This is a genomic window from Sphingomonas insulae, assembly GCF_010450875.1.
GTDB classification, from domain to species: domain Bacteria; phylum Pseudomonadota; class Alphaproteobacteria; order Sphingomonadales; family Sphingomonadaceae; genus Sphingomonas; species Sphingomonas insulae.
The window spans coordinates 1,792,598-1,907,022 of the sequence record NZ_CP048422.1 but is presented as its reverse complement, the minus strand read 5'-3'; the positions used below and the strand labels follow the sequence as shown (position 1 = coordinate 1,907,022).

The following is a 114,425-nucleotide window of genomic DNA, read 5'->3' as shown; positions in this document are numbered from 1 at the left end:
CAAGCCCCCGCCCGGTCACATTCCTGAAATAAACGGGATTGACAGCCCACGGGCCGCGGAAATGCGTCGAACAAAGTGACAAGTGCTTGAGAGAGAACGATTTTGCGAGTTCGACGCGAACATTGCACGGCACGAATCGCGGTGAGTCCTGCCTTTCCTCTTTTCGTTCTCATTTTGCCCGAAACGGACATCAAAAAACCCGCCGGGACTAGGTCCCGACGGGCTATGATACGTATCGCTGAACGCGTGTCAGGCGAGCGTCGTGACCGCCTTGGTCAGACGCGAGAACTTGCGGCTGGCGGTGTTCTTGTGGAGCACGCCCTTGGCGACGCCACGCTGCAACTCCGGCTGCGCAGCGGCCAGCGCGGTGGTCGCCGCAGCCTTGTCGCCCGAAGCAAGCGCCGCTTCGACCTTCTTGATGAAGGTACGGATGCGGCCGACGCGTGCACCGTTGATGTCGGCACGGCGCTGGTTGCGACGGATGCGCTTCTTGGCTTGCGGCGTATTCGCCATTCGGTACGTCCTTGCGAGTAATGTTGTCGATGTGAAGAGGCGCCGGGATCACCCTACGCCGTCTCGAAGGCAGCGCCCTTAGCGATTGCACGGGTGCAGGTCAACTCCGCTGGCACGTCGGACAATAGAAGGTGGACCGTCCGCTATCCACCCGCCGCCGTACCGTGCCACCGCAGTGGCAGGGCTCTCCCTCCCGGCCATAGACCAGGAACTGCTTGGAGAAATAGCCCAGTTCGCCGTCGGGCCGCGCATAGTCGCGCAACGTCGATCCGCCCGCCTCGATCGCTGCCAGCAACACCTCGCGTACCGCGACCGCCAGCCGTTCGAGCCGTGCCGGCGCGATCTGTCCCGCCGCGCGCGTCGGTGCGATCCGCGCGACGTGCAGCGCCTCGCACACATAGATATTGCCGAGTCCTGCGACGATGCGCTGGTCGAGCAGCATCGCCTTGATCGGGGCGATCCGCCCCTTCAACGCCTCGTGCAGATAGGCGCCGGTGAAATCCGGGCCGAGCGGTTCCGGCCCCATCGCCGCAAATGGCGCATAGGCCTCCAGCGCCGCCGTTTCGACCAGGTCGAGAAAGCCGAATCGCCGCGGATCGTTGAGCGCCAGGTGCCGCCCCGCCGCCGTCTCGATCAACAGGTGATCGTGGGCGAGCGGTTCGGCCGGATCGACCCGCCAACGCCCCGACATGCCGAGGTGAAAGATCAGCGTATCGCCGCGATCGGTGTCGATCATGCCGTATTTGGCGCGCCGCCGCAGCGTGGTCACCGTCGCCCCCGTCATCCGCTGGCGCAGGTCGACGGGGATGGCCTTGCGCAGGTCGGCGCGCCGCGGCTCGACGTTGGTCAGGCGCTGGCCGGCAAGGACGGGCGTCAGCCCGCGGACGGTGGTTTCGACTTCGGGAAGTTCTGGCACGCCCAAAAGCTAGGTTGCGTTTGCCCCGGCCACAAGCCGCCGCTAGGGCGGATGCATGACCGATACCGCCAGCACCGGAACCGTATCCTTCGGCTATGAGGACGTCGCGCCGGAGGAAAAGACCGCCCGCGTCGGCGGCGTCTTTTCCAGCGTCGCCAAGAACTACGACCTGATGAACGATGCCATGTCGGGCGGCATGCACCGGCTGTGGAAGGACCGCTTCGTCCGCCGCGTCCAGCCGCAGGAGGGGCAGCAGATCCTCGACATGGCGGGCGGCACCGGCGACATCGCCTTCCGCCTCGCGGCCGCAGGCGCATCGGTGACCGTCGCCGACATCAATCCGGCGATGCTGGAGGTCGGCATGGAACGCGCCGCCAAGCGCGGCGTCGACGGCCTGGTGTGGACCGAGGCCAATGCCGAGACGCTGACCTTCCCCGACCGGTTCTTCGATGCCTACACCATCGCCTTCGGCATCCGTAACGTCACCGACATTCCCAAGGCGTTGCGCGAGGCGCATCGCGTCCTGCGCCGTGGCGGGCGCTTTTACTGTCTTGAATTCTCGACCACGACCTGGCCGGGGTTCAAGGAGGTGTACGACAGCTATTCGCACCGGCTGGTGCCGAAGCTGGGGCAGATGCTGGCGCAGGACGCCGACAGCTATCGCTACCTGATCGAGTCGATTCGCCGCTTCCCCGACATGCCGACCTTCAGGGGCATGATCGCCGATGCCGGCTTCGTGCGGACAAGGGCGGAACCGATCCTCGGCGGTCTGGTCGCGATCCACAGCGGCTGGAAGATTTGATGGGTCCTGGTTGGGGTTGCCCGCAAGGTCGCACGTTGCGGGGCCGGGGGTGACCGCTTCCGTCGTCCATGTCTGGCGGCTGCTGAAGTGGGGCCGTATCCTCGCGCGGCACGGTGCGCTGCGCGGGATCGAGCGTGATCCCAATACGCCGGTCCCGGTCCGGCGGCTGGCGCGGATCGCGCGGTTCGGCGCGCGGGTACCCAAGGTGCCGCGCTACGCCGATGCGTTTCAGGCGATCGGCCCCGCGGCGATCAAGCTCGGCCAGACGCTCGCCACCCGACCCGATCTCGTCGGCGATGTCGCGACGCAGGACCTGCTGCGGCTGCAGGACCAGTTGCCGCCCGTCCCTTATGCGACAATCGCCGCCGCGATGGAGGGCAGTTTCGGCCGCCCGCCATCCGACCTGTTCGCCAGTATCGAGGAAGTGCCGGTCGGCGCCGCATCGATCGCGCAGGTCCATCGCGCGGTCACCACCGATGGCCGCACCGTCGCGGTCAAGGTGCTGCGGCCCGGCGTCGAGGCGGATTTCACCCGCGCCATCGCCACCTACGAATGGGCCGCCGCGCAGCTGGAGGGGATGAGCGTCGAGGCGCGTCGCCTGCGGCCGCGCCTGACCGTGGAGAATTTCAAGCGCTGGACCGCGCGCGAACTCAACTTCCGGCGCGAGGCGGCGTCTGCCTCCGAACTCGCCGAATCGATGACGGCCGAGCCGGACTTCATGGTCCCCGCGATCGACTGGCAGCGATCGACCGCGCGCGTGCTCACGGTGGAATGGGTCGACGGCATCAAGCTGTCGGACCGCACCGCCCTGATCGCGGCGGGCTACGACCTGCCCCGGCTCGCCAACACGCTGGTGCAGGCCTTCCTGCGCCAGGCGATCGCGGAAGGGTTCTTCCACGCCGACATGCATCAGGGCAATCTGTTCGCCCTGCCCGGCAACAAGATCGCCGCGATCGACTTCGGGATCATGGGCCGGATCGACCGGCGCGCGCGGGTATGGCTGGCCGAGATTCTCTACGGCCTCATCACCGGCAATTACAAACGCGTCGCCGAAATCCATTTCGAGGCGGGCTACGTCCCCAGCCATCACAACGTCGCCGAATTCGCCACGGCCCTGCGCGCGGTGGGCGAACCGATGCGCGGCCTGCCGGTCAAGGACATGTCGATCGGCATGATGCTCGACGGGCTGTTCAGCATCACCCGCGATTTCGACATGGTGACGCAGCCGCACCTGCTGCTGCTCCAGAAGACGATGGTGATGGTCGAGGGCGTCGCCACCGGGCTCGATCCCGACATCAACCTGTGGGAATCGGCGGCGCCGTTCGTGCGCGAATGGATCCGCACCGAACTGGGGCCGGAAGCCGCCATTGCCGATCGCCTGATCCAGGACGTGCGCACCCTCGCCGGCCTGCCCGACCTGATCCGCCGGATCGAGGCGCGTTATCCCGCGCCCGGCGGCGAGCCCCCCGCCCCGCCGCTGCGCGAGATCGAGGTGGTGCGGATCGGCGGCGGCTGGCGCTATGCCGCGGTCGCCCTGGTCACCGCGCTCGCCAGTGTCGCTGCGACCTGGCTGATCGTCCACTAGCGCCGATGCGCCGGTCGCTCGCCCCGGTGTGGCTGACCGAACCGTCGCGCTGCGCGGGCCTGTCGCCGCGCAACGCCGGGGCGGCACTGGCGGCGCTCGCGGTGCTGCTGCTCGCGACCCTGCTGGTCTTCGCCACGCCGGCACCGCCCGCCGCCAGCGGCGCCGCGAGCAACCGCGCCGACGATCAGGCCGACGTCATGCTCTACGAGACGATCGTCGAGAACGTCCGCCACGGCGGCGATTATTATGCGGTCGCCGCCGACGCGATGCGCAGCGGCAATTATCCGTTGAAGCCGTTCGTCACCTTCCGCCTGCCGACGCTCGCCACGGTGCAGGCGTCGCTGCCGCATGCCGTCGTCGTCGCGCTGCTCTACATCCTCGCCGCCGCGGTCGCGCTCGCCTGGTATGCGCGGCTGGCGCCCGCCTTCGCCCGCCCGCCGCCACGGATCGTCGCCATGACCCTCCTTGCCGGCGGGCTGATGGCGTTCGTCCAGAGCGACCTCATCGCCTTTCACGAGATCTGGGCGGGCCTGTTCCTCGCGCTGTCGCTCGGCGTCCATCGCCCGGCGGCGTGGCTGCCCTCGGTCGCGTTCGGGCTGGCGGCGGCGCTGATCCGCGAGACGGCGGGCCTGTACCTCGCGCTGATGCTGCTGCTCGCGCTCGCCGCCGGTGCGCGGCGCGAGGCGATCGGCTGGCTGGTTGCGGGCGCGATCCTGGCGGTCGTGCTGGCGGCGCATGCCCATGCCGTCGCCGCCGTCGTCCGTCCGCTCGATCCCGCCTCGCCAGGCTGGTCCGGCCATCTCGGCTTCGGCTTCTTCGTGCGGACGATGGCCGTGTCGACCGCGCTGGCGCTCGCGCCCGTGTGGCTCGCCGCGCCCCTCGTCGGGCTGGCGCTGTTCGGCTGGGCGGCGTGGCGCGACCCGATCGGTCTGCGCGTGCTGGTCGTGCTCGCCGCTTATGCCGCGGTGCTGAGCGTGTTCGGCCGGCTCGACACGTTCTACTGGGGCCTGCTGGTGGCGCCGCTGATGCTCGTCGGGCTGGCGTTCGTGCCCGATGGCCTGCGCGACCTGTTCGCCGCCCTGTCCGACCGGCGGCAGATCACGGTGAGGAGGATCGTCCGATGAAGCGTGTCCTGTTGATCGTCGGCGGCGGCATCGCGGCCTATAAGGCGGCGGAGCTGATCCGGCTGCTGCGCAGGCACGGCCATGCCGTCCGCTGCGTCCTCACCGAGGGCGCCAGCCATTTCGTCACGCCGATGACGCTTGCCGCGCTGTCCGAGGACAAGGTCTACACGACGCTGTGGGATCTCAAGGACGAAGCCGAGATGGGTCATATCCAGCTCAGCCGCCAGGCCGACCTGATCGTCGTCGCACCCGCTACCGCCGACCTCATCGCGCGCATGGCGGCGGGCATCGCCGACGATCTCGCGACGACGTTGCTGCTCGCCACCGACACGCCGGTGCTCGCCGCGCCGGCGATGAACGTGCGGATGTGGACCCATGCCGCCACGCAGCGCAACGTCGCACGCCTCCGCGCCGACGGCATCACCGTGCTGGACCCCGACGAGGGGGCGATGGCGTGCGGCGAATACGGCCCCGGTCGCCTGCCCGAACCCACCGCCATCGCCGCCGCGATCGAGGCGGCGCTCTTCCCCGCCGCGGGGCCGCTCGCCGGCCGCCATATCCTCGTCACCGCCGGCCCCACGCATGAACCGATCGACCCGGTCCGCTACATCGCCAACCGCTCGTCGGGGCGGCAGGGCTTCGCCATCGCCGGCGCCCTCGCCGCGCTGGGCGCCCGCGTGACGCTGGTCGCCGGCCCCGTCGCGCTCGCCACCCCCGCCGGGGTCGAGCGCATCGACGTCGTCACCGCACAGGACATGGCCGACGCCGTCGCTGGCGCCCTGCCCGCCGATGCCGCGGTCATGGTCGCCGCGGTCGCCGACTGGCGGGTCGCCGCGGCACCGCACAAGGTCAAGAAGGGCGCGGCACCCCCGGCGCTCGCCCTGACCGAGAACGTCGATATCCTCGCGACGCTCGCACATGACGCCCGCCGGCCCCGCCTCGTCGTCGGCTTCGCTGCCGAGACCGAGGACGTGGTCGCCCACGCCGCCGCCAAGCGCGTCCGCAAGGGTGCCGACTGGATCGTCGCCAACGACGTGTCGGGCGACGTCTTCGGCGGCGATGCCAACACCGTCCACCTCGCTACCGCCAATGGCGTGGAACATTGGGAGCGGATGCCCAAGGACGAGGTCGCACGCCGCCTGGCGCAGCGTATCGCCGACGCCCTGGGTTCTTGATCCGTTCGCACAGGCCGGGTAGCCGCTACGCATGACCGATACGATCGCCATCCGCCTCCGCCGCCTGCCCCATGGCGCGGACCTGCCGGTCCCCGCTTATGCCACCGCGGGCGCCGCCGGACTGGACGTCGTGTCGGCCGAGGGGCTGACCCTCGCACCCGGCGCCCGCGCCGCGGTGGCCACCGGGTTCGCGATCGCGATTCCCGACGGTTACGAGGTACAGGTCCGCCCGCGTTCGGGGCTGGCGCTGAAACACGGGGTCACCTGCCTCAACACGCCGGGCACCATCGATTCCGACTATCGCGGCGAGGTGAAGGTGATCCTCGTCAACCTCTGTGACACCCCCTTCGTCATCGCCCGCGGCGATCGCATCGCTCAGCTTGTCGCCGCCCCGGTTCAGCGCGCGACGCTGGAAATCGTCGACGAACTGGACGATACCATGCGTGGAAGCGGAGGGTTCGGATCGACCGGCCGATGATCGAAATGCTTGTCCTGGCTGCACAATTGGCCGGTGCGTCGCCTTCGCCGATGCCACCGCAGGATTGGAGTGGCCTGCGTCCATTGCCCCTGACGCGGGAATCCGATGATGGCGCCAACCTGTCGGCCTTCGTCCGTGCCGAGGTGAAGGCCGGCCGCTGCACCGCCGCCGTCGCGATGCAACAGGGCTGGATGCTGAAGATCGATCTGGCGGTGCTCGTCGGACCCGGCGCGCAGCCGCGGCGCGTCGTGCCGCGGGCGATCGCCTGCCCGTCGGTCGAACAATATGCCGCCGGGCTCATCTCCAGCATGGCGCGCGGCAACATCGCGGTTTCCGCTGCCGAACCCGACACCTGGTATCGTACCAGCCTCACCTTCTCCTGGCCGGCGTGACCCTCTCCGACGACGAACTCGTTCGCTACACCCGGCATATCGTCCTGAAAGAGGTCGGGGGCGGCGGCCAGCACCGCTTCCGGGCGGCGCATGTGCTGGTCGTCGGCGCGGGCGGCATCGGATCGCCGGCGATCCAGTATCTCGCCGCGGCGGGTATCGGCCAACTGACGGTCGTCGACGACGACCATGTCGACCTGACCAATCTGCAACGCCAGACGATCTATGCGACCGCCGACATCGGGCTGGGCAAGGCCGTGGCGGCGGCCGGCGCGGCGCGGCGGATCAACCCGCATGTCGACGCGCGGGCGCGTACGATCCGGATCGACGGGGACAATGTCGCCGCCTTGCTGGCGGATGTGGACGCGATCCTCGATGGTTGCGACAATTTCTCAACGCGGCTGTGCGTCGCCGACGCCGCATATGCCGCACGCGTGCCGCTCGTCTCCGCCGCGATCGGCCAGTTCGACGGGCAGCTCGGCGTGTTTCGCGGCTGGGAGGCAGGCAAGCCCTGCTATCGCTGCTTCGTCGGCAGCGATCCCGAGCGCGCCGGTGCAAGCTGCGCCGAGGATGGGGTGTTGGGGCCGATGGCGGGGGCGATCGGCAGCCTCGCCGCGCTGGAAGTGCTGCGCGCGCTGCATCCCTTTGGCGAGGACAGCGCCGGCAAGCTGTTGCTCGCCGACACGCTGGCGTTGCGGTTCAGGACGCTACGCCTGCCCAAGGACCCGGGCTGCCCCACCTGCGGTTGACGCGGGTGGGGCGCGGCTCATCGTCCGCGCCCCACCCGCTGCCCGCCCGGACCAGCGCCGTGCGTCAGCGCAGCGCCGTTTCCGCGAACGCGCGCACGGCCGGACCGATGTCTTCGCGCGCCAGTGCCAGCGCGAGGTTCGCCTGGATGTACCCGGCCTTGTCGCCGCAATCGTAGCGCTGCCCGTCGAAGGTGAAGCCATGAAACGGCTGCTGCCCGATCAACTGCGCCATGGCATCGGTCAGCTGGATCTCGCCACCCGCGCCCTTTTCCTGACTCTCGAGGATCCGCATGACCTCGGGCTGGAGGATGTAGCGGCCGGGGATCATCAGGTTCGACGGCGCGGTGCCCTGCTTGGGCTTCTCGACCAGTGCCTTCACCTCGGTCAGCCGGCCATCGACCGCGCCGGGCGAGATGATGCCATATTTGTCGGTCTCGCTGTCCGGCACCTCCAGCGCGCCGACGATGTTGCCGCCGACCCGCTCATAGGCCTCGACCATCTGCTTGATGAAGCCGGGCTTGCCGACCATCAGTTCGTCGGGCAGCAGCACCGCGAACGGCTCGTCGCCGACGATCTCGCGCGCGCACCACACCGCATGGCCCAGGCCCAGCGGCTCCTGCTGGCGGATGTAGCACGGGCTGCCCGGCTTCTGCCGGATGCCGTCGAGCACGCTCAGCGACTTGCCGCGCGCGCGCATCGTGTCCTCCAGCTCGTACGAGATATCGAAGTGATCCTCGAGCGCGCCCTTGCCGCGCCCGGTGACGAAGATGATCTGTTCGATGCCGGCTTCCAGCGCCTCTTCGACCGCATATTGGATCAGCGGCTTGTCGACGACGGTCAGCATCTCCTTCGGCATTGCCTTCGTCGCCGGCAGAAATCGCGTGCCGAGACCCGCCACCGGAAAGACCGCCTTGCGCACTCGCTTGATCGTCATCGTTACCCCATTCGTTGCGGCACGGGGGTTTAGGTGCGCCGGTGCGGGTTGGCAAATCCGCCGGCGGGATGCTTAGCCCCATATTAAGGCACACATGATAGACCCGGCCGCCATGGACTCGCCCACGCGCCCGCCATCGCGCACACCTACGCGCCCCAGGGTGCTGATCGTCTTCGGCACGCGGCCGGAGGCGATCAAGCTGTTCCCGGTGATCCGCGCGCTCGAATACGCCGGCGGCATCGACGTCGTCACCTGCGTCACCGCGCAGCATCGCGGCCTGCTCGACCAGGTGCTGGCCATCGCGGGGCTGACGCCCGATATCGACCTCGACCTGATGGAACCCGGCCAGTCGCTCGATCGGCTGACCGCACGCCTCCTCACCGGGCTGGGCGAGGTGATGGACCGCGTCGCACCCGACCGGATCATCGTACAGGGCGATACGGCGACGGCGATGGTGGGTGCGCTGGCCGGCTATTATCGCAAGATCCCGGTCGCGCATGTCGAGGCGGGGCTAAGGTCCGGCAATATCTATCATCCCTGGCCCGAAGAGGTGAACCGCCGCATCGTCGCGCCGATCGCCGACCTTCACTTCGCCCCCACCGACACCGCCGCTGCGGCGCTGGCACGCGAGAATGTGACGTCCGGCGTGCACGTCACCGGCAATACGGTGATCGACGCGCTGCACTGGACGCGCGACCGGATCGCGGCGACGCCCGCACTGGCAGCCGGCCTCGATTCGCTGGCAGATCGGTTTGTGGGCAAGCGCGTGATCCTGGTGACCACCCACCGGCGTGAAAATTTCGGCGACGGCATGGCAGCGATCGCGCGCAGCATCGCCCGCATCGCGGCGCGGAAGGATGTGGCGATCCTGTTTCCGATGCATCCCAATCCCAATGTCGGCGCGGTCATGGACGCCGTGCTCGGCGATGCCACCAATGTCGCACGCATCGCCCCGCTCGATTATCCCCAGTTCATCCGCGCGCTCGAACTCTGCGACCTCGCCTTGACCGACTCCGGCGGCGTGCAGGAAGAAGCGCCGGCGCTGGGCAAGCCCGTGCTCGTGATGCGTGACACCACCGAACGTCCCGAAGGCGTCGCGGCCGGCACGGCAAAGCTGATCGGGACGGACGAGAGCAGGATCGTTTCCGAAGTCTTCACGCTTCTGGACGACAAAGCCGCCTATTCCGCAATGGCGCGTGCCCACAATCCATTCGGGGACGGCCTGGCAAGCAATCGGATCGCAAGGATCGTCGCCGATGATTTCGGACTCTGAACTGAAGGTCGTCGTTCTCGGTCTCGGCTACATCGGCCTGCCGACCGCCGCCATCATCGCCCGTACCGGTGCGCGCGTGCTCGGGGTCGACGTTACCGAATCGGTCGTCGATACCGTCAATTCGGGCAAGGTGCATATCGAGGAAGTCGACCTCGACGGCCTCGTGTCCGGCGTCGTCGCACGGGGATCGCTGCGCGCATCGACGATGATTGAACCTGCGGACGTCTTCGTCATCGCCGTGCCGACGCCGTTCGCCGACGATCACGCGCCCGACATCGGCTATGTCCTGCAAGCCGCGACGACCATCGCTGCAGTGCTCAAGACCGGCGACACGATCATCCTCGAATCGACCTCACCGGTCGGTACGACCGAAAAGGTCCGCGACCTGCTCGCGCAGTTGCGCCCGGACCTGCGCGTACCCGGGCGCACCGGGGACGCTGCCGACGTCGCGATCGCCTATTGCCCGGAACGCGTGCTGCCGGGCCGCATCCTCGTCGAACTGATCGACAACGACCGGGTGATCGGCGGCATCACGCCGCGGTGCGCACGCAAGGCGCTGACCTTCTACCGCCGCTTCGTCCGCGGTGCCTGTGTCACGACCACCGCTCGCGCGGCGGAAATGACCAAGCTGACCGAAAACGCCTTTCGGGACGTCAACATCGCCTTCGCCAACGAACTCAGCCTCGTCGCGGATACGATGGGCGTCGACGTGTGGGAGGTGATCCGGCTCGCCAATCGTCACCCGCGCGTCAACATCCTGCAGCCGGGGCCCGGCGTCGGTGGCCATTGCATCGCGGTGGATCCGTGGTTCCTCGTCCATGCCGATCCCGCCAACACGCCGCTCATCCGGACGGCGCGCCTGGTCAACGATGGCAAGACCGATCACGTCGTCGCGCAGGCGACCGCCCTGATCGAAGCGCGACCGGGCGCGCCGGTCGCCTGCCTGGGCCTCGCCTTCAAGGCCAATATCGACGATTTTCGGGAAAGCCCGGCGTTGAAGATCGCGCACCTGCTCGCCGCCCGGTTCGGCGATCGGATACGGATCGTCGAGCCCTATGCCGGCACGCTGCCTGCCGCGTTCGACGGCACGGGCGCCCGGCTGATCGATATCGATGCCGCGATCGAAACTTGCCCGATCATGATCGTGCTGGTCGATCACGACGTGTTCCGCTCGGTGCCGCTCGAAGAACGGCGCGACAAGGCCGTGCTCGACACGCGCGGCATCTGGCCGGATCAGCCCGCCGCGGTAGCGGCCACGGAAGCGTTGCGACTGGCGAGCTGACGCTTTCACCTGCGGTTCAGGGTGTTGCAGCCAGGGGTGACGGCGCCTAACTGCACGCTTCGGCTCGAACGACAGGATTTCATGCTCAAAAAGCTGCTCAGGGCGCGCCGTGCGTCGGCATCGCCCGTCGCCGCCATTCCGGCCGGCGAACGTGTCTACGCGGTCGGCGATGTCCACGGCTGCGACGATCTGCTCGGCGAACTCCTGTCCCGGATCGACGCGGATGACGCCGCGCGCGAATCGGCACGGACGACGATCGTCTTCCTTGGCGACCTCGTCGATCGCGGCCCTGCCTCCGCCGCCGTGATCGAACGGCTGCGGTTGCTGTCCGCCAGCCGGCCCGACACCCGCTTCCTGCTCGGCAACCACGAGGAGGTGTTCCTCGAATCGCTCAAGGGCGATCCCAAGGCGCTGCGGATGTTCTGCCGTATCGGTGGCCGGGAGACGATCGTCAGCTACGGCGTCGATGCCGCCGACTACGACCGGATGGACTATGAGGAACTGCACGCCGCAATGGTCGATCGGGTGCCCGCAAATCATCAGGAATTCATGCTCGGCTTCGAAGACATGGTCACAATCGGAGACTACCTCTTCGTCCACGCCGGCATCCGCCCCGGTGTCGAACTATCCAACCAGCGAACCGCGGATTTGAGGTGGATACGCAATCCGTTTTTGGGGCACGATCGACCTTTTGAAAAGATGGTTGTTCATGGCCATACCATCAGCGAAGACTTGGACCTCCAGCCGCACCGCATTGGTGTAGATACGGGTGCATATGAAACGGGTCGATTGACTGCGCTCGGGCTGGAAGGCACTTCGCATTGGACGATACAGGCCGGTCATTTTACACGATCACATGAGCCGATATTGGTGTGAATAAGGCTTCACATGGTCGGCTGCCATGCTATGCGCAGCATGCAGCTCTGCAATGTTGCAGCGCGGCAACGGTCTCGGATCATTCGAGATTGGTGGTTGATAAGCGGTTGTCGTGCTGACCTAGTTCTGGCATGGCACTCACTGACGAGCACAAGAGGGAACTGATTATGCGTCTTGGGAAGTATCTCGCAGCAGCAGCTGCTGCCACGATGACCGTCGCTCCGGCGGTTGCCGCTCCGACAAATCCGGCTGCCAGCCTGTCGGTTTCGAAGTCGGTTCGCACCGGTTCGGTTTCGAAGAAAAAGAGCGATCTGGCCGGCGGCGGCATCATCATCGCGCTGGTCGCGGCTGCTGCAGTCGTTGCTGGTATCGTCGTTGTTGCAGACAGCGACGACAACGCGGACAGCAACTAAGCTGATCGTTAGCTTCGGCTAGGGAATAGCGGCCTTCGGGCCGCTATTTTTTTGCCTGCGGTAAATCGGCACCGGAAGCCGACCTTGGTTGCGAAGCTCATCACCTTTTTGAGACAGAGGTCGTAGCCGTCCGGCCATCGAGTTTTCAGGATGGTGGGCAAAAACGTGGCCGACGCATTCGACCATCAATCTCTCGACAGGGCGACAGGACCGACGAGCCAAGTTTGCCGTGGGCATCGTTGCGAGAGGCGAACCTAGACGATGTTCTAGCCGGCTCGGCGGTGCGACCGGATTTACGAAGCTGCGCAAAGCTTTGGCGCATACGCAAAAGCCGACGCCACGATGAGCGCCGACTTTCCAGTCCATTGATTCCGAATAATCTTCGGTGACCCGCCTCTTGAGCCGATGGCGGCCAGAGGAACCATGCGTGTCACCTCAAGCCGCCGCCTTCAAATGTCATCGGCCGGTCGTAACACCCGGGGGGAGAGCGCCGGGCATGCCACCCATCGCACCCTGCTGCTGGGCCTGCGCCTGCAACCGGCGAACAACCGATTCAGGAAGAAAATCGATCAATTCGACGTCGAAGACGAGCGTGGAATTACCGGGGATCGGCCCCTTGGTCTCAGCGCCATAACCCAGCGACGGCTTGATCCAGACGCGATATTTCGCGCCCTTCGGCATCAGCTTCAACGCTTCGGAAAACCCCGGAACGACGCCCGCGACGGGCATGGGGGTTGGCTGCTGCGACTTGTCGAAAGTGGTGCCGTTCAGCAACTTGCCCTCGTAGTTGACCAGTGCGACGTCCGTGTCGGAGGGCTTGGGCGCACCAGGCTGGCCGGGTTGCAATACCGTGTACTGAAGCCCGGATGCGGTCGTCACAACACCGCTCTCGCGCGCGTTGCGGGTCAGGAAATCGTCGCCTTGTCGAGCCAGCAGGAACGCCGCCACGCAGGCAAGCACGATGCCGACCCAAAGGTAGACGAGATAGCTGCGCTTTACGGGCTGCAGCGGGACGGCAGTGACGGTCGACATCGTTGCACCTGGAGTTGTGGTGCCGGGCCGGCCGTCACCGGTTGGTTTCACTGAAAGTCACAAAGGTCACGCTTCTACAGCGCGCCACTGTAACGATTAGAACAACTTAACGCGCACCATCACGCTCGGCGCGCTTACGCTCGAGCTTGCGGGCGCGGCGGACCGCTGCGGCACGCTCGCGAGCGCGCTTTTCCGACGGCTTCTCGTAATGACGGCGCAGCTTCATCTCGCGATACACACCCTCGCGCTGCAGCTTCTTCTTGAGCGCGCGAAGAGCCTGGTCGACATTGTTGTCGCGGACGACGATCTGCATAAAACCCAATCACTCCGGTCAATAGCTAATGCGGCCGCAGACGGTAGGTCCGCGCCGTGTGAACGGTCCCCCTAGCAGCGCACCTCAATAATGGCAACCCGTTCAGAGCCGATCACGTCCCTGCGCGCTATCGATCCTGCTGCACATCCGTTGACAGACGTCGACCATCCGATAATGGTATCGCTAACAGGGATGTCGTGCGGAACGTTGATGCCCAAAGGTATGAAAGCGCAACAACAGCATAGCGGTCCAAGCTGACTCATTCCAAGACATCAGCGTCCCGTCGCCGTCCCTCGGAACGCATTTATACCCTGGCAACTAGCGTGCCTGCCATGGAGAGATCGATCATGCCGCCCCCTTTCAACGCCGCCGATGCAGTCGGCGAAGACTGGCGCACCGGTCGCTGGATCGGTCGCATCGATCGCGGGAACGGTCCCTGCCCCGTCTTGATTGTCGGCGGAATTGTCCACGACATGAGCAGGGTCGCACCGACGACAGCGCATTTGGTGTCACGCAATGCTTTCGATCCTGCGCAGGGTGACGCGATTGGCGCGTTGGATGCGATCGGATTGTCTGTGGACGGCAACACGCGCTTGCTGAGCCCCATCGATCTGCAGTGCGTCAAGGCAGCGGGCGTTACGTTCGCGGTATCGGCGATGGAGCGAGTCATCGAAGAACGCGCACGGGGCGATGCTGGTGCGGCGGCAGACGTCCGAACGCGGGTGGAAGAACGGATCGGCGGTAGCATGCGCGCTGTCCGGCCGGGCTCCGACGAGGCGATGGTCCTGAAGCAGGCGCTGATCGACGAGGGTCTGTGGTCGCAATATCTGGAAGTCGCGATCGGCCCGGATGCCGAGATCTTCACCAAGGCCCCCGTGCTGGCAACGGTGGGCTGGGGTGCTGATGTCGGCATCCGTTCCGATTCGACCTGGAACAATCCGGAGCCGGAGATCGTGTTGCTGGTCAGTCCCGATGGCCGGGTCGTCGGGGCGACGCTCGGCAATGACGTCAACCTGCGTGACTTCGAAGGTCGATCGGCGCTGCTGCTTGGCAAGGCGAAGGATAACAACGCTTCCTGTTCCCTGGGCGCCTTCGTCCGGCTGTTCGATGAAACCTTTACGATGGACGACGTTCGGCAGGCGGAGATCACACTGCGGATCGACGGTGCCGACGGCTACACGCTCGATGGTGCAAGTGCGATGGATCAGATCAGCCGCGACCCCGAGGACCTGGTGCGACAGGCGTTGAGCGAACATCAGTACCCGGATGGTCTAGTGCTGTTTCTCGGTACCTTGTTCGCCCCGACACAGGATCGGGACCAGGTCGGACAAGGCTTTACGCATAAGGTCGGCGATACCGTTGCGATCACGACGCCCAAGCTGGGGCGGCTGGTCAACACCGTCACCACGTCGAAGGCGGCACCGCCCTGGACGTTCGGACTATCTGCACTGTTCGGCAATCTGGCGGCACGCAGACTGCTGTCGGCATGAGGGATACGAACGTGAACGATACGACTGTCGGCGAGCACGATCGCCGTGCGCAATACCCGTCATTGCGTGGCAAGCGGGTGATCGTCACCGGCGGCGGATCCGGCATAGGCGCAGGGTTGGTCGAGGCATTTGCCAGGCAAGGCGCCAGGGTTGCGTTCGTCGATGTCGCCGAAGCGGATAGCATGGCGCTGGTCGCGCATCTGGCGGATGCGGACCATGTGCCGATATTCCGCCGCCTCGACCTCATCGATCTGACCGCGCTGGCCACCGTCTTCGCCGATCTGCTGGAGGCACTGGGCGGCGTCGACGTTCTCGTGAACAACGCCGCCAACGACGACCGCCACGCGATCGCTGACGTCACGCCAACCTATTGGGATGAGCGGATGAACGTTAATTTGCGGCACCAATTCTTTGCGGCGAAGGCGGTGATTCCGAAAATGCGGGAATCGGGCGGTGGATCGATCGTCAATTTCGGGTCGATCAGCTGGCATCTGGGGCTGGAAGACCTGATCCTGTACCAGACCGCCAAGGCGGCGATCGAGGGATTGACCCGTAGCCTGGCGCGCGACCTGGGCCGCGACAACATCCGCGTCAACGCCGTCATCCCCGGCAACGTGAAGACCCCGCGGCAGGAAAAATGGTACACGCCCGAGGGCGAGGCGGAGATCGTCGCGGCGCAATGCCTGGACGGGCGGATCGAGCCCGCCGACATCGCCGCGCTCGTTCTGTTCCTCGCATCCGATGATGCGCGCATGTGCACCGCGCACAATTACTGGATGGATGCCGGCTGGCGGTAAGACTGGCCTTGCGCCCCCGACCGTGACATTCGCCGCATCTTCGACCAAGGCGCTAGACCGGTGCACAGCGTAGCGGAGAAGTCGGGCGTGAACATGCGGTTGGCGGCGGCGATCACACGGGTCCTGATCCTGTTGCTGGTCGCGCTCTCGCCGCCTGTGATGGCGCAGCCGTCCCCGATCGACGTCGCGACCGCGCAGTTGACCACTGCGGAAACGGCGCTGAACGGCGTCGATCGGGCGCTGGACACGCGCACCGACCGTGACAGTCGCGCCAAGTTGCGCGACGCGGCGCTGACCGCACAGAGCGACGCACGCGAGGCGGCGGACCAGTTGCGTGGGCAATTGGCGCTGATCGATGCCCGCATCGCCGGGCTGGGTCCGTCCGTAGCCGGCGTGGTGGAGGCAGCGGACATCCGCAACGAGCGGCGATCGCTGGCACAGGCACGCAACTCGCTCGATTCGAAGGTCAAGCGGGGCCAGCTGATGACGGTCGAGGCCGGTCAGCTGGTCGCAGAGATCGACCAGACCGACGCGGCCGAGATCGGCGAGCGCATCGCCGTGCGCGCCGCATCGCCGCTCGCCCCCCGATTCTGGAGCGATCTGTTCGCCGCCTTCCCCCGCGATGCGCGGCGGATCAGTACGTTCGTGGGTCGCGAATGGACGCAGGTCGAGATCGGCCTTCGCGGCGGATTGCCGTGGGGCGCATTGCTGGGGACGTTGCTTGCAGTCGCATTGTTGCTGCCGGTGCGCCAGCTGCTGCGCCGGATGGGGCAACGCTATCTGATCGTCGATGCGCCCGGCCATCGCGTCCGACGATCGGCCAACGCACTGTGGCGCGTCCTGGTCGGCACGGCGATGCCGACCGCAGCCGCATTCCTGTTCGTACAGGGGCTGCGCTGGTCGGCGCTGCTGGCGCCGTCATGGAGCGGGCTGGCGGACGCATTCGTCGCCGCGGCAGGCTTTTCCGGCTTTACCGCATCGGTCGGTGCAGCGTTCCTGATGGCGAGCCAGCCGTCGTGGCGTGTCGTTTCGCTGTCCGATGCGGCGGCCACCGCCCTTCGTCCGGTCGGCTGGGCGTTCGGTGCATTAACGTTCGTCGTCATCCTGCTGGGCGCTTTCAACAGCGCGATCGGCGCCAGCCCCACCGCCCTGCTGGCGATGGAAGTGGTGGAGGTCATCGTCCACCTGATCCTGATCGGTGGCACCCTGGTGATCGTCGGCCGGCTGCGCGCCGGCGAAGCCGCGGATGGCGAGAGCGAGAAGGAAGCGGCGACGAGTGCGGGCGTGGGCGCCGTCACGCTGACGCTCTGGCTGATCGTCGCGGGTGCCGGCCTGTCGCTGCTGATCGGTTATGTCGGGCTGGCGATCACCGTCGCGCAGTTCGTCGTCTGGGCGACGTTGCTGGCAGTCTGCACCTATCTGTTAATGGTGGTGATCGACGACGTCGCGACCAGCCTGTTCCAGCGCGACAGCCGGATCGGGCAGACGCTGCGCCATGGCATGGGCGTCGGCGCCAGCGCGATCGACCAGTTCGGCGTGCTGCTGTCGGCCGTGCTCCGGCTGGCGATCATCGTCATCGCGCTCGGCCTGTTACTCTATCCGTTCGGCGCGGGTTTCGGATCGTTCCTGGACCGCGTCGCCGGGCTGGCGCGCGGGGTCGAGGTCGGCGGCGTGTCGATCTCGCCCGGTACGATCCTGCGCTTCGTCGCGGTGCTGGCGCTGGGGCTGTTCCTGGTGCGCCAGTTCACCGGATGGCTGGACCAGCGTTACCTGCCGAGCACCGGCCTGGACGGGTCGGTGCGCAATTCGATCCGGCTGGTGGCGCGCTATCTGGCGATCGCACTGGCCGTCGTGTGGGCGCTGGCGTCGCTCGGCATCGGGATGGAGCGGATCGCGTTGCTGCTGTCCGCGCTGTCGGTCGGCATCGGGTTCGGTTTGCAGGCGATCACGTCCAACTTCGTCTCCGGCCTGATCCTGCTCGCCGAGCGGCCGATCAAGATCGGCGACCTGATCCGCGTCGGGACCGATGAGGGCGACGTCAAGCGGATCAGCGTGCGATCGACCGAGATCGAGCTTGCCGACCATTCCACGTTGATCGTCCCCAATTCGGAACTCATCACCAAGTCGGTGCTCAACAAGACGCTGGCGGGACCGCTGGGACGGATCCAGCTGCAGTTTTCGGTACCGATCGCGACGGATGCGGATCGGGTGCGGGCGCTGGTGCTGGAGACGTTCGCCAACGAGCCGTCGATCCTCGACGCACCGGCGCCGGTGGCGCTGGTCGACGGGATCGCCGACGGTCGCATCCTGTTCAACTGCTTCGGTCACGTGGCCAGCCCGCGCAGTACCGGCGAGGCGCGGAGCAACGTGCTGCTCGACCTGTTGCGCCGCATGCGGGCCGAAGGCGTGGAGCTGGGGACGGTGCCGCAGCGGCTGGAGCTGGTGCCGCTGCCATCGCCAGCCCACGCGCCAAGCTGAATCCGGGGTCAGCCGATCATCCGGCTGCCCGCATTCTTCCAGTCGCGATAGCGTTGCGTCGGACCGGCCGGCTGCAATTGCGGCTGTGCCACCGGCACGGCGGCGACGACGCCGGCGAGCAGTTCCACCACCGCCGCGCGTGCGCGGAACACCCTGCTACGCACCGTGCCGAGCGAGACGCCGAGCCGCTCCGCCGCCTCTTCGTACGACAGCCCCTCCTGCGCGACGAGCACCAGCGCCTCTGCCTGACCCGGCGTGATGCTGCCGAGCGCGACATCGAGGTCGGCGAGCATGACGCCCGATTCCTGGTCGGCGGGGACGACCAACCGGTCGTCGTCGATATCCGGGTTCCACGACACGCTGCGACCGCCGCGCCGGCGATCGCTGAGGAACAGGTTGCGCAGAATGCGGAACAGCCAGGCACGGAAATTAGTACCGGGCTGGAAGCGGGAGCGCGCCGCCCAGGCCCGGGTCATCGTTTCCTGCACCAGATCGTCGCCCTCGCCCTGGTCGCGGCTGAGGTGCCGGGCGTAGCGCCGCAGCGCCGGCAGCACCGCATCCACCGCGGCGACGAAGCCGCGTTCGGAGAGGACGTCATGCGGCAAGGCGGCGGAAGTCATGGGTCACGTCCGATCGGGGAGACGGCATGACGGCGACCACCCTGGCCCGTTCCCCACCGCTCGACGAGCGAGCAGAACGGTTATCGAACCGAACGGTTCCTTTTTTATTTTGCGGTGCAGCAAACCGTCAAGCGCGCACCCCATAGAGGGTCAGGAAGGCGCCGAAGCGATGGTCGAACGCCCCGTCCTCGCACAGTCCGTCGAGCGCGGTGAGCGAATCGGGGGCGATGCGCGCGCGGTTCACGGGGCCGTACATGAGATCGAACAGCATGTGCGCCATGCACGACGGGTCGCCGGCGGCGAGCAGCCCGCGTTTCTGAGCCGTCGCCACCGCGCAGATGATCGGCGCCATCAGCATGCCGTGCCAGTGCCGCTGGCGCATGGCGAAGCCGGCGTCGGTCAGCGAGGCATGGTTGATGAAGATCGACAGGCCGATGTTCTCTGGCTTGAGTAGCAACCGGAACATGTGCCGCGTGAAGGTGCGCAGCGCCGCGATCGGTTCGTTCGTGCTGTCGGCGGCATCGCGGGCGAAGGCGTAGAGTTCGTCCATCCGGTGCTGGATGGCGGCATCGATCAGCGCGTCCTTGCTGGGAAAACGGCGATAGATCGTCTGTTTGGTGACGCCGATGTCCTGCGCCAGCGCATCGATCGACAGCGTGGCGTAGCGGGCGTCGCGCAAGGCATCGATGGTGCGATCGAGGATCAACGTTTCGATCGCACGCGCCTCTTCGCGCCGCGGGCGTCCGGCGCGCCGCTGGATGGTCGTCGTCATCGCCGCACCGGAAGTGTCCATGAACGCCCTTGTCCGAGAGGTGCCGCCCGAAATCAACCGGCGATAGCCATTATGGACGTGCGGCGATGAACGGCGCCTGTCGTCATGCTTCCGATCGCTTGATGAGGGCGGTGCGCAGGCACTGGCAGACCGTTTCGCCGCGCTGGTTGAGCAGCAGGTGGCGGAAGGTCACCAGTCCGGCATCGGGCCGCGATTTGCTGTCGCGCAGCTCCACCACCTCGCTTTCGGCCCGCAGCGTGTCGCCGATGAACACCGGCTTCGGCATTACCAGCTTGTCGTAGCCGAGATTGGCGACCAGCGTGCCGAGCGTCGTGTCGGCGACCGACAGGCCGACCATCAGCGCGAAGGTGAAGGTGCCGTTGACGAGGATCTGTCCGAATTCCGACGCCCGCGCCGCCTCCGCATCGAGATGCAGCGGCTGCGGATTGTGGGTCATCGTCGAGAACAGCAGATTGTCGGTTTCGGTGACGGTGCGGCGGATGTCGTGGCTTAGCCGGTCGCCGACCTGCCAATGATCGTAGAATCGTCCCGCCATCAGACATCATCCTGTATGACGCGGACGAGCAGCGTGCCCTCGGTCACCTGCCCGTCCGCCACCGCGTTCAATTCGGCGACCAACCCGTCGAAGGGCGCGGTGAGGCTGTGTTCCATCTTCATCGCCTCCAGCGTGACGAGGCGCTGGCCCCTCGCCACGCGGTCGCCCGCCGCGACGTCGACGGCGATGACCCGGCCCGGCATCGGCGACAGGATCGCGCCGTCCCCCGCCCCGCCCGCGGCGGCGGCGGTGGCGCGGAAGGGCGTCACCTCCCACGTCTGGCCGCCTTCGGTGACGAGCAGGCGATCGAGCGGCGTCGCACCGGTCGCATCGGCGGTGGCGAAATCGACCTCGACCGGCTCGCCGCCGACCAGCAGCTTCGCCACCGTGCGCGGCGCGGCGTTGAGGCGGAAGCCCGGGATCGGCCGCGCGCCGGCGAGCGCTGCGGCGGCATCGGCCAGCGCCTCTTCGCTGGGCAGCGCGGGCGGCATCAGCGCATCGCCTTCCCGCGCGATCAGGCCGGTGTCGAGCGTCGCCGCGACGAAGGCGGGGTGATCGAGCGCCTCGACCAGAAAGCCCGCATTGCTGCGCAACGGCCAGACGATCGCCGCATCGAGCGTGTCGGCCAGCGTCTCGCGGGCCTCTTCGCGGGTCGCGCCATGGGCGATGACCTTCGCGATCATCGGGTCATAGAAGGGCGAGATCGTCGCGCCGCGTTCCACCCCGGTATCGACCCGCGCCGTCGTGCCGAGATCGAACGCGTCGAGCCGGCCGATGCTGGGCAGGAAGCCCCGCGCCGGGTCCTCGGCATAGAGGCGCGCTTCGATGGCATGGCCGGAGATCGCCAGATCCCCTTGCGAACATGGCAGCTTTTCGCCGCTGGCAACGCGCAGCTGCCATTCGACGAGGTCCTGCCCGGTGATCATCTCTGTCACCGGATGTTCGACCTGGAGCCGGGTGTTCATCTCCATGAACCAGATGCGGTCGGCGCGCAGCCCGTCGCTGGCGTCGGCGATGAATTCGATCGTGCCGGCGCCGACGTAATCGACCGCCTGCGCCGCCTTTACCGCGGCGGCGCAGACCGCGGCGCGGGTGGCCTCGTCCATGCCGGGCGCGGGCGCTTCCTCGATCACCTTCTGGTGGCGGCGCTGGAGAGAACAATCGCGTTCGAACAGGTGGACGACATTGCCATGGGTGTCGCCGAACACCTGCACTTCGATATGGCGGGGCGACAGGATGTACTTTTCGATCAGTACCTTGTCGTCGCCGAACGACGCGGCCGCCTCTCGCTGGCACGAGGCGAGCGCGTCGGCGAAGTCCGCGGCATCATCGACCCGGCGCATGCCCTTGCCGCCACCGCCGGCCACCGCCTTGATCAGCACCGGATAGCCGATCTGCGCCGCTTCGGCAGCGAGGCGGGTTGGGTCCTGGTCGTCGCCGAGATAGCCGGGGGTGACCGGCACGCCAGCGGCGATCATGCGCTGCTTGGCGGCATCCTTCAGCCCCATCGCGCGAATGCTGGCGGGTTTGGGACCGACCCAGATCAGCCCGTTATCAATCACTTGCTGCGCGAAGTCGGCATTTTCGCTGAGGAAACCATAGCCGGGGTGGATCGCGGCCGCGCCCGTGTCGAGCGCGGCCGCGATGATGCGGTCGGCGACGAGGTAGCTGTCGCGCACCGGCGAGGCGCCGATGTGCACCGCCTCGTCAGCCTCGCGGACGTGCAGCGCGGTCGCATCGGCATCGGAATAGACCGCGACCGTCCGCACGCCGAGCGCGCGGGCGGTGCGGATGATGCGGCAGGCGATCTCGCCCCGGTTGGCGATGAGGAGCGATTCGATCACGACGGTTTCCGATCGGCGGGAGCGCGGAAGTTGGCGAAGTTGACACTACGTCCCGCCTGGAAACGGGGTCGGCGGGGGGCCGGGCCGGATATCGGCGAACGGGCGACGAAGAGGGCGCGCGCGGTCATGCCCGGGCGGTCTACACCGGCGGCGGGGGTGTAGGACAGCGCGATCATGCCGGGCATCCGGTGGTGCGCTGCGACCAGGTGACGTTCAGCACCTTCCACGCGCCGGCTTCGCGGATCAGGTCGAAATGGTCGACGCCGCAATGGTGGAGCTTGCCATTGATCGTGAAGGTATAGGGACCCCAGACCATCGCGATATCACCATCGACCTCGATCACCGAATCGATCAGCCGTTCCTCAAGACGTTCGCTGCCGGGTTTCACACCGGCTGTGAAGTCCTGCCAAGTCATGTGGCGGACGCTGCGGGTGCCGTCCGGCTGCTCCGTAGCGACGGTCGCGCCGCCTTCGTGGCGGACCTGCGCGAGGATCGCGGCGGGATCGCGCGCGGCGAGGCCGCGGAACAGCGCGTCGATCGGCGCCATCACCGCCGCGGCGGCGGGGTCGGCATAGGGCAGCGGGTTGGCGGGCGGCAGCCGGTCCGCGGATTGCAGCGCGAGGAGGAGCGGAAGCATGGCGTTTCTTTCTAGATCCTCCCCGAGCCATGCTCGGGGAGGGGAACCAGCCGCAGGCTGGTGGAGGGGCGCGCGCAGCGCGTGTCGAGGTGGCCGCGATGATCGGCGCGACGGGCAGCGCCTATTGGCAATCGCAGGCGTTGCGCCGCACGATGTCGCTGCCCGAAGTGCCGTTGTGGCAACAGCTTCGCCGTCGCGGAATTGGGCATAAGTCGCGCAAGGAGCATCCGGCGGGACGCTTCACACTCGACTTCTCCTGTAGCGCGGCGCGATTGTGCGTGGAGATCGACGGCGAAGCGCATGAACGTGGCGATCGACCGAAGCGCGACGCCTTCCGTGATGTTTGGTTGGCGGAGCGTGGTGTCGACGCGTTGCGGGTGCCGGCGAGGGAGGTGTTGCGCGATCTCGACGCCGTGGTCCGGATGATCGTTGCTGGTGCGTTGGAGCGCGCGCGCCTCCACCCCCGGCCTGCGGCCGGCGGCCCCCCTCCCCAAACGGAGCCTGGGGAGGAATAAGGAAGCGCCGTGCCCGCTCACATCCGGAACACGCCGAAGCGGGGATGGTCCGGGATGGGGGCGTTGAGGCAGGCGGCGAGCGCGAGGCCGAGGACGTCGCGGGTCTGGGCCGGATCGACGATGCCGTCGTCCACAGGCGGGCGGTCGCGTACCAGGGATTGCCCTCGTCCTCGTAGCGGGCGCGGACCGGGGCCTTGAACGCTTCGGCCTGTTCGGGCGTCCAGCCGTCGGCGTCGCGATGGACGGTGGCCAGCACGCTCGCCGCCTGTTCACCGCCCATCACGCTGATCCGGCTGTTGGGCCAGGTGAACAGGAAGCGCGGGGAATAGGCGCGGCCGCACATGCCGTAATTGCCCGCGCCGAAGCTGCCGCCGATCAGGATGGTAATCTTCGGCACGGTCGCGGTGGCGACGGCAGTGACCAGCTTTGCGCCATGTTTCGCAATCCCTTCCGCTTCATACCTGCCACCGACCATGAAGCCGGAAATGTTCTGCAGGAACAGCAGCGGGATGCGACGCTGGCAGGCGAGTTCGATGAAATGCGCGCCCTTTTGCGCGCTTTCGCTGAACAGGACGCCGTTGTTGGCGAGGATCGCGACCGGCAGGCCGTGGATCGTCGCGAAACCGCAGACCAGCGACGCACCGTAGAGCGCCTTGAATTCGTGGAATTCCGATCCGTCGACCAGGCGGGCGATCACCTCGTGCACGTCATAGGGCGCGCGGACGTCGTCCGGGACAATGCCGTAGAGGTCGTCGGCCGGGTAGAGCGGCGCGCGGACGGGGGCGATCTGCGGCCCGGTCTGCGGCGGCAGCGTCGCGACGATGTCGCGGACGATGGTGAGCGCGTGTTCGTCATTCTCGGCGACATGGTCGACGACGCCCGATCGGCGCCCGTGGGTATCGGCACCGCCCAGTTCCTCGGCGCTGATGACCTCTCCCGTCGCCGCCTTCACCAGCGGCGGGCCGGCGAGGAAGATCGTCCCCTGGCCGCGGACGATGATCGTCTCGTCGGACATCGCCGGCACATAGGCGCCGCCGGCGGTGCAGCTGCCCATGACGCAGGCGATCTGGGGCAGGCCGAGCGCCGACATATTCGCCTGGTTGAAAAAGATGCGGCCGAAGTGATCGCGGTCGGGAAACACCTCTGCCTGATGCGGCAGGTTGGCGCCGCCACTGTCGACCAGATAGATGCACGGCAGGCGATTGTCCTGGGCGATTTCCTGCGCTCGCAGGTGCTTCTTCACGGTCAGGGGAAAGTAGGTGCCGCCCTTCACCGTCGCATCGTTGCAGACGATCATCACCTGGCGGCCGGCGACGCGGCCGATGCCGGCGATCATCCCGGCGCCGGGGACCCCCTCCCCCGTGTTCGGGTCGTCGTACAGTCCGTTGGCGGCGAGCTGGCCGATTTCGAGGAAGGCGGTGCCGGGGTCGAGCAGCCGTTCGACGCGGTCGCGGGGAAGGAGCTTGCCGCGGGCGGTGTGACGGTCGCGGGATTTCGCCGACCCGCCAAGGGCGGCGCGGGCGACATCGGCGCGCAGGCGATCGGCGAGCGCGCGGTTATGGGCGGCGTTGCGGGCGAAGGCGTCGCCGTCGCGGGCGATGGCGGTGGCGAGGACGGGACCCATTTACATCCTCCCTATTACGAAGGGGATCGCGAGCGCGCGCATCACTGCACCACCTTCGGCGCGGCGCCGATCAGTTCGCGGCCGATCAGCATGCGGCGGATCTCGTTCGTGCCCGCGCCGATGTCGAGCAGCTTGGCGTCGCGCATGAAGCGTTCGACGGGCCAGTCCTTGGTATAGCCCGCCCCGCCCAGCGCCTGGATCGCCTCCAGCGACACCTTCACCGCATTTTCCGAGGCGAGCAGGATGGCGCCCGCCGCGTCAAAGCGCGTGGTCTTGCCGGCATCGCAGCTCTTCGCGACGGCATAGACGTAGGCGCGCGAGGAATTGAGCGCGACGTACATGTCGGCGATCTTGGCCTGCATCAGCTGGAACTGGCCGATCGGCTGGCCGAACTGCTTGCGTTCCTGCACGTACGGCACGACCACGTCGAGGCAGGCCTGCATGATGCCGAGCTGGATGCCGGCCAGCACCGCGCGTTCATAGTCGAGGCCGCTCATCAGCACGCCGACGCCGCCATTCTCCGGCCCCATGATATTTTCGGCCGGGACGTGGCAGTCGTCGAACACCAGTTCGGCGGTAGGCGAGCCGCGCATGCCCATCTTGTCGATCTTCTGACCGATGCTGAAACCGGGCATATCCCGTTCGATCAGGAAGGCGGTGATGCCGCGGCTCCCATCGCCGGTCTTCGCATAGACGACGAGGGTGTCGGCGTAAGCGGCGTTGGTGATCCAGAATTTCGTGCCGTTCAGCACATAGCCGTCGTCGGTCTTCGTCGCCCGCAGCTTCATCGACACGACGTCGCTGCCCGCGCCCGCTTCGGACATGGCGAGGCTGCCGACATGTTCGCCGCTGATGAGCCCGGGCAGGTATTTCGCCTTCTGTTCGGGATTTCCCCAGCGGCGGATCTGGTTGACGCACAGGTTGCTGTGCGCGCCGTAGCTGAGGCCGATCGACGCGGAGGCGCGGCTGACCTCCTCGACCGCGATGACGTGTTCGAGATAGCCGAGGCCGAGGCCGCCGTCCGCTTCGTCGACGGTGATGCCGTGCAGGCCAAGTTCGCCCATCGCGGTCCACAATTCGTCGCGCGGGAACCAGTCGTCGGCGTCGATCTTCGCGGCCAGCGGCGCGATGCGATCGGCGGCGAAGCGCTGCGTGCTCTCGCGGATCATGTCCGCCGCCTCGCCCAATGCGAAATCGAAGTTGGTGATCACCATCCGCTCCTTGTCGTTGGCCGCCTGTTAGCACAGGCATCGGGCGACGGAAAATCGACAGGACCGCCGGCGATCTATAGATGGCATCTATGATCGACCGCTTTCTGATCCGCTATTTCCTGGGCATCGTCGATCATGGCAGCTTTTCTGCCGCGGCGCTGCATTGCCGGGTGACGCAACCGACGCTGTCGGCGGGCATCGCGAAGCTGGAGGGCGCGCTGGCGCAGCGGCTGTTCGATCGCAGCAGCAAGCGGGTGCGGCTGACCGAGGCGGGCGCGCAGTTCGCGCATTACGCGCGGCGGATCGAGGCGGAGTTCACCGCCGCCGAGCGCGCGGTGCAGGCGGCACGGCCGCGCCGGCTGATCCGCATCGGCGTGGCGCCGACGATCGCGACCGCCTGGATCGGGGCGGCGCTGGCGGCGGTGCGCGCCGGGGGATGCGGCGAGCAGGTCGAAATCGTCGAGGGCCGGTCGAACGAGTTGCAGGCGAAGCTGGATCGCGGACGGCTGGATGCGGTGCTGGGCATCGTCGACGACGATGCGGCGGTGCTGGTCGAGGAACGCTATGGCGTGGCGATGGCGCTCGACCATCCGCTGGCGGGACGCGATGCGGTGGCGGCGGACGAGATCGCCGGCGACACGATGATCGTCCGGCGCCATTGCGAGGCGCTGCCGCAGGTCAGTCGCTTCTTCACCGAACGCGGGGTGCGGCCGTTCATGGCAGCGCGGACGATCAGCGACGATCGCGCCGCCGCCTATGTCGCGGCCGGGCTGGGCATCACCGTGATGCCGCGCAGCCTTGCCACCGCGGCGATGGCGATGCCGGCGCTGGTCGGGTTCGACGCGGTGCGCCGCATCGGGTTCCGTACGCCGGATGCGGGCGTGGCGCGGCTGCACGACAGTGCGGCGTATCGGGCGTTCGGCGCGGCGTTGCGCGCCATCGGTGGCGGCGATGGCGATGACGATGGCGACGACGGCGGACGCAATGGCGATGACGGGGGCGACGACGTGGGCGATGGCGCCGGGCATCGCGATGACGATGCCGGGGGCGCCGGGCCGAGCCGCGAATCCGACGACCGGCCGCCGGCGATGGCACCGGGTCGGGAGGCGAGGCGTTGATGACCTGCGAAAAGGAGACCGACATGGCCGATGACACCGGCAACGAACGCGTTCGCTACGTACCCGACAGCCCCAACGTCGGTGCCGCCGACCCCGACGGCAATCCCGACGATGCCAAGGGTTCGGCCAAGGATCAGTCGCGCGCCGACGACCTGGCGGCGAAGGTCGCGGTCGGCGACGAATTGTCGGCGTATGAGAAGGTCGCCGGGCGCGGCGTCCGCCCCGACTGACGCCCGCGGCATCGCTAATGATCCGGCGGGCATAATCCCGCCGGCTGCACGGCACGCGCGATCCGGGGCATGATGATGCCATGTCCCTGCAACCGCCCGAACCGATCCATACCGCCGCCGGCCTCGTCCGTGGCCGCCGCGATGGCGCGCTGACCGTCTTCCGCGGCATTCCCTATGCTGCCGCGCCAGTCGGGCAGCATCGGTTCGCGCTGCCGCAGCCGGTCGAGCCCTGGGCCGGGATACGCGATGCGACCGATGCCGGTCCCAATGCGCCGCAACGGACGCGTGCGGTGCCGGGGCTGGATGCCCGGCCGCTGATCGGCGAGGGCTGGCGACGGGGCGACAACTATCTGTCGCTCGATATCTGGCAGCCGGCCGGCGGGCGGACCGCCATGCCGGTGATGGTGTTCATCCATGGCGGCGGCTTCGTCGTCGGCGGCAAGGATGCGGCGGTGCAGGACGGCGCGACCTTCGCGCGCGATGGCATCCTGTATGTCGCGATCAACTATCGCATGGGGGTCGACGGGTTCCTGCCGATACCCGATGTGCCGACCAACCTGGGGCTGCGCGACATGATCGCCGCGCTTGCGTGGGTGCGGGACAATATCGTGCAGTTCGGCGGCGATCCCGCCAACGTCACCGTCTTCGGCGAAAGCGCAGGCGCGATGGCAATCGCCGATCTGATCGCCTCGCCATTGGCCAAGGGATTGTTCGCGCGGGCGATCGTGCAGAGTGGGCATGGCGGCATGACGCGCGATATCGGGGTCGCGCAGCGCCTGGTGCGGGCGGTTGCCAGGCGACTGGACATCACGGCCGATCGTGCCGGCTTCGCCAGCGTCGCGCCGGGCGAACCGTTGCTGGATGCGGTCGAGGCCGTATCGCTGCCGGCCGCCCGCATCGACTTGCGCAATCCGGACGGGCGCGAGCCGGTATTCGGGATCAGCCGTTTCGTCCCCGTCCACGGCGACGACGTGCTGCCGCTGGCGCCGCTCGATGCGCTGAAACAGGGTGCGGGTGCCGATGTGCAGCTGCTGATCGGCAGCAACGCCGAAGAGATGAACCTGTACCTCGTCCCCAGCGGCGTGCGCGACAAGCTGAACACCGGATTGGGCAGGCTGCTGGCGTGGTTCGTGCTGCGCAAGTCGCAGCCGCAGGCGTGGCGCGTCCTCAAGGCCTATGGCATGGGCCGCGGCAAGCCCGTGGGCCAGGCGCTGACCGATGCGCTGACCGACCTCGTCTTTCGCTGGCCGGCGCGCCGCTTTGCCGAGGAGCATCGCGGCGCCACGCATATGTACGAGTTCGGATGGCGATCGCCGCGCTACGACGGCGAACTGGGCGCATCGCATGGCATGGAGCTGCCGTTCGTCTTCGACAGCCTTGCCACCTGCACCGGCGCCGACGGGCTGTGCGGCATCGCACCGCCGCAGGACCTGGCCACCCGCGTCCACGCGATCTGGGTGCAGTTCGCGCGCGACGGATCGCTGCCCTGGGCGCCGTTCGATCGCGAGCGCCGCACGGTGTATAAGCTGGCCGCGGACGAGGCGGTATCGGAACCGGTGATGCCCGCCGCCGCCTTCCTCCCCTGATCGGAGCCCGACCATGTATCTCGACCGCCTGCGCCTGGACGGACGCACCGCCTTCGTCACCGGCGGCGCGCAAGGGATCGGCCATGCCTGCGCCGATGCGCTGGCCGAGGCCGGCGCGCGCGTCACCATCGCCGACCGCGATGCCGAGGCGATCGGCAAGGCGATGGAATCGTTGAAGGCGAAGGGCCATACGGTCGATGGCGTCATCCTCGACGTGACCGACAGCGCGCGCGTGACCGCGGTGGCCGATGCCGCCGGGGCGGTCGACGTGCTGGTCAACAATGCCGGCATCGCGCGCAGCGACACCGCGGCCGAGGACGTGGCGGACGAACATTGGCTGAACGTCCTCGACGTGAACCTCAACGGCACCTTCTGGTGCGCCCGCGCCTTTGGCCGGCACATGATCGCCGCGGGCAAGGGCAGCATCGTCAACGTCGGTTCGATGTCGGGGTTCATCGTCAACCGGCCGCAGCCGCAAAGCTATTACAATGCCAGCAAGGCCGCGGTGCACCAGCTGACCAGAAGCCTGGCGGCCGAATGGGCACCGCGCGGCGTGCGGGTGAATGCGGTCGCGCCGACCTATATCGCGACGCCGCTGAACGCCTTTGCCGATCGGAGCGGCGAGATGTATCGACGGTGGATCGACGGCACGCCGCTAGGCCGGCTCGGCGAACCCGAGGAGGTCGCCTCGATCGTCCACTTCCTCAGCAGTGACGCCGCCAGCCTGATGACCGGCAGCATCGTCGTCGCCGATGGCGGCTATACCTGCTGGTGACCGACGGCGGGTCGACGCGCGGCCAAGCCGAAGTGCCGATCGGCACAGCCGTAGAACCTTTCCGATAGGTGGCGAAAGGCGCACAATCTTTCTGACAGGTGGGCGAAGACTCACCGGCCGTAGAGAGGATCACCGATGCGTCTTCACACCCTGTTCGCCGCCTCCACCGCGATGGCGCTGGCCCTGCCCGCCGTCGCGCACGCGCAGGTCGCCGAAGCACCCGATGCGACCGACACCGCCCCTGCGGGCAAGGCGGTCGGCGCAGGCCCGCAGACGGGCGACCAGGACATCGTCGTCACCGCCCGCAAGCGGGCGGAGACGTTGCTGGATGTGCCGATCGCCGCCACTGCGATCAGCGGCAACACGCTGACCGAACGCGGCATCAATTCGGTGCGCGAGGCGGCGACGCTGACCCCCGGCCTGAATATCACCAGCGACGGATCGGGCCGCGCCTTCGTCTCGATCCGCGGCGTCGGCGTGACGCTGGTGCAATCGGTACAGCCCGGCGTCGGGCTGTTCATCAACGGCATCTACCAGCCCAATACATCGTATCTGAACAATCCGCTGCTCGACATCGACCGGATCGAGGTGCTGCGCGGTCCGCAGGGCACGCTGTACGGCAAGAACACGCTGGGCGGCGCGATCAACGTCATCACCCGCCAGCCGTCCAACGAAACGGAGGCCCGCGGCAATTTCAGCTTCGCCGGGCCGGACGACAGCTTCCTCGCCAGCGCCTCGGTCAGCGGGCCGATCATCAAGGACGTGCTGCAGGTGCGACTTGCCGCCGGTCATCGGCAGCAGGACGGTTTCCTGCGCAACCCGCTGCTCGGCATCGACGCCAGCCCGTTCAAAACCGATTCGCTCAACGGCACGATCCGCTTCGTCCCAACAGGCGATGTGGTGCTGACGATCAACGGCTATTACGACTGGGTGAAGGGGGCCAACACGCCCTATGCCCGCGTCACCGGCCCGACCGATTATTCGCGGCTCGTCCAGTTCAACGTGCCGAGCCGGATCGAATATCGCTATCGCGGCGTCAACGCCCGGCTGGAAACGCCGATCGAGGCGCTCCATTCCAAGCTCACCCTCGTCGGATCGTATGACGCCCGCAACGGACTGTCGCCGAACGCCGATGCCGATTTCGGCCCGCTGGACATCGCGCGCGCCAACGGCACCGACCGGCTGCGCACCAAGACGGTCGAGACGCGGCTGGATACCGAGATCGGCAGCACGCTGAGTTCGTTGTTCGGCCTGTTCTACAGCCGCGAGGAGGCCAATGCCTTTGATCGCACGCGGATCATTCCCGCCAATCTGACGCGCCTGACCAACAGCGCCACCAAGGCCGACACCTATGCCGCGTTCGGCACCCTGTTCTGGAAGCCGACGACGGCTTGGGAGGTGGCGCTGGGCCTGCGCTACGACCACGAAAAGCGCCAGGCCGACGGCAACGTGTCGATCAGCGTCGGCGCGGCGACGCTGCCGACCACCGTCACGACCGCACAGTTGAAATCCAACCAGGTCGAGCCGCGCCTGTCGGTGACGCGCCATTGGTCGGGCGAACTGATGACCTACGCCTCGGTCGCGCGCGGTTATCGCGGCGGCGGCTTCAATGCGCCGACCGCGCCGATCCGCCAGTACAAGGGCGATAGCGCGTGGACGTACGAGGTCGGCACCAAATACGTCTCGGCCGATCGCAAGCTCAGCCTGGCGGGCGACGTCTTCTACAACGACTATAGCAATTACATCGGTCTTAATTCGATCGCCCCGGCGGCGGGCGGTGGCCTGGTCACCGTCGACCTCAATTCGGGCGACGTCGAAAGCTACGGCGCGGAACTGGAAGCGACGCTGCGGCCGGTCAGCAACTGGTCGATCAACGGCAGCGTCACCTACATCCACGCCCGCCTGACCGATTCCTCGCCCTATACGCTGGTGACGGGGCGCACGCTGTCGTCGGACCGGCTGACCTTCCAGCCCGACTGGACCGGCAATCTCTACACCGACTACACCATTCCGCTGGGCGGCAGCGACAGCATGACGCTGACCGGCGGCGTCGTCGCCAAGGGCAGCCGCCTGGCCGCGACGCTGAATCAGACGACGCCGACGATCCTGCGCCCCTATGCGCTGGTCAATGCCGCGATCACCTATCGCAGCGGCCCGCTGGAGCTGGCGGTATTTGCCAACAACTTGCTCCAGAAGGACTATTTCGACGCCTATATCGAGAAGACGACATTGCAGCTTGCCGGGCTTCCGGCGTCGGACCTTGGCATCATCGGCGACCGCCGGCGCATCGGCGCCCGCCTCGGCTTCAGGTTCTGATCCGATGCTGATCGACACCAGCTTCGTCCGGGCGGAGCTCGACCCCGCCTTCATCGGTGCCTTGCGCGAACGGTTCGGCGCCAGCCTCAGCATGTCCGCATCGATGCTGGAGCAACATGGGTCGAACGAGGCGCATTTCGACGTCGTGCTGCCCGACGCGGTCGTCTTCGCCCGGTCGACCGAGGATGTCGTCGACCTGGTGAAGCTGTGCGTCGACGCCGGCGTGCCGATCGTGCCGTTCGGCGCGGGCACATCGATCGAGGGGAATGCGGTGCCGGTGCGCGGCGGCGTCAGCGTCAACCTGGGCGAGATGAACCGTATCGTCGCGGTCAACCCCGAGGATTTCGACTGCGTGGTCGAGGCAGGGGTCCGGCGCGAGCAATTGAACGAGCACCTGCGCGATACCGGGCTGTTCTTCCCGATCGATCCCGGGGCCAATGCGACGATCGGCGGCATGGCGTCGACACGCGCCAGCGGCACCAACGCCGTCCGGTACGGCACGATGCGAGAGGCGGTGCTGAGCCTGAAGGTCGTCACCCCCGACGGCAACGTCATCACCACCGCACGACGCGCGCGCAAGTCGGCGGCGGGATACGACCTCACCCGATTGTACGTCGGCAGCGAGGGCACGCTGGGCATCATCACCGAGGTGACGTTGCGGCTGCATCCGATTCCCGAAACGATTTCGGCGGCGGTGTGCGGCTTTGCCACCCTGGAGGGGGCGGTGAATACCGTCGTCCAGTCGATCCAGTCCGGCGTGCCGCTGGCGCGGGTCGAGATCCTCGACGACATGCAGATCCGCGCGGTCAACGCCTGGTCGAAGCTGTCGCTGCCCGAGGTGACGACGCTGTTCTTCGAATTCCACGGATCGCCCGGCGGCGTCGCCGAGCAGGTCGAGATGGTAAGCATGCTCGCCGCGGAAAACGGTGGCGGCAGCTTCGATTGGTCGAACCTGCCCGAGGAACGCGCGAAGCTGTGGAAGGCGCGGCACGAGGCCTATTATGCCGCGGTGGCGCTGCGTCCCGGCGCGGTGGGCTGGGCGACGGACGTGTGCGTCCCGATCAGCCGCCTGCCCGAATGCATCACCGCGACCAAGGCGGACCTGGCCACGGCGAGCGTCCCGGCGACGATCCTGGGCCATGTCGGCGACGGCAATTTCCATGTCATCTTCGCGATGGACCCCACATCGGCACCGGAACTGGCCGAGGTGCAGGCGATCAACGCCCGGCTGGTCGCCCGCGCGCTGGCGATGGACGGCACCTGCACCGGCGAACACGGCATCGGCATCGGCAAGCAGGAATGGCTGGTCGAGGAACTCGGCGACGCGGTGGAGGTGATGCGGGTGCTGAAGCGCGCGATGGACCCCAAAGACCTGTTCAACCCAGGCAAGATCTTCAGCCTGTGAAGCACGCGCGTCACCCGTCCTCATTCTCCCGTCACCCCGGACGTGTTCCGGGGTGACGAACGATGTCGGGCGCCTCGCCGGCAATGGGTGAGGGTGAGGTTGCCGGTTCGACCCCGACGCTTGCCAGCTCGACATCTCAAGGAACCCCCATGTCCACCCCGTCCTTTTCCCGCTCGCTGCTGCCCCTTCTCGCGCTCGCGCTGGCGATGGCGATCGGGTTCACGATGATGGCCTCGTTCGGCACGGTGCAGGAGGGGGCGAAGGCCGAATTGCACCTTAGCGACTATACGCTGAGCCTGATCCAGGGACTGAGCGCCGCGCTGCCGCTGGCCCTGTTCTCGATCCCGATCGGCATCTGGGTCGACCGGCACAACCGGGTGCGGATCATGATCGTGCTGGTCGCGACCTTCGTCCTCGGCACGCTGCTGACCGCATTTGCCCACAGCGTGTGGCTGCTGTTCGTCGCGCGCATGCTGACCGGGATCGGTACCACCGGCGCGCTGACCGCGGCGCTGTCGCTGTGCGCCGATCTGTGCGCGCCGACGCAGCGCGGGCGGGCGCTGCTGATCGTCAATTTGGGCAAGTCGCTGGGACAGGCGCTGGCCTTTGCCTTGACCGGCGTGCTGTTCGGCCTGTTCGCGCATGGCGGCGCGCCGGACTGGTTCTGGCGGGCGACGCCGTGGCGCAGCGCGCATCTGGCGCTGGCGGTCATCGGCGCGATCGCGACCATCCCGCTGTTCCTGTTGCGCGAACCGGCGCGGCACGAGGTCGCGGCCAGCAGCCACGCGCCGTTTCGCATCGTCGCCGGCGAATTATGGGCGCGGCGCGGGTTCCTGCTGCCGCTGTTCATGGGTCAGGTGAGCGTGGTGATGGCCGATGCCGCCGCCGCGATCTGGGCGGCGCCGGTGCTGTCGCGCAGCTTCGGCCTGCAGCCCGACCAGTTCGCCGGATGGATGGGCCCGGTGATCTTCGTCGCCGGGCTGCTCGGCGCGATCGTCGGCGGATTGTCGGCGGACTGGGGGCAGAAGAGCGGACGCCACGGCGGCCTGCTGATCGGCGCGGTCGCCGCCGCCGCGGTCGGCATTCCCGCCGCGCTGTTCCCCGTCGTGCCGTCCGTGCCGCTGTTCGGGGCCGCGCTCGGCACGTTGATCCTGTGCGGATCGGTCACCGGGGTCATCACCTCCGTGGCGCTGACCGTGCTGATCCCCAACGAACTGCGCGGCCTGTGCATCGGCGCGTTCATCGCCGTCGCCGGCCTGATCGGCTTCGGCCTGGCACCGACGCTGGTCGCGGCGGCGAGCGGGCTGTTCGGTGGCGAATCGCATCTGGATCAGGGGCTGGCGGCGGTGGGTGCACTGACCAGCGTGCTGTCGCTGATCGCCTTCATCGTCGCGATGCGCAGCGCACCGGTATCTGCTGTCGAACAACCTATATGAAAGCTGTTGCCAAAGCTATCGGATAGGTGCACCATTCTGCCAACGATGCGAAAGGGGGCAGGATGAAAGCGCGGATCGAGGTGTCTCCGGAAATGGTCGCCTTCGTCGGTGATGGTCCCGTCCCGGCGGCGGACTGGCCGGCGGATGCGGTCGGCTTCGGCTATCGCGTCGCCCCGGCGACCTTCTTCTTCCACCCCTGCCCCACCGCCGCCGACCTTGGCGATGCCGATATCGCGTTCGTCGTGGCGGCAGAGGCGTGCGACCGGGTGTTCGACGGCGCGCCCGCCCTGCCCGGCCTGTGGCACCTGCCCAGCGACATGCGCGTCATCGCGCTCGCCATCCAGCAATGCCGTCTGCCGAGCAATGCGGCGACGACGCTGCGGGTCGCCAAGTGCATCGAGCTGCTGTGCGTGACGTTCGAGAAGCTGGGCGAGGCCACGCTGGTGGCCGCCGACGGCGCCGGCGCCCTGTCCGCGGCGGAGGCGCAGCGGATCGCCGATGCGCGTCGGCTGATCGACGAACGCTGGAACGAGAAGCTGACGCTCGATACGATCTCACGCGCGTGCGGGCTGAACCGGGCCAAGCTGACCCGCGGCTTTCGATCGATGTTCGCGATGAGCGTGGCGGATGCGATCACCGACCGTCGATTGGGCGGTGCGCGCGATCTGTTGCTGGCGACGGACCTGCCGGTATCGTCGATCGGCTATCGCTGCGGCTACCTCAACAACGCAAGCTTCACCCGCGCCTTCTCGCGCCGCTTCGGCCAGGCGCCGACGCAATTCCGCAACCGGCAGCTGGCAGCATGAGCGCGCCGCTGGCGGGATCGCTGGTCGACCAGGCGGTCCGCCGCATTCGCGACCATATCCGCGACTGCGATCTGAAGGTCGGCGACACCCTGCCCGGCGAAGGGCAGTTCGCAGCCGATCTGGGCGTCAGCCGCGCGGTGATGCGCGAGGCGTTCGGCGCGCTCGCGGCACTGCGCGTGATCGATGTGGGCAACGGGCGCAAGGCGCGGGTCGGCGCGATGGACGGATCGGTGATGGCGTCGTCGATCGACCATGCCGTCGCCACCGCGCAGATCACGACGGGCGAGGTGTGGGACGTACGCCGCACGCTGGAGTTGCGCACCGCCGCGCTCGCCGCCGAGAACCGCAGCGATGCCGATGCCCGGACGATCGCCGACCATGCGCGGCAGATGGCGCTGATCGGTGACGACCTGGACCAGCTGATCGGCCATGACATCGCCTTTCACCAGGCGATCGCGCAGGCGGGCGGCAATGCCCTGTTCCACCAGATCGTCCGATCGTTCGAACAGCTGATGCGCATCGCGGTCCCGACCGCCTGGCGCACCCGCGAGACGCTGGACCAGCGCGAGGCGGTGTTCAACGTCCACCGCAATCTTGCCGGTGCCATCGCCGACCGCGATGCCGGCGCGGCGGAAGATTTGATGGCGGCGCATTTCGACACGTCGATCAGCGACATCTTCCGCGCCGAACCCAAGGTGCGCGACGGCGGCCGGCTGATCCGCCGTTAGGCCTGCGCCATTGCAGCGGAGGCGCCGCAGTGGCGCGCGACGAAGTCGCCGTGGCGCGGCAGGGCGCGCAGGGTCTGCGCGATTCCGCCGGTGAGACTGTCGAACGACGCCTTTAGGTCCGCGGGCGGGATGACGCTGGCGATGCGGTGATGACCGCGTGGCTGCACGCCCTGCCCCAGCAGCACCGACACCCAGGAATCGATGCGGAACAGATCGTCCTGACCCTGCCACGCACCCGCGCTGGCCCGGAACAGATCGATCCGTTCCATCAGGCTGTCCGGCACCCGCATCCGCGCACAATCCGTCCAGAAGGGCGAATCCCGTCGCTGGGTGACGTGATAATGCAGGATGATAAAGTCGCGGATATGCTCCCATTCGTAGCGCGACTGCGCGTTGAAGCGGGTGGCGAGCGCCGTATTGTCGTCGCCGCGGAACGGGAACAACTGGATCAGCCGCGTCACCGCATTCATGATGAGGTGGATGCTGGTCGATTCGAGCGGTTCGATGAACCCCGCCGCCAGCCCGAGCGCAACGCAATTGCGGTTCCAGCTTTGCCTTCGCATGCCCGCGGCGAAGCGGAGCGGCCGCGGTTCGAACAGGGGCCGGCTTTCCAGACCCGCGAGCAACGTCGCATGCGCCTGATCATCGCTCATGTAGCGGCTGGCATAGACGAGGCCGTTGCCCACGCGGGTCTGCAATGGTATCTGCCAACGCCAGCCGGCATCATGGGCGATCGCGCGCGTGTACGGTACCGGCGGCGCCACCGACTCCGTCTGCACCGCGAGCGCGCGGTCGGTGGCGAGCCATTCCGACCAGTCGTCGTAGCCGGTGGCCAGCGCCCCTCCGGTAAGCAGCGCGCGAAAACCGGTGCAATCGATGAAGAGGTCGCCCGCGATCCGTTCGCCAGAGGCAAGGACGAGCGCGGCGATGTCGCCGCCTTCGCCGTCACGCTCGACCCGTTCGATCCGCCCTTCGACCCGGCGTACGCCCCATGGCTCGGCCAGCCCGCGCAGGAACCGTACATAGGCGGTGGCGTCGAGGTGATAGGCATAGGCCAGGGCATTCTGTTCGTCCTGGCCGAACAATCCCGCCGCAGCCGCCTGCTGTTCCAACGAATAGTCGCCATAGGCCCCGCCGAAGCCGCGCCTGCGCGCCTCCAGCCAGAAATGCTGGAAATCCGCAATCATGACAGATCGCCCGACGCTGCCGAACGGATGGAAATAGCGGTCGCCGACCTGCCGCCAGTTCTCGAACGCAATGCCGAGCTTGAACGTCGCCTGCGTCGCCCGCATGAACGCCGCCTCGTCGATGCCCAGAAAAGCGTGGAAGCCGCGTGCGGTCGGGATCGTGGATTCACCGACCCCGACGGTGCCGATCTCGTCCGATTCGACCAGCGTCACCGTGACGAGCGGCCCGAGTTGGCGGATGAGGGCGGCGGCGGCGATCCAGCCAGCGGTGCCGCCGCCGGCGACGACGACGCGGGTGGGCTCGGGGCGATCGGGATCGGTCATCGGTTCAGCCGGTGCAGGAGGTAGGCGCGCAACTGGCGGGCGCCGGCCTCGTCGAGCGGTGCCAGCGGACCGCGCGCGGCCTCCGGCAGATGCGCGGCGACCGCCGCTGCATCGCCGAAGAGGTAATGGTCGAACATCGCGCGCCACGCCTGCCTTTCATGTGCCGGCCGGTCGCGCAGGCTGAGCAGGCCATGAAGGATCGTGTCCATCGGCGTATCCATGAACGCCGGCGCGGCGTTCCACCAATAGTTCACCAGCACATTGAAATCGTCCAGCGCCTCGACATGGTGCCACCACAGCGCCGGGTAGACGAGCACGTCCCCCGCCGCCAGGTCCGCCACCGATCCGGCCGCGACCGCATCCGCGAACCGGGGATAGCGATCGAGGTCGGGCGCGGCGAAATCGACCATGCTGACGACCTGCCCGCCGGGGGTCGGGGCGAGAGGGCCGGGATAGAGGTTGGCGACCTGTTCCGGTGGAAACAGCGTGAAGCGGCGCCGGCCAACCGCGCAGACCGCCACATTGTTCGACATGTCGTGATGCGCCGAGGCGATCGTGCGGTTGCCGATCCAGATGCTCGCGAGCGGCGGATGCCGATCGAACAGGTCGCCCACGGGTATGAGCGCGTTGTCGGCGCGGAAACCGGGCAGATAATCATCGAGGTCGGTCGAGCCGAGATAGAGCGAAGGCGCATCGGCCGCGCCGATCTGGCCGAGCAGGCGGTCGAGGAACGCGCCGAGTCCGGACCGTTCGGCCGCGAAGTTCATCGCGGTGGCGGTGGCATCATAGTGGAAGCGGCCGCGGATCGCGGGATCGCCGACATAGCTGGTGACCGGGCGGCCAACGTCGAAGCTGCGCAGATAGGCGGCTGCCTCTTGCGGCGAACCGCGGCCGGCACGGACCAGCGGCCAGTCGGCGGCACGGCCGCGCAGGATCACCGGTTCGTCCGCAGCGATCAGCGCATCGAGATCGAGCGCGGCATCGGTTTCGCGCACCGGCCGCGACACGCGCAGGCGCTCAGCCACCGGCTTCGCTGCGCAGCTTGCGATCGATCAGGTGGCGCAGATTGCCGAGCGACGAGGCGATCCACATCGCCGACCGCAACAGGTCGGCGCGATGCAACCGTTCGAGCGCGTCGCCGTCGAGCGCCGCGAGCCGTCCGGCATCGATCGTCCAATGATCGGGAATATTGTAGCGCCGCCCCTCGCCCAGATCGAGTTGCAGCGTCGCCGGTTCCAGCAGGCCGGCGGCGTCGAAGGCCGCGAACATCGCCTGTTCGGTCTCTAGCCCGACATAGATGCGCTGGAGCATCGCCGACACGTGATCGAGCAGCGGCGCGTTGCCGCCGAGTTCGCGGAAGACGGGTTCACCGTCCGCCACGATGCGCGGATCGTCGATATCCACATAGACCATCGGTTCGCCGTCCGCATCGACGCCGATCGAAAAGGGACCGCGTGCGCGCGTCGCCGGGACGTAGCGCGCGTCCCAGCGTTCGCCATCGAGGAACAGGTTCTCGTCGGGGTCGAGGCCGAGCAGCACCGTCGCATACAAGGCGCCGGCATCGTCGCGGCGCAGCAAGATGGCGTATTCGCGCTGCAATTCCTCGAATTCGGCCGGGAATACGCGGGTCTGGTTGATCGCATCGCCGTAGCGCGCATGGTGACCGACCGCGACGCGCAGGTCGCGATGGTCGACGTTGTTGAGCAGGACGGAAGCCATGGACCCCTCTTAGCCGAAGAAGGCCGCCCGTGTGAGCGACCTTCTTCGGGCCAACGGTCAGAACCGGTAGCGGGCGCCGACCAGGTAGCGGGCGGAGCCTTCCGCCAGATACCAGATGTTGCTTTCGTCGCGGCCGTAGGACCGCACGCCCTCTTCGGTCAGGTTGATCGCCTCGAAACCGAGCGAGAAGCGTGGCGTCAGGTCGAAGCTCACCGACAGGTCGAGCTGGCCGTAGGGTGCGGTGAAGACCGGATTGCGATCGCCGCCACGGTTGATCCCGCTGAGGAACTTGTCGCGCCAATTGTACGACAGGCGGGCGGAGATACCGCTCTTGTCGTAGATCAGCGTGGCGTTGGCGGTGTCGGACAGGCCGACCAGCGCGAACGTGTTCACCGTCGGATCAGCCGCGATGTCGATGCCGATGTTGCCCCGGACGAGCGTGTAGCTCGCCGCCAGGCCGAAACCGGTATTGCCGAGGAAATACTGGCCGGCGAGTTCGACGCCATAGATATGGGCATCGCGGTTGTTGATCGGCGTGTTGACCGCGAAGTTGAACAGCGGGTCCTGCGCATTGGCGGTGATGTCGTACTGGCCCAGGATCTGGTCGACGAAGCCCTGGTTCAGCGCGCGGTTTTGGACGTTGTAATTGGCCCCGAACTGCGCGTTCGTCGCCGCGACGTTGCCGCCGTTCTGCTGGAGCAGCGCGGTATAGGTGAACAGGTTCACATCGGTGATGTCCGCGCCGAACGTGCTGGTCAGCTGCTGGCGTGCGGTGCCCGAGCGCGTGCCGGCCGCACCCGAGGTCGGATCGCGCAGGCCGAACAGCTGGCGGTTGACCACCGTGTTGCCGATGAAGTTGCTCACCTTCTTGTCGAAGAAGCCCGCCGACAGGAACACGTCCTTGCGCGGATACCATTCGACCGAGACGTCGATGTTGCGCGACGACAGCGGATCGAGGTCGGTGTTGTGCGCCGTGCCGGTCGCGATGCCGCCGATCGCGGTCGGACGGCCGGGCGCGCCGACGTTGGTCGAGGCGAACAGGTCACCATAACCGGCGCGCGAGATCGTCTTGCTGAACGAGGCGCGGGCGAAGAAGTTGTCGAACACCTCGATCTTGGCATCGATCGACGGCAGCCAGTTGCTGTATTTGCCGTTCGACGTCAGCGTCTGGCGATCGGCGGTGTTGGCGACGAAGAAGTCGTTGTCGGCGGTCCAGACGATCGCCGTCGGGACCGGCTGCAGCGACACCGCGCGCACCTTGGTATTTTCATAACGGACACCGGCGACCAGCTGCGCTTCGCGATCGAACAGCTTGCCGCTCCACGACCCCTGCAGATAGCCGGACCAGATGTCTTCCTTGACCCGGTTGTCGTCGTTGGCGTCGATGTTGTTGGCGTGGTTCACGCCGTCGTTGGTGACGCCGATGTAGTAATTGTAGAGCGAGTTGTAGAGCTTGGTCGCATCCTCGGTCCGGAACGCGACGAGCGTGTTGGCGTCCGCCTTCGGATCGTTGTGCTCGAACTTGCAGACTGCGCAGAACTGGAAGACCTGGCCCGGCGCGAGACGTGCGACGTCGGGCGGCAGCGAGTTGCCCCAATCGCCCAGCACCTGGCGCGTGTTATACTGGGTCTGGCGGGTCTTGGTCGTGCGATAGTTGCCGCCTGCATCGAAGCGCAGCTGGTCGGTCAGCTCCCACCCGGCATCGGCGCGCAGTTCCTTGATCCGCTGCGTCTGGTTCGACGCGAACTGGCGCTGCACCGCGCTGGACAGATCGCCGAGGTCGATCACGCCGTTGCCGTTACCCTTGGTGAAGAGCTGGCCGCTGGGCGTCGTGCTGGTCGTGCGATCGTTGATCGTCAGCGTCTGCTGCGGGAAGCCGTCCTTGCCGAGGGTCAGCGAGTGGGCGGCGACGACCGGCGCGTTGAACGCGACGGTGGTCGAGGTCTGTCCGTTGGGATTGTCGGGCGCGCTGTCGGCACGGCCGATGTGGCCGTCGACGGCAAAGGTGAAGCGGTCGCTAGGCTTCCATTCGATGTTGCCGCCGAAGTCGTACAGCTTGTTCTTCTGCGCGCGATACGCCTGTTCGAACGCCTCGTCCTTCACGCCGTTGATCGTTTCGGCGAGGAAGCTGGTGGTGGCGATGCCGTTGCTGGCGTCGTCGAACGTCACTTCGCCGAAGGGGCGGTTGAACCAGTTCGACTGGGTCGAGCGCCGCTCGGACTGGCGCAGCTGCGCATACAGGCCATCGGCGGTGAAGGTGAGCGTGTCGGTCGGGCGGAATTGCAGGATGCCCTGCCCGTTGATGCGCTCGCGGCTCGCTTCGGAGAAGTGATAGCGCGAATCGTTGGGGACCGAGACGAGCACGTTGTTGGTCGGCCGGTTGTTGATCTTCGTCGCTGCATTGACGAAGCCGTTGGCGGGATTGAGGAAATCGGTCAGCGACCGGATGTTCCAATTGTCCGGCGCGACGCTGGCGAAGCTGAAGTTGCGCTTCTGGTAGCTGCCGAACAGCGACACGCCGAAGCGCTGGTTGGGATCGCTCCAGCTCGCGGTGCCCGACACTTCGGGGGTGACGCGGGCGCCGCAATCGTAACAGTCGGACGAGCTGTTGTCGTAGCTGCCCTTGACGCCGATCGAGCCGAGCAGGCCGCTTTCGCGCGCATCGAGGGGGCGGCGGCTGACGACGTTGATGGTCGCGCCGATACCGCCCGACGGGATCGCGGCGCGCCCGGTCTTGTAGGTTTCGAGCGTCTTCACCCCTTCGGAGGCGAGGTTGGAGAAGTCGAACGACCGGCCGAAGCCGCCGGCGCCATCGCCGCCCTGGTCGCCGCCGACGGCGACGATGTTCGACGTCGCCAGCTGGCGGCCGTTGAGCGTGACGAGGTTGTATTGCGCGCCGAAGCCGCGGACGGTGACCGTCGAGCCTTCGCCGTTGCGGCGGTCGATCGAGACGCCGGTGATGCGCTGCAGCGATTCGGCGAGGTTGGTGTTGGCGAACTTGCCGATATCCTCGGCGCTGATCGCATCGACGACGCCGAACGATTCCCGCTTGATCGCGATCGAGCGTTCCAGCGAGGCGCGCACGCCGGTGACGACGATTTCCTCAGGCCCGGTGTCAGGCACAGCGTTGGTCGGGCTGGCCTGACCGGGCGTGGCGGACTGGCTGGTCGTGTCGGCCTGCGGCGTGCCCTGCTGCGGATCGGCCGGTGCGGTCGTCGACGCCTGCGCATCGGCCGGCACCGTCTGGGCAGCGACGCCCGTTGCCATCGCGAGCCCGGCGGCCAAGCCGAGCATCGACGTCGATCGCACGAGCGCGGCCGACAGCTTCATCCCCTTCATCATCCGTCCCCTGTTTACCCGGCAGCCGTTCTTCGCGGCGACTGCCCGGGTGTGGCATAGTACTTTACCAATGCCGTCTCGTACCGTGACCGACATCGATGTCAACGGGTTTTCGGCGCCCGCGCCGTTATCGCCGTCAGTGTGGTGCGACGACCACACCGGCGACGTCGACGTCGCTGGCCGCGACCTCTCGCGTCGCGTCGGTGGCGAGCGCGAGGCGATACCGGCCGGGCGTCACCGCCCACCCCTGCCCCGCGGTCCAGCGCGCCAGGATGCGCGGATCGGCGGCGAGTTCGACCCGCATCGTCTGCCCCGGCGCCAGTGCAATGCGGCGGAACCCGGCGAGGCGCAGCGGCGTGCCGTCCGGTCCGGTCGCATAGAGCTGCGGCACGGCGACGCCGGCGCGCGATCCGGTGTTGGTCACCGCGACGCTGGCCCCCGGCCGGGCGCCGCCGGTGAAGCGGATGTCGGCGAAGCGGAACCGGGTGTAGCTGAGGCCATAGCCGAACGGGAACAGCGCACGCTCGCCGCGTTGCGCGTACCAGCGATAGCCGACGTTCGCGCCTTCGCGATAATCGACGGGATAGGCGGGCGGCGCGGCGTCGCCGCTGCCGGTATTGCTGGCGGCATCGGACAGCGACGTCATGCCCGCCGGCAGCACCGGTTGGGGGCGCGGCAGTTGCGCGACGGCGCGCGGGAAGCTGAGCGGCAGCCGGCCCGACGCGTCGACCGCACCGAACAGCACGCGGGCGATCGCCTCGCCCCCGCGCTGCCCCGGATACCACGCCTGGACGATGCCGGCGATGTCATCGACCCAGGGCATCAGCACGGGGCCGCCCGTTTCCAGCACCACCACGCTCTTGCGATTGGCCTTGGCGACCGCGGCGATCAGCGCATCCTGTCCATCGGGCAGCGACAGCGACGGCGCGTCCTGCGCCTCGGTCTGCCACTGCGTCGCGAAGACGATGGCGATATCCGCATCGCGCGCCGCCGCCGCCGCCGCCACGGGATCGCGCCCGTCGACGTAGCGGACGTCCGCGTTCGGGGCGATGGCGCGGATCGCGCGCAGCGGCGAGGAAGCGTGATAGGTGACCCGCGCGAACGATGCCGCCGCGCCCTCGGTCAGCGGGATCTCGATCGGCGCACCGCCAACCGAGCGCACCTGGCTGGAGCCGCCGCCCGACAGGACGCCGACGTCGGCGTGGCCGCCGATCAGCACGATGCGCTTCGCGGTCCGCGCGAAGGGCAGCACGTCGGCATCGTTCTTGAGCAGGACGATCCCCGCCTCTGCCGCGCGCTGGGCGACGTCGGCATGGGCGGTATAGTCGATAGGCTGCGCCGTCGCCGGGGTCGGACGGTCGTACAGGCCGCTGGCGATGACGCCGGTCAGGATGCGGGTGACCATCTCGTCGAGCCGTGCCGCAGGGACGCGGCCGGCGGCGATGGCATCGGCGAGCGGTGCGTCGAAATAGATCGTCTTGTCGAGTTCCTGCCCCGATTCCTGGTCCAGCCCGGCGCGTGCCGCCTTTTCGGTCGAATGGACTCCGCCCCAATCACTCATCACGAAGCCCGGATAGCCCCATTCGCCACGCAGCACGTCGGTCAGCAGGAAGCGGTTCTCGCACGCCCAGTCGCCGCCGACCTTGTTATAGGCGCACATCACCGAGCCCGGCCTGCCCCCGTCGATCGCGATCCGGAAGGCGAGCAGGTCGCTCTCCCGCAACGCCTTTTCATCGATGCGCGCATCGAGGATGGTGCGCCCGGTCTCCTGCGCGTTCAGCGCGAAATGCTTGACCGTCGAGACGATGCCGTTGGTCTGGACGCCGCGGATCGATTCCGCCGCCATCATCCCCGACAGCAGCGGGTCCTCGCCCAGATATTCGAAGTTGCGGCCGTTCCACGCGTCGCGCGTCAGGTTGACGCCGCCGGCGAGCAGCACGTTGAACGTCTTGGCGCGCGCCTCCGCCCCGATCATCGCGCCGCCGGCAAAGGCGATGGCGGGATCGAAGCTCGCCGCCGTGGCGAGGCTGGCGGGCAGCGCGGTGGCGGTGTCACCCTTGCGCTGTTCGACCTGGTTGGCGACGCCCAGGCTCGCGTCGCTTTCGCGCAACGTCGGAATGCCGAGCCGCGGTACGCCCGGCACATAGCCGGCGGACGGGATCATATCGGCATGCCGTTCCCTGGTCATCGGCGGAAAGAGGCCATGGACGTAGCGAAGCTTTTCGGCGCGGGTCATCGCCCTGACCAGCGCCCGCGCCCGATCCGCGGCGGGCAAGGCCGTGTTGCGCCACGGGGCCGCGGCCATCGGCCGCGCGGCGGCACGGGAGGCGGATTGCGCAGAGAGCGCGGCGGGCGCCACGCCGCCGAGCAACGCGGCGGCGAGGACGAGCTTGAACGACATGATCGGAACTCCTGCGGACCTGATGGCGCGACGCGCGCTGGAAACGGGTGGCGCGGCGGCCGAGCCGCAGTCGCGCGACCGGCATATCGCCGGGACGCATCGGTCCTGCATCCTCCCCTCCCCCGTCACCTTGCTTGACGGGATGATCCGAATATCCGACATCGATGTCAACAACAGTCTGGGGAGGAATGTGCATGCCGGGTCGTAGCCGTGGAGTGATGCTGACGCTGGCGACGGCGATGCTGGCCGGTCCGGTCGCCGCGCCGGTCGCCGCGCAGGTCGCGCATCCGGCGCAATGGCCCGCCGCCACCGCGCCCATCCCGCGCGATGCCGCGATGGAGCGGCGGATCGATGCGCTGATCGCGCGGATGTCGCTGGAACAGAAGGTCGGACAGGTGGTGCAGGGCGACATCGCCTCGCTGACGCCCGAAGACGTGCGCCGCTATCACCTCGGCTCGGTGTTCAACGGCGGCAATTCGGACCCGGGCGGCAAGTATAACGCACCGGCGCGCGACTGGCTGGCGCTGGCCGATGCGTTCTGGGACGCATCGACCAGCGATAATCCCAAGCTGCCGCGTATCCCGGCGATCTGGGGCATCGACGCGGTGCACGGCCATTCCAATATCGTCGGGGCGACGCTGTTCCCGCACAATATCGGCCTTGGCGCCATGCGCGATCCCGCGTTGATGCGGCGCATCGGCGCGGCGACCGCGGTCGAAATGCGGGTGACCGGCATCGACTGGACATTCGCACCGACGATCGCGGTGGTCCGCGACGACCGCTGGGGCCGCACCTATGAAGGGTTCGGCGAGACGCCGGAGATCGCGGCGAGCTATGCCGGGCCGCTGGTCGAGGGGCTGCAGGGCCGGATCGGCGACAAGGACTGGCTGCGCGGCCCGCACGTCATCGCCACCGCCAAACACTTCCTGGGCGATGGCGGCACGAAGAACGGCAAGGACCAGGGCGACGCGCAGCTCAGCGAGGCACAACTGCGCGACCTGTTCTCGCCACCCTATTACGCCGCGTTGAAGGCGGGCGTGCAATCGGTGATGGCGAGCTTTTCGAGCTGGAACGGCGCCAAGATGACCGGCAACCAAAGCCTGCTGACCGGCGTGCTGAAGGACCGCATGGGCTTTGACGGCTTCATCGTCGGCGATTGGAATGCCCATGGCCAGGTGGATGGCTGCACCAACACCGATTGTCCCGCGGCGCTGAAGGCGGGCCTCGACGTCTATATGGCGCCGGACAGCTGGAAGGGCATCTGGACCACCACGCTGGCGGGGTGAAGGCGGGTACGATCCCGATGAGCCGCCTGGACGATGCCGTGCGCCGGGTGTTGCGGGTCAAGATCCGGGCCGGCATCTTAGAGGCGGTCAAGCCGTCCGCGCGCCCGTTCGCAGGGCGCTACGACCTGCTCTCCTCGCCCGAGCACAAGGCGATCGCGCGCGCGGCGGTCGCCGAATCGCTTGTACTGCTCAAGAACAGCGGCGTCCTGCCGCTGAAGCCCGGCGCCAGCATCCTCGTCGCCGGCGATGGCGCCAACGACGTCGCGCGGCAGGCGGGCGGCTGGACCTTGTCGTGGCAGGGCACGGATACCAGGCCGACGGACTTTCCCAACGCCACGACGATCTGGCGCGGGCTGGAGCAGGCGGCAAAGGCGGCGGGCGGGCGAGCGAGCCTCAGCCCCGATGGTCGCTTCCAGGCCAGACCGGACGTCGCGATCGTCGTGTTCGGCGAGACGCCCTATGCGGAATTCCAGGGCGACAAGGCCGACGTGGCGTTCGACGATCCCGCCGACACGCTGGCGACGATGAAGCGGTTGAAGGCAGCCGGTATCCCGGTCGTCGCGGTATTCCTGTCGGGACGGCCGTTGTGGGTGAACCCCTATCTGAATGCCGCGGACGCGTTCGTCGCCGCATGGCTGCCGGGATCGGAGGGCGGTGGTGTCGCCGACGTGCTGTTCGGCAAACAGCAGTTCCGCGGTCGCCTGCCCTACAGTTGGCCTAAACGGTCGGACCAGTCGCCGCTCAATGTCGGCGATGCCGGTTATGACCCGCTGTTCCCCTATGGCTTCGGGCTGAAGACCAGCGACGATGGCCGGCTGGCGCCGCTGCCGGAAGCGCGAAGCGGCGATGGCGGCGACCGCAACGTCCTGTTCGCGCGGGGCAAGGCGACCGGCGGGCGCAAGCTGCTGCTGGGCGCGGCCGACCAGCCGCTCGCAGCCAATCCGGGGCCGGACCTGATCGCCAGCCGCGCGGCCGACCGCATCGCCCAGGAAGACAGCGTGCGTATCGCCTGGACCGGCCGCGGCGGCGCCAGCGCCGCGCTGGTCGGCCAGCCGGTCGACCTGTCGCGCGAGGCGAACGGCGATGTCGCGCTGGTCGTCGACCTGCGGGTCGATACCGCCCCCAGCGCGCCGGCGACGTTGAACGGGGTCGTCGTCACCGATCGGCTGCGCCAGCTGACGGGGCGCTGGGGCAGGATCGCGGTGCCGTTGCGCTGCCTTGCGGATACGAAGGGCGTCACCCGGCCGTTGACGCTGACCACCGCGGGCATGCTGGACCTGACGATCTCCGCCGTCCGCTTCGGCAGCGCCGGGGAGGGACTGGTCGACTGCCGTTGAGCGGCGACCGGCTGCATGAAAGGGTGGACGCAGCGCCAATATCCGTCGACAGGAATCGCATGGATGCGTTAGGGTTCGAGCGTTGAAGGCGATCACGATCACGGACGTCGCGCGTCGTGCTGGGGTGTCCCCCAAGACGGTGTCGCGCGTCATCAACGGCGAGGCGCACGTCCGCCCCGAAGTTCGCGACATGGTGGCGCGCGTCGTGGCGGACATGAACTACCGGCCCAACGCCTTCGCCCGTGGCCTGTCCAGTTCGCGGTCGTTCCTGATCGGCCTGTTCTTCGACGATCCCGCATCGGGCTATGCCGCGAGCATCCAGCGCGGGGCGCTGGAACGCGCCCGCGCGCTCGGCCGCCATCTCGTCATCGAACCGATCAGCTTCGATCGGTCCGACTGGCGGCGGCTGCTGGAGGATACGTTGCAGGGCCTGCGGCTGGACGGCGCGATCCTCACCTCGCCGATCTGCGATCGCGCCGACCTGATCGCGGTGTTCGAGGAACACGACGTGCCGGTGGTCAGGATCGCGCCGGGTTCGGATTTCGATCGGACGCCGCAGGTGCGGATGGACGATCGCGCCGCGGCGCGGACGATGACGGAGCATCTGCTGTCGCTCGGCCATCGCGACATCGCCTTCGTATTGGGCAATCCCAAGCACAGCGCGTCCGAGCGGCGCTGGCTGGGGTTTCAGGACGCCATGACCGCCGCCGGCATCACGCCCGATCCGCGGCGCGTGTTCCAGGGCGACTTCCGCTTCCGCTCGGGGCTGGAGGCGGCCGACGCGCTGTTCGGCACCAGCCCGCATCCGACCGCCGTCTTCGCCAGCAACGACGAGATGGCGCTGGGCGTGCTGGTCGCCGCGATGCGCAACCAGATCGCGGTGCCGCGTTCCGTCTCGATCGTCGGCTTCGACGATGTCGCGATCGCCCGCATGGCGTGGCCCCAGCTCACCACCATCCGCCAGCCCAATTTCGAGATGGGCGCGGCGGCGATCGACCTGCTCATCGAACGGCGCAATGCCGGTGCGGACGGCAAGAGCGAGACGTGTCGCGAATTGCCCTACGAACTCGTCATCCGATCGACCTGCATGCCGCGCTCGCTCGCCTGACCCGGATCACCCCCGGCCGGTATCGCCGCCAGCGACCAGCGGCAGGATACCCGCCAGCAGCGTCATCGCCGCCATGATCGACAACGCCGTCCCGAACCCGTGCGCCGGGCCGGACCCCCAGGCCAGCAATGGCGCGACCACCTGCGGCAAGGTATTGGCGAGGTTCAGCAGCCCGAGATCGCGACCGCGCCGGGTGCCGTCGGACAGCAGCAGCATGGCATGGCCGGTGTTCAACGCGATGAACGCGGCCACTCCGCTGGCGAAGGCGACATAGGCGACGGCGGCGATGGTCCACGACGCGGCGACGGCCATCCCCGCCAGCCCCAATGTCGCCAGCACCGCCGTGGCGGCCAGGAACGGCCGGCGGCGGGCGATGCGGTCGGACCAGCGCCCCAGCGCGAGGGCGAGCGGCACGGGAACGATCGTCGCGACGAACAGCAGGCGGGCGACGGGTATCGCCATGTCGTCGCCGACGCGGCCGAAGCGTTCGAAATAGAAGAACAGGTACAGCCCGACCCCGCAGTTCGCGATCTGCATGAGCAAGCGCGCCGCCCAAGCGACGATGAGATCGCGGCGCATCGCGGTGCGTGCGGGCGCGGCTGGATCGCTCGATACGATGCGCTGCGTTCCGGCGAGCATCAGTGGCAGGAGGCAGCCGGTCATCAGCACGGCGACGATCGCCAACCGCCACCCTTGCGTCGCCGCGGCGGCGACGACGATGGCGGATGCACCGGCCGCGAACGGATTGCCCAGCGTCGACAGCGCCGCGGCGGTCCCCTTTTGCGCGGCGGGTACCTCCTCGGCGATCAGCGACGCGACCTGTGCCAGCACCGCGTTGATCGCGATCTGGAACAGCACGATGGCCGCGACGATGGCGGCGGGCGCGCGCGCGACAACGATCGCCGCGAACGCCAGCACCGTCGCGATCGTCCCCGACACCATCCAATGGCGCCGTCCCCCGCCGCGCGCGACCGACCGGTCGCCGAGCCAGCCAAAGGCGATGTTCGCCCCGCCCGCCACGATCGCGCCCACCACGCCGCACACGGCGAGCACGCCGTAGCGCATGTCTTCGGGAAAGCTGGCGAGCTTCATCGGCAACAGCAGCGTGAGCAACGGCAGATAGCCGATGACGCCGCCCGCCGACGCCAGCCCGTACAGCAGCACACGGACGACGGGCAGACGGTCCTGGCCAGGTGGGATAGCGTGCACCCCCGCCCTGTGCGGGGCGGACCGCGTGATGTCCAGATCGCTCGCCGGCCCGACGTGCGGCATCGGGTGCGGGGCTTGCGAAATGTCCGCTACGACCGCGTGCCGCACCAGCGTTGCAGGCGCGGGCGGACGGCCAGGAACCTCAGATAGCCTCGCTCGAGCAGCGCGAGCACGCGCGGGTGGCGGGCCAGCAGTCCGACCGGCCGCAACAGCGGGATTGCCCGCCACATCGCGGCGAACGCGGCAGCGCCCGACAGCAAGCGCCCGTCCTCCATCGCGTGGAAGCGCGCGAGCAGATCGGCGCGGTCGACCGGGCAGGTGTTAGCGGTCGTCGCATCGACGAAGGTGATCCGCCCACGCCGGTCGAGCCGCCGCATCAGCGCGACTTCCCGCCGGCACAGCGGACAGTCGCCGTCATGCCAGACGGTGACGCGGCTCACGCGCCGGCGTCCGGATTGTCCCGCCAGATCCGTTCGGCGAGCAATGTCGCAAAGCCCAGCCACGCGACGAACGGCACCGCGACGGCGGCGGCCAGCTTATCAACCTTCGCGGCGGTCGCGACATAAGCGGACCCGGACGCAATCATCGCCCCCGATGCCGCCGCGCTCGCCCCCAATCGCCTTTCGCGGAAGAACAATTGCGTCCAGCCGCCGACCATCGCGGTGTTTAGCAGCCACAGTCCGACCGCGGCGTTGCGCCGGGCACCGGCGGGCTGGCGCAACAATCGATAGCCGCCGACCGCCAGCCCGGTTTCCAACACCGGCCAAACCGCACCGAAGGCGGCATCGGGCGGGGTGAAGCCCGGCTTGTCGAGCCGGCGATACCACCGCCGGATGCCCGGATGCGACGGGTCGGGGGCGTTGCGCCGTCCGATCAGCGCGCTCGCCTCCAATACGACGCCCACCGCGCCAAGCGCGAGCAGCGGCGACAGTCCGGCCGACGGCGGCGCGACCGCGGGCGGCGTCTCCGCAGGCGCCAGGGCCGATGTCGACCGATAGCGATTGAGGTCGGGCTGTTTCGATCCGCCACCGAACACTTTGCCCATCACGCCGCGCACCGCCGGCACGCTCGCCGCGGCGAGGGCGCGATGCAGCAGGGCGATGCCGATCCGGCTGTGCGGGTTCATCAGCCGCGGCGCGATCTTGGGCACGCCCTGCGCATCCTCCACCATCGGCCGCATGACCTGTTCATAGGCTGCGTATGCGGCGGCGACATCCTCGTGCCGCTCTATCTCCGCGGCCAGCACATAGGCGCCGGTTATCGCCAGCGTCGTGCCGATCCCGGCGATCGGCGTCGCGCACCATGCCGCATCGCCGGTCAACGCCACCCGGCCGTCCGACCAGCGCGGCATCCGCACCTGCCGCAAGACGTCGAAATAGAAATCGTCGGTATCCTCCATGCCGGCGATCACCCGTTCGGATTGCCAGCCGGCACCGGCGAAACGGTCGCGCAGCCATGCCTTCTGGCGAGCGACGCTCCAGTCCTGTTCGCCCCCCGGCGGCTGCTGGATCGACAGCATCGCCCGCGTCGTGCCATGGCGATCGGGCCGCAGCGATATGCTGCGACCGTGGCTGGCATTGTACCAGCGCCACAGCCGGTCGTCCCCCGGTGTACGGGCAATGGTGAAATAGGCGATGGTCAGGTTCATCCAGCGCGGCGTGTTTTCCTTCGGAAACACCAGGTCGCGTGTCGCCGATCCGACACCCTCTGCCACGATGACGGCGTCGTATCGTTCCTTCACGCCGCTGGCGAAGGTCACCCAGGCCGCCGCGTCGTCCTGTTCGATCGCCGTCACGCTGTCGCCGAAGCGATAGGTCGCGTGTTCGGCGGCGGGCTCGTAGAGCAACCGGGCGAGGTCGCCGCGCAGCATCTCCATTTCGGCGGTGGGGCCATCCTGCCCCGAATCGTCTGCGAGGAATTGCGCCGCGATCGAGCCGTCTTCGTTCACCCAGGCGGTTCCCTCTTCGCCCGTGCCGCGATCCAGCGCCTCCCGCTCCAGGCCCATGCGGCGCAGCACCTCGCGGCCCGATCCCCGCACGTCGATATTCTGGCCGCCGTCGCGAAATGCGGGCGCGCGTTCGACGACGGTGACGGCAAAGCCGGCGCGGCCGAGCCACCAGGCCGCAGTATTGCCGGCGATGCTGGCGCCGGTGATCAGGACGGTGCGGGACATGGCGGCATTCTCCTATCGCCCATACAACGTTCGGCGCGCTATTCGGCACCCGGTCCGCAGCGCCGATTTCGGCCACGGCCGGGCGATCGGGATCGAGGAGACGATGATGAGCGATGGATCGACGGCATGGGATGGCGGCCGCGTGCGCCACTGGCTGGCCAGCCGCCTGAACGCCGCGCGGCTGGAACAGGCGGCGGCGGACCGGCGCGGATATGCGGCGCAGGACGATTACGACAATGCCGCTGCCGAGGAATGGGTTTGCCGGTCGCTGCAGACCGGCGACCATAACGACACGCAGGCCGCGTTCGCCGGCCGGATCAAGGCGCTGCTCGCGGCAGAGGACTATCCGGTCGCCGGCGTCCACGACGATCGCCGGTTCGACCGGAACGTGCGTGCGCATTTGAGAAAGCTTGCAAAGATGACCAAGGCCAATGATGGGTTCGCGAACACACTGCGCTATCAGGGCTGACCCGCAACGGTCCCCCCAACGCCACGCAAGTCAGGCAGATCAGGTAGAACGCATGGCCCGCAAGCATTCGAAACATGGCCCCCATGCAGAGCCGCTGCACGAGGACGATGCCCCCGCCGCGATCCCCGCCTGCTGGCTGTGCGGTCGACCGACCGGCAAGACGATCGTCTGGCACCATCCGGTTCCCAAGAGCCGTGGTGGCCGCGATGTCGTGCCCATGCACGGGGTCTGCCAGCAGACGCTGACCGCCAACTTCACCAATTCCGAATTGCAGCGGCACGGGATGGATGTCGAGGCGCTGCTTGCCCATCCCAATGTTCGCAAGTTCGTCGATTGGGTCGCGAATAAGGACCCCGACTTCACCGTGGCGATCGCCAAAAAGCAACGCTGACGCAACGCCGCTCCCAGCCGGAAGCAGCGATGCGTTCGCTCCGCGATCTTGCGGTACATCAATACGATCGCCTTGGCGGTGCCGGAGCCAAACGCGCCATGCCTCGTTCGCAGCGCGGGATTGCTCCCTAGTGAGAGGATGTACGCAGATGGCCGTCAAATTTGCCGGAACGATGAATGCGATCAATCGCGGGCTCGACGAGACCAAGGCGACCAAGGGCGCCGACATGGTGGAGGATTGGGAGGCCGCATTGGCCGATGTCGACGTCGCCGGTGCCAAGGGTATCCTGCGCGACCTCGCGTCGCTGAGGAAGCAGCTGGAAAAGGAGACACCGGATTCCGACCGCGTCCACGCCCTGCTCCACCGTCTGGGCACGGCGACGACCAGGATCGCCGACAAGGCTGACAAGTCGCAGGACAAGCTGAAGGCATTGGGCGAGGCGCTCACCGAAGCCGGCGAAGATCAGCCCGACGAGGAAGAAGACGCCGAAGCGGCCGCCACGCCAAAGCGCGCACGCAAGAAGTGAACGACTGCCGGATGGCTACATACGGTCATCCGGCCACCTTGCCGCATCGCCCCGCCCCGGATCGATCGGCATCGCGCGATCCCTGCGGTGTCCCCTATTCTACTGCTGCGTGCCCGGCATCTCCGACACCTGCCGCCGTTTGTTCCGCAGCGCGTTTGTCGGACTTCGCCTGGGCTTTTTTCACGGCGTCCGCCGCCTTGGACTTCTCGCGCTCACGGCGCTCGAATTCGTAATTGGGTTTGCGTGGTATGGCGATTGCTCCGCATGCGTGGGGATCGGCTGGAACGCGCCGGCGCGGACGAAACCTCTTCCCGTCAACACCGTCATACGGATGGTCCGCAAAATGGCCAACGGGAATAACGGGCGGCGCGGACCGCCCGTCCCATACCCGATCTGACGTCGAGCATCGCCGGACCGGTCCCTCACGACGCACATCGACATCGCGGAGCTGCGCAGCCGATTGGAGCGGCTGGAGCCGATCGCGGCGCCGGTCGCCGACATGCGCGCGACCGGCGACGGGTCAGAAGGCGAAGCGCGCGCCGAGGATGAACTGTCGCCCGCTGTGGGTCAGCACGTTCAGCCGGTTGGTCGCATCGACATATTGGTCGTTGAACTGATCCGTGAGGTTGATCATCTCGAGGCTGAGCTTCAGCGCGTCGGTGATGTTGTAGCTGATCTGCGCATCGACATTGGTGGTCGAATTGGTGCCGTTGTAGCTATTGCCCTCTGTCCCCGGCACCGCCGTCAGATATTTGTCGCGATAGGCGATCGAGCCGCGGATCGAGAAGCGCTTGGTTTCGTAATAGAGCGTCGCATTGGCAGCATGCCGCGACAGGCCGACCAGCGGCTGCGTCACCGTCGCCGTGCTGGTCGCCGACAGCAGGTATTTGATGTCGGATTTCACGTAGGTGTAGTTCGCCAGCACGCCGAAGTCGCGCAGGAAACCGGGCAGGAATGTCAGAGGTTGCTGCACGTTGACCTCGAACCCGCGCAGCTTGCCGCCGCTCGAATTGACCGGCTGCGTCACCGTGAAGATATCGTTCGGCGACGCCGCGCTGCCGGCCAGCAACGAGACGGGCAGGCCCAGGTCGGCGAACGGCACGTTGACGCTCAACGTCTGGACGAAGGTGCCGATATCCTTCTGGAAGCCCGAGATCGCATAGACCGCGCCCTTGGTCGGATACCATTCGAGGCTGGCGTCGATATTGGTCGATTCGGTCGGCTTGAGATCCGGATTGCCCGAACTGAAGCCGCGGTTACCGCCCGAGATGTTGAGGTTGCCGCCCGGCGTCAGCGCCGCGATGCCGGCGCGCGACAGCGTCTTGGCGGCGCCCACGCGCACCAGGAGCGTGTCGGTGACGTCATAGACCAGGTTGGCGGACGGCAGCCACCGGTTGTAGCTCCGCTCCGCCGTCAGCAGGCTCACCGACGTCCCGACCCCGGTGTAGCCGGTCGACACCTGATTGGTGTGGACGTAGCGCAGGCCGGCATCGCCGCGCAGCCGGATGCCGGCATCGGCCAGATTGAATTCGGTCATGCCCCAGGCGCCGGTGTCGCGCTCGCGCACGGTGATGTACGAGCCGCGCGCGGTCGCATTGTCGAGCCGGCCGACCGCATAGAGCGGATCGGTATAGATGTTGTAGAGCGCGGCGAATTTGTCGATGTCCGGCACCAGCCAGGATGTCGGCGTGCCGTTGGGCAGATCGATGCCGCGCCCGAAATCCGTATGGAGCGTGGTCGCCGCCGCCAGCTGGGCCGGCGTCAGCGTCTGCACCACGGTTTCACCGGCGTTCCGGCGTCCCTCGGTGGAGGAATATCGGAATTCGCGCCAGTCGAGCCCGGCCTTCAGCTTGATGAGGCCGCTGGCCGTCCATTCCAGATAGCCCTTGGCGGTCTTGAAGCTGTTGTCGACGGTCTGCGGGCGGACCCGGACCTCGCTGTTGCCGTTGGTGAAGGTGTAGCTTGCCGGATTGGTGACATCAAAGCCGGGCCGGATCGTCGGGAACCGCGTCGAGAAGTCGTAATAGAAATTGTTCGAGTTGACCGCGTCGATGGTGACAGTCGTCTGCGTCGGGTTGGTAAATTCCGACTTGGCGTAGCCCATCGTTCCGACGAATTTCACCGCATCGCCGAACTTCTGTTCGAGGTTGGCGGTACCCTGGTAGAAATCGGTGCGCAGGATGTCGTAGCGGCTTTGCGAACGGACATCGACATTGTCGAACGTGCCGCTGATGATGTTGCGGTTTGCGTCCACCACGCCCGAACGGATGATCGTCTGCGGTTTGCCGGTGCCCGACCGGCTGAAGCTGATCGCCTGGATCTGCGATTCCGCACGGCTGCCGTCGAGACGCGAATAGAGGCCGTCGAGCGAGATCAGCGTCGCATCGGTCGGCTGGAACTGCACCGATCCCGCCGCGCCGAGCCGCTTCTGGTCGATTTCATAGGTGACGAGACCCGGAATGCGCGGGTGGAACAGCGCCTGCCCGGCATAATCGGTCTGGGTGGCCGACGATCCGTAATTGATCTGGCCCAGCGTATAGCCCGCCAGCGTCGAGGCGGCGTTGAAGCCGCCGTTGAAGCCGCCATAGGTCCAGCGCGTGATGTTGGCGCCCTCTTCGCGCAGCTTGCGCTCTTCATAGGCGACCGACAGCAGCACGCCGAACCGGCCATCGTCGGTCGAGGTGGTGACGAGGCCCGAGAAGCGCGGCGTCGCCTTGCGCCGCAGGTCGTTGTAGCTCGCCTGCGCCGAGATCACCGCGGTCGGCTTCTTGTAATCGAACGGCCGCGAGGTCTGGAGGTCGACGGTCGCGCCCAGCGATCCTTCCTCGACGTCCGCGGTCGCGGTCTTGCGGACGGCGAGGCTGTTGAACAGGTCCGACGAGAAGATGTTGAAATCGAAGCCGCGACCGCGGTTGACGCCGCCCGAATTGTCGGTGCCGCCGGTGGTGCCGATCGCCTCCATGCCGTTGATGCGGACGCGGGTATATTCCGGCCCGAGACCGCGGACCGAGATGTTGCGACCTTCGCCGTTCACCCGGCTGATCGCGACGCCGGGGATGCGCTGCAGCGATTCCGCCAAATTGAGGTCGGGGAATTCGGCGATATCCTCCGCCTTGATGACGTCGACCGTCGCGGTCTGGTTGCGCTTGATGTTGATCGCGCTCGACAGGCTCTCGCGGAAGCCGGTGACGACGATGTCCTGCGCGCTGCCGTCCTGATTGGTGTCGAGCGGCGGCGCGTCGGCGACCTGCGGTTCGGGGGCGACGGCGGGCGATGCCGGCGGTGCGTCGGTGTCCTGCTGGTTGCCCGGAGCGCGGGCGGCCTTTTCGGCGTTGGTTTCGGGTGACGCCTGCGCAAAGGCGGGCGCCGCGGCAAGGCCGATCGCCGCCGTGGTGAGCCCCAGCGCGATCTTCAGTCCACGGATGCCGGACATGCCCATCATCGATCCCCTCGTCATAGTGTCCGACCTTGCCGTGACCGGGGTCGGTTCTGTCATGCCGGGGTAGCGCCGCGGGGACGGGCAAAGCCAACCTGAAAACGGCATGGATCGTTGCGCGTCGTGCATGGGCTGGCCTGGCCTGCATGCCGGTGCGGTCGGACGCTGCGCAAAGACGTTCCGTCACCCCGGACCCGTTCCGGGGTCCATTCCGCGGCGAGGCGCGTACCTGGAAGCTCCCGTCCTGCCCTTGCGGCATGGTGGACCCCGGAACGGGTCCGGGGTGACGGAGGAAGCAAGGCACGGCCCGATCCAGCCACGAAGGGACTGGATCGTCCCGCTTTTCGACTTGGACCGCCCCGCCCCCGCCCGCTAGCGTCGCAAGCCAGCCGAGCCCGCGTCCGACGGGCATGGCCAGCCAAGGAGAGCGCCCGATGACGACCGCCGCACAGCGCCCGACGCGCGTCCGTCATCGCATCATCGCGCTGATCTTCCTCATTACCTCGATCAACTATGCCGACCGCGCGACGTTCTCGATCGCGGGGACGCAGGCGTCGGGCGAACTCGGACTGTCGCCGGTGCAGACCGGCTTCATCCTGTCCGCCTTCGCCTGGGCCTATGTGCTGGCGCAGATTCCGGGCGGTGCATTGCTTGACCGGTTCGGCACCAAGCGCATCTATGCGGGCGCGATCGCGCTCTGGTCGGTGATGACCGCGATGCAGGGGTTCGTCGGCTGGTTTCCGGTCGTGTCCGCCGTCGCCACCCTGTTCGTGCTCCGCTTCCTCGTCGGCCTTGCCGAGGCGCCGTCCTTCCCCGGCAACGCGCGACTGGTCGCGGCCTGGTTTCCCGGGCCGGAACGCGGCACCGCATCGGCGATCTTCAACAGCGCGCAATATTTCTCGCTCGTCGCCTTCGCACCGCTGATGGGCTGGCTGGCGCACAGCTTCGGCTGGCGATCGGTGTTCTGGGCGATGGGGCTGCTCGGGATCCTCGCCGCGCTCGCCTTCCTCCGCTACATCCACTCACCCGTCCGCCACCCGTCGATCAACCAGGCGGAACTCGACCATATCGAGGCCGGCGGCGGCCTGATCCGGATGGAAGAGGCGAAGGCGACTACCCGCACCTTCACCTGGCCCAACCTTCGGCGCCTGCTCGCCAACCGGATGATGCTGGGCATCTACCTCGGCCAATATTGCATCAACGTGCTGACCTATTTCTTCGTCACCTGGTTTCCAATCTACCTCGTCAAGGAGCGCGGGCTGAATATCATGGAGGCGGGCTTCGCCGCCGCCGCGCCCGCGATGTGCGGCTTCGTCGGCGGGCTGGTCGGCGGCTTCGCGTCCGATGCGATCCTGAAGCGGACCGGCAACCTCGACCTCGCCCGCAAGGGCCCGCTGGTCGCCGGCATGCTGCTGGCCACCGCGATCATCGCCTGCGTGTGGGTCGACGCGGAATGGCTGGTGATCGTGCTGATGGCGGTCGCCTTCTTCGGCAAGGGCGTAGCCTCGCTCGGCTGGGCGGTGATGGCCGACGTCGCGCCGAAACAGCTCGCCGGCCTGTCGGGCGGCGTGTTCAACATGTTCGGCAACATCGCCGGTATCGTCACGCCGATCGTCGTCGGCTTCATCGTCGCGGCCACCGGATCGTTCGACTGGGCGTTGGTGTTCGTGGGGGCGCATTGCCTGCTGACGATCTTCGCCTTCCTCGTCATCGTCGGCCCGATCCGCCGGCTGGAGTTGCCGGCATGACGATCGATCGCCGCTCGCTCCTCACCGCCGGTGCGGCGCTGACGCTGCTGCCCGCCGCCGCGCGTGCGCGACCACAGCCGCTGCGGATCGCCATGCCGATGGCGGTGCCACGCTGGGCGCTCCTGCAACGCCGGTTGCTCGCCGCCAATGCCGCGGCGTGCGAGGCGTTCTTCGCCAAATACGTCGGGCCGGGCGATGCCCTGCAGGTGTTCGAACGCTGGGGCGCGAACGACGGCCCGGACGATGCGGCAGAGGCGACCAACGACTGGGTGACGTTGCATGCCTTGGGCGCGCCCGACCGGCTGCTGACGCTGGCGCAGCGGTTTTGGGAAGGCCATCTGCGCCAATATACCGCGGCGCGGACCGTCGAGGTCCCGATCGCGCGCGCGGGGATGTATCACCGCGAATTCCCGGTGCAGATGGACTGGCAGCACAACAGCGAAGGGCTGACGAGCTTCAACGTGATGGGCCTCAGTGCGCCGCGCGACGCCAGGCTGATCGAACGCACGCGCCGCTACGCCGATTTCTACACCGGTCGCGATCCCGCGGTGGCCAATTACGATCCGCGCGCGCGGGTGATCCGCAGCGTGCTGAACGGTAGCCGCGGCCCGATGCTGCGGCGGGCGACACCGCTGGACTGGGCGGGCGACCCGTTCGACACCAGCGCCTTTCACATGGAGCATGGCGAGGGCAATTACGCCCAGACGCTGAGCCATTACGATGAATATGGCGACGTCGTCGGCGACAATCCGCTCAACCTGCAGGCGACGACGCTGGGCCTCAACGCCTATGCGCTGGGCGCCGGCGAGCGGTTTCGCGGCTGGGCGCTCGACTATCTTGATGCATGGATGGATCGTGCGCGGGCCAACGGTGACATCGTGCCGAGCAAGGTCGGGCTGGATGGCAGGATCGCGCCGGATTGGTGGGGCGGCGTGTATGGCTGGGGCTTCTCGCCCAAAGTCCCGCAGACCGGCGTGCGCGAGAATCGCAACCGCGTGCCGCGATCGATCACCGCCTTCTTCAATGGGCTGCTGCTGACCGGCGACCGCGAATATCTCCACCTGTGGCGGCGGCAGTCGGCGCGGATCAACGCCGCATCGACACGGGTGAAGGGCGAGATGTCCGCCCCCACGATGTATGGCGCGGACGGCTGGTACGGGTGGAAGCCGGGGCCCTATCGCACCGGCGGGTTCGAGATCTGGTATGCGACGCAGGACCCGGCCGATCTGGCGGCAGCGGGATCGCATCCGTGGATCGAATTCCTGCATGGCCGCAACGCCGGCTATCCCGAACAGGCGCTCGCCGCCGATCTGGCGCGGGTCGCCGAGCGGGTCGCGACACGGCAGGCGGATCGCACGACGCGGATGGAGCGGCTGGCCGACTGGCCGATCGACATCAACCCGGCGAGCGCCAATGCGCTGATCCAGACGATGACCGGCGGCCTGCATATCGCACGGCCTTCGTGGTCACCGACCAGCCCGCCGCAGGGGGGCGTGCCGCTGCATTGCCGGCTGCGCTATTTCGACGCGGAGCGGCGACGCGCGGGGGTGCCGGAGGACGTCGCCGCGCTGGTCCACGCGCTCGGCGACCGGTCGACCGAGGTGACGCTGGTCAACACCGGCCGCGTCGCGCGGACGGTCGTGGTGCAGGGCGGGAGCTATGCCGAACATCGCATCGATGCGGTGACGGTCGACGGCATGGCGCGGGACGTGGGCGGCCGGAATTTTACGGTGCGGCTGGAGCCGGGCTGCGGCGCGCGGCTGACGCTGGCGATGACGCGCTACGCCAACCGGCCGACGCTGGCCTTTCCGTGGGATCGGTAGGCGGCCTTCCCGCGTCATTGTGTCGCTACGCTCGCAATGACGGACGTGTCACCCGCCCGGCTTGATATAGGGCGCGACCGCGAACAGCAGCCGTTCCTCGCGGCGCGGATCGTCCTCCACCCGTACCTGCCGGTCGAAGATCATCGTCGCCCGCCGCGCAAGGTCGTATTGCGGCCATGACGGCAGGCCCGCGCCGTTGGGATCGCCGGTGCGCGCCAGCCGGATGAACGCATCCGCCATCCGTCCGGCGAGCCGCTGCGCATCCGGCCCGTTGCCGGTCCGCGCGTTCGCCACCGCGGTGTTGTCGAACACCAGCCCGATATCGAGCGAATGGAAGGCGCCCAGCACCCCGCCCGCCTCCGGCGCGGGGAAGTCGAGCTGGTACATCCATGTCGGCGCATGGATTTTCGCGCGCTCCTCCGCCTGGATCAGGTGGCCCGGCCACGATCGCCCCGCGGTCGATGCCGCGAGCAGGATCTGCCCCGGCGTGCACTGCGGGTAGAGCTGGCGGTAGCGGGCGATGACGTGGTCGACGCCGACGTCGCGCGTCATCTGCGACAGCAGCCGTTCGGGGAGGTTCGCCCAGGTGGTATCGCCGCGCTTCAGCATCGCCTCGATCCACAGCGCGGTCTCGTCATGGGTATTGCCGACGATCAGCGGGATATGCGCCGCCTCGCGCGGGGCATCGGGGTAGAAGGGGTGGCGCAGCAACGTAATATGGTCCAGCGTCGAGGTGAAGCTGATCTCGCCCTTCCCTTCCAGCGGATCGGTCATCGCCATCGCCGCGACCAGCCGTTCGACGGGCAGCGTCGCCAGTTCGGCGGCGTCGCGCGCGCCGGCCTGCGCCATCCACGCCTTCGCTCGCGCTGTGGCGTGGTTCGGGCCGGCGGCGGTGACATGCTGGCCGCTCATCGTCGCGGCGGCGTGGAACAGCGGGCGCGCCTCGGCCATCGCCATCAGCGTCACCACCTTCGCGCCTCCGCCGGACTGGCCGAAGATCATCACGCGGCCGGGATCCCCGCCGAAGCGGGCGATATTGTCGCGCACCCATTGCAGCGCGAGGACGATGTCGAGATTGCCGACATTGCCGCTCTCCGCCGGCCCGCCGGCCTGGGCGAGATAGGCATAGCCCAGTGCGGCCAGCCGGTGGTTGAGCGTCACGACCACCACATCGCCGCGCCGTACCAGGCGCTTGCCATCGTACAGCGGATCGGAACCGGACCCGTGCGCATGCGCGCCGCCGTGCAGATAGACCATCACCGGCCGACGCCCGGCATCGAGCGCGGGCGTCCAGACGTTGAGGAACAGGCAATCCTCGGCGGTCGGCTCGTCCGCCCTGGTCTGCGGCGATGCGGCACCGTAGCGGGTGGCGTCCGCGATTCCCGCCCAGGGTTGCGGCGGCAGCGCGCGGCGGAAGCGGCGGCGCGCGGTATCGGCGCCGTAGCGGATGCCGCGGAACACCAGCACGCCGTCCTCGCGCAAGCCGCGCACCCGCCCGTAGCGCGTGGTGGCGACGGGATCGGCGCCGCCCGCACCGACGGTCGCGGGCAAGGCCGCCATGCCGGCAAGGACGCCGCGCCGGTCGATCATGCGTCGCTCATCCCGCGGTGTCCGCGCATAGTCGGCGCATCGGGGCGAGCGCCGGGTTATGGTTGTCGCGCCGCCACGCCATGAACAGTTCGACGGGCCGCTCCGGCTCGGTCGCGAAGCGGCGGTATTGCACGTCCATCAGGTGCAGTCCCGATGCCGATTCGGGGACGATCGCCGCGGCGAGGCCGGCGTGGACGAGGCCCAGCATCGAATGGATCTGCGTCACGTGCTGGACGTATTGCGGGCTCACCCCCGCCTCGTCGAATAGGCGGATCAGCATGTCGTGGAAATATCCCGCGCCCTGCCGCGCATACATGATGAGCGGCTGGCCGTCGAAGTCCGCGGGTTCCAGCACCGATTTCGCCTGACGCGGATCGCCGGCGGGCAGTGCCACCACCAGCGGTTCGTGCAGCACCAGCGCGGTGTCGAATTCCTGCCGGGCGAGCGGGGGGCGCACGAACCCGATGTCGATCAGCCCGGTCAGCAGCGCATCGACCTGATCGGTCGTCACCATTTCCCGCAGTTCGAGGTCGATGTTGGGCAGCGCGGCGCGCGCCTGCGCGACGATCTGGGGCACCAGATTATAGCCCGATACCGCGGTGAAGCCGATCGCGACCTTGCCCGCATCGCCCTTCGCCACCCGCCGCGCGGACAGCTGCGCGCTTTCCGCCAGCCGTACGATCCGCCGCGCCTCGATCAGGAACACACGCCCCGCCGGGGTCAGCGCGACGTTGCGGCTGGTGCGTTCCAGCAGCGTCACGTCCAGAATGCGCTCGAGCAACTGGATCTGCCGGCTGAGCGGCGATTGCGTCATGTTGAGCCGTTGCGCCGCACGCCCGAAGTGGAGTTCCTCGGCGGCGGCGACGAAGCAGCGGAGCTGGCTGAGTTCGAACATGGCTCAGCCTAACCGGGTCAGGCCGCGGCGGCGAGCGCCTTGGGGCTGACCCGCTCGATCAGCACCCGCAGCCGTTCATGTTCGGCGTCGGTCAGGTCGGTGAGCGGCGAGCGCACCGGGCCGGCGTCGCGACCGACGATCCGCATGCCCGCCTTGACGATCGACACCGCATAGCCGCGCCCCTGGTTGCGCAGCGTAATGTAGGGCAGCACGAAGTCGCGCAGCTGCTGCATCGTTTCGGCATGATCGCCCGCACGCACCGCCTTGTAAAAGGCGAGCGCCCATTCCGGCATGAAGTTGAAGATCGCCGAGGAATAGGTGGTGACCCCCATCGTCAGATACGGCGTCGCGAACGTCTCCGCGGTTGGCAGGCCGCCGATATAGGTCAACCGGTCGCCCATCCGGGCATAGATGCGGGTCATCAGTTCGATGTCGCCGACACCGTCCTTGAAGCCCACGAGGTTCGGATTGCGATCGCACAGGCGGGCGAGCGTCTCGTCATCCACCACCGCATTGTCGCGATTGTAGACGATCACGCCCAGCCCGGTGGCACGACACACCGCCTCGATATGCCGTTCCAGGCCCTCCTGCTTGGCGCCGACCAGATACGGCGGCAGCAGCAGCAGGCCGTCGGCGCCCGCCTTTTCGGCATCGCGCGCGATCCCGGTGGCGATCGCCGTGCCATAGCCGCAGCCCGAGATTACCGGCAACTTGCCGCCCGCCTCCGCCACTGCCGCGGCGACCACCGTTGCGACCTCTGCCGGGGTCAGCGAAAAGAACTCGCCGGTGCCGCCCGCGGCGAACAGGCCGGTCAATTCGTGACCCAGCATCCATGCGCAATGTTCCCGGTACGGCCCCTCGAGAAACGCGCCGTCATCGTCGAAATGCGTGACGGGGAAGGACAGCAAGCCACCGCCTAGGTGGCGCGCCATGGTGGTCGGGCTCATCTCGGTCACTACGCTCTCCTGTCGTCCCGCACGGTCCTGTCATGACGGGTACGAGGGCGTGGTACGCAGTCGGCGCCGGGGGGTCCAAACCAAAGCTGCGCTGGATCGATGCACGGGCTGGCATGATCGCCCGGTCGTCCCGATCAGCCGCACCCCTGCCGTTGCAACGTCGCCATCGCCTTCGCCAGGCGCAGACCCAATATGCGCTGAGCATCCGTCGTCAGGTGCAGATCGTCGGGATTGCGGCGGAGGGTTCTGGTCGAGACCATGGCGACGCATGGCAGCGACACGCGCGCCTGCTCCGCCTGCACGACGGTCCAGTCCGGATAGCGGTCGGCGCCGATCCGGGGGCGGTCGGCGATCTGGACGAACACGATCGGCAGCCGCGGCGCGTTCCAGTCGTTGCGGAACGCCGCGACGATCGCGGCAAAGCCGGATCGCCACGTATGCGATGTCGCACCGCGCGTGTCGCTTTCCCCCTGATACCAGAGCAGTCCGGCGAGGCGTCCTTTCGCGTCACGCACGCGCGCAGCGCACGATCCGTACAACGTGCTGCGATCCGCGCCAGGCACCCATGCCGCAATGGCGCTTCCACCCTTCGCACAGGGTACCAGCCCCACGCGGTGCCCGCGCATCCGCAAGAGCGACCGCGCGAACGGCAGACCGGGGCCGACGGCGGCCTGCGGGTCCGCCGAGACGGGATCGACCTGGTTCGCGGCGTCGTCCAGCGGATCGAGCGCGTCGCGCCAGCGCCCGTCATTCCCGTACAGGCGGATGCGGGGATCGGCGATCCGTTCCGCCGGGGCAAGGTCCGCCAGCCTGCCGCGGCCGGACATGTTGGATTGTCCCGCCAGCACATAGACGTCCATCGGCCGCGTATCATGCTGCGAGGCCGGGGCCGATGTCCCTGCCCCGCAGGCGGCGCCCCATGCGGCTCCACATGCGACCCCACAGGCGATCAAACCGATGGCCGCGGTCTTCACCGCTTGCCGACCGGCACCGGGCCGTGGAAATCCGCTTCGACGATCGCCAGACGCCAGCCGGCCGGCACCGCGTCGGCCCCCGTATCGCCCGCCTGCCTGGCGTTGCTCACCTCCACGATCTTGCCGAACGCGTCGCGATCCCGGGTGGGCGCGATCTGCGTGATCCGCAGGATGCTGCCGCTCGCGGCGGGGAAGCGGACCGCGGCATAACCGAGCTGGCGCTCCGTTTCGCCTTTCCACACCTCGCGGCCGTCCAGCGTCATGCGCAATGGATATCCGCGCGAACGCCAGCCGACCAGCTTCAGCTCGACCTCGTTCAGCGTCACCGGCTTTGCGAAGCGATATTCGATCCACGCCGTGTCCGGCCGACCATCACTGGACCAGCGCGACAGTTCGTTGTCGTCGATCGTTTTCGCGGCATCGTTCTGGCCGGTGCCCGCGACGATGGTTGCCGGCAGGTATGTCGCCCGGGTGACGCGATAGGACGGCCGCTGCGGCGTCGGCCCGCGGGTGAGCAGGCCCGGCTGCGCAGTATCGGCGAAGACGCGCGACAGGCCCCCTTTCACCTCCGGTGCGGCAACGGCCGGGATCGCCAGCGTCACCGGTGCCAGACCGGGCGTCGACGCGGTGAGGCGCACCGCCCCCGGCGCCTTGCCCGCGCGCAGCAGCACGCGGTTGATCCCGCCTTCGACCGGCAGCGCCTTCGACAGGACGTAATTGTCCTCGTCCCGCGCCGTTCCGGCGGTCGGCGTCGTACCGGGGATCGCTTCGGCTTGCACGGCGATCGCCGGACGCGGCTTGCCGGAACTGTCGCCCTGGGCGATGCCGCCGCGCCAATCCGCCGGTCCGTCCAGCGTAAAGGTGACCATGGCGTTGACGGTCGGCACGCGGCGCCCCCTGGCGTCGACGACCTCAACATCAACCAGCGCCAGATCGGCCCCGTCCATGACGAATCCCCGCGGCCCGGTATGCGGCACCAGTCGCAGCGCGGCCGGCGCGCCGACCGTCTCCACGCAGTGCTCCGACCGGCGGCCGTCCGCGCCGATGGCGACGGCGCGCAGCGATCCGGCCTGCCAGCGAACCCCTGGCCAGGTAAACAGAAAGCCGCTGGAGCGCTGCCCCGTCCCCAACGAACGACCGTTGAGGAACAGCTCGACCCGTTCGCCGTTCGAGACGACGCTGACATCCTTGGCCGTGCCGGGGGCGTAGTTCCAGTGGCCGATGATATGCGTCGCCGGTCTCTCGGCATCGACCCACCCCGTCCACATCACCTGATGCGCGAAGAAGCTTTCCTTGGGCAGCCGCATCGCATCGACCTCACCGGATCGGCGGTAATTGTTGTCGCCGCGATAGTGCGTGTTGCTGTCCGACCAGATGATGTTGACGCCGCCCGAACTCACCCGCCGCCCCGTGCCGGGACGAATGCGATAATAGTCCCACCAGCGACGCACATCCTCGCGCGCCTGGCTGTCCTGATTGCGGTTATAGTCAGGCGCGTCCTGGTGGAACGGCGGGGTCAATTCATCCTGATAGAGCCGTGCCGCTTCGTCGCGGCTATATTCCATTGCCCACATCGGGATATGCGCGCTCTTGTTGATGTATAGCATCTCGCCGCCATATTCGGCCGTCTTGCTGTCCAGCATCTCGCGCGATCCGATCGCCCGCCCGCCATGGGGATCGTAGCGGTCGCGGATCGCCTTCATCTCGGCCATGTGCGCTTCGCTGATGCTCTCGTTGCCGCTTTCGTAGAACAGGATCGAGGGATTGTTGCGGTTGTAGATGATCGCGTCGCGCATCTGTTCCTTGCGCTGGTCCCAGCGGCGCCCCTCTACGTCATGCTCGGCGTCGCCCGCTGGCATCGCCTGCGGCAGGCCGACGCGGTCGGCGGATTCGATGTCCTGCTTCGACGGGGTGATGTGCATCCAGCGCACCATGTTGCCGCCGCTCTCGACCATCAGCGCGTTGGAGAAATCGCTGACCCACGGCGGGATCGACACGCCCACCGCCGGCCATTCGTTCGATGTGCGCTGCGCATAGCCATGCACCTGCATCACGCGTCCGTTGAGCCGGATCATGCCGTCGCCGAACTGCGTCGCGCGAAATCCGGTCAGCGAATCCACCGCATCGATCGCCCTGCCCCGTTCGATGAGGCTGGTGGTCACCCGATAGAGATAGCCGTAGCCCCAGCTCCAGAAATGGAGGTCGCCGATCCTGCCCGCCGCGGCCAGCGTGCGTGTCTCGCCGGGTGCCAGCGTGACGGTGCCACCGTCCAGCCGGCCGACGACCAGCCCGCCGCGATCGCGAACCTCCACCCGGTAGGACAGGCTGCGCGCCCGCGCCTCTTCGTTGCGCACCTGCGTTTCCACATGCACCGTCGCGGACCGGGCGGTGAGGTCGAAACCGTCCGCCCAGACATATTGGCCGGTGGTGCCGAGGTTTGAGAACAACGGCAGCGTCTGATACGTCCGGGGTGCGAGGTGCAGCTTCACGTTGCGCGTGATGCCGCCGTAATTGACGTTGAAGTTCCGGTCATTCCACTGAAAGCCGCTGCCCGTCGCGCGCTCCTTGTATCGCCAGTCGTTGTCGACGCGCACCGCGATCAGGTTCTCGCCGGGCTTGACCGCAGCCGAGATATCGGCGCCGAACGCCATCGCCCCGCGCTCCGACAATACGACGGACCGGCCGTTGACCCACACTTCGGCCGCCTGCCGCACACCCTCGAATTCCAGGAACGCCTTGCCCGCCGCTGCCCCCTCCGGCAGCGTGATGCGCTTGCGATACCATGTGATCCCGGTCGACAGGTCCTTGATGTCGCGGGCGAAGGCCTGTTTCTCGTTGAAGGCGTTGGGCAAGGTGACCTCGCTCCAGCGATGGTCGTCGAACCCGACCTGCTCAGCGCCCGCTATGTCCCCCGTCGTCATCCGCCATGCCGGGTTGAGATTGAAGGTCGCGCGGCCGGATGCCACGACGCTGGACGCATCGTGGGCCGAGGCCGGACCGGCGAGCGCAAGGGCGGTGGCCGCGGTGGCGATCAGCAAGGGAAAGCGCATGGTCATCCTTTGATGTTGCGCCGGGTCGGCGCGGCCCGTGGTGTCGGGGCCGGTATAGGTCGGGCATTCCGAAGAGATTGCTGCTTCCGGCAGATCGACGCGACGGGCGCCGGGAAGGAGCGCGAACCTTGCGGTCGACTGGCCTGACCAGACCGGATAGCGGGATACGATTTCGGTCAGCATGTTTGCGACGACCATGTCTGTCCGAGCGATAGCGCATCAAGCACTGCTACGGCTTGTGCGTTGCCCTGAATGCGGTGGCCGTAATGGCGATCGTCAGTCGCCCTCCACCCCCACGCTAGCCTCACCGCCATCCCCGATCCCACATATCATTTTATTGGATCACAATGTGCCTCTTGTCAGGCCAGTGCAAGACAAAAGCATCACGTGGTAAGGCCTGGTCCAAACTGAGGCTTGCCTCCCGTTGCCACCTGCATGACAAGCGCCGCATGGCCGGGACGCACCGCAAACTCTATCAGCAGGTCGCCGAGGCGCTGGCGGCACGGATCGCGAACGGATCGCACGCCATCGGTGACCGGCTACCGGGCGAGCGCGACCTCGCCGAGCAGTTCAAGGTCAGCCGGCCGACCATCCGGGAAGCGATGATCGCGCTCGAGATGCGCGGAATCGTGGAGGCCCGGCATAAGTCGGGGATCTACGTGATGCAGGCTCCGGCGGCGAACCGGCAGTTCGGCGATCTCGATGTCGGTGCCTTCGAACTGGTCGAGGCGCGCCTGGCCATCGAGGGGGAAGCGGCCGCGCTGGCCGCGACCGCGATCGACACGGACACGCTCGCGCAACTGACCGGGTTGCTGGCCACGATGGCGCATGAGACGGAGCAGCGCGAGAAGGTCGACGTCGATCGCACGTTCCATCTGCTGATCGCCGGCGCGACCGGGAACAGCGTGATCCGGTCGATGGTCGAAACCTTGTGGGACCTGCGCGAAAGCTCGCCCTTATGTGTCCATATGTTCGCGGCCGCCCGCCGCAACGGCGTCGCGCCGCGAGTAGACGAACATCGCGCCATCGTTGCGGCTCTGGCGGCCCACGACAGCAAGGCAGCGCGCGCGGCGATGCGCGCGCACCTCAGCCGGGTGGTCGACGACCTCCTCGAGGCGACCCGGCTGGAACTGATCCAGCGCGCCGAAGCCGACGCCGATGCGCAACGGGTCCAGGTCAACATGCGCGCCTGGGCCTAGCCCGCCCGTCCGCAACGACGCGGATCGTGCCCGAGCGCCGGCGCCAGGCCAAGATGCTGGAGCGTTCGGGACCGCATCGCCGGGGCGGCCCCGACGATCGCGGTCATATCGTCGCTCAGTAGCGAACGAGCGCACCGACATAGAAGGATCGACCATTGTCGATCTCTTCGCGAAGCAACCCGAAGCCCGGACCAAACACGCGTTGCGGGCGGAAGTTGGTCAGGTTCTTGGCTTGCGCGACGATGGTCCAGTGGCGATCGAGCTTCAGCCGCAACTGCGCGTCGAACAGGTCGCTGGCGACGTAGCGCCGGTCCTGCAGCGGATCGCTCGTCGACACCGAATACAGGATCGGCGACAGGTGGTTCCATGCCCCCTGCGCGGTCACCGGTCCGATGGTGTAGAACAGCTTGACGTTGGCCACGGTGTTCGCGCTCTCGAACAGGCCGGACATGCGACGGCGGGTGATGCCGTCCGACAGCGTCACCTGCGGCGGCGTCGGATCGAGCAACGTCAGATTGGCCGATAGCCCGAAGCCTGCGAGCGGGCCGGGCAGGAAGCGCATCCGGGCGACGACCGCATTCAGCTCGATCCCAAGCACGCGCGACCCGCTGGCGTTGACCGGCCGGATTCGCGTGACGAGCTGCGATGCACCTTCGAACACCTCGGTCGCCTGATTACGCGTGGTGATGATCTCGTCGGTGATGTCCTTGCGGAACGCACCGGCCGAGAACAGGATGTCGCGATCGACGTAATATTCAAGGCTGAGGTCGTAATTGTCCGAGCGACGCGGGCGCAGATCGGGATTGCCGCTGACGATCGAGACGCCGCCATCGGGATTGTTGGCGGTGACGCCGATGTTGACGGTCTCGCGCGCGGCGAGGTCGTCGTAATTGGGGCGGCCGAGCGTGCGGCTGAAGGCGGCGCGCAGCCTTAGCCGTTCGCCGATATCCCAGTCGGCCTGTGCCGAGGGCAGCAAGTCGCGATAATGCTGCCGCTGTTGGCCGAAGATATACGTCCCGCTGCGCAGCCGGTTGGAGCCGGTGGCAAGCGCCGTGTCCTCGAACCGGACGCCCGCCGAAAGTCGCACGCGATCGCTGGCGTAGCGCGCCATGGCATAGGCGGCGACGACATCCTCGCTCAGGCTGTAATCGGATTGTAGACTGCTCGCGGCATTGCCGGTGTTCGCCGCGAAACTCGTGGGATTGGCGGCGAACGCATCACGGGCGGCGGCCGGGTCGACGAGCAGCAGTGCCTGGCCGCGGCCGTTGTACGGCGCGTACCGTTCGCGCGCGATGACCGGGGCCAGCAGCAGCGTCGATGCATTGGTATTGCGATAATTGTCGACCTGAAAGTCGTACCGCCGGTCGAGGAAACGCGCATAGGCGCCGGTCGCCACGCCGAAGCCGCGATTGTCCGGCTCCATGTTCACCGCCAGATTGGCACGTGCGGTCAACGCCTCTTCGCGATTGTCGTCGCTGTTGGTGCCATATTCGAACTGGCGATAATTGGCGGGGTTGGCGACATATGCGGCATTGGTGAAGTCGAAATAGGCGAACCCGCCCGGCGCATAGCCGTACCGATAGGCGAGGTTGGGCGTGTTGGCGATGCGATAGGTCGCCAGTCGTGCATCCTGGCGATAGGTCGCCACGGCGTAATTGAGGCCGATGTCGGCCCGAACGGTATCGCCGGGTGTCAGCTCACCGTGGAAATCGGCGTACCGCATCCGGCGGGTCTGCTGGTAATTGACCAGATCGACCTGCGCATTCGCATTGGCGACGTTGCCGCCGGTTGCCGTGACGCCATTGAAATTGGTGTATCGGTTGGTCGCCGTCGTGACTGCGGTGTTGGCGATGACGATGTTCGACTGACGCTCCTCATCGTTGAGATGGCGGAAATCGGCAAGGGTGATCGCCGCCTTGAACATCGCGTGATCGTCGAATTCCAGCTTCCCGAAGACACCATCGCGCTGGCGGACGTTGTCATAGTGCAGCCAGCGCCGCCGATCGGGCGCTGCGAAGGCGTTGGACACGTCGCTGGCGGGAGACAGCAATCGCGTGGCCGCAGTGGGTTCAAAATACAGGTAATTGTCGATTGCCGAGTTCAGCGATGCGGAATCGCGGCGAAAATAGCTGCCCGACACGACGGCGCCGAACTTGCGGTCGGGCCCGAAGGTGGTCGAGGCGACCAGTTCCGCCTGCCCCGAGGGGGCGCGATTGCCGCGGGTCCGCCCGAACTGCCACTGGCCGATGTCGAAGCGCCCCCCGACGAACGGTTTGCCTCCACCGTCGAAGGCGCTGCGCGTCCGCAGGTTGGCGATACCGCCGATCGCATTGCCGTTCATCGCGGCGGTGACCGACTTGTACACCTCGACACGGGACGCGAGCGACGAGGGGATGACGTCGAGCGAGACGTTGCGGCGTCCGATCTCGTTGGCGGGCAGCGTCACACCGTCGATCTAGACGAGGTTATAGTCGGCGTTGAGGCCACGGATCGACAGGAATTGCGCCTCGCCGCGACCGTTGTTCTGGACGGTCGAAACGCCGGGCACCCGCTGCAATGCCTCACCCAGGCCGAAGTCGGGCAGCGTGCCGATCTCGTCCGCGCTGATGCTGTCGGAGATGACCGCAATCTGCCGTTTCGCCTCGATCTCGCGCACCGCCTGCAACCGCGCACCGGTGACGACGATATCCTCCGTCCCGTCCGCTGGCCCGGTCGAACCCGCCGGAGCGGCCTGCTGCGCCTGCACGGCGCCGGGCCATGCCGTGGACAGCAGCAACACGCCGCGCAGGATCGTAACGGTCTTCATGGCAAGCCCCCTTTTGGTCGACCATCGTCGAACCGCACCCTCTTTAATAACTATAGGTGACAAACTAGTGACGGTCGAGTAGGAAAAGTCCGGAACGGGCAGAACGATGGGAAACGACGATGCTGGGACTGGCGATGGCGCTGCTCTTCACGACGACGGCGACGTCCGACGATGCTGCGGAGCGACTGTACGCGTGCGGTGACGACCAGGTGCGCGAATACCGGATCGAGGCGCCGGTGACGGACGGTGCACGGGCCGTGGAGACCTGGCGGTGGAATGCCGCCGCCGCACCCGACCTTCCGGAGGACTATCGGCGGCGGCTGCTCGCCCACATCGACGATTGCAAGCCGGTCGACGGCGGCAGGGCGATCCTCGTCACCGCATCGACGGGCGGTGTCGTGCTCATCGAACGGGCGACCGGCAAGGTCAGGTTCCGCGCGACCGCACCGATGGCGCATTCGGCGAGCGTCCTTCCGAACGGTCGTATCGCCGTGGCACTGTCGCTCCACGCCGACGGCAACCGCCTCGAACTCTACGACCGGATCAGCAGCGAGACGCCGCTGGCCACCCGCCCGTTGCCGTCCGGCCATGGTGCGGTGTGGGACGATGCCCGCCGGCAGTTGTTCGTGCTGTCCCACGACCTCATCCAGGCGTATCGCATTCGTGGCACGCGTGGAGCGCCCTCGCCGATCGAGGCCGCACGCTGGACGCTTCCCGGTCGCCGCGACGGCCACGACCTGTCGATACGCCCCGATGGCCGTTATTTGGTGACGACCGACGACGGGGTCTGGACCTTCGATCCCCGCAACGGCAGCTTCATACCCTTCACCGCGCTCAATCCGAAGCTGCGGGTCAAGTCGGTGGATATGGGCAGGCATCTCGCCTGGGTGCAGGCGGAGGAAAGCTGGTGGGCGAAGGGCTTTACTATCGCCCGGGCCGACGGCAGCGATCCGGTCCGCGTGCCGGTGGATGCGATGCACCTCTACAAGGTTCGCTGGGTCCGCTGAACCGGCGGCGGGCATGGCGGGCATACGGGCTGCCGGCTATGGGATGTTCGCCATGGCCCCGACGTTCCCACCGGGCATATCCGGCCTTGCACGTAAAGGCGGCGTTCCCGGTGTCTCGTCGGTCCCGTCCGCGGCCTTCGGCAGGTTCGCGCCGGTGATCGCGGGGGCATCCATCCTCGCCGCGCCGATCGCGCGAGCGAGGTTGACTTTGCGCGGTGCTCCCGGCTTGTCACCGCCATGACCGGTATCACCGCAGGCACCTACCCGCCGCGTTTCCTGCGCGAGGACGGACGGCGTACGGCGACCGCGAACGAACGCGTGCTGCTCGACCTCCTTTCACGCAACGGCGCCGCCAGCCGGGCGGACCTAGCCCGGCTGACCGGCCTCGCTCCGCATTCGATCACCCGCCTGATCGAACCGCTGCTCGCGCGCGGTTTGCTGCGCGAAAGCGCGCCGGTCGTGTCCGGCCCCGGCAAGCCCAGTACCAGGCTGTCCCTGGTCGGCAGTGCCGCCTTCTCGGTCGGCATGTCGGTGATGACCGATGCGGTGTCGATGGTGCTGCTGGATTTCGCAGGCACGATCGCCGCGGCCCATAGCGAGCCGCTGGCCGATCCCGCCATCCTGCCAGCCTCTGCGCAGATGCGGCGGATGATCGATGCGGCGATCACCGCGACGGGATGGGATCGCGCCGCGCTGGTGGGGATCGGGGTCGGCGTCACCGGCTATTTCATCGGCGATGGCGCGCGGCTCAATCCGCCCCGCCTGCTCGATGCCTGGGCCCTGTTGCCGCTCGATACCCTGTTGGCGGATGCCTTCGGTCACAAGGTCTGGATCGACAATGACGGCAACGTCGCCGCGGTGGGCGAGGCGATGCTGGGGCATGGCCGGCAGGCGCGCGATTTCGCCTATCTCTACTTTTCGGCCGGATTCGGCGGCGGCGTCATATCGAACGGACATCCGTTGCGCGGGCGCCACGGCAACGCCGGAGAATTCGCCGCCATCCTCCCCACCGGCTGGCCCCAGCCCAATCTGGAGGGCTTGCGGGCCGGCTTTGCCGCCAGCGGCGTCGACTATCCGAACATCCACGTCATGCTGACCGACTTCGATCCGGCGCATCCTGCGGTCGATGCCTGGCTGGATGCGATCATGCCGTCGCTCGACCTCGTCGCGTCCGCGATCTCCGCGACGATCGACCCGGCCCTGATCGTGTTGGGAGGCCGGCTGCCAGTCGCGCTGTCCGAACGCATAGTCCGGCGCATCGCGCTCACCAATCCCGAACGGCGCGGCTTTCGGCGCCCCGCCGCCAGGATCGTCGCGAGCACCCTCGCATCCGACGCCGCCGCAGTCGGTGCCGCGGCCCTCCCCCTTCAGGCAGCCTTCTTTGGCGCGGCGGATATGCCGGTCGGCGACACCGCGTAGCCGAGCGGTAGCGAGATACGTCCGCCGCGCCGCTCGGTATGTCGAGAAGCGATACCGGCGGACGTGGCTCGATGACCACATCATCGCGCCGTGGCGCTGGCGCCGGTGCCGTCCACCTCATCCCGTCACGGTCGTGGCCGACTGGTGCCGTCGCCGCCCTAGCTCGACTATCAGAGGTCCTAGCCGCATGCGTCGAAAGGTGGTGCCTGCCTGCCCGCTCTCGGGCAATCGGGAAGGCCTACGATCCGGCGCCCGAGCGGCGCGGTCGACATGGCCTGATCCATGATGGTGTCGACGTCGCCATCCTCGACGCGATTGCCGCGCCCGGCGGTGAGCGCGGCCTGGGTCAAGCGCCGCACCATTTCCTTGACGAAGGCTGCGCTTCCACCCTCCGAACGGTTTACGAACGCTTCGATCGCTCCGTCGCCGAGGATCAACTTCCGACCATAAAGAGACACGAGCCGGGCCCGGCAGTCACGGTCGGGATTGGCCACTTCGATCGCCTCGTCGACCCGGCCCGGGCGAGAAGCGAGAGAGGTCATGGCGACGCGATACATCTCCACCCCGATGACATGCGACGTGGAACATATGACTTGATCCGGCACATTTACCCATCCGAGAGCTGAAGCGGGGTGGATCATCTACGCCTGCTCCGCCGCGAGACAAAAGATCCCCACCTCACCCCTGCCTGCCTTCAGATGGGTCCTGAGCTTAATCCGATCTGCTTGAAACGGATTGACCCCAAACCCTGCTCAGAACGTTTTCTGCAGACGCAAATAGAACGATCGCAGGCGCGGGTCGCCGTAGGCGCTGTAGAACAAGGGGTCCGCGGTAACGTCGAGAGGCGGGCGCTTGTTGAAGATGTTGTTGACCCCGATTCGCGCTGTAAGCCCGTCGAGAAGCTGGTAGCTTGCACTGACATCGTGGTAGATCTGGCTCCTCACATACGCGGACCCGAGTGCCGGCACGACAGTTTTCGTTTCATCGATAGCGTAACGGTCGATGTAACGGATTTGCCATCCAAGGTTCAGTGCGTCCTTGCTCCAGTTGATGGCGGCACTCCCCCGCCAACGCAGGGATCCGTTCGATCCCGTGGCGATCGCGAAATTGGTGGGTACCACGCCGGCGTAGTCCGTTGCGGGAACGCCCGGGAAGGTCATGACCTCAAGCGATTTCACGAACGTCGCGCGCGACGTGACGGTGAGATTGCCGCCCGAAAGGGGGGCATCGTAATCGACCACGAAATCGATCGCGTCTGTCGAGATGCCCAAAAGATTGACAAGCGACAGGTCGAGTTCGGTTATCGGTCCGACCGAAAAACCACCCGATGCCGGCCCGCGTTTCACACGGTTCGGGTTCGATGCAAGCAGGTCCTCGATCGCTTGCTGGCTATTCGCCGAGAAAGCCAGAAGTTGCAGCGGATTGAAATATACATCACGCTTTTTGATACGTGTCCAGTCGGCGGACACTCGCAATCCCGGCACCAGACCAGGGGTAAAGATCGCTCCCGCAGAAAACGTGCGGGAGGATTCGGGGCGGACATCGGGATTGCCGCCGATGAAACCGGGGATCTGGTTGCCGAAAGTTCCCGGGGAACCGATCTTTTCGCCTCCGCGTGCGCGGTCGGCAAAATTGATCCTGATGAACTCCGGCCGGACTTTCACCAACTGCGTCAACGTCGGGGGCAGGTAGCCGGTCGTATAGGACCCGCGTATCACCAGCGGCTTGAACGGCGTCCAGCGAAAGCTGATGCTGGGATCGATATGCGAGTTGCGCGTGATGCTGCGGCTGACAACGGCGCCGGCGGGCGGACAGTTGCCGAGCGGATTGTCGGCCGGCAAGGGGCCGAACGTGATGGCGCAATTGTAAGGATCCGCTCCGTTGCCGCGATACCATTCCGCCCTGGCGGAAAGGCGCAACTCCAACTGGCGGAATAGCGCGATCTTATGGGCATCGCTGATGATCGGCAACGCGATCTCACCGTAAGCCGACCAGGTCCGCTGACTGGCGGGAGCCGCATAGCTCAGGATGGATCGCGTCATCCGGTTGGACGCTGTGATTACGCCGCCGTTGCGCTGGTCGCTATATTCGACGTTGAGCGTCATTTGCGTCTTCCCGCCCGGCAGCCTTAGCGGAAGCGGACCCGCAATTCTTAGCGAAGGGGCGAATGTCGAGGAGGTGCCCGGCGTCGCGGCCGTGAAGAATGGGAGGTCGTCGTAACTCAGGCTGAGCGGTTGCAGGGTCAGATCACGCAAGACGTTCTGCGTCCCCGAAACAAGCTGGTCTTCCGTCGCCTGACTGATCTGCGAGGGTTGCACGTCACCCACGAAGCGGCTTCTCGCATAGGAGACATCGAGTGCAGCCTGCCAGTCCCACGGGAGTTTCGCGATGACGCCACCAACCAAGGTCGAACTGGTCTGCCGATTGTGAACCTCGCTTCCCAACGCGACGCCCGGCAGAATTAACTGGATACTTTGCTGGAATGGATTTTGGGGCGCTTCCGATGACAGCTCGATGAATTCAGGCCCGCGCGATACCCTGTTGGACGATAGCGTTCGCGCCCAGGTCACCCCCAGATATCCGGTCAGGCGGTCGTTGAATTCTCGCCGGACACTGACTGACGCATTGTATCGTTCGGACCCATATAGAAGTGGGCTTCGCCGCCCCAGGTTGCTGTATCCCCCGTTGAGGTCGTAATTGTACCGTCCGTTCGCCGCAGCGAGGGGGGCGACACCATCGGCTAAGAGCCCGCGATATCCTGCCGGCACCGTACCGTAGGTCGAGGGCATCGTACCCCCGCCATATTCGGGCTTCAGCGTCAGGGTATCCAAAAACGTCTTGTAATTGACTTGCCCACCGGAGGGTATGCTGACGTACGCGCCTTCGAAGTAGCTGGCGTCATTTTCGCGGATCTTGGCGATCGTCCGTGTGGCCAGATTTGCGCGATCCCCATAGTATAAGGGGCGAGCTTTCTGCCAGCTGCCGGTCAGCGACACCTTTGTCCTGCCTCCTTCCAATGGAAAGCCGTAGGTTATGTCGGTCTGAGTCTCGCCCTGGGCGAAATCGGTCGTATCGCTGTACGACGTCGAAATCTCGCCGCCGGTGAAATCGCGCTTCAGGACGATATTGATCGCTCCCCCCGACGCGCCGCTGCCGTAAATGCCCGACGCCGACGAGGCGAGTACCTCGATGCGCTCGATCGAAGCGAGGGGTATACCGGTGATCGATGGCTGGGTGAGGTTGCCGTCGCCGATGTTGACCCCTGGTTGACGGCGGCCATCGACGAGGATCAGCGTATCGCGCGTGCCGAGACCGCGCAGGTTGATCGCGCTGAGCCCTCGTGTCGCGGCGGTACCGCTGGTGCCGCCGCGCGCTTGCTGGCTGACGACGGGAGAGGTGTTGACGTTCAGACGATCGCGCAGGAACGTTTCGAGATTGGGGGCTCCGCTGCGCTGGATTTCCTCGCGGGTGAGCACGATGAATGGTTGGCTGTCGTCTTGCGTGCGGGCGATGCCGGTGTTCAGCGACCAAGCCGCTTTGCCGGTAACGAGAATGTCGGGCGTGGCGTTGCCACCATCAGCCTCCACCTGCTGCGCGACGATCGCAACAGCGCCGGCCGCCTCGTTGATCCTGCCAAAGCCGGTCCGTGCGAGTATCGCATCGAGCGCCTCGTCGGGAGTCATCGCGCCCTTCGCACCTGAGGTGCGCTTGTCGGCGATCTCTGCCGATTGGAAAAGGACCGACCGCTTCGTCAGTCGGGACCATGTCTTCAACGCGGCATCCAACGGACCGGCAGGTATCTCGAAATACCGCTTGGTGGCATCGCCCGACTGGGAAGGGCTTTTTGCATATGCCGGCACGGACAGTGCGAGCAGCGAGATACCTGCCAGGACGATACCGCTTTTCAGTTGACCTAAGGACATGCCTGTTTCTCCCCCCGCGGCTTTCCCCAAAGCCGCCTCTCCATTCAGGGACAATCGAGCATCACGAATCCGTAACATCTATTATCGTTTTGTGGCGATTTAATCAGAGGTCGCCAGGTTCCGGAATCGATCCCCGGCCATCCGATGTCCGTAGCAGCCGGACTGACGGATGGCCGCGCCCCGGCGGCAAGTATCAGAGCGGCGGCAGAACGTCGGCAGCCTTCACGACGGTGACGGGCAGCCCCAGGGCGTCGAGCTGCGGGCGAATGATGGCCGCATTGCCGACAATCGCCCAAACCCATCGATCCGGCGACAATTGCGCACGGATGGCTGCATTGCTCTCATCGAGCGTAACGGCGCGATAGCGCGAGCTGGTCTGAGCCGGATAGTCATCGGGACGGCCGTACTTGCGGACATCGTCGAGTGCCCCGACGATCGCGTCACGGCTGGAAAAGCGCGAAGCGGCTTCCCCGAGAGCGGCTGCTTTTGCGCCGGCGAATTCCTCCGGCGTTATCGGTCGATCGCCCGTGATCCCTCTTATCTCTTTCATCACCTCTGCGATGGCGGCGCCAGCCTTGTCCTGTTGTACGCTGGCATCGACGGAATATTGCGATCCGTAGCGCCGCCGCAGGAAACCGGCATAGGAACCATAGGTCCAATGCTTGTCTTCGCGCAGGTTCATGTTGATCCGCGACGTGAAGCTGCTGCCGAAGACCGAGCTGGCAAGATCCAGCGCCGGTGCAGGCTTCGCATCGCCGATCGGGACGAGCTGGCGCCCCTGGATGTTCGCCTGGACCGCGCCCGGCAGATCTATGAGTACGATTCCCGGCGCGCCGGGGGCCGGGTGATGAATGATCGGCGATCCGGTGTCCGGCTTGGCTGAAACCCTCCAGCTGCCGATCGTCCGCTCCAGGAGCGGCATCAGCTCCGCCAGGCTCTTGTCGGATACGACGATGACGCTGGCGTGTTCCGGCCTGATCCAGCGCTTGAACGATGCGGTCACGCCGGCTTTATCGATGCTGCGGATCCGCGCCGCGCTGCCGTACATCACGAGGGGGTTGTAGGGTGAAGCCGCATCGGCCAGCGGGTTCATAACCTCGGTTATCAGCGTTACCGGATCGAGCCTTATGCGCGCCATCCTGTCGATCGTCTCGCGCTTCATGCGTTCGAGCGTCTCGGCAGAGAAGCTTGGTGCCGTCACCATGTCGCGCACCATGACGAGACCATCATCCAGGCTGACGTCCGGTGCGGTCACCCCGACGAAGCCGGATTCCAATCCTAACGCAGAATAAAGCGATAAGCCTGTCAACTCCTTGCGCTTGTTGATCCAGTCTTCGTCGTGACCGCCAAAGCCCTTGCCCAACAACGAATACATGAAATCCATCGCGCCGATCCGCTCGATCGGCTCGTCGATGCCACCGCCTCTCAGATTCAACGACACCGATGTGAAAGGATTTGAAGGACCACGGGCATAAAGGACTGGTATGCCGTTGCTCAGGCGGGCGTGTTCAATCTTCGGAAAGCGCGCGTCACCAGGGGGCGCGACCGCAGGAAGTGGCACCATGCGCCGCCCCGCGGCGGAGGATGGACTTATGACCGGCTCGCTCTCCGTCTTGACGGCAGGCGCAGGTGCCGATCCGTCGATCCCGTCATCCCCTCTGGCGATCACGCGCGCTCCAGGCATCACGGTCAATTCGTAGCGTGGTCGATCGAGCCACTTGCGAGCGGCCGCCATCACCGTGTCCGGCGTTTGGGCGGCGTAGACGCGCATACTTTTCTTGTACGCATCCGGGTCCCCCTGCACCATCGCACTTTCGGCCAGCGTCGACCCGCGCTTGGCCACGTTCTCGAGCGACCGCGCGAAACCATAGGCATATCGCGCCACGAAGCGCGCAATCGTCTCTGCGGTCGGCTTGGCTTGCAGGAACGCCGCGATTTCACGATCCAGGGCCGCTGCGGCAAGAGAGGGATCCACTCCGGCTCGCACCGCGCCCGTGATCGCGAATTCGCCGGCCTGAGCGCTGGACGAGTTGTTGACCCGAACATACTCGAACAGCTTCTGTTCGCGGACGAGATGACGGGTCAGCACGTCGTCCTCGCCGCCGCCCAGTGCCTCCATCACCGCGTCCAGAACCAAGCCATCATGGTCCTGCGCTCCCGGTACAGGCCAGTCTCGCACGATGATCGGGCTGGTAACGGGCGCTGTGACGATTTCCTTGATGCTGTGCGTCAGCGACACCGGCCCGGCGTCCGGTCGGACGTTGCGCGGGCCAGCCGGAATGCCGCTGAAATATTTGGTCATCAACCGACGGGCCGTCGCCAGATCGACATCCCCGGCAAGGACCACCAGCGCGTTGTTCGGGGCATAATGTGCCTTGAACCAGCTTCGCACGTCGGCCAGGTCGGCGGCATCGAGGTCCTTCATCGATCCGATGGTCGAATGCCCATAAGGATGCGTGGCGGGATAAAGTGCGGCCCGCGTCTTGTCGTCGATGACGCTCGTGGGCACTGCATCACCGTTGCGCTTCTCGTTCTGGACGACGCCACGCTGCTCGTTCAGCGTCTTCTGGTCCAGGGCCGCCAGCAGGTGCCCCATCCTGTCGCTTTCCATGAACAAGGCTCGGTCCAAGGCTGCCGTAGGAACAAGCTCATAATAATTCGTGCGATCCGCGCTCGTCGAACCATTCACCGTGGCACCGACATCCATGAGCGGCTTGAGATAGTCTCCCGGCACATTCTCAGAGCCGTTGAACATCAGGTGTTCGAACAGATGGGCGAAGCCGCTGCGACCTGCCGGCTCATGCTTTGACCCGACATCATAGGATACACTGACGAGGACCGTCGGAGCGCTGCTGTCATGGTGAACCAGCACCCGCAGTCCGTTGGGCAGGGTGAAGCTTTGATATGGTATGTCGACCTGATCGATCAGGCGGCGAACGTCGGCTCTGGCCGTGACGATCTCGGCATTTGTCGCTTTCGCATCCGGCTTATCGACCGGCTGCGCCGCCAACGGACACGCTATGACAAGAGGCAGTGCAGCGCAGGTCAGCAGAACGTGGCGTAAACGCATGGCGAGACGTCTCCGGAGCGGTGTGTACCAATCGGTCGGGAGCGCTGGAGCCTTGCCGGCTGTAACACCCATGTCCGTCCGGAGCATCGATCCCAGGTGGATCAACCACCATTCGAAACCGAGCGCTCACGAGGAATGACAATCGACACCGGCAAACCCGTAACGTACGCGCTGAAATTCGCGGTTCGGATCTGTCCGGTCGTCGTCGTCTGATGGTTACCTCGCGGCTCAGCGCCCCAGTATCACGGCGTCGCCGGTACGGCTGACCCGAACGCCATATGCGCGATGCAGCAATGCGACGAAGGCAGGACCCTCGTCCGTGCGGAAGGAACCACCGATCTTCAGGCGAGCGATTGCGGGATCCTCGATCCTCATCGGCAGACTGCTGTAGCGGTTGAATTCGGCGACGGCATCGCCGAGCGTTGTGTCGTCGAATACGACCCTGCCGTCCCGCCACGCGGTGAGGGCTTCTGTCTGCGCACCCCTGTCCACCGACACGATAGCCCGGCCAGGTTGCGTGACCGCGACATCCCCGGCGGTCATGACGATCCCGCCAGCGTTTGGCTTAAGAGGCTTCGTATCGCGGACACTTACTCGTCCTGACAGTACGACCACGGTTACCCTTGCCCCGTCGTGCCGGACGGAAAAGCGGGTACCCAGGACTGTGATCGTCCGCGGGCCGGCATGGACGACGAACGGGCGTCTGGGATCATGCACGATATCGAAGAAGGCCTCGCCTTCATCCAGCCATACCTCGCGAAGCGGCCCGCCCGCCGGATGGCGCAACCTGGTCGCTGTGTTGAGGTCCACATGGCTGCCATCCGCCAGTGTCAGGGACCGGCGTCCACCCTGTGGGGTTCGATAGTCGCCCGTATCCGCCTTTCCCGATGATGTCCCCGGCTCGCGCCACCAAACCGTCCCGACCGCCAGTGAAAGCGAGGCGACGATACCGGCGGAGATCGCGGCACGAGGCACGCGGAAGAGCGTTTTACGCCAATGCGGCGACGGCCGGCGACGCTGGCGAACCCCTGTACCGGCTTTGCCAAGTGCTCCGATCCTGTCGGCCGCCCGCCAGCCATGCTCAAGTCGCCAGAAGGCCGCTTGATGGGAAACGGATTGATCGAGCCACGCTTCCAGCCTGGCGTCGTCTTCCTTGTTCCATTCGGCCTCTTCCCGCCGGATCAGCCATAGTGCCGCGTCGTCTTCGAGGTCGACCGCGGAGCGACGTTCGGCGGTCATCTTGCCTTCTCTTTTCTTGCTTTCGTCGATGGGCCACGTCTGATCCGGCCATTGCCTCCCAGCATAGCGTCCGTCATCGCCCGAAGGCCGAGAACGAGCTGACGCTCGACGGTATCGAGGCCAATTCCCATACGGTCCGCTGTTTCACGCGTCGACAAGCCTTCGACCTTGCGAAGTCGTACGACCTCCCGGCAGCGCGGTGGCAGGGCAGAGAGCCCGTCATGCGCGCGCCGTAACGCGTCCCGGGCGTCGATGTGGCGATCGGACGCCAGCAGATCGACATTCCTGTCCACCACATCGATGTCGTGCAACTGCTCAAATCGTACGACTCGCCCTCTCTTCGCTCTGTTTATCAAGATATTTCGAGCGATTGTAAAAACATAGCCCGCACAATTTACCGGCAATCCGTTCCTGGCGCCCGCAAGTACCGCCTCATAGACATCCTGCCTGATATCAACGACATCATCCTGCGACCGCCAATTGCGTGAGATATAATGCGTCAACGACGACTCGAGCGGTAGTATCTCATTGCAAAACCAAGATTTCAACTTGGCAATGTCAGACATGAAGGTCAGTATGCATGACTATGTTTACCTCGATAACACCAGGCGAAAAGATTCTTTGAGTCCAAGCGACGTCAGATAAAAAATAGATCGTCTCATGGCAAGCAATGCGCCCCCTATCGTGCAACCCACTGTCTTATGCTGAGAAATAGCTATAGATCGGGACCCATTGATCTGAAAGGCGCGATCTGATCAGGCTCCGTATCGATCGCTGACAACCTAACCGGCGCGCGTGCCGCCCAACATCAAGCTCAGGAAAAATCTTGTCGCCGGCCGATCGCTCGCGACCCGCATGGACATTGCGAACAGAAAGGCAAAGCACGGCTATTCGCCGTCAGTGACGCGGTCGGGTGACTTCGTGGAATGCATGAAGGCCTATGGCGAGCCGACGGACGCGGCCGCTACGCAATGCAGCCTAACAATTGTGTTCGACGACGCCGCGGACCTACCCAGCCCGGCCTATCACATTGCCGTAAAGGTGCAGGGTGCGCCCGCAAAGCCGACTGATCTGAAGGCGCTGCGCCGCGATCTTACCCGATGGATCGGTCGACTTCCGAAAGACAAGGCTGCGGCAAAGCGTGCCGACCGCTGGTTCGGGAAAGCTGGGGGATCAGCTACTTCGCCAGAAAGCTGACGATCCGCTAATGTCGAGCACGGGAGTGCGAGCTTGCGGGCGAGACTGAACAAAGGCGGACGAGGAACCCCGAGCGAAGCGCGAGACGGTCAACTAAAGCTACCGCACAAAACTGCCCCGCAAACCGAAAAAATTGACCGCAAGTACCAGTTGGAGCTGGTTTTTTAGAAAACTGCGGTCTGTACCAGCAGACGCACCAAAAGACGCCACTGCGTGTCATTACCTACGGGCGAAAGCTGGAGCGGAAACGTCTTTCCGCATTGGCAAGCGGTCCGCTCACCTGCTTCCAGCGCTTGGCGATCAACGCAGTTGACACCAGAAAGATGGCAACCGGCAGAACAGCGTAGAAACCGATAATGAATATAAGCCCGTCTCTGTGGGCGTCCGCAGTTTGATAAATCGTACAAAATATGAAATAAGCCATGGCTATGATGAAAAGAGTCGTGGTCATAACTAAAAGCGAGCGACTGAACGCTTGAACACCGATCTCCACGATGGATATTGAGCCATCAATACGGGCGATCTCGGTATATTCGTTTGTCATTTTCGCCTTGTTTACGGCCCTCCTCAGAGCGCCGTGTCGTCGTCGAAGCCCCGCGATTCCGCCCCCTGAAATCGCTTGAACTGCTGTCAAAGCGAGATACATTCCCAACCCTACCGTTTGCACGTTGGCAAGCTGGGAGAATTGAAGGCCGACGCAACCGTTTAACCAAGCGATTAGGTTACCTATCATTGAAGTTGCCCTCCGACACTCTGTCTCATGTTCTCAACGCACGCGGGCTTTCCGTGGCAGCGATTGCGGAACGCTCTGGTGTGTCTGTTGCAGCCATTGAAGGGGCGCTTGCTGGTAAAAGCTTGGCAGATGACGACATCACTGCGTTGGCCGACGAGTTGGCGGTTCCTGTTCAAGCCCTCTTCGCGCACCAAACATTGCCCCTGTTCCCTCCGGTGGATTTTCGCACAGCTACTCCCTCAATCGGAGAGTTCTCAAAAGGTACTCTAAAAGCGATCTCCTTTGTTGAGAAGCTCTCCAGCACGTTCTCCGCGCTTGGATATGACTTCAATCTCGACAACACCCTTCGGGTAGTTGAAACCGACTACAGCATGAGGGATGCAATCAAGCTGGCCAAAGATTGGCGATCGCGCTGGGGCATAACGGACGAGCAGCAAATAGAGTGGCAAGATGCCAACAAGCTATACGGTAGCTTGCGCAGTTTTATTGAAAACATGGGAATACTCGTACTTCATCGGCAATTTCGGAGTGATGAAGCGGCAGGTTTGTACATGAACGTCGCGGATGGTCCGCACGCTATTGTCATTAACACGACATATAGCAGCAAAGCCCGTAAGTTATTTACGCTTGCCCACGAATTTTGCCATGTTCTTATTGGCGCTAAGGGTGCGTCTAATCCATCTGTCCTAAAAAATAAGATCGAGCGATTTTGCAATAGATTCGCTGCGTGCCTTCTCGCACCGAGGCATCTTATAGTATCGGCGCTGGAGGCGTTTAATTATACGCCTGTCGCTGATGATAATTTTATCCGATTGTTTGCGAAGAAGATTGGACTGAGCCAAGAAGCAACATATCTACGCTTGGTGGAAACCGATTATCTCGCCGCTGCCGATTATGCTGCTTGGAAGAAGAAAATTGTGGGAGTAATTCCCCTCGGGGATCAATCGGATGGACAAGGTGGCAAGGGTGATCCGATACAAACAAAGAAAACGACTTATGGCTCCGCACTACTTGGCCTTCTAAAGAGGGCCAAGGCGCTGGGGGATTTGGATGAAATCGACATTTTTCGGGTTACCGGCTTAAAGCCTGTCTATCAGACCGAGTTGATAGGCTAGCGCGCGTCGATGGCCACCTCGCCTCCTGCCACCGTGCAGCCGCTTTGGCTCATTGATCTCCATGGTATGGTGGAGGCATTGACCAGTCGGGTGAACAGCGTGAGAGCGTCTGTTATTAGCGCCATTCAGAGCGGTGAAATGCTCATTATAAAATCGGTCAGCGCGCAACTCAAAGCATTGTACCCTCACTTATGGGGGACTTTCAGCGCTATTAAGCCTCGCAAGTACGCTAAAAGCACTATGTCAGTGATCGCCGCTGCTACTCAGTATGCTGAAAGCTATGGCAGTTCTTTGCTTGGATCGATACCGATGTTTGAGCACTTCGAGGCGGTGGCGTTGGCTGAGGCTAATGGGTGCCGGCTGGTCTCAGCTAGCACTGCGCATAAGCACTGCCGAAAAATTGTAAAAAAATGTGCCTTGTCGAGTAACACGGTAGCGACAGTGCAGGACGTCTGATCCTCGCGATATGATTGAGGTCGCGACTACGTTCTTGCACATGTCTCCAGTTTCTGCATAATCCGCAACTCTGTGAAGGCTTAGTCACCTGAGCAGAAGCGCTCGCGCGCAGAACACGGGTCCGCCATGTCGGGCGGCCCGCAGAATACCATAGCCGCAAGGCAAATATGCGGGGCGTGCTACCCCGTGTTCGCGCGTGACTAACCGTCCCGGCACCAGCCGGGTGAACGCGGGGTCATGTCGAATGAAGAAGATTGAGAGCGTCGTGGCGCTCATCGCAGTCCTGCCGGTAGGCGCTTTGGCGGCGAAACCCGTCTCACCGCTTATCGCTCAAGCCAAGCGCACGATTTCCGCCGAGATGATCGATCCGGCGAGCGTTCAATATCGAAATATCAGGTTGGTCCGCCAGACGGTCGCCGGCCAGCCCGTAACGATTGTCTGTGGCGAGGTGAACTCGAAGAACCGCATGGGCGGCTATGTCGGCTTCGCCAAGTTCGCTTACGAGCCCACAATCCTCCACGGCGCGGTCAGCATGAGTGGCGAGGGAAAGGTGGAGTTCTACGGCGGCAGCAACGGCAAAGGCGATGAAGCGGAAGTGAGGCACAAGGGCGAGATCATGGTGCCGTGCATGAATGGTTAATCGGCATCCACCACGCACTCGATCCGAGACGTAGCGATAAGCATACCCCTCAGAACGCCATCACTGTCAGGTTCCACCAGCCTCCCCTCCACGAACCGGCGGCACGACAACATTTCGTCTAGGTCGCCGATCGTGGAGGCGGCGACTTCAAGGTCGATCGGCTGACGAGCGCCCATGAGGTGAAAGCGGAAGGTACCCACTACGCTGCTTTCCGTCGTGTACGCTGGTAATAGCCCCGCCACCGGGTGGATGGCGGGTGGTTGAGCGCCCCGGTTAGCATGAGGATAAACTGCTCCCCGTTGGAGAGGCCGCGATGCTCCTCCCGGAAAGCGCACTCCCCGTTGTATGCCTGCGCGTATTGTGGGGAGAAGTGGCGGTAGATGCCATTGTACATGCGCTTGAAGCGCGAAAAGTAGGACTCGGCGAGGTTTGTCGAAGTGCCTCGCAAATCGGAATACTGCACCTTGTGCTTGATCTGGCGGACAGGGAACTGAGCGAAGAGCGCGTTCCACGCCGGATGCTCGTCGACGAAAAACTCCGCTTTTGCATCCACCAACGTGTGGATCGCCCGGACTAACTTCGCCTCGTCGCCGAGAAACGGCACGACCCGTCCCCGCCGTCCACGTTCCCGCAGTACAGACAGATTGGTCACCTTCTCCATGTGTCTGCGGGGCTGGCCTTTGCGATCGGCGGCCCGATTCGCCTTCCGGACCTTCCCACCGATCGAGGTCGAGTCCGTTTCGATAGGGCCACTCAACTGCCGCCCAGCCATGTAGCTCGTCATCGCGTCTCGGACGCGATGCTCCAGCAGCCAAGCCGTCTTGTGATTACAGCGTAGATCGCGACGTAGCTGGAGCGCTGCCTGCCCTGCCGAGCCGTTCGCCCAGAGCAGCGTCGCCAGCATAATCTTCTTGAAGCTCAGCTTGCGGCTGTGAAACTCGGTGCCCGAGGTGACGGAGAACTGCTTGGCGCATTTGGCGCATTTGAAGAGCCGACGCTGCGTGATCGTACCGGTCTTTCGGTTCTTCACCTTGCGAGTGATGCGATAAACCACCGGGCACTGGCACCACACACAAAAAGGCTCGCCGCCAGACGAGGCGAACCGAAGCGCCTCAAAGCGTGACTCGCACTCAGCTTCCGACATCTCAGCAATGTCGAGAACGCCAAGCGTAGCAGCCGCTGACGAGGCGAGTTTGTGTGGCGCTTCTTCCTCCGAGTCGTTACGAACGTCTCGGATGTGACACGTATGTCCCACATGTGCAACAGGCTGCGTGTCGAATCTACGGACAAAAGTCTCATAAAGGCGATCTATGTCTCACATTCGAGATGGCGAAGCGCGGCGTATTTTAAAAGCTGAGATGGCGCGACGCGAGCTAACCTACGATGGGCTTGTCACAGCCCTTGCCGACATTGGCGTAGAAGAGACCAACAACAGCATCAGAAATAAGATGAGTCGTGGCAGCTTTACCGCAGACTTCTTCCTACAATGCTTGTTAGCTATGAAGGTAACGGTGCTGAGGGTAGCCGAGCCCAATTAGGACTCGACTCCCTCTGCGACTCGCGCTAAAGCGGCGTTATCGCGCAGTTGATCTGCACGGTTCACCTCCTCTCTCCCGGCTAGGGAGTTGGTCGATAGAAGCCCGGCGGGTCACTACCCCGCTGGGCTTCTTTGCGTGCAGGATGCTCGCAGAGAGGTTGTTACCAGATTTGCAATTCTGGTCAACTGTGATCAACCCACAGAAAGCGAGTCAAGTCTAGCTAACATCAATGATCATCTATGATTAGTCTAGCTAACATCTGCGTAACAAGTTCAGCATGACTCATTCGGAAGCAGGCACTGCCCACCACGAGCCGGGCCATGCCCCATCGGTCGCGACGTAGCCGTCTTTCAGCTTCTTCTTGAGTGCATTCCCCACGGTGTTGGACACCTTGATGATGTTCCCCTTGTCCGGATCGGTGATTCCCTCACGCGCCAAGACAGCGATAGCGATGTCTCGAACTCTCATGGGTTCGCCTGCGAGGCGAAGCACGTCGAGCGCTGTCCTGCTGCAATTTCCGATGCGCACAGGGATTTTGTGAACGAAGGGCCGAGACGGTTTGATGTGGTCCCGTGTCCAAGCCGGCTGGTCGCTACGGATCACGTCCTCACAGGCTGTGACCAGCTTATCGATCTCTCCGAGGCGGCCTCGCAACTCCGGTAGTTGCGCGATCAGGCGTTCAGCCGCCTCAATCTCTTCCATCTTCTGCTCGCGCTCGCCAAGCAGCAGTTCGATCTTGCGCTCAAGCGCGGCTGTCCGGTTCGACTTTCCCATACCTGCAAGATACCGATCCGGCCGATGAGCCGTCGAGGCGGGTAAGGGTGCGTCTGCTGGTACAGACCGGAAAACTGGCTGGGGCGGCAGGATTCGAACCTGCGGATGGCGGCACCAAAAGCCGCTGCCTTACCACTTGGCGACGCCCCAACGAGAGGCGGCCTTATAGCCGGGTCGGCGGGCGTGAAAAGCCCCGGCGACAGGACTTTTCGCACCGCGCCTGCAAACCTCAGTCCAGCCGCTGCAGCCAGCCGTGCGGATCGGGCGCACGGCCGCGCTGGATCGCCGACAGGGCGTCGAGCATGCGCTGGGTCAGCTGGCCGGTGCCGCCGCTGCCGATCGTGAAGCGTCCCTCGGGGCTCGCGACCTCGCCGATCGGGGTGACGACCGCCGCGGTGCCGCAGGCGAACGCCTCCGTCAGGCGGCCGCTCGCCGCGTCCTCGCGCCACTGGTCGATGCCGTACAGCTGCTCGCGCACCTCGATCCCCTGGTCGCGGGCGATGCGGATGATTGAATCGCGGGTGATGCCGGGCAGGATCGTGCCGGTCAGCGGCGGCGTCACCATTGATCCGTCGTCGAACACGAAGAAGACGTTCATGCCGCCCAGTTCCTCGACCCAGCGCCGCTCCACTGCATCGAGAAACACGACCTGGTCGCACCCCTGGCGGATCGCCTCGGACTGGGCGAGCAGGCTGGCGGCATAATTGCCGCCGCATTTGGCCTCGCCGGTGCCACCGGGTGCGGCGCGCGTGTAATCCTGGCTGACCCAGATCGACACCGCACGCGCCCCGCCCTTCCAATAGGCGCCGACCGACGAGGCGATCACCATATAGAGATATTCGGACGACGGCTTCACGCCCAGGAACGCTTCGGATGCGAACATGAAGGGGCGCAGGTACAGCGCACCGCCGTCGACCTCGGGAAACCAGTCGCGCTCGGTGGTGACGAGCTGGCGGCAGGATTCGAGGAACAATTCCTCGGGCAGTTCCGGCATCGCCAGCCGCCGCGCGCTGTTGTTGAAGCGGCGGGCGTTGGCATCGGGCCGGAACAGCGCCATCGCCCCGTCGTCCAGGCGATAGGCCTTCAGCCCCTCGAAGATCTCCTGCGCGTAATGCAGCACCGCGGTCGACGGATCGACGGTGATCGGCGCGCGCGCGGTAATCGCCGCGTCATGCCAGCCACGCTCCTCGGTATAGCGCACGACCGCCATATGGTCGGTGAAGACCCGCCCGAAGCCGGGATCGACCAGCCGCGCGGTACGCTCATTGGCGTCGACGGGCGCGGCGTTGGGATCGAAGCGAAAAGCGGCGGAACCGGACGTGAAAGGAGCGGTCATCGATTTCTCTCAGGCATCAGGGGTTGCAGACGCGTACGGGCGGTGTCTAAAACGGTCAACATGGCTGCCACAGCTCCTTCCGCTTCCGCCCAGTTCCTCCGCGAACCCGAACTTCGTCGCGGCATGGAGCTTTTGTATTTTGGCCACAGCCATCTCACCCGCTCCGTCGACGAGGGCCTCGCGGCACAGGGATTAGGCCGCGCGCACCATCGTGCCCTGTACTTCATCGCGCGCAAGCCGGACCTGACGGTCAGCGAATTGCTCGGCCTGCTGGCGATCACCAAACAGTCGCTAGGGCGCGTACTCAACGAACTGACCGACCGCAAGCTGGTGACTACCCGCCCGGGCGAACGCGATCGCCGCCAACGCCTGTTGCGCCTGACCGAGGAGGGCGCGCGGATGGAAAGCGATCTGTTCGAATCGGTCCGGATCAAGATGTCGCACGCCTATCAGGCCGCGGGGCAGGATGCGGTGTCGGGCTATTGGGCGGTCCTGGAAGGGATGATCCCCGACCCGGATCGGGCTCAGGTCGAAGGGCTGCGGTCCTGAACCCGACGCGCTGACGCGCGCTGGCGGGTCAGCGCGCCGCGGCCGCCATTTCGCGGTTGCGCCGCGCCGATGCGGCCAGCGTCGCGGTGAGCAGCGCGACCAGCGCATCGTCGTGATCCAGCACGTTCAGCCCCTGGCGGGTTGATCCGCCGGGACTGGCCACGCGATCGGCGAGGATCGCCGGGGTGACGTCCGCCTCGGCGGCCATCGTCGCCGAACCGTGCAGCGTCGCAAGGGCCAGCCGCGCCGCCTGGTCGGCGGGCAGGCCCAGCGCCGCGCCCGCCTGCGCCAATGCATCGGCGAACCGGAACACGAAACCGGGGCCACAGCCGGCCAGGGCGGTGACATCGTCGAACCGCGCCTCTTCGGCGATCCATTCGACAAGGCCCAGCGGCTGCATCAGCGTCGTCAGCGCGGCGCGATCGTCGGCATTGGCATCCGGGGAATGGAGCGCCACCACGCCCTGGCCGATTCCCACCGGCAGGTTGGGCATGGCACGCACCACCATGCGGGCGTCGCTGACCGATCGCAGCGTCGCCGCCTCGACACCGGCGAGGATCGAGATCAGCCAGCGCGGCGCATGGCCGCGCAGCGGGCCGTCGCGCAACGTCCCCAGCTGTTGCGGTTTCAGGCCGAGCATGATCGCGTCATAGGTCGCATCGGCGGGATCGGGGATCGCGCGCACCGCATGGACGCCGTCCGGCATGGCGCGCCCGCTGGGGCTCACCACGGTCACGTCGGCGGGCGCCATGCCGGCCTCCAGCCAGCGGCGCAGCATCGCGCCGCCCATGTTGCCGGCACCGATCATCAGCAGCCGCATCAGGCCTCGCCCTGCGTCTCGATCAGGGCGGCGGCAAGCGCCTCCTTGGGGGATTTGCCGCCCCACAGGACGAACTGGAACACCGGGTAGAAGCGTTCGCATTCCTCGATCGCGGATTCGACCAGCAATTCGGTCGCGCCGAGGGACATGGTGCCCTCGTCCTCGCCGTCGATCATCGCGGCATGGCGATACAGCAGCACGCCCGACGACGACCACAATTCGAAATGGCCGATCCACAGCTGTTCGTTGACCAGGCCGATCGCCTCGTACACCGCGCCGCGGCGATCGTCGGTCACCTTGATATCGGGGAAGGCCAGGAACTGGAGAACGCTGTCGTCCTCGCGCCACAGGGCGCGCAATTCGTAGGTCGTCCAGCTGCCCTTGACCGTCGCGACGATCTCGTCCTCGTGGCGCTCGTGCTCCCAGCCATGCGCGGCATAATATGCCTCCAGCATGTCGATCGGCGCGGCGGGATCCTGGTCGTGTTCAGCGTGGTCGAGCATCGTTACGCCTCTTATCGCACGGCAAGGCTGCCGAGGCAAAAACGCCCCGGCAACCCCGTCGTGGACAAAAGTGTCGATAAAGCTGTGGAAAAGTCGGTCAGGCGGTCGGCACCGGATCGCCGGTTACCGGGGCGGCGGCCTCGCTGGCGATCAGGGCGGCATCGCCCTTGGCCTCCAGCGCGTCGAGCCGCGCCTTCAGGGCGTCATTCTCATCGCGCGCGGCGACGGCCATCGCCTTCACCGCCTCGAACTCGTCGCGGCTGACGAAATCGAGCCCGCCGATCCATTCCCGCGCACGCGCACGCGCACCGGATTCCGCCTCGCGCCCCACGCCTGCCAGCGTGCCGGCGGCGCCGTTCATCAGCTTCACGAAATCATCGAACAGGCGGTTGTCGGACTGCATATTTCTCTTCCCGGCGTCTGGTTGCGTCACAGCATCTGGGAGGTATGGGCCGCTGGCACAAGGGTTGCCGCATCGGGGTTCAGCTGCCCGATCCGCCATGTCAGCACGCCGGCAAAGCTGATCCAGACCAGATACGGCACCATCAGCCAGGCAGCGAGCGGGCGGATGCGGCCGAACAGGACGGTCGTCAGGATCGCCAGCACCAGCATGGCGACGATCACCAGCAGCGCAGCGCCGACCTGGTGCATGCCGAAGAACAGCGGGGTCCACGCCAGGTTCAGCAGGAATTGCACCGCGAACAGGCCCAGTGCCGGCCCCCGCCCCCGCGCGCCGCGCGCATGCAGGATCACCGCGACCGCAAGGCCGAGCAGGATGTACAGCGACGTCCAGGCGATCGGGAAGACGATGCCCGGCGGGGTCGCCGCCGGCTTTTGCAACGCCATATACCATGCGTTGTCGCTGCCCGACGGCACCGCGCGACCAGAAGCGAAGCCGAGCAGCAGGATCAGGGGGACGGTGAACACCGCCCAGCGCAGGAACGACATCCGCAACTGACCCCTGGATGCGATGCCGCCCACTCGCCGTTCCTCGAACATGATGCGTCGCCCTTGCCGCGCCGCGCAGCCTTCGTAAAGCGTCCGATAGGGTTATCGTTCCGTTGGCGGTTCGTTTCGGGACGCCGCGACCAGATATTCCACATTGCCCTCCGGCCCGGTGATCGGGCTTTCGACCACGCCGGCGACGCTCCAGCCGGCGTCGGTCAGCCAGGCGACGACCGCCTCGCACACGCGCGTGCGGATCGCGGGATCGCGGACGACGCCGCCCTTCCCCACCTCGTCCCGCCCCGCCTCGAATTGCGGTTTGATGAGCGCCATCAGCCGTGCGCCCCCGCGCGCGAAGGTCATCGGCCGCTCCAGCACCTTGGCAAGGCCGATGAAGCTCGCATCGCAGACGATGAGGTCGATGGCCTCGGGAACGTGCGCCGCGGTCAAAATGCGAGCACTCGTCTGTTCGTGGACGACCACGCGCGCATCCTGCCGCAGCTTCCACGCCAGCTGGTTGGTGCCGCTGTCGACCGCATAGACCCGTGCCGCGCCGCGGGTCAGCAACACGTCGGTGAAACCGCCGGTCGACGACCCGACGTCGATCGCCACCGCCCCGGCGACGTCCCAGCCGAAATGGTCAAGGCCATGCGCCAGCTTGATGCCGCCGCGCGATACCCAGGGATGGTCGCGGCCGCGCACGTCGAGCGCGACGTCGTCCGCCAGCGCCTGCCCCGGCTTGTCGACTTTCCTCGTGCCCGCGAACACCAGTCCGGCCATGATGAGCGCCTGCGCCCGCGTCTTCGATTCGGCGAGCCCGCGGTCGACGAGCATCTGGTCTGCACGGATCTTGGCCATCGCCGCTCCCTATCCCGAACCATGGGCCGCCGTCACCCCGTTCGGTCCGCCGCTGCCGGTCGTCGGACTGGCGCATCGCCATTGCCCACTGAAACGATGGGATTATCTTCGAGGCTCAGGGGGGCGTGCCGACGGTGGGTCCTGACGCGACGCACCGGACACGCCCTTCGCTGGAGGGAGATGCAGCCATGACCGGATTTTCCAGTTTCGACGCCGCGCAACCGACCATCCTGACCGTGCCGGGCCTCGGCGGCTCCGGCCCATCGCACTGGCAGACCTTGTGGGAGGATGCCCGCCCCGACACGGTGCGTGTCGAACTCGGCATGTGGAACACGCCCCATCGCAACGCCTGGGTGACGAAGCTCGACCAGGCGATCGCACGGGCCGAAGCGCCGGTGATCCTCGCCGCGCACAGCCTCGGCTGCCTGGCGGTGGCATGGTGGGCGGACCTCAGCCCGCAGCCATACGGCTGGCCGGTGGCCGGCGCCCTGCTCGTCGCCCCCGCCGATGTCGACCGGCCCGAGGCACCGGCCGAACTACGGACCTTCGCCCCTACGCCGAAGACGCCCCTGCCCTTCCCGTCGATCGTGGTCGCGTCCAGCGACGATCCCTGGATCGGCATCGAGCGCGCGCACAGCCTCGCCGCGCAATGGGGCAGCCATTTCGTCGATGCGGGGCCGCAGGGTCATCTGAACGCCGCCAGCGGCGTCGGCTGGTGGCACGAGGGGCAGGAATTGCTCGGCCGGGTCATCGCCGCCGGCACCGACGGCCACGGCCACGCCCGCTCCCCCGGCGACGCGCGATCGATCCTGGCGATCAACGCCACCGATGCCGCGCAGGACCATTATCTGGGGCGGTGAGGCCTCAGGCGACGGGTGCGAACGGATTGACGATCGTGAGGCGTCCGTCGATGACGAGGCCGGCGTGCATATCCTCGGAATAGAGGATGTCGCAATCCGCGGTCAGCGCGGCGGCGACGATCATGCCGTCGTAGACGGACAGCGTGTGGCGTTCCGCCATGGCGACACCCAGCCGATGAGTATCCAGATCGAGCACGACGATCGATGGGCATCGGGTCAGCACCAGATCGATCGCCCTCCTGACCTCGATCCAGGTCATCTTCTGTTTGCGCAAAAGGACGTTGGTAAGTTCGTTGAGCGACTGCACGCTCACCACCCCGCCCCGGTCGAGCAAAGCGTAGGCGACGGGGCTCCGGGCATCGGCCGAGAAGGCGTAAACAAGAACGTTGGAATCGAAGAATACCCGACTCACCGGGAATTGGCTTCCTCACGATTGAACTTGTAATCGGCGGGCAGTGGCCGAGCAAGCCGCTTCATCTCTTCGATCGCACTGTCGCGATCTTCCGGTGAAACCGTCAGCTCGACAACGCTCGGCCGCGACACCCGCACCGAGTCTCCATCCCGCAGTCCCAGTGCCGCGACGACATCGTCGGGGACCTGCACCACATAGCCATCGGGTGTCTTGGTCAACTTCATGCCATCGTCATACCACGTCGGAGCGATCGAGGCGAGAGCGGTGAACCTTCAGCCCTCGCCCTCTTCCCGCCCCTTCGCCGTCGCCGCCTTCATCGCGCGATACATCCGGATGTTCACCGCCACCAGCACCACGACGGCGAGCGCGATGATGATCGCCGCCTTCGCGCCGCCGCTCACGCGCGGGCGCCTTCGGTCACCTCGGTACTGTTGTGGCGCAGCGTCCGGAGCACGGTCTGCACGATGTGGTCGGCGTCCAGCCCGGCTTCGGCATATTGCTTCTCGGGCTTGTCCTGGTCCTGGAACGTATCGGGCAGGCGCATCGTGCGCAGCTTCAGCCCGCCATCGATCAGCCCCTCGTCGCTCGCCAGCGTCAGCACGTGCGCGCCGAAGCCGCCGACCGCGCCCTCCTCGATCGTCACCGCGACCTCGTGCGTGGTCAACAGGCGACGGATCAGCGCCTCGTCCAACGGCTTGGCGAAGCGCAGGTCGGCGACGGTGGTCGACAGCCCCTTCGCCTCCAGCACCTCGGCCGCCTTCAGCGCCTCTTCCAGCCGCGTGCCGAGCGACAGGATCGCGACCGTCTTGCCCTCGCGCACGATGCGGCCCTTGCCGATCTCCAGCCGCTGCGGCACCTCGGGCAGCGCCACGCCCGTCCCCGCGCCGCGGGGATAGCGCACCGCGATCGGGCCGCTGTCGTGGCAGGCGGCGGTGTGTGTCATATGCACCAGCTCCGCCTCGTCCGCCGCCGCCATCACGACGAAATTGGGCAGCGTCGCCAGATAGGTGACGTCGAACGAGCCGGCATGCGTCGCGCCGTCCGCGCCGACGAGTCCCGCCCGGTCGATCGCGAAGCGGACCGGCAGGTTCTGGATGGCCACGTCGTGCACCACCTGGTCGTAGGCCCGCTGCAAGAAGGTCGAATAGATCGCGCAGAACGGTCGCATCCCCTGCGCGGCAAGCCCCGCGGCAAAGGTGACGGCATGCTGTTCGGCGATGCCGACGTCGAACGCGCGGTCGGGAAATGCCTTGGCGAACCGGTCGACGCCGGTGCCCGACGGCATCGCCGCGGTGATCGCGACGATCGTGGGATCGCGCTTGCCTTCCTCGATCAGCGCATCGCCGAAGACGTTCTGATATTGCGGCGGCCCCGGCGGCGCCTTGGCCTGCGCCCCGGTGATGACGTCGAACTTCTGGACGCCGTGATACTTGTCCGCCGCCGCCTCGGCGGGGCCATAGCCCTTGCCCTTCTTGGTGACGACATGGACCAGGATCGGCCCTTCCTCGGCATCGCGGACGTTTTCCAGCACCGGGATCAGGTGGTCGAGGTTGTGGCCGTCGATCGGACCGACGTAATAGAAGCCCAGTTCCTCGAACAGCGTGCCGCCCATCGTCATGCCGCGGGCGAATTCGTCGGTCTTGCGCGCCGCCTGGTGGAACGGGCGCGGCAGGCGGCGGGCGAATTTCTTCAGGATGTCGCGCACCCCCAGGAACTCGCGGCTCGACACCATGCGCGACAGATAGGCCGACAGGCCGCCGACCGGCGGCGCGATCGACATGTCGTTGTCGTTGAGGATCACGACCAGCCGGTTGCCCGCCTGTTCGGCGTTGTTCATCGCTTCATAGGCCATGCCCGCGGACATCGATCCGTCGCCGATCACGGCAATGCCGCGCCCCGGCGTCCCCGCCAGCTTGTTCGCCACCGCAAAGCCCAATGCCGCGGAGATCGAGGTCGAGCTGTGCGCCGCGCCGAACGGATCGTATTCGCTCTCGCTCCGCTTGGTGAAACCGCTGAGGCCGCCGCCCTGGCGCAGCGTGCGGATGCGATCCCGCCGCCCGGTCAGGATCTTGTGCGGATAGCATTGATGGCCGACATCCCACACCAGCCGGTCGCGCGGCGTGTCGAAGACGTAGTGGATGGCGGTCGTCAATTCGACGACGCCCAGCCCCGAACCAAGATGGCCGCCGGTCGATCCGACCGCGGAAATCGTTTCCTGCCGCAGCTCGTCGGCGAGCTGGCGAAGCTGTTCGGGCTTCAGTTTTCGAAGCTCTTCCGGCGTCTTGACGGTATCGAGCAACGGCGTGTCGGGCAATTCGGACATCGCGCCCGTCTACGCGCTAAGTCGGAACGTGTCGATTGTCGGCGAACGATGCCTCAAGCGCAATCCGCACAGACGCCGCGCACTTCGATCACGGGCCGAACCGGTGAGAAACCAGCAGCTTGCGCCGCATCCCTGACACCGCGGGTCACCACGTCATTGTCCAGGTGCACCGTCTGTCCACAGGAATCGCACACCAGAAAGATGCAGTCGTGCAGGCAGTCGGGATGGGCGTTGGCGACATAGGCGTTCGAACTCTCGACCTTCCGGGCAAGGTTCGTGGCGACGAAGACGTCGAGGATGCGATAGATGCTGTTCGCAGCCACCCGCCGCCCCTCGCTCTTCGACAGCGCCTCGGCGATGTCATAGGCACTGGCGGGCTTGGCGAACCCGGCCAGCGCCTCGAACACGTTGGCGCGCATCTGCGTCCATTGCTCGCCGGACTTTTCCAGCGTCGCCTGGGCGGCCTTGGTCAGGTCGTCGCCCTGCGGCTCGTGATGATCGTGATGCGCATGGGCCATGGTCTAAATTTAGGTCGCCACAGGCTCGACGGCAAGCCGCGTCAGATGACGGCGCGACGGTTCAGGTCGTGTCCGAACGCCAGCAGGCCGACGCCGATCACCGTCCACAGCGTCTCGGCCCCGCCGCCACCCTCGTGCGGCAGCGTCATCGCACCCGCCATGATGCCGAGCCCGAATGCGCCCATCGATGCGGGCATGACATAGCCATGTTCCATCACGCCCCGGCCCAGCGCGATCGCCCCCAGTACGATCGCGATCGTCAGGCCCACCTCGTGAAAGATCGGGTTGAGCAACAGGCCACCCGCCGCGGACAGCATCGCCAGCAGCACCGCGCTCGCCAGGCAATGGACGACGCACAGTCCCGACAGCGCGATCGCGGCACGATCGAGCCAGGCCCAGCCGAAGCGGCGTACAGAGTGGGTCGCATGCGTCATCCGTCGCCGCTATCTAGGCCGATCGGCGCAAGGTTACAATATCACATCAATCTTTTACAGGCCCGATAGCGCGCAGCCAGATCATCGGCGACCCGCCGGTGACCGCCGAAACGCAAATCACCCCTGTCCTATTTGGAAAAGGGGGTGAAGAAGGCGCGGCATGACCGATTCGCCTCGCCATAGCACCCTCGCGCCCCGTGCCGGCGGACCCGTCGCGAGCCGTCCCCATGCACCGTCGGCAAGGCGACCCAGGCTCACGTGCCGGGGGCATTTCGAACGGCACGTAGTGTCAACTTCGGCAACTTCCGCGACGGATCGGTGTAGGCGGCATGTGTCGTCCGCCCGACTCCCCGCTGGCCCCCGATGGGCAACAGGCGTATGACGCCGGCCATGCTTCAGCCCAGTGCCGCCTTCCTCTCGCGCGCCCGGCCGCGCAGCGTCGCGCGATGGCTGTTCGTCGTCGCCGGCCTGATCGTCGCGATGGTGGTCATCGGCGGGATCACCCGCCTGACCGAATCCGGCCTGTCGATCACCCAGTGGAAACCGATCAGCGGCATCATCCCGCCGCTGAACGATGCCCAATGGCAGGCGGAATTCGCCAATTATCGCAAGATCCCCGAATATGCCGCCTTCAACCAGGGCATGACGCTCGCCGGGTTCAAGGGCATCTTCTTCTGGGAATATCTCCACCGCGTGTGGGGCCGCGTGATCGGCCTCGCCTTCGCGCTGCCGCTGCTGTGGTTTGCGGTCCGGCGGCAGATCCCGGCCGGCTATGGCTGGCGTCTCGTCGCGCTGCTCGCGCTCGGCGGCTTCCAGGGCGCGATCGGCTGGTGGATGGTCGCCTCCGGCCTGTCGGTCCGCACCGACGTCAGCCACGTGCGGCTGGCCGTGCACCTGCTCACCGCGCTGACCATCCTGGCCGGCATCGTGTGGACTGCGCTCGACCTGTTGGCGCTGCACCGCAATCCCCGCTCGGCCCCTGCCCGCCTCGCCGGTCCGGCCATCGTCGCGCTCGCCCTGCTGTTCGTCCAGCTCGTCTATGGTGCGTTCACTGCCGGGCTCGATGCCGGCTATGCCTTTGCCAGCTGGCCGTTGATGGGCGATGCGCTGTTCCCCGCCGGCGTGCCGATGGTCGATCCGTCGTGGCGCAATGCCGTCGACAACCCCGTCGTCGTCCAGTTCATCCATCGCTGGTGGGCGTTCGCCGCCGCCGCGGGCCTGACATGGCTCGCCGTCCGGGCGACGCAGAGCGGGTCGAAGGCGGGCGTCTGGGTCATCGCACTGGTGACGCTGCAGATCATGCTCGGCATCGCCACGCTGATGAGCGGCGTGCAGATCGACCTCGCCGTCGCGCATCAGGCGAATGCTGCCCTGCTGCTGATCGCCACCGTCTTCGCCGCGCACGCCTGCGGGCGCCGCGCCGCCTGACCGGAACGCGCTGGCTGGCCACCCCCGGCGGGAATGCATGGTATTATTTTACCCGTCAGCAAACCCGCCGTTTGCTTGACTTATCGCGGCGCCTCGATCATTGGCCCCCTCAACCACGCCGCCTGGAAACGGGCGGCGTGCATCGTTTCAAACCGAAAGGTCCACGCCATGAAGGCGCTCATGAAGACCACCAAGTCGGCCAAGCCGCACGAGGTGGAAAAGAAGTGGCACATCATCGACGCCACCGACCTGGTGGTCGGCCGCACCGCATCGATCATCGCCAACGTCCTGCGCGGCAAGCACAAGACGTCGTTCACCCCGCACGTCGATTGCGGTGACAACGTCATCGTCATCAACGCCGACAAGATCCGCTTCACGTCCAACAAGGCCGAGAAGAAGGTCTATTACAAGCACACCGGTTATGCCGGCGGCATCAAGGGCATCACCGCCGCCAAGGTCCTCGAAGGCCGCTTCCCGGAGCGCGTTCTCGAAAAGGCCGTCGAGCGTATGATCCCGCGCGGCCCGCTGGGTCGCGAACAGATGCGCAACCTGCGCATCTTCAAGGGTACCGAGCATCCGCATGAAGCTCAGAACCCGGAAGTTCTCGATATCGCGGGCATGAACCGCAAGAACAAGGTGGGCGCGTAATGACCGACAATCGCCAGTCCCTTTCCGACCTCGCGTCGCTGACGCAGCAGCCCGCGCCGGCTGCGAACGCCGCTCCGGCGATCACCACCGACGGCGAGGCACCCGCCGCCCCGACGCAGGTCCTGCCGACGATGCCGCTGCGTGAGCAGATCCTCGACAAGTTCGGCCGCGCCTATGCGACCGGCCGTCGCAAGGACGCCGTCGCCCGCGTGTGGATCAAGCCGGGTTCGGGCAAGATCATCATCAACGGTCGCGACCAGGAAGTGTATTTCGCCCGTCCGACGCTGCGCCTCGTCATCAACCAGGTGTTCGGCATCACCGAGCGCGAAGGTCAGTATGACGTGATGTGCACCGTCAAGGGCGGCGGCCTCTCGGGCCAGGCCGGCGCGGTCAAGCATGGCATCAGCCAGGCGCTGACCAAGTTCGAGCCGGTCCTGCGTGCGCCGGTGAAGGCCGCCGGGTTCCTCACCCGCGACAGCCGCACCGTCGAGCGCAAGAAGTACGGCCGTGCGAAGGCGCGCAAGAGCTTCCAGTTCTCGAAGCGCTAATGCCGCATCGCTCCGGATTGCCGCGGCATTCCGGAGGCTGGCCACGGCGGATGGCAGGACCGGCGTAGCCGTGCCCGGCCGGCGCCATGGCCTCGCGATACGCGTGCAAGGGGGGCGGTCCGGCAACGGACTGCCCCTTTTTCGTGGCACCCCTCCACCCGATGCCGATCCGTTCGGTCCGCCGCCACAAACACCGTTGACCCGGCCGTCGATCCGGAGCCTTGTGTCCGGCACAACGACGTAAGGAACCTGCTTTGGCGACGCAGACAGCCGGCCGCGAACCCTCGATCCTCAATCCCGGGCTTCTCGCCTGCATCGCCACCGCCGCGCTCGCCGGCCTGCTGTTCGGCTTCGACACCGCCGTCATCTCGGGCGTCACCGACGCCCTCACCCGGGAATATGCCCTCACGCCCGGCTGGCTGGGCATCACCGTATCGGCGGCTTTGTGGGGCACGCTCGCCGGCGCCCTGTTTGCGGGAATACCCGGCGATCGCTACGGCAGCCGCGACACGCTGCGCATCCTCGCCCTGTTCTATGTCGTATCGGCGATCGGCTGCGCCATCGCCTGGGACTGGGGATCGCTGGTGCTGTTCCGGGTTCTCGCCGGTCTGGCGGTCGGCGGATCGTCCGTACTGGCGCCGGTCTACATCGCCGAAATCGCACCGCCATCCAGACGCGGCCAGCTCGTCGCCGCATTCCAATTCATGGTGATCGCCGGCATCCTCCTCGCCTATGTCTCCAACGCGATCATCGCCGCGGTCGAGCCGGACGACATCGCGTGGCGGTGGAAACTCGGCGTCTCGGCGGCGCCCGCGCTCGTGTTCATGGCCCTGCTGTTCCGCATTCCCAACAGTCCGCGCTGGCTGGTCATGCATGGCCGCGACGACGAGGCACGGCGCTCGCTCGCCCGCATCGGCATGACCGACGCGTTGGCCGACCGGGAGATCGCCGGCGTCCACGCCGACCTCGCCGACCAGCCTGCCAACGAACGGCTCTCGTGGCGCCTGCATCGCAAGCCGATCCTGCTCGCGGTCCTCGTCGCCGGGTTCAACCAGCTGTCCGGCATCAACGCCTTCCTCTATTACCTCAACGACATCTTCGCGCGCTCCTCGACGGCGCTCTCGGCTGACGTGCAGGCGATCATCATCGGCGTCGTCAACGGCATCTTCACCTTCGTCGGCATGCTCCTGATCGACCGGCTCGGCCGCAAGACGCTGCTGATGGCCGGCAGCCTCGGCATGGCGGCGTCGCTGTTCGTCGGCGGCCTGTCGCTGCTCGGCACGATCCCGTCGTGGCTGCTGCTGCCCGCGCTCATCGGCTTCATCGCCTTCTTCGCGCCGAGCACCGGCGCGGTGATCTGGGTGTATATCTCCGAAGTATTCCCGACGTCGGTGCGCAGTCGCGGCAGCGCGGTGGGGGCGAGCACGCACTGGGGCCTCAACGCGGTCATCGCTGCCGCCTTCCCCGCCGTCGCCGCTTACTCCGCCGGAGCGCCCTTCCTGTTCTTCGCCGCGATGATGGCGCTGCAATTCGTCGTGGTGTTGCTCTATTTCCCGGAAACCAAGGGCGTCCCGCTGGAACGAATGCGGCAACAGCTCGGCCTCGCCGGGGGGCATGAGCGGATGGCGGCGGACCCCAACGCGGCTGGCCCGCGCCGATAGGTGCGCCATCGCGCAGCTGAAACGGTAGAACTTGGCGCGTTCACCATCCTGTCGCCGCCGATCCGATCAATGGCGAACGCAGGCAATGTGAAGGCCTGACCAGCTACAGAACGGGGGAAGGCGAACCCAGCCTCACGCCACCCGCACGATGCGTGTCGCCAGCCGCTCCGCCTCGTCCGGATCGTGCGTCACCATCAGGATCGGTAACCCGGCCTCGTCGCGCACGCGCACGATCGCGTCCATGATCTCGGCACGCCGCGCACGATCCAGCGACGACAGGGGCTCGTCCAGCAGCAGGAACGCGGGGTCGCTCAACAGCGCCCGTCCGATCGCGACCCGCCGCGCCTCGCCGCCCGACAGCGTGCGCGGCCAGCGGTCGAGCAGATGACCGATCCCCAACATCGCCGCCGCCGCCGCCAGCCCGCCGTCATCGCGCGCGCCATAGAGCAAATTGGCGCGAACCCGGCGATGCGGGAACAGTCGCGGTTCCTGGAAGACGTAGCCGGCCCGCCGCCGCTCCGGCACGATATCGATGCCGGCGTCGTCATCGAACAGGACCCGCCCCGCGACGACGATTCGGCCAGAATCCGGCCGGATCAGACCGGCGACCATGTTAAGCACGCTGGTCTTGCCGATCCCGGACGGCCCGAACAGCACCGTCAGCCCGGCGCCGACATCCACATCGATCCCCACCGCCACGTCGCCCAATCGCTTCTCGACGCGGATCTCAAAGGACATGCAGGCCCCGCCGTACGCGTCGCGTAAGTAATTCCGACGCGAGCAGCGCGACCAGGCTGAGCGCGACCGATATCGCCGAAAGCCGCCACACGGTCGCCTCGGCTCCCGGTTGTTGCAAGGCGGAATAGATCGCCAGCGGCAGTGTCTGCGTCTGCCCCGGCACGTTGGAGACGAAGGTGATCGTCGCGCCGAATTCGCCAATCGATCGCGCAAAGCCCAGCACCGCCCCCGCGAGGACGCCCGGCAGGCTGAGCGGCAGCGTCAGCGTCCAGAACACGCGGCCCGGCCCCGCCCCGAGCGTCCGCGCGGCGCTCTCCAGCCGCCGGTCGACCGCCTCGATCGACAGCCGCATCGCGCGCACCATCAACGGCAGCGCCATGATCCCCGCCGCGATCGCCGCCCCCGTCCAGCGGAACAGCACCGTCACGCCGAACCAGCGGTCCAGCACGCTACCGAGTGGCCCGGCCGGACCGAACGCCAGCAGCAGGACCCAGCCCGTCACCACCGGCGGCACCACCAGCGGCAGGTGGACGACCGCATCGAGCAGCAGCTTGCCCGGGAAGCGGGTTCGCGCCAGCACCCAGGCGAGCGCGAAGGCGAGCGGCAGCACCGCCCCCATCGCCAGCGCGCCGACCTTCAACGAGAGCGCCAAGATCGTCCATTCGTCCGCAGACAGCATCAAAGTGGCGTAAATCCGTAGCGCACGAAGATCGCCTTGCCCTCACGGCTGACGAGGAACCGTCGAAAGGCCTCGCCCTCGGCATTCGTCGATCCGGCGATGCGTGCGATGGGATAGGTGATGGCGGGGTGGCTGAAGGCTGGAAACACGCCTGCGATCCGGACCGTCTTCGAGGCTTTCGCGTCTGTTGCATAGACGATGCCGAGGGGTGCCGCCCCGCGTTCGACCAGCGTCAGCGCCGCGCGGACACTGTCGCCGCGCACCAGCTTGGGCGCGACCGTGGTCCAAACGCCCAGCCTGCGCAACGCCGCCTCGGCATAGCGCCCTGCGGGCACCGGCGCGTCCGCGATCGCCAGCGGTCCGGCCGCGAGCACCCGCGCCAGCGCGGCGGGCGGCCGGACCGGGATGCGGACGGGATTGTTCCTTGCGGCGACCACGACCAGTCGGTTGCCCAGGAACGTCACCCGCGTGCTCGCGACGATCAGCCGCTTGGCAGCCAGCGCATCCATCCAATCCTGATCGGCCGATGCGAACAGGTCGGCGGCGCCGCCGGCTTCGACCTGGCGTGCCAGCACCGACGACGCCGCAAACGAGATCACCGGTTTCGGATGCCCCTTCCTCGCCCATGCATCGGCGGCTGCCGTCATCGATTCCTGCAGGCTTGCCGCTGCAAGTACCAGAGGCGCTCGCTGCTGCGCCACGGCCGGTCCAGCGACGAGCAACGACAGCGACAGCAACGGGGCGGACAGCAACGGACGGATCATGGCGGCACCTCGGCAAACGGCTATATCCCGTCGTATACAACGCCGCTCCGGCAACGCGACCGCGGATTTGCCGCACGCTTAGCTACGGCCGTCAGCCCTCACGGCAGGTGAGATAGCGGCCCTTCATACCGACACGGGCCTTTTCCCCCGCCGCGACATCGGCGGAAGCCTCGCCACTTTTGGTACCGATCGTGATCTTCGCCGGACCGACGAGGTCGCAACCAACCTCGGCGCCCTTTTGCTCGCACGCCTTTTCGAAATGCTGATCCGCCGTCGATCCCTCGATCGGCCCGACCACGAACGAAGCGCCGGCGGTGCCGCCGAACAGCGCAGCGCCGATGCCGCCCAGCATGTTGGCGCGCCACGATCCGTCGCTCTGCTGCTTCAGGCCCGTCTGCGGTGCAAGTCGGGCACAGACGCCATTGGCGACCTGAGCCTGCTGCGCGTGCCCCATCGACGCCGCGCACACACCCACCAGCAGCAACATGACCTTCCGCGACATGGACGAACCTTCCCCGATATATCCCCGCGGCGGGTGTAGGCGGCGCCGGGCCGCCCGGCCAGCGCTTTCAGCTCATCCCGACGTCACCCGCCCGGTCCGCTGCAGCTTGCCCCAGCCGACCATCGGGCCGCGCAGCGCCTGGGTGATCGCCTTGAGCACGACATAATACATGACCTGGCGATAGCCGATGCGCTGCGGAATCAGCAGCCATAGCAGGCGCCATTTCTCGCGCCGCTCCAATGCAAAGGCGATGGTGGCGGCCAGCAGATCGATCGTGGTGAAGACCACCCAGAACGCCAGCATGGTATAGACGTCGTGGCTGGTCTGCGCCCATCCGTGCGCCTGCACATCCAGGTAGGTGACAAAAAAGCTGACCAGCAGCGCCAGATCGATGATCGGGCTGATCGCCGCGAGCAGGATCTGGAACACGATCGCCTGCGGCAGTCCGACCCAGCCAAGGCCCCGCGGGCTGCTCCGGCCGATCGCCGAGCGATGCTTCCACAGGCATTGCAGCGTGCCGAACGCCCAGCGGAACCGCTGTTTCGCGAGCGCGCGCATCGTTTCCGGCGCTTCGGTCCAGGCGACGGCATATTGGTCGTACTGCACATGCCAGCCCGCCCGCTGGATCGCGATCGTCAGGTCCTGATCCTCGGCGAGCGTGTCGTGCGGGTAGCCGCCGACCTGCCGGATCGCCGCCAGACGCCAGGCACCGACGGCCCCCGGCACCACCGTGATCGCGTTCAGCCGGGCGAAGGCCCGCCGCTCAAGATTCTGCGCGGTGATATATTCCAGGGCTTGCCACTTGGTGATCAGGTTCACCCGGTTGCCGACCTTCGCATTACCGGCGACCGCGCCCAGCGTCGGATCGTCGAACCAGCGCGCCAGCCGGGTGATCGTCGTCGGCTCGAACTGCGTGTCGGCGTCCAGTGCGATGACGATCTCGCCATGCGCTTGCTCCAGTCCGGTGTTCAGTGCGCGCGCCTTGCCGCCATTCTCCAGGGTCAGCAGCCGGACGCGCGGATCGTCGGCAAAGGCGGCGGCAACCACCGCTGAGGTCGCATCCTTCGATCCGTCGTCGATCACGATCACCTCGATCGCCACGTCGGTACTGGCGAGCACGCCGCGCACGGCGCGTTCGATCACGCGCTCCTCGTTATACGCGGGGATCATCACCGTCACGAACCGCTGCGGGTCGATCGCCGGAAACACCGTTCGCGATTCGCGCCGTGCCTGGATCAGCGCCAGACCCGACAGCGCGAGCGCGCGCAGGATACCGACGGTGATCGCGATGGCGAACAGCCAGTGCAACGCCACCACCAGGCCGCCCAGCGTGGTGAACAAAGCCAGGTCGGCGCCCGCCGCCAGCTGGTCGCTCGACGAGATCACCGGCATCGCCGCCTCGCGCGATATGCCGGCAAGCGTCGATACGGGGACGAAACCGTATCCCATCGCGCGCAGTCGATCGATGATGACCGGCAGCGCGGCGACCGTCTGCGCGCGGTTGCCGCCGGCATCGTGCAGCAGGATGATGTTGCGGCTGCAATCGGCATCCGAATCGCCGTCGCAATGCGACGGTGCGCTCGTCACCCGCGCGATCGTCGCATCGATGATGGCCTGCACGCCGGGTCGCTTCCAGTCGCCGGGATCGACGTGCAGCCCCACCGAGACATAACCACGCTCCTGCGCCTGCAGCGCCGGCACGATTTCGTCCGCCGTAGTGGGTTCGGCGTCACCGAAATAGGGCGCCCGGAACAGGCGCAGCGATCGACCGGTAAACGCCTGGAACAACCGCTGGTTGGCGTTCAGTTCGAACCGTACCTGTTCGGGCGACACGTTCGCCAGATTGGGATGCGTATAGGTGTGGCTGCCGATTTCGTGGCCTTCCGCCACCATGCGTTGCAGCAGTGATCGCTGGGTCAGCGCGTTTTCGCCGACGATGAAGAACGTCGCCTTCACCCCCTCGCGTTTCAGCACGTCGAGCACCTGCGGCGTCCAGGTTGAATTGGGCCCGTCGTCGAAGGTCAGCGCCAGCTGCCGCGGGCTATAGCCGGTGCGATCGACCTCATATTGCGAAGGCAATTGGCGGAAGCGGACATCGGCGATCGTCCCGTCGGCGCCGGCGACAGCATGGCGCTGGCCAGCGACCGGCGTGCCACCGATCTTCAGGATTTCCCCCGCACCCTCGATATCGACGTTGGTGCCGGCGGGGATCGCATCGATCGCAGATGGCGGCGGCAGCGTGCGATGATCGCGCCCGAACAGCGCCCACATGCCGGGATCCTCCGATCCCAGCCGCCACAAGGCGACGCTGTTGACGCCGGCACGGTGCAGGAAGGCGATCTGGTTATAGACCGACGCCGCGTCGAGCAGCCAGATGACGTGTTTCGAATCGCCATCCGAATACGCAAAGCTGCTGTTGCCGCTGCCGCGGTCGAACGTCGGCATCGTGCCCGAATCGCGTGCCGCCTGCCATGCTTCGTCCACGCTCAGCGCATCGCCGCTGCCATTGTGCCAATCATAGGCATAGGAGCCGACCGCCACGACCAGCTTGGCCGCCGGGATACCGCGGGCCGCCGTCGCCACCTGTTCGGCGAACCAGCGCTGCGACGCGATCGGTCCCGCTGGCCCCGCCGTCTCGTGCTCGTCATAGGCCATCAGGAAAATCTTGTCGGTGACCTTGGCATAGGCGGGCAGGTCCCAATCGGGATTGCCGACCGGTGCCGCGATCGCCACCACCCAGCCGCGCGACGCGAAACGGCGCTGCGCCTCGGCCAGGAACGTCCGATAATTGCCCTGCGCACTTGCCGGCAGATCCTCGAAGTCGAAGAACGCGCCGCCCGCGCGGTTCGCCGCCAGCCAGGGCACCAGCCGGTCGAGCAGCGCCGCGCGTGCCCGCGGGTCGGCGATCAGCGCGGCGGTGCCGGCGCCGTCCCATTTGCCCCCGATCGCATTCTGGATCATCGGCACGATCACCGGCCGGTGGACGGCGCGGTTCAGGATCGTGCGGCCCGCGGTATCGCGAAACACCGTGATGCGATGATCCGCACCGGTCACCGACGCCCAGCCGGGGATCACCCAGTCGAGTTGCTCGACATGCCGCTCGAGACTTGCCGCGCTCGATGGATCCCAGGGCGTGTGAAACGCGATGGCGAGCGCCGGATTGCCGGAGGCCGCCGTCTTGCCGCGCCCGGTCCCGAACAGGCGCCCGGCATAATAATCCAGCCCCCGCTTCGCCCGGCGGATCACGCCATGCGGCGGTGCCAATCGATGCAGCAGATGGTGCTCCACCTCGACCGGCAGCAACGGCGCCGCCGGCACCGCGCCGATCGACACGGCAAAGGCGGCGATCGACAGCACCAGCAGCAGTACGAAGGCGACGACGCCCAGCGTGAACCGCCGCTTGCGCCGACCGCTGGCATCGAAGAACACGGGCATTTGAGACATTAGGCGACACTCCGTCCTTCGCCATGCACCGCCATCGATGGCGCGATCACGTCATCGGTATGACAAAGCCGTCATTTGGCACGGGTGTGCGAACACTTATTGCTCGCCGCCATTGTTGGACCCGGCAGACCCGGCAGACCCGGCAAACCCGGCACGGCGTGCATCCGCGTTGTCGTCTGCTGCGGTCCTGATGATGCTGCGAGCGATCATCGCTACTTTGGTCGCGCCGCGCTGCGTGCCCGATCCGGCATACAGTGCCTTTAGATAGCCGCGGTCGAAGGCGGTCATCTCCGTCGGCGGCGCGGCGGCGGCGGGATCGAACAAAGTCAATATCGTATCGCCGCCGGCCGCGCCCTTGGGACGGATCATCGCGAGCGTCCGCATGGCTGCATAATCCGCGACCTGCCGCAGGCTTCGGCCGAGCACCGCCTTGCGATCGACCAGCATGACCGTCGACAGCATATCGCGGCGGATCGCCAGCCCGATCCGCGTTGCGATCGGCACCCGCAGCGTCGGCGGACCGTCGACGCCCTGCGATATTCGATCGCCATCGCGGCTGCGCACCTCGCTGACGCTCCAGACGTGGACCGGCCCGGGCTCCTTCAGGATATCAAGCATCTCGCTCGGCTGGTAATTGCGAAACATCCAGGGCTTGCGCCTCATCAGCCGCTCCGCCTCCGCCCGGCTGTCCTCGACGAACACGACGATGATGTTGGGCGTGCAGCCGTCGCCAGCCAGCGCTATCCCCGCCGCATCGGCATTCTCGGCCAGCCGCGCGCCGATGGTTCGCAACATCGGCGACGGCAGCCCCGCAGTGGCGAAGCACACCGGATCGGTGAAGCGGGCCAATGGCTGGTCGAAGCCGACGCGTGGCGAAATCGCGCGGGCCAGCGCCCGGATCTTCACCTCGTCGGGCAGCGCACGCCCCTCGACGACGATCGGATCAGCAGCGGTGACGGGATTGGTCGTTGGCACGGTTTGCCCATGGACCGCCGCCGTCGCCAGCATCGCGCCAACGATTCCCGCCGCCCGCATCGGTCCCAAATCCCCCATCTCCCGCCACTCCCATCGCAGGGCGCCGGCTTCTGGTACGCCGGACGCTAGGCCCAGCTTATCCCAGCCGTCGCGCGATCCCGCAATGACCTTCCACACGGATCAATCGACGGTGAATACGCTGCTGCCGTGCGTCTCGCCTGCCTCCAGCGCCCGATGCGCCGCCGCTGCGTCCTCCAGCGCAAACCGCTGGCCGATCGCGGGCCGGATCGCCCCGTCTCGCAGCATCGCGAACACGCGTTGTACGCCGGCGCGCCGCTCCTCGGGGGTAACGTAATAGTCGAACAGCGTCGGCCGGGTGACGAACAGCGATCCCTTCGCCGCCAGCACACCCAGGTTCACGCCGTTCACCGGGCCACCCGCATTGCCATAGCTGACGATCAGTCCGCGCCGCGCCGTCACCGCCAGTGTCGTCTGCCATGTCGCATTGCCGACGCCATCGAACACCGTCGTTACCCCGTGGCCGCCGGTGATCTCCCGCACCCGCGCCGTCACGTCCTCGTCGCGGTGCAGGATGACATGGTCGGCGCCCGCATCGCGCGCATGGTCCGCCTTGTCCGCCGTTCCCGCGGTGCCGATCACGCTCGCGCCGATCGCCTTCAGCCAACCGACCAGCAACTGCCCGACGCCGCCCGCCGCCGCCCAGACCAGCACCGTCTGCCCCGCCTCGACCCGCGCGCAGCGTTCGACCAGCGCCTCGGTCGTACAGCCTTTCAGCAGCAGCGCCGCCGCCGTCTCGTCGTCCACGTCGTCCGGCAGATGCAGCAATTGCGCCGCCGCGACGTTACGCGCCGTCGCATAGGCCCCGCGCGCCGGGCCGAAGGTACCGACCCGGTCACCGACGGCAAAGTCCGACACGCCATCACCGACCGCCTCGACCACGCCCGCCGCCTCGCTGCCCAGCCCGGACGGCAGGTCGATCGGATACACGCCTGCGCGGTGATAGGTGTCGATATAGTTCAGCCCCACCGCACGGTGCCGCATCCGCACCTCGCCCGGGCCCGGCGCGGGCAGATCGACGTCGATCCATTCGATCACCTCCGGCCCGCCCGTCTGCGTGATCCGTGCCACCCGCTCGCTCATCCGCTGTCCTTCCCTCGTCACTGCATCCGGCATACGCGTTTCGGGTTGCAACCGTTCCGTCAACGTCGCACACCCGCTGTGAAGAGATCAGGAGAGGCATGCGATGAACAGCCAGCATTTCTACATCGATGGCGCCTGGGTTCCCAGCACGGGCGGCCGCAGCCACCCGGTCATCGATCCTTCCACCGAACAGCCGGTCACCACGATCACGCTCGGCACGCAGGCTGACGTGGACGCCGCGGTCGCCGCCGCACGGCGGGCGTTCGACAGCTTCGCGCAGACCAGCCCCGAAGAACGCGCCGACCTGCTCGACCGGATCGTCGAGGCGTATAAGGCGCGCATCCCCGACCTTGCCAAGGCGGTCAGCCAGGAAATGGGCGCGCCCATCGGCTTCGCACAGGCGGCACAGGCCCCCGCCGGCCTCGGCTACATCATGGGTACGGTGAAGGCGCTGCGCGAATTCACCTTTTCGGAACAGGTCGGCAAGGCGCGCGTCGTCCACGAACCCGTCGGCGTCGTCGCGATGATCACGCCATGGAACTGGCCGCTCAACCAGATCTGCGCCAAGGTCGCCCCCGCACTCGCCGGTGGCAACACCATCGTGCTCAAGCCGTCCGAGGAGGCGCCGAGTTGCGCGATGATCCTCGCCGAAATCCTGCACGACGCGGGCGTGCCGGCCGGCGTCTTCAATCTCGTCAACGGCGATGGTCCCACCGTCGGCGCGGCGCTGTCCACGCACCGCGACGTCGACATGGTCAGCTTCACCGGATCGACCCGCGCCGGCATCGCGGTGGCGCAGGCCGCCGCCGCCACGGTCAAGCGCGTTCACCAGGAACTGGGCGGCAAGGCCCCCAACCTCGTCCTCGAGGGCGCCGATCTGGCATCGGTGCTGCCGCCGACGTTGCAGGGCGTGCTCGCCAATTCGGGGCAGAGCTGCATCGCGCCGACCCGCCTGCTCGTTCACGAAAGCCAGCTAGACGAGGCGGCACAGGTCGCCAGGGCGATCTTCGAAGCCACCCCGGTCGGCGACCCCGCCGACATGGGCGCCCATATCGGCCCGGTGGTCAACAAGGCGCAGTTCGACAAGATCCAGGACCTGATCCAGTCGGCAATCGACGAAGGCGCGACGCTCGTCACCGGTGGCACCGGCCGTCCGGACGGCCGCAATGCGGGCTATTACGTCCGCCCCACCGTCTTCGCCGACGTAACGCCCGATATGCGTATCGCGCGCGAGGAAACCTTCGGCCCGGTCGCCACGATCACCCGCTATGCGACGCAGGATGAGGCGATCCGGCTCGCCAACGACACCGAATACGGCCTGTCCGCCGCCATCTCCGGCGATCCTGCCGCCGCGGCCAGGGTCGCGCCCCGGTTGCGCGCCGGCCTCGTCACGATCAACGCCTGGAGCGGTACCATCGGCACCCCGTTCGGGGGCTACAAGCAATCCGGCAATGGCCGCGAAGGCGGCAAATACGGCATCGCCGACTTCATGGAACTGAAAACCATCGTGGGCGAACCGGCCTGAACCCGAACCAGCCCCCCTCCTTCGGCGGAAGGGGGCTGGACGGAGGCCTCACGCACGCCGATCGGCGGGCATACTCGTCGACGAGAGGCGCGCCGCCTCCCTCACCGCCCCCTGGCGAACCAGATCGTGTGCATCGCGCCCTTGCCGTTGCTCCGCGCCCGTACCGCCACTTCGTCCACCTCGAACCCGCCCTCGCGCAGCCGCCGCGCGAATGCCGCATCCTTGGCCGCCGACCATATCGCCAGCACGCCGCCCGGCCGCAACGCCGCGCGCGCCATCGCCAGCCCACGGGCCGAATACAGCCGGTCGTTCGCCGCCCGCACCAGCCCGTCCGGTCCGTTGTCGACATCGAGCAGGATCGCATCGTAGCTGCCGCGCCCGCCCGCGATCACTTCGGCAACGTCGGCGAACGTCACCGCGACCCGGGGATCGTCCAGGCAACCGGCGGTCAGCGCCGCCATCGGCCCGCGCGCCCACTCGATGATGTCCGGCACCAGTTCCGCCACCGTCACCCGCGCCTGCCCGCCCAGCGCAGCGAGCGCCGCCCGCAACGTGAACCCCATGCCGTATCCGCCCACCAGCACGTGCGGCGCGGGCGTCCGCAGCCGATCGATCGTCATGACGGCCAACGCCTCTTCCGAACCGCTCATCCGACTGTTCATCAGCTCGTTGCGTTCGAGCACGATCATGAAATCGTCGCCACGCCGAAACAGCCTTAGCGGCTCGCCACCCGGCACCTCGGCCGTTCCCAACAATTCGCGCGGCGTCATGCCCGTGTCACTCCATCATGCTATCCGCGATCGCGTACAGCGCCTCATCCGCCAACGCGATGGCACGTTTTTGGAGAATGGCGCGTTTTGCTTTAACGGACGGCCCGGAACGGTCACGCACGCCGCATGACCGCCGCACGAACCGACAGGATCTTCACTACCCACATGC

The 114,425-nt window shown here is 66.6% G+C and carries 104 protein-coding genes, 1 tRNA gene and 1 pseudogene (1 of these 106 cut by a window edge); 49 read left to right on the top strand and 57 right to left on the bottom strand.

What is annotated here, in order from left to right; all coding sequences use genetic code 11:
- Nucleotides 1-249 precede the first annotated feature (249 nt).
- Together rpsT and mutM are read right to left on the bottom strand one after the other, a co-directional pair.
- Nucleotides 250-513, bottom strand: a complete 264-nt coding sequence (gene rpsT / locus GTH33_RS10565) for a 30S ribosomal protein S20 (RefSeq protein ID WP_163958367.1) — start codon at nt 511-513, stop codon at nt 250-252.
- Nucleotides 514-613: 100 nt separating this feature from the next.
- The gene (gene mutM, locus GTH33_RS10560; RefSeq protein ID WP_163958366.1) at nt 614-1,429 is read right to left on the bottom strand and encodes a bifunctional DNA-formamidopyrimidine glycosylase/DNA-(apurinic or apyrimidinic site) lyase; all 816 of its coding nucleotides are present in this window, start codon (nt 1,427-1,429) and stop codon (nt 614-616) included.
- Nucleotides 1,430-1,484: 55 nt separating this feature from the next.
- Here mutM and GTH33_RS10555 point away from each other — a divergent pair, with 55 nt between their 5' ends.
- Genes GTH33_RS10555 through GTH33_RS10525 form a run of 7 tightly spaced genes read left to right on the top strand, consistent with a single transcriptional unit; the run spans nt 1,485 to nt 7,731 of the window.
- A complete protein-coding gene (locus GTH33_RS10555) occupies nt 1,485-2,231 on the top strand; it encodes a class I SAM-dependent methyltransferase (RefSeq protein ID WP_163958365.1) in 747 nt (248 codons plus the stop codon).
- Between the two features lie 49 nt (nt 2,232-2,280).
- Nucleotides 2,281-3,816 (top strand): 2-polyprenylphenol 6-hydroxylase, encoded by a 1,536-nt coding sequence (ubiB, locus tag GTH33_RS10550; RefSeq protein WP_163958364.1) that lies wholly within the window; start codon nt 2,281-2,283, stop codon nt 3,814-3,816.
- Nucleotides 3,817-3,821: 5 nt separating this feature from the next.
- Entirely contained in the window at nt 3,822-4,940 is a 1,119-nt protein-coding gene (locus GTH33_RS10545) for a hypothetical protein (protein ID WP_163958363.1), read from the top strand.
- The gene (gene coaBC, locus GTH33_RS10540; RefSeq protein WP_163958362.1) at nt 4,937-6,115 is read left to right on the top strand and encodes a bifunctional phosphopantothenoylcysteine decarboxylase/phosphopantothenate--cysteine ligase CoaBC; all 1,179 of its coding nucleotides are present in this window, start codon (nt 4,937-4,939) and stop codon (nt 6,113-6,115) included. The genes GTH33_RS10545 and coaBC overlap by 4 nt, the downstream gene beginning before the upstream one ends.
- 31 nt (nt 6,116-6,146) lie before the next feature.
- Nucleotides 6,147-6,593, top strand: coding sequence for a dUTP diphosphatase (gene dut, locus GTH33_RS10535; protein ID WP_163958361.1), 447 nt, complete (start codon nt 6,147-6,149; stop codon nt 6,591-6,593).
- Nucleotides 6,590-6,985 (top strand): hypothetical protein, encoded by a 396-nt coding sequence (locus GTH33_RS10530; RefSeq protein ID WP_163958360.1) that lies wholly within the window; start codon nt 6,590-6,592, stop codon nt 6,983-6,985. The genes dut and GTH33_RS10530 overlap by 4 nt, the downstream gene beginning before the upstream one ends.
- Nucleotides 6,982-7,731 carry a HesA/MoeB/ThiF family protein gene (locus GTH33_RS10525; RefSeq protein ID WP_163958359.1) on the top strand — a complete coding sequence of 250 codons (750 nt, stop codon included), beginning with the start codon at nt 6,982-6,984 and terminating at the stop codon, nt 7,729-7,731. The genes GTH33_RS10530 and GTH33_RS10525 overlap by 4 nt, the downstream gene beginning before the upstream one ends.
- Nucleotides 7,732-7,795: 64 nt before the next feature.
- On the opposite strand, the gene galU is transcribed toward GTH33_RS10525, so the two are convergent.
- Complete coding sequence (gene galU, locus GTH33_RS10520) at nt 7,796-8,665, bottom strand: UTP--glucose-1-phosphate uridylyltransferase GalU (protein ID WP_163958358.1); 870 nt, start codon at nt 8,663-8,665, stop codon at nt 7,796-7,798.
- A gap of 112 nt (nt 8,666-8,777) precedes the next feature.
- On the opposite strand from galU, the gene wecB reads away from it, so the two are divergent.
- The 4 genes from wecB to GTH33_RS10500 all read left to right on the top strand — a co-directional run bounded on the left by wecB (nt 8,778) and on the right by GTH33_RS10500 (nt 12,509).
- A complete protein-coding gene (wecB, locus tag GTH33_RS10515; RefSeq protein ID WP_166753132.1) occupies nt 8,778-9,938 on the top strand; it encodes a non-hydrolyzing UDP-N-acetylglucosamine 2-epimerase in 1,161 nt (386 codons plus the stop codon).
- Nucleotides 9,922-11,220 (top strand): UDP-N-acetyl-D-mannosamine dehydrogenase, encoded by a 1,299-nt coding sequence (gene wecC / locus GTH33_RS10510; RefSeq protein ID WP_163958357.1) that lies wholly within the window; start codon nt 9,922-9,924, stop codon nt 11,218-11,220. Before wecB ends, wecC begins: the two co-directional genes overlap by 17 nt.
- 81 nt (nt 11,221-11,301) lie before the next feature.
- Nucleotides 11,302-12,096, top strand: coding sequence for a metallophosphoesterase family protein (locus GTH33_RS10505; protein ID WP_163958356.1), 795 nt, complete (start codon nt 11,302-11,304; stop codon nt 12,094-12,096).
- Between the two features lie 167 nt (nt 12,097-12,263).
- Nucleotides 12,264-12,509, top strand: coding sequence for a hypothetical protein (locus GTH33_RS10500; protein WP_163959909.1), 246 nt, complete (start codon nt 12,264-12,266; stop codon nt 12,507-12,509).
- Between the two features lie 456 nt (nt 12,510-12,965).
- Here the strand turns inward: GTH33_RS10500 and GTH33_RS10495 are convergent, their stop codons facing one another.
- Together GTH33_RS10495 and rpsU are read right to left on the bottom strand one after the other, a co-directional pair.
- Nucleotides 12,966-13,541, bottom strand: a complete 576-nt coding sequence (locus GTH33_RS10495) for an FKBP-type peptidyl-prolyl cis-trans isomerase (protein WP_163958355.1) — start codon at nt 13,539-13,541, stop codon at nt 12,966-12,968.
- Nucleotides 13,542-13,647: 106 nt separating this feature from the next.
- Nucleotides 13,648-13,854: a 30S ribosomal protein S21 gene (gene rpsU / locus GTH33_RS10490; protein ID WP_017978269.1), complete on the bottom strand. Its 207-nt coding sequence runs from the start codon at nt 13,852-13,854 to the stop codon at nt 13,648-13,650.
- 347 nt (nt 13,855-14,201) lie between these two features.
- On the opposite strand from rpsU, the gene GTH33_RS10485 reads away from it, so the two are divergent.
- Genes GTH33_RS10485 through GTH33_RS10475 form a run of 3 tightly spaced genes read left to right on the top strand, consistent with a single transcriptional unit; the run spans nt 14,202 to nt 18,619 of the window.
- Nucleotides 14,202-15,344 carry a fumarylacetoacetate hydrolase family protein gene (locus tag GTH33_RS10485; RefSeq protein WP_163958354.1) on the top strand — a complete coding sequence of 381 codons (1,143 nt, stop codon included), beginning with the start codon at nt 14,202-14,204 and terminating at the stop codon, nt 15,342-15,344.
- An 11-nt stretch (nt 15,345-15,355) separates the two neighbouring features.
- Nucleotides 15,356-16,141, top strand: a complete 786-nt coding sequence (gene xylB, locus GTH33_RS10480; protein ID WP_249054852.1) for a D-xylose 1-dehydrogenase — start codon at nt 15,356-15,358, stop codon at nt 16,139-16,141.
- Nucleotides 16,142-16,201: 60 nt separating this feature from the next.
- Nucleotides 16,202-18,619: a DUF3772 domain-containing protein gene (locus GTH33_RS10475; RefSeq protein ID WP_338054376.1), complete on the top strand. Its 2,418-nt coding sequence runs from the start codon at nt 16,202-16,204 to the stop codon at nt 18,617-18,619.
- An 8-nt stretch (nt 18,620-18,627) separates the two neighbouring features.
- Here GTH33_RS10475 and GTH33_RS10470 read toward each other — a convergent pair whose 3' ends face one another.
- The 5 genes from GTH33_RS10470 to GTH33_RS10450 all read right to left on the bottom strand — a co-directional run bounded on the left by GTH33_RS10470 (nt 18,628) and on the right by GTH33_RS10450 (nt 23,048).
- Nucleotides 18,628-19,239 carry a sigma-70 family RNA polymerase sigma factor gene (locus GTH33_RS10470; protein ID WP_163958352.1) on the bottom strand — a complete coding sequence of 204 codons (612 nt, stop codon included), beginning with the start codon at nt 19,237-19,239 and terminating at the stop codon, nt 18,628-18,630.
- Between the two features lie 127 nt (nt 19,240-19,366).
- A complete protein-coding gene (locus GTH33_RS10465) occupies nt 19,367-20,011 on the bottom strand; it encodes a TetR/AcrR family transcriptional regulator (protein ID WP_212592667.1) in 645 nt (214 codons plus the stop codon).
- Nucleotides 20,012-20,114: 103 nt separating this feature from the next.
- A complete protein-coding gene (locus GTH33_RS10460) occupies nt 20,115-20,567 on the bottom strand; it encodes a MaoC family dehydratase (protein ID WP_163958350.1) in 453 nt (150 codons plus the stop codon).
- A complete protein-coding gene (locus GTH33_RS10455) occupies nt 20,567-22,411 on the bottom strand; it encodes an acetyl/propionyl/methylcrotonyl-CoA carboxylase subunit alpha (protein WP_163958349.1) in 1,845 nt (614 codons plus the stop codon). Before GTH33_RS10455 ends, GTH33_RS10460 begins: the two co-directional genes overlap by 1 nt.
- Nucleotides 22,412-22,583: 172 nt before the next feature.
- A complete protein-coding gene (locus tag GTH33_RS10450) occupies nt 22,584-23,048 on the bottom strand; it encodes a nuclear transport factor 2 family protein (RefSeq protein WP_163958348.1) in 465 nt (154 codons plus the stop codon).
- Nucleotides 23,049-23,077: 29 nt separating this feature from the next.
- Between GTH33_RS10450 and GTH33_RS10445 the strand changes: the two genes are divergently transcribed.
- Nucleotides 23,078-23,563: an endonuclease domain-containing protein gene (locus GTH33_RS10445; protein ID WP_338054375.1), complete on the top strand. Its 486-nt coding sequence runs from the start codon at nt 23,078-23,080 to the stop codon at nt 23,561-23,563.
- A 17-nt stretch (nt 23,564-23,580) separates the two neighbouring features.
- Here the strand turns inward: GTH33_RS10445 and GTH33_RS10440 are convergent.
- Nucleotides 23,581-25,187: pseudogene (locus GTH33_RS10440) on the bottom strand (carboxyl transferase domain-containing protein).
- Between the two features lie 41 nt (nt 25,188-25,228).
- Entirely contained in the window at nt 25,229-26,401 is a 1,173-nt protein-coding gene (locus GTH33_RS10435; protein WP_163958346.1) for an isovaleryl-CoA dehydrogenase, read from the bottom strand.
- An 86-nt stretch (nt 26,402-26,487) separates the two neighbouring features.
- On the opposite strand from GTH33_RS10435, the gene GTH33_RS10430 reads away from it, so the two are divergent.
- From GTH33_RS10430 to GTH33_RS10390, 9 genes are all read left to right on the top strand, one after another.
- Complete coding sequence (locus GTH33_RS10430; protein ID WP_163958345.1) at nt 26,488-27,516, top strand: LysR family transcriptional regulator; 1,029 nt, start codon at nt 26,488-26,490, stop codon at nt 27,514-27,516.
- 23 nt (nt 27,517-27,539) lie between these two features.
- A complete protein-coding gene (locus GTH33_RS10425; protein WP_163958344.1) occupies nt 27,540-27,746 on the top strand; it encodes a hypothetical protein in 207 nt (68 codons plus the stop codon).
- A gap of 80 nt (nt 27,747-27,826) precedes the next feature.
- Nucleotides 27,827-29,332, top strand: a complete 1,506-nt coding sequence (locus GTH33_RS10420; RefSeq protein ID WP_163958343.1) for a carboxylesterase/lipase family protein — start codon at nt 27,827-27,829, stop codon at nt 29,330-29,332.
- A gap of 13 nt (nt 29,333-29,345) precedes the next feature.
- Complete coding sequence (locus GTH33_RS10415; RefSeq protein ID WP_163958342.1) at nt 29,346-30,107, top strand: SDR family NAD(P)-dependent oxidoreductase; 762 nt, start codon at nt 29,346-29,348, stop codon at nt 30,105-30,107.
- Between the two features lie 135 nt (nt 30,108-30,242).
- Nucleotides 30,243-32,423, top strand: coding sequence for a TonB-dependent receptor (locus GTH33_RS10410; RefSeq protein WP_243848297.1), 2,181 nt, complete (start codon nt 30,243-30,245; stop codon nt 32,421-32,423).
- Between the two features lie 4 nt (nt 32,424-32,427).
- Complete coding sequence (locus GTH33_RS10405) at nt 32,428-33,828, top strand: FAD-binding oxidoreductase (protein ID WP_163958341.1); 1,401 nt, start codon at nt 32,428-32,430, stop codon at nt 33,826-33,828.
- Between the two features lie 149 nt (nt 33,829-33,977).
- Nucleotides 33,978-35,264 carry an MFS transporter gene (locus GTH33_RS10400; protein ID WP_163958340.1) on the top strand — a complete coding sequence of 429 codons (1,287 nt, stop codon included), beginning with the start codon at nt 33,978-33,980 and terminating at the stop codon, nt 35,262-35,264.
- Between the two features lie 62 nt (nt 35,265-35,326).
- Entirely contained in the window at nt 35,327-36,070 is a 744-nt protein-coding gene (locus GTH33_RS10395) for a helix-turn-helix domain-containing protein (RefSeq protein WP_163958339.1), read from the top strand.
- Nucleotides 36,067-36,798: a FadR/GntR family transcriptional regulator gene (locus tag GTH33_RS10390; RefSeq protein ID WP_163958338.1), complete on the top strand. Its 732-nt coding sequence runs from the start codon at nt 36,067-36,069 to the stop codon at nt 36,796-36,798. Before GTH33_RS10395 ends, GTH33_RS10390 begins: the two co-directional genes overlap by 4 nt.
- Here the strand turns inward: GTH33_RS10390 and GTH33_RS10385 are convergent.
- The 5 genes from GTH33_RS10385 to GTH33_RS10365 all read right to left on the bottom strand — a co-directional run bounded on the left by GTH33_RS10385 (nt 36,795) and on the right by GTH33_RS10365 (nt 45,768).
- Nucleotides 36,795-38,309, bottom strand: a complete 1,515-nt coding sequence (locus tag GTH33_RS10385) for a tryptophan halogenase family protein (protein ID WP_163958337.1) — start codon at nt 38,307-38,309, stop codon at nt 36,795-36,797. The two genes, GTH33_RS10390 and GTH33_RS10385, sit on opposite strands and share 4 nt — an antisense overlap.
- Complete coding sequence (locus GTH33_RS10380; protein WP_163958336.1) at nt 38,306-39,334, bottom strand: cupin-like domain-containing protein; 1,029 nt, start codon at nt 39,332-39,334, stop codon at nt 38,306-38,308. The genes GTH33_RS10385 and GTH33_RS10380 overlap by 4 nt, the downstream gene beginning before the upstream one ends.
- Nucleotides 39,327-40,028, bottom strand: coding sequence for a SapC family protein (locus tag GTH33_RS10375; RefSeq protein ID WP_163958335.1), 702 nt, complete (start codon nt 40,026-40,028; stop codon nt 39,327-39,329). Before GTH33_RS10375 ends, GTH33_RS10380 begins: the two co-directional genes overlap by 8 nt.
- 57 nt (nt 40,029-40,085) lie before the next feature.
- Nucleotides 40,086-43,367: a TonB-dependent receptor gene (locus tag GTH33_RS10370; RefSeq protein WP_163959903.1), complete on the bottom strand. Its 3,282-nt coding sequence runs from the start codon at nt 43,365-43,367 to the stop codon at nt 40,086-40,088.
- Between the two features lie 136 nt (nt 43,368-43,503).
- Nucleotides 43,504-45,768, bottom strand: coding sequence for a beta-glucosidase family protein (locus tag GTH33_RS10365; protein WP_163958334.1), 2,265 nt, complete (start codon nt 45,766-45,768; stop codon nt 43,504-43,506).
- Here GTH33_RS10365 and GTH33_RS10360 point away from each other — a divergent pair.
- The 4 genes from GTH33_RS10360 to GTH33_RS10350 all read left to right on the top strand — a co-directional run bounded on the left by GTH33_RS10360 (nt 45,758) and on the right by GTH33_RS10350 (nt 49,499).
- Nucleotides 45,758-45,976: a hypothetical protein gene (locus tag GTH33_RS10360; RefSeq protein WP_163958333.1), complete on the top strand. Its 219-nt coding sequence runs from the start codon at nt 45,758-45,760 to the stop codon at nt 45,974-45,976. The two genes, GTH33_RS10365 and GTH33_RS10360, sit on opposite strands and share 11 nt — an antisense overlap.
- The gene (locus tag GTH33_RS18380) at nt 45,963-47,054 is read left to right on the top strand and encodes a glycoside hydrolase family 3 protein (protein ID WP_338054374.1); all 1,092 of its coding nucleotides are present in this window, start codon (nt 45,963-45,965) and stop codon (nt 47,052-47,054) included. The genes GTH33_RS10360 and GTH33_RS18380 overlap by 14 nt, the downstream gene beginning before the upstream one ends.
- Before the next feature lie 17 nt (nt 47,055-47,071).
- A complete protein-coding gene (locus GTH33_RS18375) occupies nt 47,072-48,391 on the top strand; it encodes a glycoside hydrolase family 3 C-terminal domain-containing protein (protein WP_338054373.1) in 1,320 nt (439 codons plus the stop codon).
- Between the two features lie 82 nt (nt 48,392-48,473).
- Nucleotides 48,474-49,499 carry a LacI family DNA-binding transcriptional regulator gene (locus GTH33_RS10350; protein WP_163958332.1) on the top strand — a complete coding sequence of 342 codons (1,026 nt, stop codon included), beginning with the start codon at nt 48,474-48,476 and terminating at the stop codon, nt 49,497-49,499.
- Between the two features lie 6 nt (nt 49,500-49,505).
- Here the strand turns inward: GTH33_RS10350 and GTH33_RS10345 are convergent, their stop codons facing one another.
- The 3 genes from GTH33_RS10345 to GTH33_RS17885 all read right to left on the bottom strand — a co-directional run bounded on the left by GTH33_RS10345 (nt 49,506) and on the right by GTH33_RS17885 (nt 52,881).
- Complete coding sequence (locus tag GTH33_RS10345; protein WP_163958331.1) at nt 49,506-50,708, bottom strand: MFS transporter; 1,203 nt, start codon at nt 50,706-50,708, stop codon at nt 49,506-49,508.
- Nucleotides 50,709-50,797: 89 nt separating this feature from the next.
- Complete coding sequence (locus tag GTH33_RS10340) at nt 50,798-51,148, bottom strand: thiol-disulfide oxidoreductase DCC family protein (protein WP_163958330.1); 351 nt, start codon at nt 51,146-51,148, stop codon at nt 50,798-50,800.
- Complete coding sequence (locus GTH33_RS17885) at nt 51,145-52,881, bottom strand: tryptophan-rich sensory protein (RefSeq protein ID WP_163958329.1); 1,737 nt, start codon at nt 52,879-52,881, stop codon at nt 51,145-51,147. The genes GTH33_RS10340 and GTH33_RS17885 overlap by 4 nt, the downstream gene beginning before the upstream one ends.
- On the opposite strand from GTH33_RS17885, the gene GTH33_RS10330 reads away from it, so the two are divergent.
- From GTH33_RS10330 to GTH33_RS10320, 3 genes are all read left to right on the top strand, one after another.
- Nucleotides 52,880-53,350, top strand: coding sequence for a hypothetical protein (locus tag GTH33_RS10330; RefSeq protein WP_338054372.1), 471 nt, complete (start codon nt 52,880-52,882; stop codon nt 53,348-53,350). The genes GTH33_RS17885 and GTH33_RS10330 overlap by 2 nt on opposite strands.
- Before the next feature lie 52 nt (nt 53,351-53,402).
- Nucleotides 53,403-53,741: a hypothetical protein gene (locus GTH33_RS10325; protein ID WP_163958328.1), complete on the top strand. Its 339-nt coding sequence runs from the start codon at nt 53,403-53,405 to the stop codon at nt 53,739-53,741.
- A gap of 148 nt (nt 53,742-53,889) precedes the next feature.
- Nucleotides 53,890-54,267, top strand: coding sequence for a hypothetical protein (locus tag GTH33_RS10320; RefSeq protein WP_208404055.1), 378 nt, complete (start codon nt 53,890-53,892; stop codon nt 54,265-54,267).
- 520 nt (nt 54,268-54,787) lie between these two features.
- On the opposite strand, the gene GTH33_RS10315 is transcribed toward GTH33_RS10320, so the two are convergent.
- Complete coding sequence (locus tag GTH33_RS10315) at nt 54,788-57,700, bottom strand: TonB-dependent receptor (protein WP_163958327.1); 2,913 nt, start codon at nt 57,698-57,700, stop codon at nt 54,788-54,790.
- Between the two features lie 437 nt (nt 57,701-58,137).
- Between GTH33_RS10315 and GTH33_RS10310 the strand changes: the two genes are divergently transcribed.
- Nucleotides 58,138-59,451: an MFS transporter gene (locus GTH33_RS10310; RefSeq protein ID WP_163958326.1), complete on the top strand. Its 1,314-nt coding sequence runs from the start codon at nt 58,138-58,140 to the stop codon at nt 59,449-59,451.
- Nucleotides 59,448-61,274 (top strand): DUF8034 domain-containing protein, encoded by a 1,827-nt coding sequence (locus tag GTH33_RS10305; protein WP_163958325.1) that lies wholly within the window; start codon nt 59,448-59,450, stop codon nt 61,272-61,274. Before GTH33_RS10310 ends, GTH33_RS10305 begins: the two co-directional genes overlap by 4 nt.
- Nucleotides 61,275-61,322: 48 nt before the next feature.
- On the opposite strand, the gene GTH33_RS10300 is transcribed toward GTH33_RS10305, so the two are convergent.
- The 5 genes from GTH33_RS10300 to GTH33_RS10280 form a co-directional block, all read right to left on the bottom strand.
- The gene (locus GTH33_RS10300) at nt 61,323-62,864 is read right to left on the bottom strand and encodes a carboxylesterase/lipase family protein (protein WP_163958324.1); all 1,542 of its coding nucleotides are present in this window, start codon (nt 62,862-62,864) and stop codon (nt 61,323-61,325) included.
- A 7-nt stretch (nt 62,865-62,871) separates the two neighbouring features.
- The gene (locus GTH33_RS10295; protein ID WP_163958323.1) at nt 62,872-63,759 is read right to left on the bottom strand and encodes a LysR family transcriptional regulator; all 888 of its coding nucleotides are present in this window, start codon (nt 63,757-63,759) and stop codon (nt 62,872-62,874) included.
- Nucleotides 63,760-63,776: 17 nt separating this feature from the next.
- A complete protein-coding gene (gene kdgD / locus GTH33_RS10290) occupies nt 63,777-64,706 on the bottom strand; it encodes a 5-dehydro-4-deoxyglucarate dehydratase (RefSeq protein ID WP_163959897.1) in 930 nt (309 codons plus the stop codon).
- 143 nt (nt 64,707-64,849) lie between these two features.
- Nucleotides 64,850-65,575 carry a sialate O-acetylesterase gene (locus GTH33_RS10285; protein ID WP_163958322.1) on the bottom strand — a complete coding sequence of 242 codons (726 nt, stop codon included), beginning with the start codon at nt 65,573-65,575 and terminating at the stop codon, nt 64,850-64,852.
- A gap of 110 nt (nt 65,576-65,685) precedes the next feature.
- Nucleotides 65,686-68,937, bottom strand: coding sequence for a DUF4982 domain-containing protein (locus GTH33_RS10280; RefSeq protein WP_249054850.1), 3,252 nt, complete (start codon nt 68,935-68,937; stop codon nt 65,686-65,688).
- A gap of 158 nt (nt 68,938-69,095) precedes the next feature.
- Here GTH33_RS10280 and GTH33_RS10275 point away from each other — a divergent pair, with 158 nt between their 5' ends.
- Nucleotides 69,096-69,938 carry a FadR/GntR family transcriptional regulator gene (locus GTH33_RS10275; protein WP_243848294.1) on the top strand — a complete coding sequence of 281 codons (843 nt, stop codon included), beginning with the start codon at nt 69,096-69,098 and terminating at the stop codon, nt 69,936-69,938.
- Nucleotides 69,939-70,053: 115 nt separating this feature from the next.
- Here GTH33_RS10275 and GTH33_RS10270 read toward each other — a convergent pair whose 3' ends face one another.
- Nucleotides 70,054-72,384 carry a TonB-dependent receptor gene (locus GTH33_RS10270; protein WP_163958321.1) on the bottom strand — a complete coding sequence of 777 codons (2,331 nt, stop codon included), beginning with the start codon at nt 72,382-72,384 and terminating at the stop codon, nt 70,054-70,056.
- A gap of 9 nt (nt 72,385-72,393) precedes the next feature.
- On the bottom strand, nt 72,394-72,744 hold the full coding sequence (locus GTH33_RS10265; protein ID WP_163958320.1) for a TonB-dependent receptor plug domain-containing protein: 351 nt from the start codon (nt 72,742-72,744) through the stop codon (nt 72,394-72,396).
- Between the two features lie 119 nt (nt 72,745-72,863).
- On the opposite strand from GTH33_RS10265, the gene GTH33_RS10260 reads away from it, so the two are divergent.
- Entirely contained in the window at nt 72,864-73,751 is an 888-nt protein-coding gene (locus GTH33_RS10260; protein WP_243848293.1) for a DUF6528 family protein, read from the top strand.
- A gap of 237 nt (nt 73,752-73,988) precedes the next feature.
- Complete coding sequence (locus tag GTH33_RS10255; RefSeq protein ID WP_163958319.1) at nt 73,989-75,170, top strand: ROK family transcriptional regulator; 1,182 nt, start codon at nt 73,989-73,991, stop codon at nt 75,168-75,170.
- Between the two features lie 179 nt (nt 75,171-75,349).
- Here GTH33_RS10255 and GTH33_RS10250 read toward each other — a convergent pair whose 3' ends face one another.
- The 5 genes from GTH33_RS10250 to GTH33_RS10230 all read right to left on the bottom strand — a co-directional run bounded on the left by GTH33_RS10250 (nt 75,350) and on the right by GTH33_RS10230 (nt 83,968).
- A complete protein-coding gene (locus GTH33_RS10250; RefSeq protein WP_163958318.1) occupies nt 75,350-75,811 on the bottom strand; it encodes an ATP-binding protein in 462 nt (153 codons plus the stop codon).
- Between the two features lie 111 nt (nt 75,812-75,922).
- A complete protein-coding gene (locus tag GTH33_RS10245) occupies nt 75,923-79,093 on the bottom strand; it encodes a TonB-dependent receptor (RefSeq protein ID WP_163958317.1) in 3,171 nt (1,056 codons plus the stop codon).
- Between the two features lie 193 nt (nt 79,094-79,286).
- Entirely contained in the window at nt 79,287-82,103 is a 2,817-nt protein-coding gene (locus GTH33_RS10240; protein ID WP_163958316.1) for a M16 family metallopeptidase, read from the bottom strand.
- A 288-nt stretch (nt 82,104-82,391) separates the two neighbouring features.
- The gene (locus GTH33_RS10235) at nt 82,392-83,402 is read right to left on the bottom strand and encodes a FecR family protein (RefSeq protein WP_163958315.1); all 1,011 of its coding nucleotides are present in this window, start codon (nt 83,400-83,402) and stop codon (nt 82,392-82,394) included.
- On the bottom strand, nt 83,399-83,968 hold the full coding sequence (locus tag GTH33_RS10230) for an RNA polymerase sigma factor (RefSeq protein WP_208404054.1): 570 nt from the start codon (nt 83,966-83,968) through the stop codon (nt 83,399-83,401). The genes GTH33_RS10235 and GTH33_RS10230 overlap by 4 nt, the downstream gene beginning before the upstream one ends.
- Nucleotides 83,969-84,197: 229 nt before the next feature.
- Here GTH33_RS10230 and GTH33_RS10225 point away from each other — a divergent pair, with 229 nt between their 5' ends.
- A complete protein-coding gene (locus GTH33_RS10225) occupies nt 84,198-84,599 on the top strand; it encodes a hypothetical protein (RefSeq protein WP_163958314.1) in 402 nt (133 codons plus the stop codon).
- 223 nt (nt 84,600-84,822) lie between these two features.
- Here the strand turns inward: GTH33_RS10225 and GTH33_RS10220 are convergent, their stop codons facing one another.
- Nucleotides 84,823-85,245 carry a hypothetical protein gene (locus GTH33_RS10220; protein ID WP_163958313.1) on the bottom strand — a complete coding sequence of 141 codons (423 nt, stop codon included), beginning with the start codon at nt 85,243-85,245 and terminating at the stop codon, nt 84,823-84,825.
- A 140-nt stretch (nt 85,246-85,385) separates the two neighbouring features.
- Here GTH33_RS10220 and GTH33_RS10215 point away from each other — a divergent pair, with 140 nt between their 5' ends.
- The 3 genes from GTH33_RS10215 (at nt 85,386) to GTH33_RS10205 (ending at nt 87,543) form a co-directional block, all read left to right on the top strand.
- Nucleotides 85,386-86,447: an ImmA/IrrE family metallo-endopeptidase gene (locus GTH33_RS10215; protein WP_163958312.1), complete on the top strand. Its 1,062-nt coding sequence runs from the start codon at nt 85,386-85,388 to the stop codon at nt 86,445-86,447.
- Nucleotides 86,448-86,456: 9 nt separating this feature from the next.
- On the top strand, nt 86,457-86,903 hold the full coding sequence (locus GTH33_RS10210; protein ID WP_163958311.1) for a hypothetical protein: 447 nt from the start codon (nt 86,457-86,459) through the stop codon (nt 86,901-86,903).
- A gap of 244 nt (nt 86,904-87,147) precedes the next feature.
- Nucleotides 87,148-87,543 carry a hypothetical protein gene (locus GTH33_RS10205; protein ID WP_163958310.1) on the top strand — a complete coding sequence of 132 codons (396 nt, stop codon included), beginning with the start codon at nt 87,148-87,150 and terminating at the stop codon, nt 87,541-87,543.
- Nucleotides 87,544-87,742: 199 nt separating this feature from the next.
- On the opposite strand, the gene GTH33_RS10200 is transcribed toward GTH33_RS10205, so the two are convergent.
- Nucleotides 87,743-88,687, bottom strand: coding sequence for an IS1595 family transposase (locus tag GTH33_RS10200; protein ID WP_163958309.1), 945 nt, complete (start codon nt 88,685-88,687; stop codon nt 87,743-87,745).
- A 166-nt stretch (nt 88,688-88,853) separates the two neighbouring features.
- Between GTH33_RS10200 and GTH33_RS18425 the strand changes: the two genes are divergently transcribed.
- Nucleotides 88,854-89,081 (top strand): DUF6471 domain-containing protein, encoded by a 228-nt coding sequence (locus tag GTH33_RS18425; protein WP_420853540.1) that lies wholly within the window; start codon nt 88,854-88,856, stop codon nt 89,079-89,081.
- A gap of 282 nt (nt 89,082-89,363) precedes the next feature.
- On the opposite strand, the gene GTH33_RS10195 is transcribed toward GTH33_RS18425, so the two are convergent.
- From GTH33_RS10195 to GTH33_RS10185, 3 genes are all read right to left on the bottom strand, one after another.
- Entirely contained in the window at nt 89,364-89,855 is a 492-nt protein-coding gene (locus GTH33_RS10195) for a hypothetical protein (protein WP_163958308.1), read from the bottom strand.
- Between the two features lie 75 nt (nt 89,856-89,930).
- A tRNA-Gln gene (locus tag GTH33_RS10190) sits at nt 89,931-90,005 on the bottom strand.
- A gap of 79 nt (nt 90,006-90,084) precedes the next feature.
- Nucleotides 90,085-91,191, bottom strand: coding sequence for a branched-chain amino acid aminotransferase (locus GTH33_RS10185; protein WP_163958307.1), 1,107 nt, complete (start codon nt 91,189-91,191; stop codon nt 90,085-90,087).
- A 60-nt stretch (nt 91,192-91,251) separates the two neighbouring features.
- On the opposite strand from GTH33_RS10185, the gene GTH33_RS10180 reads away from it, so the two are divergent.
- The gene (locus tag GTH33_RS10180) at nt 91,252-91,740 is read left to right on the top strand and encodes a MarR family transcriptional regulator (RefSeq protein ID WP_163958306.1); all 489 of its coding nucleotides are present in this window, start codon (nt 91,252-91,254) and stop codon (nt 91,738-91,740) included.
- Nucleotides 91,741-91,768: 28 nt separating this feature from the next.
- Here the strand turns inward: GTH33_RS10180 and GTH33_RS10175 are convergent, their stop codons facing one another.
- The 5 genes from GTH33_RS10175 to GTH33_RS10155 form a co-directional block, all read right to left on the bottom strand.
- The gene (locus GTH33_RS10175; RefSeq protein WP_163958305.1) at nt 91,769-92,560 is read right to left on the bottom strand and encodes a pyrroline-5-carboxylate reductase family protein; all 792 of its coding nucleotides are present in this window, start codon (nt 92,558-92,560) and stop codon (nt 91,769-91,771) included.
- Nucleotides 92,560-93,063 carry a type III secretion system chaperone family protein gene (locus GTH33_RS10170; RefSeq protein WP_163958304.1) on the bottom strand — a complete coding sequence of 168 codons (504 nt, stop codon included), beginning with the start codon at nt 93,061-93,063 and terminating at the stop codon, nt 92,560-92,562. The genes GTH33_RS10175 and GTH33_RS10170 overlap by 1 nt, the downstream gene beginning before the upstream one ends.
- Before the next feature lie 97 nt (nt 93,064-93,160).
- Nucleotides 93,161-93,466, bottom strand: a complete 306-nt coding sequence (locus GTH33_RS10165) for an accessory factor UbiK family protein (protein ID WP_163958303.1) — start codon at nt 93,464-93,466, stop codon at nt 93,161-93,163.
- A 26-nt stretch (nt 93,467-93,492) separates the two neighbouring features.
- Nucleotides 93,493-94,062: a TspO/MBR family protein gene (locus GTH33_RS10160; protein WP_243848292.1), complete on the bottom strand. Its 570-nt coding sequence runs from the start codon at nt 94,060-94,062 to the stop codon at nt 93,493-93,495.
- Nucleotides 94,063-94,113: 51 nt separating this feature from the next.
- Nucleotides 94,114-94,866 carry a TlyA family RNA methyltransferase gene (locus GTH33_RS10155; RefSeq protein ID WP_163958302.1) on the bottom strand — a complete coding sequence of 251 codons (753 nt, stop codon included), beginning with the start codon at nt 94,864-94,866 and terminating at the stop codon, nt 94,114-94,116.
- A 188-nt stretch (nt 94,867-95,054) separates the two neighbouring features.
- Here GTH33_RS10155 and GTH33_RS10150 point away from each other — a divergent pair, with 188 nt between their 5' ends.
- Nucleotides 95,055-95,726, top strand: a complete 672-nt coding sequence (locus tag GTH33_RS10150) for an RBBP9/YdeN family alpha/beta hydrolase (protein WP_163958301.1) — start codon at nt 95,055-95,057, stop codon at nt 95,724-95,726.
- A gap of 4 nt (nt 95,727-95,730) precedes the next feature.
- On the opposite strand, the gene GTH33_RS10145 is transcribed toward GTH33_RS10150, so the two are convergent.
- The 6 genes from GTH33_RS10145 to GTH33_RS10125 are packed head-to-tail and all read right to left on the bottom strand — an operon-like array spanning nt 95,731 to nt 99,413.
- Nucleotides 95,731-96,138 carry a PIN domain-containing protein gene (locus GTH33_RS10145; RefSeq protein ID WP_163958300.1) on the bottom strand — a complete coding sequence of 136 codons (408 nt, stop codon included), beginning with the start codon at nt 96,136-96,138 and terminating at the stop codon, nt 95,731-95,733.
- Nucleotides 96,135-96,362, bottom strand: a complete 228-nt coding sequence (locus GTH33_RS10140; protein ID WP_163958299.1) for a hypothetical protein — start codon at nt 96,360-96,362, stop codon at nt 96,135-96,137. The genes GTH33_RS10145 and GTH33_RS10140 overlap by 4 nt, the downstream gene beginning before the upstream one ends.
- Before the next feature lie 48 nt (nt 96,363-96,410).
- Nucleotides 96,411-96,539 carry a hypothetical protein gene (locus GTH33_RS18300; protein ID WP_276508878.1) on the bottom strand — a complete coding sequence of 43 codons (129 nt, stop codon included), beginning with the start codon at nt 96,537-96,539 and terminating at the stop codon, nt 96,411-96,413.
- Nucleotides 96,536-98,461: a 1-deoxy-D-xylulose-5-phosphate synthase gene (gene dxs / locus GTH33_RS10135; protein ID WP_163958298.1), complete on the bottom strand. Its 1,926-nt coding sequence runs from the start codon at nt 98,459-98,461 to the stop codon at nt 96,536-96,538. The genes GTH33_RS18300 and dxs overlap by 4 nt, the downstream gene beginning before the upstream one ends.
- Before the next feature lie 53 nt (nt 98,462-98,514).
- Complete coding sequence (locus GTH33_RS10130) at nt 98,515-98,979, bottom strand: Fur family transcriptional regulator (protein ID WP_163958297.1); 465 nt, start codon at nt 98,977-98,979, stop codon at nt 98,515-98,517.
- 41 nt (nt 98,980-99,020) lie between these two features.
- A complete protein-coding gene (locus GTH33_RS10125; protein WP_163958296.1) occupies nt 99,021-99,413 on the bottom strand; it encodes a MerC domain-containing protein in 393 nt (130 codons plus the stop codon).
- Nucleotides 99,414-99,803: 390 nt separating this feature from the next.
- On the opposite strand from GTH33_RS10125, the gene GTH33_RS10120 reads away from it, so the two are divergent.
- The 4 genes from GTH33_RS10120 (at nt 99,804) to GTH33_RS10105 (ending at nt 103,698) form a co-directional block, all read left to right on the top strand.
- Nucleotides 99,804-100,841: a COX15/CtaA family protein gene (locus tag GTH33_RS10120; protein ID WP_163958295.1), complete on the top strand. Its 1,038-nt coding sequence runs from the start codon at nt 99,804-99,806 to the stop codon at nt 100,839-100,841.
- Between the two features lie 168 nt (nt 100,842-101,009).
- On the top strand, nt 101,010-101,489 hold the full coding sequence (gene rplM, locus GTH33_RS10115) for a 50S ribosomal protein L13 (RefSeq protein WP_163958294.1): 480 nt from the start codon (nt 101,010-101,012) through the stop codon (nt 101,487-101,489).
- Entirely contained in the window at nt 101,489-102,037 is a 549-nt protein-coding gene (gene rpsI, locus GTH33_RS10110; RefSeq protein ID WP_163958293.1) for a 30S ribosomal protein S9, read from the top strand. Before rplM ends, rpsI begins: the two co-directional genes overlap by 1 nt.
- A 254-nt stretch (nt 102,038-102,291) precedes the next feature.
- A complete protein-coding gene (locus GTH33_RS10105; protein WP_208404053.1) occupies nt 102,292-103,698 on the top strand; it encodes a sugar porter family MFS transporter in 1,407 nt (468 codons plus the stop codon).
- Between the two features lie 132 nt (nt 103,699-103,830).
- Here the strand turns inward: GTH33_RS10105 and GTH33_RS10100 are convergent, their stop codons facing one another.
- From GTH33_RS10100 to GTH33_RS10070, 7 genes are all read right to left on the bottom strand, one after another.
- On the bottom strand, nt 103,831-104,436 hold the full coding sequence (locus tag GTH33_RS10100; protein WP_163958292.1) for an ATP-binding cassette domain-containing protein: 606 nt from the start codon (nt 104,434-104,436) through the stop codon (nt 103,831-103,833).
- Nucleotides 104,426-105,115, bottom strand: a complete 690-nt coding sequence (modB, locus tag GTH33_RS10095; RefSeq protein WP_163958291.1) for a molybdate ABC transporter permease subunit — start codon at nt 105,113-105,115, stop codon at nt 104,426-104,428. The genes GTH33_RS10100 and modB overlap by 11 nt, the downstream gene beginning before the upstream one ends.
- Complete coding sequence (gene modA, locus GTH33_RS10090) at nt 105,115-105,879, bottom strand: molybdate ABC transporter substrate-binding protein (protein ID WP_163958290.1); 765 nt, start codon at nt 105,877-105,879, stop codon at nt 105,115-105,117. The genes modB and modA overlap by 1 nt, the downstream gene beginning before the upstream one ends.
- 91 nt (nt 105,880-105,970) lie before the next feature.
- On the bottom strand, nt 105,971-106,381 hold the full coding sequence (locus GTH33_RS10085) for a hypothetical protein (RefSeq protein ID WP_163958289.1): 411 nt from the start codon (nt 106,379-106,381) through the stop codon (nt 105,971-105,973).
- A 72-nt stretch (nt 106,382-106,453) separates the two neighbouring features.
- Nucleotides 106,454-109,825 carry a polysaccharide deacetylase family protein gene (locus GTH33_RS10080; protein ID WP_163958288.1) on the bottom strand — a complete coding sequence of 1,124 codons (3,372 nt, stop codon included), beginning with the start codon at nt 109,823-109,825 and terminating at the stop codon, nt 106,454-106,456.
- Between the two features lie 96 nt (nt 109,826-109,921).
- A complete protein-coding gene (locus GTH33_RS10075; RefSeq protein WP_163958287.1) occupies nt 109,922-110,878 on the bottom strand; it encodes a hypothetical protein in 957 nt (318 codons plus the stop codon).
- Between the two features lie 102 nt (nt 110,879-110,980).
- Nucleotides 110,981-111,961 carry a quinone oxidoreductase family protein gene (locus GTH33_RS10070; protein ID WP_163958286.1) on the bottom strand — a complete coding sequence of 327 codons (981 nt, stop codon included), beginning with the start codon at nt 111,959-111,961 and terminating at the stop codon, nt 110,981-110,983.
- Nucleotides 111,962-112,064: 103 nt separating this feature from the next.
- Between GTH33_RS10070 and GTH33_RS10065 the strand changes: the two genes are divergently transcribed.
- Nucleotides 112,065-113,486, top strand: coding sequence for an aldehyde dehydrogenase family protein (locus GTH33_RS10065; protein ID WP_163958285.1), 1,422 nt, complete (start codon nt 112,065-112,067; stop codon nt 113,484-113,486).
- A gap of 101 nt (nt 113,487-113,587) precedes the next feature.
- Here GTH33_RS10065 and GTH33_RS10060 read toward each other — a convergent pair whose 3' ends face one another.
- Nucleotides 113,588-114,256, bottom strand: coding sequence for a spermidine synthase (locus tag GTH33_RS10060; protein ID WP_163958284.1), 669 nt, complete (start codon nt 114,254-114,256; stop codon nt 113,588-113,590).
- A gap of 165 nt (nt 114,257-114,421) precedes the next feature.
- Between GTH33_RS10060 and GTH33_RS10055 the strand changes: the two genes are divergently transcribed.
- Nucleotides 114,422-114,425 carry the beginning of a DUF6481 family protein gene (locus tag GTH33_RS10055; protein ID WP_163959883.1) on the top strand. The gene runs 347 nt beyond the window's last position, so 4 of the gene's 351 nt are visible here — the first part of the coding sequence; the start codon lies at nt 114,422-114,424; the stop codon falls past the right edge of the window.

Bases quoted from the DNA above. Each gene is read 5' to 3' on its own strand.
- GTH33_RS10075 (WP_163958287.1), bottom strand. From the start codon at position 110,878: ATGGGGGATTTGGGACCGATGCGGGCGGCGGGAATCGTTGGCGCGATG.
- coaBC (WP_163958362.1), top strand. From the start codon at position 4,937: ATGAAGCGTGTCCTGTTGATCGTCGGCGGCGGCATCGCGGCCTATAAG.
- wecC (WP_163958357.1), top strand. From the start codon at position 9,922: ATGATTTCGGACTCTGAACTGAAGGTCGTCGTTCTCGGTCTCGGCTAC.
- GTH33_RS10210 (WP_163958311.1), top strand. From the start codon at position 86,457: ATGGCCACCTCGCCTCCTGCCACCGTGCAGCCGCTTTGGCTCATTGAT.
- GTH33_RS10365 (WP_163958334.1), bottom strand. From the start codon at position 45,768: ATGTCGTTCAAGCTCGTCCTCGCCGCCGCGTTGCTCGGCGGCGTGGCG.
- GTH33_RS18380 (WP_338054374.1), top strand. From the start codon at position 45,963: ATGCCGGGTCGTAGCCGTGGAGTGATGCTGACGCTGGCGACGGCGATG.
- GTH33_RS10235 (WP_163958315.1), bottom strand. From the start codon at position 83,402: ATGACCGCCGAACGTCGCTCCGCGGTCGACCTCGAAGACGACGCGGCA.
- GTH33_RS10280 (WP_249054850.1), bottom strand. From the start codon at position 68,937: ATGGTCGTCGCAAACATGCTGACCGAAATCGTATCCCGCTATCCGGTC.
- GTH33_RS10220 (WP_163958313.1), bottom strand. From the start codon at position 85,245: ATGTATCTCGCTTTGACAGCAGTTCAAGCGATTTCAGGGGGCGGAATC.
- GTH33_RS10370 (WP_163959903.1), bottom strand. From the start codon at position 43,367: ATGAAGGGGATGAAGCTGTCGGCCGCGCTCGTGCGATCGACGTCGATG.
- GTH33_RS10400 (WP_163958340.1), top strand. From the start codon at position 33,978: ATGTCCACCCCGTCCTTTTCCCGCTCGCTGCTGCCCCTTCTCGCGCTC.
- GTH33_RS10285 (WP_163958322.1), bottom strand. From the start codon at position 65,575: ATGGACGTCTATGTGCTGGCGGGACAATCCAACATGTCCGGCCGCGGC.
- GTH33_RS10325 (WP_163958328.1), top strand. From the start codon at position 53,403: ATGGCCCGCAAGCATTCGAAACATGGCCCCCATGCAGAGCCGCTGCAC.
- GTH33_RS10245 (WP_163958317.1), bottom strand. From the start codon at position 79,093: ATGTCCTTAGGTCAACTGAAAAGCGGTATCGTCCTGGCAGGTATCTCG.
- GTH33_RS10415 (WP_163958342.1), top strand. From the start codon at position 29,346: ATGTATCTCGACCGCCTGCGCCTGGACGGACGCACCGCCTTCGTCACC.
- GTH33_RS10450 (WP_163958348.1), bottom strand. From the start codon at position 23,048: ATGCTTCCGCTCCTCCTCGCGCTGCAATCCGCGGACCGGCTGCCGCCC.
- GTH33_RS10140 (WP_163958299.1), bottom strand. From the start codon at position 96,362: ATGAAGTTGACCAAGACACCCGATGGCTATGTGGTGCAGGTCCCCGAC.
- rplM (WP_163958294.1), top strand. From the start codon at position 101,010: ATGAAGGCGCTCATGAAGACCACCAAGTCGGCCAAGCCGCACGAGGTG.
- rpsU (WP_017978269.1), bottom strand. From the start codon at position 13,854: ATGCAGATCGTCGTCCGCGACAACAATGTCGACCAGGCTCTTCGCGCG.
- GTH33_RS10080 (WP_163958288.1), bottom strand. From the start codon at position 109,825: ATGTCTCAAATGCCCGTGTTCTTCGATGCCAGCGGTCGGCGCAAGCGG.
- GTH33_RS18425 (WP_420853540.1), top strand. From the start codon at position 88,854: ATGTCTCACATTCGAGATGGCGAAGCGCGGCGTATTTTAAAAGCTGAG.
- GTH33_RS10155 (WP_163958302.1), bottom strand. From the start codon at position 94,866: ATGGCCAAGATCCGTGCAGACCAGATGCTCGTCGACCGCGGGCTCGCC.
- GTH33_RS10435 (WP_163958346.1), bottom strand. From the start codon at position 26,401: ATGGTGATCACCAACTTCGATTTCGCATTGGGCGAGGCGGCGGACATG.
- GTH33_RS10500 (WP_163959909.1), top strand. From the start codon at position 12,264: ATGCGTCTTGGGAAGTATCTCGCAGCAGCAGCTGCTGCCACGATGACC.
- GTH33_RS10320 (WP_208404055.1), top strand. From the start codon at position 53,890: ATGGCCGTCAAATTTGCCGGAACGATGAATGCGATCAATCGCGGGCTC.
- GTH33_RS10315 (WP_163958327.1), bottom strand. From the start codon at position 57,700: ATGTCCGGCATCCGTGGACTGAAGATCGCGCTGGGGCTCACCACGGCG.
- GTH33_RS10160 (WP_243848292.1), bottom strand. From the start codon at position 94,062: ATGTTCGAGGAACGGCGAGTGGGCGGCATCGCATCCAGGGGTCAGTTG.
- GTH33_RS10385 (WP_163958337.1), bottom strand. From the start codon at position 38,309: ATGACCGATCCCGATCGCCCCGAGCCCACCCGCGTCGTCGTCGCCGGC.
- modA (WP_163958290.1), bottom strand. From the start codon at position 105,879: ATGATCCGTCCGTTGCTGTCCGCCCCGTTGCTGTCGCTGTCGTTGCTC.
- dxs (WP_163958298.1), bottom strand. From the start codon at position 98,461: ATGTCCGAATTGCCCGACACGCCGTTGCTCGATACCGTCAAGACGCCG.
- dut (WP_163958361.1), top strand. From the start codon at position 6,147: ATGACCGATACGATCGCCATCCGCCTCCGCCGCCTGCCCCATGGCGCG.
- GTH33_RS10485 (WP_163958354.1), top strand. From the start codon at position 14,202: ATGCCGCCCCCTTTCAACGCCGCCGATGCAGTCGGCGAAGACTGGCGC.
- GTH33_RS10180 (WP_163958306.1), top strand. From the start codon at position 91,252: ATGGCTGCCACAGCTCCTTCCGCTTCCGCCCAGTTCCTCCGCGAACCC.
- GTH33_RS10425 (WP_163958344.1), top strand. From the start codon at position 27,540: ATGGCCGATGACACCGGCAACGAACGCGTTCGCTACGTACCCGACAGC.
- rpsI (WP_163958293.1), top strand. From the start codon at position 101,489: ATGACCGACAATCGCCAGTCCCTTTCCGACCTCGCGTCGCTGACGCAG.
- GTH33_RS10555 (WP_163958365.1), top strand. From the start codon at position 1,485: ATGACCGATACCGCCAGCACCGGAACCGTATCCTTCGGCTATGAGGAC.
- GTH33_RS10260 (WP_243848293.1), top strand. From the start codon at position 72,864: ATGCTGGGACTGGCGATGGCGCTGCTCTTCACGACGACGGCGACGTCC.
- GTH33_RS10300 (WP_163958324.1), bottom strand. From the start codon at position 62,864: ATGATCGACCGGCGCGGCGTCCTTGCCGGCATGGCGGCCTTGCCCGCG.
- GTH33_RS10405 (WP_163958341.1), top strand. From the start codon at position 32,428: ATGCTGATCGACACCAGCTTCGTCCGGGCGGAGCTCGACCCCGCCTTC.
- GTH33_RS10460 (WP_163958350.1), bottom strand. From the start codon at position 20,567: ATGGCGGGACGATTCTACGATCATTGGCAGGTCGGCGACCGGCTAAGC.
- modB (WP_163958291.1), bottom strand. From the start codon at position 105,115: ATGCTGTCTGCGGACGAATGGACGATCTTGGCGCTCTCGTTGAAGGTC.
- GTH33_RS10070 (WP_163958286.1), bottom strand. From the start codon at position 111,961: ATGAGCGAGCGGGTGGCACGGATCACGCAGACGGGCGGGCCGGAGGTG.
- wecB (WP_166753132.1), top strand. From the start codon at position 8,778: ATGGACTCGCCCACGCGCCCGCCATCGCGCACACCTACGCGCCCCAGG.
- GTH33_RS10420 (WP_163958343.1), top strand. From the start codon at position 27,827: ATGTCCCTGCAACCGCCCGAACCGATCCATACCGCCGCCGGCCTCGTC.
- galU (WP_163958358.1), bottom strand. From the start codon at position 8,665: ATGACGATCAAGCGAGTGCGCAAGGCGGTCTTTCCGGTGGCGGGTCTC.
- GTH33_RS10185 (WP_163958307.1), bottom strand. From the start codon at position 91,191: ATGACCGCTCCTTTCACGTCCGGTTCCGCCGCTTTTCGCTTCGATCCC.
- GTH33_RS10265 (WP_163958320.1), bottom strand. From the start codon at position 72,744: ATGAAGACCGTTACGATCCTGCGCGGCGTGTTGCTGCTGTCCACGGCA.
- GTH33_RS10530 (WP_163958360.1), top strand. From the start codon at position 6,590: ATGATCGAAATGCTTGTCCTGGCTGCACAATTGGCCGGTGCGTCGCCT.
- kdgD (WP_163959897.1), bottom strand. From the start codon at position 64,706: ATGAGCCCGACCACCATGGCGCGCCACCTAGGCGGTGGCTTGCTGTCC.
- GTH33_RS10395 (WP_163958339.1), top strand. From the start codon at position 35,327: ATGAAAGCGCGGATCGAGGTGTCTCCGGAAATGGTCGCCTTCGTCGGT.
- GTH33_RS10445 (WP_338054375.1), top strand. From the start codon at position 23,078: ATGCTCGGGGAGGGGAACCAGCCGCAGGCTGGTGGAGGGGCGCGCGCA.
- GTH33_RS10100 (WP_163958292.1), bottom strand. From the start codon at position 104,436: ATGTCCTTTGAGATCCGCGTCGAGAAGCGATTGGGCGACGTGGCGGTG.
- GTH33_RS10230 (WP_208404054.1), bottom strand. From the start codon at position 83,968: ATGTCTGACATTGCCAAGTTGAAATCTTGGTTTTGCAATGAGATACTA.
- GTH33_RS10200 (WP_163958309.1), bottom strand. From the start codon at position 88,687: ATGTCGGAAGCTGAGTGCGAGTCACGCTTTGAGGCGCTTCGGTTCGCC.
- GTH33_RS10295 (WP_163958323.1), bottom strand. From the start codon at position 63,759: ATGTTCGAACTCAGCCAGCTCCGCTGCTTCGTCGCCGCCGCCGAGGAA.
- rpsT (WP_163958367.1), bottom strand. From the start codon at position 513: ATGGCGAATACGCCGCAAGCCAAGAAGCGCATCCGTCGCAACCAGCGC.
- GTH33_RS10390 (WP_163958338.1), top strand. From the start codon at position 36,067: ATGAGCGCGCCGCTGGCGGGATCGCTGGTCGACCAGGCGGTCCGCCGC.
- GTH33_RS10175 (WP_163958305.1), bottom strand. From the start codon at position 92,560: ATGCGGCTGCTGATGATCGGTGCCGGCAACATGGGCGGCGCGATGCTG.
- GTH33_RS10305 (WP_163958325.1), top strand. From the start codon at position 59,448: ATGACGATCGATCGCCGCTCGCTCCTCACCGCCGGTGCGGCGCTGACG.
- GTH33_RS10150 (WP_163958301.1), top strand. From the start codon at position 95,055: ATGACCGGATTTTCCAGTTTCGACGCCGCGCAACCGACCATCCTGACC.
- GTH33_RS10085 (WP_163958289.1), bottom strand. From the start codon at position 106,381: ATGTCGCGGAAGGTCATGTTGCTGCTGGTGGGTGTGTGCGCGGCGTCG.
- GTH33_RS10195 (WP_163958308.1), bottom strand. From the start codon at position 89,855: ATGGGAAAGTCGAACCGGACAGCCGCGCTTGAGCGCAAGATCGAACTG.
- GTH33_RS10310 (WP_163958326.1), top strand. From the start codon at position 58,138: ATGACGACCGCCGCACAGCGCCCGACGCGCGTCCGTCATCGCATCATC.
- GTH33_RS10065 (WP_163958285.1), top strand. From the start codon at position 112,065: ATGAACAGCCAGCATTTCTACATCGATGGCGCCTGGGTTCCCAGCACG.
- GTH33_RS10060 (WP_163958284.1), bottom strand. From the start codon at position 114,256: ATGACGCCGCGCGAATTGTTGGGAACGGCCGAGGTGCCGGGTGGCGAG.
- GTH33_RS10545 (WP_163958363.1), top strand. From the start codon at position 3,822: ATGCGCCGGTCGCTCGCCCCGGTGTGGCTGACCGAACCGTCGCGCTGC.
- GTH33_RS10430 (WP_163958345.1), top strand. From the start codon at position 26,488: ATGATCGACCGCTTTCTGATCCGCTATTTCCTGGGCATCGTCGATCAT.
- GTH33_RS10120 (WP_163958295.1), top strand. From the start codon at position 99,804: ATGCTTCAGCCCAGTGCCGCCTTCCTCTCGCGCGCCCGGCCGCGCAGC.
- GTH33_RS10375 (WP_163958335.1), bottom strand. From the start codon at position 40,028: ATGGCTTCCGTCCTGCTCAACAACGTCGACCATCGCGACCTGCGCGTC.
- GTH33_RS10165 (WP_163958303.1), bottom strand. From the start codon at position 93,466: ATGCAGTCCGACAACCGCCTGTTCGATGATTTCGTGAAGCTGATGAAC.
- GTH33_RS10170 (WP_163958304.1), bottom strand. From the start codon at position 93,063: ATGCTCGACCACGCTGAACACGACCAGGATCCCGCCGCGCCGATCGAC.
- GTH33_RS10330 (WP_338054372.1), top strand. From the start codon at position 52,880: ATGGCGGCATTCTCCTATCGCCCATACAACGTTCGGCGCGCTATTCGG.
- GTH33_RS10470 (WP_163958352.1), bottom strand. From the start codon at position 19,239: ATGACTTCCGCCGCCTTGCCGCATGACGTCCTCTCCGAACGCGGCTTC.
- GTH33_RS10205 (WP_163958310.1), top strand. From the start codon at position 87,148: ATGAAGAAGATTGAGAGCGTCGTGGCGCTCATCGCAGTCCTGCCGGTA.
- GTH33_RS10255 (WP_163958319.1), top strand. From the start codon at position 73,989: ATGACCGGTATCACCGCAGGCACCTACCCGCCGCGTTTCCTGCGCGAG.
- GTH33_RS10505 (WP_163958356.1), top strand. From the start codon at position 11,302: ATGCTCAAAAAGCTGCTCAGGGCGCGCCGTGCGTCGGCATCGCCCGTC.
- GTH33_RS10465 (WP_212592667.1), bottom strand. From the start codon at position 20,011: ATGACGACGACCATCCAGCGGCGCGCCGGACGCCCGCGGCGCGAAGAG.
- GTH33_RS10125 (WP_163958296.1), bottom strand. From the start codon at position 99,413: ATGACGCATGCGACCCACTCTGTACGCCGCTTCGGCTGGGCCTGGCTC.
- GTH33_RS18375 (WP_338054373.1), top strand. From the start codon at position 47,072: ATGAGCCGCCTGGACGATGCCGTGCGCCGGGTGTTGCGGGTCAAGATC.
- GTH33_RS10495 (WP_163958355.1), bottom strand. From the start codon at position 13,541: ATGTCGACCGTCACTGCCGTCCCGCTGCAGCCCGTAAAGCGCAGCTAT.
- GTH33_RS10410 (WP_243848297.1), top strand. From the start codon at position 30,243: ATGCGTCTTCACACCCTGTTCGCCGCCTCCACCGCGATGGCGCTGGCC.
- GTH33_RS17885 (WP_163958329.1), bottom strand. From the start codon at position 52,881: ATGTCCCGCACCGTCCTGATCACCGGCGCCAGCATCGCCGGCAATACT.
- GTH33_RS10130 (WP_163958297.1), bottom strand. From the start codon at position 98,979: ATGGCCCATGCGCATCACGATCATCACGAGCCGCAGGGCGACGACCTG.
- GTH33_RS10250 (WP_163958318.1), bottom strand. From the start codon at position 75,811: ATGATCCACCCCGCTTCAGCTCTCGGATGGGTAAATGTGCCGGATCAA.